The sequence below is a fragment of the Acidiphilium sp. 34-64-41 genome (genome assembly GCF_002282635.1).
Classification (GTDB): Bacteria; Pseudomonadota; Alphaproteobacteria; order Acetobacterales; family Acetobacteraceae; genus Acidiphilium; species Acidiphilium rubrum.
This window is the reverse complement of the sequence record NZ_NCJX01000017.1, coordinates 1-90,226: the sequence shown is the minus strand read 5'-3', so window position 1 is coordinate 90,226 and position 90,226 is coordinate 1. Positions and strand designations below refer to the sequence as shown.

Genomic DNA, 90,226 nt, shown 5'->3' with positions numbered 1-90,226 from the left:
CAAACGCCCCAAATCGACCAAGCCCCGGCCCAAGCGCATCCGCAAACCAAAGCGCCAGCCCAGCTTCATGGACCAATACAAAATCAACCCCGACGGCAGTATCGACTTCACGCAAGAACAACTCCGCGATATCCTCGGCCCGCCCCCACCGCCCGTGCCACCCTGGCACCAGCCGTTCATCCCCTCCTTCAACGTCAAAAAACTCTGGCGGAAGGGGCCATGATTTCGCACGCCCAAATCATTACGATAACGAAATGAAAAATATAAATGACGAGGGAATACCAACTGACTTAGCCTTTGACATACGCCGAGGCCCTCATTCCGATTGAGGCGCTACCGGCTGGCTCGTTGACGAGGACCAGCCCAGCCTGTTCGCAAACTTCAAGCACGGAAGCATGGCGATCCCAGACAAGGCTGGCTGAATTGTTGCCCCGCAGATCGTCCCAAACGGTCTCTACCGGGTTCAGCCTGGCCGCATGAGGTGGCAGCGTCAGGATCATGATAGTCTCGGCAACGCTCCGCCGCTCATCTGTCTGGCGCGACCCAACCCCGTCGCACACCAGCAGGCCGTCCGCGCCGGCAGCAACCTGAGTACTGATTTCGGCCCGATGTTCATTCATCGCCTCGGTGTTCATACCCGGCATAATGATCGCCAAACCAACGCCGCAGCCGACCGAGATCGCCCCGAAGACATCAACCCGATCATCGCAGTCGCATATCATCGCCATCGCCATTGCCAGCAGTGGCTGCAAATCCGCCGCACGATCCATCAAATTGGCGATCGCGACCGGCTGAACCATGCCGACGTCCCGCATCAGATCGGGCACACGATGGAGACCAACAAAGCAGACAGCCTGGAAATCCTCCTACGAATCAGCGACCAAATCGACTGGTATGAGTTCGGAAATTCCCCATTGTGCTTCTGGACCAACCTATAATTTCGACAGATCATTCCGCGACGGCACGCCACCCACCGGCGGAACCGGCGACGGGACCGGCTCAACCGGCGCCCCACCCTGCTGCAACCCCATCAACGCAGCGACATATTGCGAACCGCCCAAAGCATTCACCAGATAACTGAAGAAATCCGGATTGGCCGCAACACTCTGCGCCGCCGCCTCGATCTGATTGACCAGCGAACTCGGCACCGGCGGCTCCACCCCAGCCCCAGCCCCAGCCCCAGTCCCAACCCCGGTCCCAGTTCCAGCCCCAGCACCCGACACCCCCGCATCAATCGCGCCAGCGCTCGAAGCCTGCGTCAGGCCATCTTTCAACAGCCCATCCAGCGCCTGTTGCGACAACACCACCACATCCGCCTGAACCAGGGTCGACGAAGCCCCACCCACCATCGCAGCAGAATTATGCACCGGGGCACCGCCCGCACCCTGCCCACTCTGCATAATTTCATGGATCGCGGTTACCGGATTGATCATGGCAAGACTCCTCAGGGGGGAATCGCCTTTTGCGCTGCTCCTTCTGCCTATTGCGTGGTAAAGCAGTTCAACACAAACTTCTGAACAGATGGTTAACCAATCTAAAATATCCCATTGCCAAACCCGCACACCATGTCCCGGCTGACACTCATCCGCTGGCGCTACCACGCCCGCGCCAACCGCCTCCGCGCCCTCGCGCAGCGCGGCTGGCGCCTGCTGCCGATCGGCGTCGCCGCGATCATCCTGCTGATCTACGCCACCCTCTGGCTGCAATCGCTGATCCACCAACTCGCCGGCACAAGTACCGAACCATCCCAGCGAACCACCATCACCAACCTCGCCTGCCTCGCCCTCGGTCTGGTCGCCGGGTCCATCGCAACCGCCCAGGACCGCGCCGCCCTGACCACATCGTTCCTCGCCATCCAACCCTGGCCCGACCACGCCAGACGCGACGCCATCCTGCTCTCGCTCCTCTCGCGCCTTGCCACCGGCACAGCCCTCATCGCCCTCGCCCTCCGCCTCGGCGCACCCAGCGCGGGCATCGCCGAACGATGCCTGCCCCTCGCCACCGCCCTCTTCAGCGCCGGCTTCATCGCCGGCTGCGCGCTGAATGCCGTCACCCAATCCCGCCCCAGATCCGCCAGGCAACCAGCCCCGCAAGCCACCATCTGGCTCGCCCCGCTCGACCACGCCGCCCCGCGCTGGGCCGGCTGGTGGACCCTCGCATCACGCCGCCGGCGGATCGCCGTGCTCAGCGCCGGCTCACTGGCCGCCAGCCTCCCGATCGCCGAAGCCGCCGCCCACGGTGCCCACCCCGTCATGCTCGCACCGGTAATCGCGACCCTCGGCCCGCTGCTCATGCTGATCGGCGCGACAAGCTGCACACCGCTCCTCTCGCCGGTCCTGCGCACGAGCCCGACCCCCTATCACCGCGCCGCAACCGCCATGTTCCGCCTGCCGGCAAGCCTCGCCGCCGCCTGGTTCGCCCTCTTCGCGATCGCCGGCCTCTCGCTCGACCTGATCCGCCCGCGCCCGCTCGCCGGCGCCGGTGCCGCCGCCCTCCTGCTCGGTCTCGGCTACGCCTTGGCCGCCCTCTCGATCCCCGGCTCAGCCGGTCTGGCGCTCGGCTTCTACCTCACCGCCCTGATGCTCGCGGCCGACCAATACGCCGCCCTGCAAAACCTGGCCTTCCTCATCCTGTACGCCCTGCTGATCATCCTGATGTTGCGCGCCCGCGCCGCGTTCCGTGCCGGACGCTAACCCACCCTTGCTCGCCGTCGCCGGCGTTGCCGCCGGCTATGGCCGCACCAAAATCATCACCGGCATCGATCTCACCGTTCACCCCGGCAGCTTCACCGCGATTCTCGGCGCGAACGGGTCGGGCAGATCCACCCTGCTGCGCGCGATCAGCGGCCAGATCCCCATCCTGGCAGGCACCATCCGGATCGCCGGCATCGATCTCGCAACCGCCCCGGAGCACGCCAAACGCCAGTTCGGCTACGCCGTCGACCCGGCCGATCTCCCGCCCGACCTCACCGGCCAGCAATATCTCGAACTGATCGGCTCGATCCGCGGCTGCCATCCCCACGCCTGGCCGCGCGACGACCTGATCACGACCCTGCAATTCGGCCCCTGGCTGCGCACCAATATCAGCGCCTATTCCCTCGGCACCCGGATGAAACTCTCGCTGATGGGCGCGCTGCTCGGCACGCCACCCCTGCTGCTGCTCGATGAAGCGCTGAACGGCCTCGACCCGCTGATCCTCGCCCGCATCCGCCGCCTCCTGGCCGAGCTCTGTGCCGCCGGCCACGGCCTCGTCATGTCCACCCACATGCTCGCCACCATCGGCACCACCTGCACCGAAATGATCATGATCGAATCCGGCCGCGTCGCCCACCGCTGGACCGCCCCGATGATCGCCGCCGCCGGCCCCGCCGGTCTGGAAACCATGGTCGTCGCGACGCTGGAGGGCGCAGTAAAGCCAAGTGTTCTTTTTTGAAAAAAAGAACCAAAAAACTTCTATCTGTTTTGGCCCGTGCCGTTGTCGCGCCCATAGCCCAAATTAAAAAAGTTTTTTTGCTTCTTTTTGTTCACAAAAAGAAGTCTTTCCTTCGCGAACCTCACACCAGCGCCCGGCCATCCACCCGCGCCAACCGCGCCAGCAGATAATCGATCTCGCCCCGCGCCGCCGCACTCAGCACCGCGGCCGGCGTCCGCTGCGCGTCATGCGCGATCGCGCCCCGCTTCTGCAACACGTATTTCCGCACCGCGAGCCCGATCCCCTGCTGCTGCTCGTAGCGGATCAACGGCAGATGCGCATCGAACAAATCATGCGCCGCCTCCCGCTCGCCCGCGCTCGCCCGCGCCACCAGTTCCACCAGCATGTCCGGAAACGCGTAGCCGGTCATCGCCCCATCGGCACCGCGCTCCATCTCGAAATCCAGGAACAACCCGCCGTTCCCGGTCAAAATCGAAAGTGGCCGCAGCGACCCCTCGCGCTGAAACCCCCGCAGTGCCGAGATTTTCTCCAACCCCGGCCAGTCTTCATGCTTGAGCATCACGCAGGACGCATGCTCCATCACGATCGTGCGGATCACCGTCGGCGTCATCACCACGCTCAGCGTCAGCGGATAATCCTGGATCACGAACGGCACATCGGCCCCGATCGTCTCGACCGCCTGCCGATAATACGTAACGATCTGATCATCCGTGCGCAGCGTGGGCGGCGGCGCAATCATCACCCCCGCCGCCCCGCTCGCCATCACCCCATGCGTCAGCGCCCGCATCGCCGCAAACCCCGGCGCCGAAACCCCGACCACCACCGGCACCCCGGCCCGCCGGATCACCCGCTCGGAAATCGCCAGCGCCTCCGCCGGATCGAGCTTCGGCGCCTCACCCATGATCCCCAATATCGTCAACCCGGTAACGCCGCAGCCCAGGTAAAAATCGGTCAGCCGATCGACCGAGGCGTAATCCACCGCCCCATCCGGCAAAAACGGCGTCGCCGCAATCGCATAAACGCCAGCAGCCGTCGCATCCAATGTCATCGCGAAATCCCAGGCAGGTCCGAACGGAGGCTAATTCAGCGAAACGCCCAGCGCAACGTCTGCGCCACCCCGAACGTGCCCGCCCGCACCAGCGGCCGCGCCATCACCGGATTATCCAGCCCATGCAGCCGCCGCGCCCAGCCCGGCAGCAGATCCACCGCCGCCTGCATCGTCAGCGCCTGAAACGACCCGGAGATGAACGATGTCGTCGGCTGATTCCGCAAAATCCCCATCACCTCGCGGGTCCGCTCATTATAGCGCAACCCCGGCCGCATCGCCCGCACCAGATCGCGCGCCTCACCCCGCGTGCGCGGCACCGGATCGGCGCCGAGCGCTGACGCCACCACCGCCATCTCCGCGAAATACCGGTCCTGATCCGCACCAGACATGCCCGGCTCCGCATAGCGCACCCACGCATCCAGAAAACACATCGTCTCGGTCACGTGCACCCAGGCGAGCAACGCCGGATCATCCGCCGCATAGGCGGTGCCATCCGGCAAAACCCCGCGCACATGGCCATGAATCCGCCGCACCCGCGCAATCACCGCTTCTGCCTCGCCCCGATCGCCATAGGTGGTCAGGGCAATGAACCGCGCGGTCCGCCGCAACCGCCCCGCCATATCGGTGCGAAATTTCGAATGATCCCACACCCCGCCCAACACCGCCGGATGCAGCATCTGCATCATCAAACCTGCCACCCCGCCCACCATCATCGAGGTGACATCGCCATTGACCCGCCACGCCACCGCGCGCGGCCCGAACAACCCATCCGCCCGCCGCACCACCGGCGCCTCGCCGCGCGCCCGATCGTTGAACACCGCCACCACCTTGCCGGTGATCGCGCGCTTCAGCGGCATGGCCAGCGCCGCGACACCCGCCGTGCCGCGCGTCGCCATCAGCGTTCACCAAACCGGCAGCACATCATGCAAAATATCATCACGAGCATGTGCGTCCCGCCCGCAGGAATGCAAGCGCGCCACCGCAGCGCATCATCAGCCCCGAAACACCCGACACGAATGCGTGATCGGTATCATCTGGAACGTCACCCCATAGTGCTGTATTCACAGTGTCGCGGAATCGCATGGTCCGCGCACGAACCAGAAGGGCTGCCCAATGCCTGAACCAACGCAAGCCGCGCCGCTCGACCTTTCGGTGTTCGACAATCTCGATCCGGCGCCGGCGCCGGTCCAGGCCGTCGCGACGCGGCCCGCCGGCCCCGCCACGACCGATGAACGTTTGCAGCCGCAGCCCCGTCTGGAACGCCTGGTCGAAATCGCCAATCTGAACCCCGATGATCTGGCCGCCGCGCAGAATTCGGCGGCAAAAATCGATTTTCGCACCACCACCAGCCTGATGGACCACGGCGATGGTGTGCTGGCCGGCATCGCCGGCGCATCCCGCCAACTGCTCAGCGGCGTGCGCCTGGGTGAAGTGGGCGAGGTCGGCCGGATTGCCGCCGCCGTGATCGACGGTGTCAAAATCCTGCGCATCTCCGATTTGCAGGCCGAGGCCAGTAACGGCCAGCCCGCCCCGCGCAAGGGCATTTTCGGCAAACTGATGGGTGCCGCCGCCGATGCGCACACCGCCTTCAAGGGTTTCACCGAAAACCGCAAGCAGTTCCTCGACCTGATGGACGCCGAACAGGCCAAGGCGCGCAAGACCAAGGCGGATCTGGCGGTGACCATCGAATTGCTCGACCAGCAGGCGCTCGCGATCCGCCAGAGCCTGCACGCGCTGAAAATCGAGATCGCGGCCGGCCAGCTCGCGATCGATCGTGGTCAGGACGAGCTCGAGGCGCTGCGGCTGCACGCGGTCGAAACCGGCGATCCGGCGGATGCGGCGGATGTCATGGAATTCCGTGGCGCGATCGCCAATTTCCGCGGCAAGGTCGCGGACATGCGGGAAGCGCTGGTCGGCTCGGCATTACTCATCCCGATCATCGGGCAGAACAAGCAGGCGGCCGAGACGCGGATGATGAAAATCTCCAACGGCATGCTGGTGGTCATCCCGCGCCTGATGGCGGTGGCCTCGCAGGCGGTGGTGCAGGTCGAAATTCGCCACGCCGCCGATGAGGCGGCGAAACTCGACGAAGCGAACCGCCAGATCACGCTGCTCGCCTCCAAAGGCGCGCACGAGGCGGCAACCACCGCGGCGCGCAGCCTCGGCGGCGATCAGCGGAACATCGATGTTCTGGCCCAGGTCGCCGATGAATCGATCCGCACCATGAACGAGGTGATCGACATCGAGCGCGAAATCGCCGCCGGCGATCGCGAGCGCGAGGCCAAGCTCGCCGATGTCCGCAACCGGCTGGTCAAGGGCATGCAGAGCGTCAACCAGCGCGCGGTCGAAAAACCGTGAGCGCCAGCCCCGATTTCGACACCCAGGCGGCATGGCTGCGGCGCTTCACCGCCGATGCCGAGAGCAATCTCAACGCCTTCGCCCTGCGGCTGCGCGAAGCGATGCCGGACCGCGTGACGATATTAGAGTCCAAGGGATTATTCGCCCGCAAGGCCACGCTGGTCGGCCTCGCGGTGCGGATGGATGAGCATGTCTACGCCCTGAAAATCGACCACGGCCGCCTGAAAGCGAGCATCGCGATGGAAGTCCGCGGCATCACGCTGAACACCCGCGAGGTCGATCCCGGCACCTGGTTCGCGCAACTGGCGCAGGAGACCGAAAAAGCCTCCGCCCACGCCCGCAGCCTCAGCCAGTCGATCAGCGCCTTCATGGCCTCGTAACAAGGAAAGCAGCCTGATCATGGGCCTGTTCGATCGCTTCAGAAAATCGCCGGAGGCCGCAGCCCAGGAAGCCGCGACCGCGCATCGCCAGGCCGATATCATGATGAATCTGCGGGCAGGGCGGGTGCCGACCAGCACGCTCGAACGCCTGCAAGGTGCCAGCCGCGGCACCGTGCCCTGGACCGCGACGATGTCGCCCGCCGAACTGCTGATCACCCGCTCGCACGGCATCCGCCCGATCGCCTCGGTATCGGCCACCTGCTGGCTGCACTACGGCTGGTCCTGGACGCTCGGCCACGCCGAGGGCTGGAACAAGGCGCTGGCCCGCCTGCGCGAGGAAGCCCGCATCGCCGGCGCCAACGCCGTGCTCGATGTCAAAATGCGCACGATCCCGATGGATATCGAAGCCAGCATGGATTTCACCCTGGTCGGCACCGCGGTGAAAATCGACGGTCTGCCCCCCAGCGCCGAGCCGGTGATCGCCACGGTCCCCGCGCTCGAATTCGTCAAGCTGCTCGAAGCCGACGTGGTGGCAACCGGCATCGCGATCGGCGCGCATTACGAATGGATGAGCGACTGGCGCGGCGCCACCAACCAGTTCTGGATGGGCAATACCGAATCCACCGCCCTGTCGAATTTATGGGAAGACGTGCGCCGCCGCGCCCACGCCGATCTGCGCCAGAGCGCGCGCGGCCAGGGCAACGGCGTGCTCGCCCATCTCAATTTCAGCGAGATGTTCGAGCAGGAAGGCGGCGAAAACCAGCCCAAGCAATATCTCGCGCGCCACATCGTCATCGCCACCACGGTCGATGCAAGGCGCGGCACGCCGATCCCGCACGAGATCAAAATGGTGGTCGACATGCACCAGGGTGCCACGCCGCTGACCGGCACGACACGCCATCACCAATCCTATGCCACCAACGATCAGGACGGAGCGATCTGACATGCCCGACGACACCAACGGCGCCATACCGGTTCACGCCAAGGAACGCCTGAAAGGGCTGCGCTCCTCGCTGCATTCATCGGGGGTGTTCACCTCCGATTTCAGCGTCAATGAATTCCTGCTGGTGCGCAAGGCGGGGTTCGAGCCGATCGGCCTGTGCGTCGGCACCTGCGTCTATCATGTCGGCGTGCAGTACGGCAGCTGGTCGAAGAACCAGGAAATGGATGTGCTCTCCAAGGCGATGTACCACGCCCGCGAGCTGGCGATGGCGCGGATGCGTGCGGAAGCCGGCGCCATGGGGGCGGATGGTATCGTCGGCGTCAAACTCACGATCAAGCGGCTGGAATGGGACGAGCATCTGCTCGAATTCATCGCCATCGGCACCGGCGTCGTCCACGGCGAGGGCCACAAGGGTTTCCGCGCGCATGACGGCGGGCCGTTCACCTCGGATCTGTCCGGGCAGGATTTCTGGTCGCTCCTGCACGCCGGCTACCGGCCGGTCGAGATGGTGATGGGCTCCTGCGTCTATCACGTCGCCCATCGCGGCGCGCTCGCGTCACTCGCCCGCGCGGGCCAGAACGTCGAGCTCGAAAACTTCACCTCCGCCATGTACGAAGCGCGCGAAATCGCGGTCGAGCGGATGCAGTTCGAAGCCGCGGCGGCCAAGGCCGAAGGCGTCGTCGGCGTCGATATCCATGAAGGCAGCCACGGCTGGCAAAGCCACGTCATCGAATTCTTCGCGATCGGCACCGCCGTGCTGCCGCTCGATCAGGAAATCGCGCCTGAAAAAATCGCCGACCCGATCATGGTGCTGTCGATCAACGATTGACGATCAACGATTGACGATCAACGATTGACGGGCATCCGCGCGGGCACGCGTCACAACCCCGCCAACTCCCGGAATGCGGCCTCGGTCAAAATGGTCACGCCGAGTGCCGCCGCCTTGGTGGCCTTCGAGCCGGCATCCTCACCGACCACGACATAATCGGTCTTCTTGGAAACCGATTCGGTCACCTTGGCGCCCAAACCCTCGGCGCGCGCCTTCGCCTCGGGCCGTGCCAACTGCTGCAACGTGCCGGTGAACACGATGGTCTTGCCCGCCAGCGCGCCGGACGCGGCGGTGGCCGCCTCATCGAGAATGGTCAGCGGCGCCACCAGATCATCGAGCAGCGCGCGGTTGTGCGGCTCGGCAAAGAACCCCGCGAGTTCCTCGGCGATCGACGGACCGATGCCCGAGATCGAGCCGAGTTCGAGCCGTGCATCCGAGCCGATCTCCCCCGCCGCCTGCATCTGCGCGCGCCAGTTGGCGTAGCTGGTATAGTGGCGCGCCAGCAGCCTGGCGTTGGCCTCGCCGATCCGGCGAATGCCGAGCGCGAAAATGAAGCGGGCGAGGGGAACGGTCCGCCGCGCCTCGATCGCGGCGGCGAGTTTCGCGGCCGAGGTTTCGCCCCAGCCTTCGAGTGCGGCAATCGCCTCCGCGCGCGCGGGCAGGCGGAAAATATCCGGCGCACCGGCAAGCCAGCCGCGCGCATGGAACTCCCGCACGGTCTTTTCGCCCATCCCCTCGATGTCGAACGCGCCGCGCGCGCAGAAATGGATCAGCCGCTCCACCACCTGCGCCGCACAGGTGAGCCCGCCGGTGCAGCGGCGGATCACCTCGCCGGCCGGCCTGATCGCCAGCGCGTGGCACACCGGGCAATGATCGGGAAACGCATAGGGCACCGCATCGTCCGGCCGATGTTCGGGCAGCACGCGAATTACCTGCGGGATCACATCCCCCGCGCGCTGCAACTCGACCGTGTCGCCCAGCCGGAAATCCTTGCGGATGATCTCGTCCTCGTTGTGCAGCGTCGCGTGCTGCACCAGCACGCCGCCGACATTGACCGGATCGAGCGTGGCGCGCGGCGTCAGCGCCCCGGTGCGCCCGACCTGGATGGTAATGGCCCGCAGCACGCTGATCGCGCGCTCGGCCGGAAATTTCCACGCCACCGCCCAGCGCGGCGCGCGGCCGACGAAGCCAAGCCGATCCTGCAACGCCAGATCATCGATCTTGTAGACCACGCCGTCGATATCGTAATCGAGCCCGGCCCGCCGCTCACCGATCGATTGCTGAAATCCAGCCGCGTCGGCCTCGCTGACCGGCCGCGCCAGCGGATTGACCGCAAACCCCCAGCGCCGGAGGGTCGCGAGATATTCGGCATGGGTCGCGGCCACCGGCGCGCTGGCCGCACCGCGCGCATAGGCGAACAGCGAGAGCTTGCGCGAGGCGGTGATCGCGACATCCAACTGCCGCAGGCTGCCGGCGGCGGCGTTGCGCGGGTTGGCGAATTGGCGCGCCTGGCCCTGGTTGAGCGCCAGAAAATCGGCCTTGGTCATATAGACCTCGCCGCGGATCTCGATCATCTCCGGCGCGTCATCCGGCAGAACGAGCGGCAGATCGGCCAGCGTGCGCAGATTGTCCGTGACGTCCTCACCCTCGCTGCCATCGCCGCGCGTCGCCCCGCGCACGAACCGGCGGTTCTCATAGGTCAGCGAGATCGACAGCCCATCGATCTTCGGCTCCGCCACGAAATTGAGCGGCGCCGGCCCAAGGTTGAGAAAGCGCCGGATTTTCGCACAGAATGCCGCAAATTCAACATCATCGAACACGTTGTCCAGCGATAGCATCGGCTGGCGATGGCGAATTTTGGCAAACGCGCCGGATGCCGGCGCACCGACTTGATCGAGTGACGCGGCCAGAGCCGGGTCGGCGGCGCGCAGCGCATCCGCCTCGCGTTTCAGCGCGTCATAGGTCGCATCATCCATGATCGGCTGATCGTCCCGATGGTAGGCGAGATCGGCCTCGGCAAGCCGCGCGATCAGCGCGGCCAGGGTGTCACGCGCGCCGCTCATGCGCCCGCCAGCAGGCTGGCGGCGGCCTCGCGCGCCGCATCCGTGATGGTCTCACCCGCCAGCATCCGGGCGATCTCCTCGCGCCGCGCCTCGGCCGGCAATCGCGTCACCAGCGTCTGCGCGCGGCTCCGGCCGCTGGCCTTGGCGACCTGGAAATGCGCGCCGGCGCGCGCGGCGACCTGGGGCGAATGCGTCACCACGAGCACCTGCGTCGCCTGCGCGATGCGCGCCAGCCGCTCGCCCACCGCGGCCGCCGTGGCACCGCCGATGCCGCTGTCCACCTCATCGAAAATCAGCGTGCCGACCGGCGATTCCCCTGCCAGCACCACGTTCAGCGCCAGCAGCAGGCGCGACAATTCACCGCCCGAAGCCACCCGGTCGAGCGCGCCCGGCGCATCGCCCGGATTGGTCGCGATCAAAAACCGCACGGCATCCGCGCCGCGCGGCCCCCATTGCAGCTCCGGCAGGGCGCTGCGCTCCACCACGAAGCGGGCGCGATCGAGCTTGAGCGGCGGCAATTCCCGCCCGACCGCGCGTGACAGCCGGGCCGCCGCCTGATCGCGCGCGCTGGTGAGTGCCGCGGCGGCGGTGACGTATTCGCCCCGCGCCGCGTGTGCCGCGGCCTCGCATTGCTGCAACGAGGCGGTGCCGGCATCGAGCGTCGCAAGCCGTGCCGCGAAATGATCGAGCAGGCCGGGCAGTTCCGGCGCGGTGACGCCATGCTTGCGGGCCATCGCACGCAGCGCGAACAGCCGTTCCTCGATCGCTTCCAGCCCGCGCGGATCGGCCTCCGCCTCGCTGGCGGCGCGCGAGAGCAGGGTTTCGGCCTCCGACAACGCCTCCTCGGCGCGTTCGATCGCGGCCAACGCCTGGCCGATCACCGGCCCCTGTTCCGCCTCGGCAATGCGGGCGAGCGCGCGCGCCGCACTCCGCAGCGTGGCGGCCGGCCCGGCGGAGCGGCGCTCGCGCGGGGCGAGCTCACCCAGCGCATTGCCGATCGCCTCGGCACGCCGCTCAGCCCCCTGCAAATGCTGGCGCGATGCCGCCAAATCATCCTCCTCGCCGTTGCGCGGCGCCAGTGTGGCCAGTTCATCGACCGCGTGGCGCAGGAAATCCTCGTCGCGCTGCGCCTCGGCCAGGGCGGCGGCGGCATCGTGCCGCGCCGCCTCGGCGGCCTGCCACGAGGCATGGAACGAAGCGACAGTGTCGCGCAGCGCGCGATCGACGCCGTAGTCATCGAGCATGTTGCGCTGGGTGGCGGCGTCGCTCAGCCCGATCTGGGCGTGCTGGCCCTGGATTTCGATCAGCAGATCGGCAACCCGCCGCAGCAGCGCCGCGCCGACCGGCTGATCATTGATCAGCGCGCGCGATTTCCCATCGCGCGCCACGATTCGCCGCAGCAGGATGTCCTCACCACCCGCAATCCCATGATGATCAAGCAGCGCATAGGCCGGATGGGTCGCGCCGACTACGAAAGACGCGGTCACCACCGCCTGCGCGGCCTCGGCGCGGATCAGCCCGGCATCGGCCCGCGCGCCCAGCGCCAGCCCCAGCGCGTCGAGCAAAATCGACTTGCCCGCCCCGGTTTCACCGGTGAATACCGAAAGCCCCGCATCGAAACTCAGATCGAGCCGATCGATCAGCACCACGTCGCGGATCGACAGCGCGGTGAGCATGGCGTGGCTGCGCCCGGGTCAGAGCAGCCCGAACAGGAACCCGCCGGACCGTTTCGGCTTGGCCACCCCGTTCAGCAGATCATGCGCGCCGAGCTTGTTATAGGCATCCTGATACCAGCGCGACCCCGGATAATTATAGCCGAGCACGGCGGCGGTGCGCAGCGCCTCCTTGGTCAGGCCCAGGTCGAGATAGCACTCGGTCAGCCGCTCCAGCGCCTCGGGCACGAAGGTGGTGGTCTGATATTGCTGGACTACTTCCTGATATTTGGTCACCGCGGCGGCATAGAGATTCTGCCGCTCATAGAACCGGCCGATCGACATTTCATGCCCCGCCAGGCGGTTCTGGGCCAGGCGCAGCTTCACCCGCGCATCGCGCGCATAGGCGCTGTTGGGAAACCGCGTCACCACATCCTGCAACGCCTGCACCGCTTCGAGCGTGAAGGTCTGGTCGTGCTGCACGCCCTCGATCTGCTCGTAATAGCACAGCGCGCGCAAATAATAGGCATAGGCCGCATCGGGGCTGGCCGGGTGGAGCTGAATGAAGCGGTTGAGCGCGCCCACCGCGCTGTCGAAATTCTGCCGGCGGAACTCGGCGTAGCCGTGCAGCAACTCGGCATGGGTGGCCCAGGTCGAATAGGGGTAATTGACCTCGACCTCGTTGAACGCATCGGAGGCTTTTTTATTCTCGCCCTTCTGCAGATACGCGATGCCGTTGGCATAGAGCGTGCCGGCCGGCGGCAATGCCACCGATTTTTCTGGCTTGCCCGCATCGCCGGTATGGGCATGGCCCCCACCGAAAATCCCGCAACCGCCGAGCGTGAGCGGGGCGAGCAGCCACAACAACGCCAGCCGCGGCCGGTGTTTGCGGGCCGGCGAGGGCACCGGAATCGCGGGGTGCGGGGCGGGCGGAACGGTCTTGGGGTGCGCGTGCGTCATCGGGCCGGGCTTATAGCATGTGATTCGCCTGCGCGAAGCCTCCAGCGCGACACTTGTGCCGATCGGCCCGATGATGCCGCAAACCAGGCCCCTCATTTCCGCACCAAACCCCGAAAAACCACACCGATCATAACCACCCATTTGATCCGAACCCCCAATCTGGCTACGACACCGGCGGGGAGGAGCGTCTATGCCGCCAACAATCACCACCAGCCGCCGCGCCGCCATCGGCCTCGCGCTGACGCTCGCAGGACTAAGCCAAGCCCGCGCCGCCGCGCCGATCCGCGCGCTCGGCCTCGAAAACCAATATGCGGATGTCATCCGTCAGATCGGCGGCAGCTATGTCACGGTCGGCGCGGTCGAATCCAACCCCAACGTCGACCCGCACGAATTCGAAGTCAGCCCGAAGGTCGCGCGCCAGATCGCCCGCGCCGCGCTGGTGGTCGAAAACGGCCTCGGCTACGACAATTGGGCCGACAAGATCATGGCTGCCGTGCCCAATCCCCAGCGCCGCGTGATCGACGTGCAGCATCTGCTCGGCCTGCCGGACAGCACGCCCAACCCGCATCTGTGGTACGCACCCGCGACCATGCCGAAAGTCGCCCAGGCGATCGCCGCCGCACTCGCCGCCATCGATCCCGCGCACGCCGCCACTTTCCACGCCAACGCCCAACGCTTCATCGCAGCACTCGCCCCCTGGAACGCCGCGATCGCAGCCTTCAAGGCACGCTACCCCGCAACACCGGTCGCGGTGACCGAACCGGTGGCCGACGCCCTGCTGCAAGCGCTGGGCATGCGAATCGAAACCCCGTTCACCCTCCAGGCCGCGATCATGAACGGCACCGATCCGTCACCGCAGGACGTCGCGACCCAGAACGCCCTGTTCACCGGGCACAAGGTGAAACTGTTCGTCTACAACCAGCAGGTCACCGATCCGCTGACCACCGCGTTTCTCGATCTCGCCCGCAGGAATCACATCCCCGTCGTCGGGGTCTATGAGACGATGCCGACGCCGGGCTATACCTACCAGTCATGGATGCTGGCGGAAGTTCAGGCGATGCAGCGGGCGGTTTCGGGGCGCGCAATGGTTACGAAGTAGGGAAGGGTTCTTTTTTGAAAAAAAGAACCAAAAAACTTTCATTCGCCAAGTCCGGAGGCACCACAACGCCAAAGCCCGAGGCCCAGACTCCCAAAAGTTTTTTGCTACTTTTTTTCAAAAAAGTAGTCTTTCCTTAACATGCTCACCCTATCCTCCATCTCCGTCGCCTTCGCCGGCCGCACCATCCTCCACAACGTCGATTTCACCCTGGCGCAGGGCTCCTTCTGCGGCCTGATCGGCTCGAACGGGTCGGGCAAGACCACGCTGCTGCGCACGATCCTCGGCCTCGTGAAGCCGGATCGCGGCACGGTGGACACCGGCGGTCACGAAATCGGCTACGTGCCGCAAAAAATCCAACTCGACCCGTTCATGCCGCTCCGCGCGCGCGATGTGGTGGCTCTGGGACTCGATGGCAATCGCTTCGGCCTGCCGCTGCCCTCCGCCGCGCGCCGCCGCACGGTCGATGCGATGCTGACCGCGGTCGATGCCACCGGCTTCGCCGATCGCCGGGTGGGCGATCTGTCGGGCGGCCAGCAGCAGCGTATCATGATCGCGCACGCGCTGGTCCGCCGCCCGAAACTCCTCCTGCTCGATGAACCGCTCGCCAATCTCGATCTCCGCAGCGTGGCCGAGGTGGTATCCTTGCTGCACATCCTGTCGTTCGAACAGCGGATCACCGTGCTGCTCTCGGCGCATGACATGAACCCGCTGCTGCCGGTGATGGACCGCATCGTCTACCTCGCCAACGGCAGTTCGGTCAGCGGCACGGTGGGGGAGGTGGTGCGCGGCGCCGTGCTCAGCCGGCTGTATGGCTATCATATCGATGTGATCCGCGTGCACGGCCGCGTCCTGGTGGTCGCCGCCGGCGGCGAGGACGGGCTGGACGCCGATATCGCCTGCGAGCCCGTGCATGTCACCCAGATCCGCTGACACGGCATGATCGGTGCCGCCTTCTTCAGCAACGGCCCGGTGCAGGTCGCCCTGATCATCGGCGGCGGTGCGGCGCTGGTCTCGGCCGTGGTCGGCGTGTTCACCGTGCTGCGCGGCCAGTCCTTCGCCGGCCACGCCCTGGCCGATATCAGCAGCGCCGGCGGCTCGGCCGCCCTGCTGTTCGGCATTCGCCCGCTGGCAGGCTTTCTCGCGATGGCGGCACTCGGCGCCGGCGGCATGGAAGCGATCGGCGCGCGCCAGATCCGCGAGCGCGATCTGGTCACCGGCATCGTGCTCGGCGCGGGGCTCGGCGTCACCGCCCTGCTGCTCTATCTCGACATGACCACCACCAGCGCCTCCGGTGCCGCCAATACCGTCATGTTCGGCTCGATGTTCGCCATCGCGCCTTCCACCATCCCGCTCGCACTCGGCGTCGGCGCGCTCGCCCTGGCAATGACCGCGGCACTCTACCGCCCGCTGCTGCTGATCGCGATCGACCCCGATCTCGCCGCCATCCGCGGCATCGACCCGCGCCTGATCGGCCTCGCTCATCTGCTGGTGCTGGCGATCGCGGTGGCCCTCTCGGCAATGACGATCGGCGCCATCCTCTCGACCGCGCTGCTGATCGGCCCGGCGGCGGCGGCGCTGCGCCTCGCAACAAGGCCCGGCACCGCGATCCTGATCGCCGCGGCGATCGGCCTTTGTGCCACCTGGGGCGGCATCGCGCTCGCCTACGACAGTTTCTACTGGACCCCCGGCCACGGCTGGCCGGTCAGTGTCTTCGTGGTGATGATCGTGCTGGCCGCCTACCTCGCCGCCGGCCCGCTCGGCACCGCGCTTGCGCGACGACGGATGGCGGGGTCCTGAGCATGTTTTCCGGCTTCATGATCAACACCTGGATCGCCGCCTCCATCGTCGCGGCAACCGCGGGCCTGGTCGGATTTTTCGTGGTGGTGCGGGGGGCCTCGTTCGCCGCCCACGCGCTGCCGCTGAGCATTTTTCCCGGTGCCGCCGCCGCCGCCTGGCTCGGTATCAACGAAATCGGCGGTCTGGTCGCCTTCGCGGCTCTCGGCGTCATCGGCATCGATGCGCTGAGCCGCCGCGGCCGGCCGGAGGTGGCAACCGCGCTCACCCTGGTGATGCTGCTCGGGCTCGGCACGCTGTTCCTCAGCCGTACCACCACCTACGCGCAGGAGGTCTATGGCCTGCTGTTCGGCCAGGTGCTCGGCATCGGTGCGGCGGATATCACGCCGATCGCGCTGGTCAGCGCGGCGGCGGCCGGCGCGGTTCTGCTGCTGTTCCGCCCGCTGCTGCTCAGCGCGGTCTCGCGTGATCTCGCCCAGGCGCGCGGTGCCGCCCCCGCGCGCACCGACCCCGCCTTCCTGGTCATCCTCGCCATGGCCTCGGCGGTGGCGCTGCCGGTGGTCGGCGCGCTGCTGGTGTTCAGCCTGATGGTCGGCCCGGCGGCCGCCGCGCGCAACCTGACCGATCGCGCCGGCCTCGCCATCGCCCTCTCGGTCGCATTATCGCTGCTGACGGTCTGGGCGGCGATCGCGCTGTCCTACCTCACCAACTGGCCCGTCGGATTTTTCGTGGGCTTCTTCGGCGCGCTGGCCTACGGCCTCGGCCGCGGTGCCCTGCACCTGCGCCGCGCGCGACGGGCGATGGCGTAACGATCCGGTCGAGTTTCATCGTCTCATGCGCCATTCGACACTTGGTCTCGCGCGGTTATAACATGTTCTGAATACAAACGATCGCTCTCTGCAATGACGGACACGTATCGGAATTGGCCGCTCGAATTGGGTCCCAATCAGAGCGTGCAAATTCTGCGTGCCACTGTCCGATTATCTGATAGTTCGGCATACCAAGTCGCCGTTGTTGGATAACAAATCGTGCCAGGCGTCGCGCTTTTCCATTGTCGAGCCAAGCTTCGATAATTGATTTCGGACGCGCCAAATTCTCAACCATTTCCGGGATCTGCCGCTCCTTTATGCCACAGAATATGGCATAGGCTTTTCGGTCAGCCATCAACCAAGCATCCGCGCTGCGCACGGCAATTCGGAGGAGCATACGCGGGCTTCTTGTTGTTAGCAGTTGTTGGATAAGGCTTGCAGGACAGTCTGCTTCATCCATGTCCCGCAGGACAAGAACCGGATTTCCAAAAGCCGCACCGGCATTGAGTCCGGCGACCAAGCGATCGACGGCGGCTTTACCTTGAGCACCGTTTTCTCTCGGATAGGCACGTCCCGGAGCGTGACCTGCTACGACAATCAGTTTCCGTGCAATAACCATGTCCGATTGGCCTTCGGCGCAATAGTCTATCTCAAGCTGCGACATTCATACCCGATAGGCTTTCGATATCTGCCGGTCTGAGACGAGGCAGCACAGCCTGCGAGATGGACATGCCATGCTCGCTTTGTGACCGAATAGCGGGATCATCATAAATTGTCGTGATCTTACTACCGTTCTCGTCGACCTCAATGAGATGGACTTCTTTCAGTCCCACATTGACGTCCAGAAGAGCGGCGGCATGCGTCGTTGCAAGCACTTGCCGCCCGGATAACCGCTGCATTCGCGCAAACATCGGAGGAATTTGTCCAACCACAGCATCATTTAGGGATAGCTCGGGCTCTTCCAGCAGGAGTGGTCCACCGCCCTCACCAATTGACCACAACAAGCCGATCAAGCGCAGCGTGCCGTCAGAAAACGCCTCTTCGTTCTGGTTGGCCATCTTACCGCGCCAATGGCTAAAAGCGGCCCAGAGATGCGGCACACCATCCTTGTCGTCTTCAAGCTTGAGGTCTCGAAATTGCGGTGCTGCAATTCGCAGCGCCTCCGCAACGCGCCGCAGCCGAGGATCGCGCCGCTTCTTCGGCATATCCTTCATTCGTCGGAGGAGGTCACCGCCATAGGGATCGTCCCCCCGTTCGAGCGCTCGTCTTCGGTCGCGAACGATCTGAGGAACCACGTGGAGATAGCGACAAGTCCTTAAAAACTCAGCAAGAGCCCTGAACTGCTGATTGGCGGCCGTCTGTTCTAGCAACGTCTGAGACATTGCTTCAACGTCTTCTTTGATCGCGCGTTTTTCGATGCACGCGCCGTGCCGCCAGATCTCTTCACGGGCTACCGTCGGCAGATTGCGCGGACCTCTTCGATTAAAAGCCAGGCAGTACCGCCACGCCGATGGATCATTGTCCGACCCGATATCAACTTCGATTTCCACGTCGGAGGGCCTCCGGCCGTGGAGCGATCGAACACCGGTCATTCCCCGGCGGCTCGATATCGCTGCTTGCAGTCCACCGCCGGCTGGCCGCGTGATATCCGCCAAAAAACGAAACACATCGAGAAAATTCGATTTGCCGGCGGCGTTCGGTCCGACAAAAAAAGCACGACTGAGAAGATGAACTTCGGCGTCACGAAAGTTCATCCAATTGTGAATTTTTACTCGGGTGAACCGAAGTGTGTCCGATATCCTGATTGCCATCCACGGATGATGGACGATTTCATCAAAAAAGAAAACGCCGCCCCGAAGGACGGCGTTTCCCCAACCAAACTAAATCGAAACTCAGGTCTCGCTCTGCGCCTGCTGGTTGCGGCGACGGATCGCGGCACCCAGAATATCGCCCAGCGAGGCACCCGAGTCCGACGAGCCGAAATCGGCCATCGCCTGCTTGTCCTCGTCGATCTCCTTGCCCTTCACCGTCAGCTGCAACTTGCGTGCTGCGCGGTCCACGGCGGTGATCTTCGCATCGATCTTTTCGCCGACGGCGAATTTATCGGGGCGCTGATCACCCTTGTCACGGGCCAGTTCGGCGCGGCGGATGAAGCCGGTCAGCACGTCATCGACCTTCACTTCAAGCCCGTTGGTCTGCACCGCGGTGATCACGCAGGTCACGATCATGCCTTTGTGCACGCGGTCGAGCACGCCGGCGGCGGGATCTTCCTCGAGCTGCTTCACCCCAAGGCTGATGCGCTCCTTCTCGACATCGACATCGAGCACCTTCGCCTTGACGATATCGCCCTTGTTGAACTTGGCCATCGCCAGCTCGCCCGGCTCGTCCCACGACAGGTCGGACATATGGACCATACCGTCGATTTCCGGCGCCAGACCCACGAACAGGCCGAACTCGGTCATGTTGCGGATCTCGCCTTCGACCAGCGAACCCACGGGGTGATCGTCCATGAACTGTTCCCACGGATTGCGTGAAACCTGCTTGAGGCCCAGCGAAATCCGCCGCTTGCCGGCATCGACATCCAGCACCATGACCTCGACTTCCTGGCTCGTCGCCACGATCTTGCCGGGGTGCGCGTTCTTCTTGGTCCAGGACATTTCCGAAACATGCACCAGGCCTTCGACGCCCGGTTCCAGCTCCACGAACGCACCGTAGTCGGTAATGTTCGTAACGCGGCCGGTCACCTTGATGCCAGGCGGATATTTGACGTCCACACCTTCCCAAGGATCGGTCTCGAGCTGCTTCATGCCCAGGCTGATGCGCTGCGTGTCCGAATTGAACCGGATCACCTGCACCCGCACCGGCTGACCGATGGTCAGCGCCTCGGCCGGGTGGTTGATCCGGCGCCACGCGATATCGGTCACGTGCAACAGACCATCGACGCCGCCCAGATCGACGAACGCACCGTAATCGGTGATGTTCTTGACCACGCCGTCAAGGATCTGGCCTTCCTTGAGGCCCTGGATCAGCTCCGAACGCTGTTCGGCGCGGGTCTCTTCGAGCACCGCACGGCGCGAAACCACGATATTGCCGCGCGCCCGGTCCATCTTCAAAATCTGGAACGGCTGGGACATGCCCATCAGCGGCGTCACATCGCGCACCGGCCGGATATCGACCTGACTGCCCGGCAGGAACGCGGTCGCCCCACCGAGATCGACGGTGAACCCACCCTTGACGCGGCCATGGATGATGCCGTTGACCCGGGTCTGCGCCTCATGCGCGCGCTCGAGTGCGGTCCACGCCTCTTCGCGGCGGGCCTTCTCGCGCGACAGCACGATCGAGCCGTCCTTGTCCTCGTAGCGCTCGATGAACAGGTCGAACACATCGCCCGGCTTGACTTCCTGGGCGCCGAATTCCTTGAGCGGAACCCGGCCTTCGCTCTTCAGTCCGACATCGACCACAACGAATTCGTCGTCGATGCGCGAAACGCGGCCTGAGACGACCGAGCCTTCAAACCCGGTATTGCTGCCCAATGTGCTGTCGAGCAGGGCTGCGAAGTCGTCAGTGCCGGTGTATTGGTCTGCGCCATGCTGGCGCGCAACAGTTGCGATTGAACCCATGAAGTCGCTTGAATCCTTGAAACAAGACCGCGTGCGCGGCCAGTTTGGTATGCGGGCGATCGAGCCTCGACTGCCCGACGATGCCGGGCGGATTGAAAAAACATCCCCGAACAGGAATGAGCCGCGAACACAATACCCGCAGCCACCCTAGCAATTACGCATTTTCGCCCCCCTGCGCAAGCGCCACACAGCCGAACTTCGCAAAAAACCCTGATAATCCGGGCATTCAACGCCCATATACACCACAGCCCCAGCCTCAGTCGGCCCGGCCATCCGCCGCCAGCGCCGCCCGCAACCGAAAGCCGCACCGCGCGAGATGCGCCCGCGCCGCATCCGCCCCCAGCCCGAACCGCAACGCGATGATCGCGGTGCTCACCTCATGGCCGCAATCCGCCAACGCCCGCTCCGCCGCCGCACGCTCGCACGGCGCAATCGCCGCGACGATGCGCGCCGCCCGCAACCGCAGCTTCGCGTTGCTCGGCTTCAGATCGACCATATAGGGCCCGAACACCTTGCCCAGCCGGATCATCACCGTGCTCGACAGGCAATTCAGCGCAATCTTCTGCGTCGTCCCCGCCGACAACCGGGTCGACCCCGCGATCACCTCCGCCCCGGTCGCGATCACCACCGCAATCTCCGCCGCCGCCGCGATCGGCCCGGCGCTGTTGGTGATGCTGCCGGTCAGCGCCCCGGCCCGCCCGGCGGCCTCGATCGCCGCCAGCGTGAACGGCGTCGCCCCCGAAGCCGCGATGCCGACCAGCGCATCCCCCGGCCCGATCGCATAATCCGCCAGCAGCCCCGCCACGGCCGCCGCATCATCCTCGGCCCCCTCGACCGCGCCGCTCACCGCCGCCGCGCCACCCGCGATCAACGGAATGATCACCCCCGGCGGCAGCGAAAACGTCGGCCCGCATTCCACCGCATCCAGCACCGCCAGCCGGCCCGAGGTGCCGGCCCCGGCGTAGAACAGCCGCCCACCCGCCGCCAGACGTGCCGCAACCGCATCGGCGAGCCGGGCGAGGGCAGGGGCGGCGCGCCGCAACGCCGCCTGCGCCACCACCTCCTGCGCCAGCAGCACCGCGATGATCGCCTCGCTCGTCCGCATATCCAGATCATCGAGGTCGGTTCGCACCGCCTCGGTCAGCGGCAGCGTCGCCGCGCGCCGCCCCGATGGCACGACGGGCTTGATCGCAACCCCCGCGATCCAGCAATTGCGCACCTGAAACGCATCGTCGAACCACACCAAATCCGCCCGCAGCCCCGCCGCCAGCCGCCCCCGGTCGGTCAGGCCCAGCGCGCGCGCCGGCGCCGCGGTCGCGGCCTCCAGCGCCGCCGCCGGCGCAATCCCCGCCGCAATCAACCGCCGCACCCCTTCATCGAGCGCGATCACCGCCCCGGTCAGCGTGCCATCCGGCCGCCGCGCCGCGCCATCGCGCACCATCGCTGACCCGCCACCGAAATCCGCCGCATACCCCTCCGGCATCCCGGCCAGGCTCACCGCATCCGTCACCGCAACCGCCCGCCGCCCCGCCGCGGCAAACCCAAGCCGCAGACTCAGCCCATCGGCATGCACCGCATCCGCAATGAAACACGGCGCGATCCGCGCGTCCGCCAGCGCCACCCCGATCACCCCGGGATCACGATGATGAAACGGCCGCATCGCGGTGAACACATGCGTCGCCAGCCGCGCCCCCGCATCGATCGCGCGGGTCGCACACGCCGCATCCGCATCGGTATGACCCAGCGACACGACAATGCCCGCCGCCACCAGCCGCCCGATCGCCGCCATCGCCCCGGGCAGTTCCGGCGCCAGCGTCACCATCCGCAGCACCCGGCGCATCGCCGCATCACCCAGCAACGCATCGAGCGCTGCCGCATCCGGCACGATCAACCAATCCGCCCGATGCGCCCCGCGCCGCTCCGGCGCCAGAAACGGCCCCTCCAGATGCAAACCCAGCATCGCGGCACCCGGCCCGGCGGCCGCCTGCGCCTGCATTGCCGCATCGATCCGCCCCGCCGCCGCCTGCAAGTCACCGATCGGCGCGGTAATCACCGTCGGCAAAAAACTGCTCACCCCGCACGCCGCCAGCCCCCGGCACAGAGTTTCGAAATCCACCGTCCCAGCCGTCGCGCAATCGATCCCGAACCCGCCGTTATTGTGCAGATCGATCAGCCCCGGCGCCAACACCCCATCCGCCAGCACCACATCGGCATCATCCGGCGCACCATCGAGCACGCGCACGATCCGCCCATCCTCGATCACCAAGCCACCCGGACCGATGATCTCACCATCGATCAGCAGACGCCGTGCTGCGATGATCACCGGCTCAACTCACCAGCATCGGCCCCAGCGGGCGGCCCGCGAAGATATGAACATGCAGATGCGGCACTTCCTGATGGCTGTCCGGCCCCATATTCGCCAGCAGCCGATAGCCGCTCTCCTCGAACCCCAGCAGCCGCGCCACATGCCCCACCGCGCGGACAAATCCGGTGATCTCCGCATCCGAAGCGCTCGCCGCGAAATCGGCGAACGCGACATACCGCCCCTTCGGAATCACCAGCACATGATGCGGCGCCTGCGGGTTGATGTCGTGAAACGCCAACGCAAATTCATCCTCGAACACTGTGCGGCACGGGATCTCCCCGCGCAAAATCTTCGCGAACACGTTCTGATCATCATACGGCGGCGTGCCGCTCACGCCCGGCTTCATGGTCCCTGGTTTCTCGTTCCCCGGCGTCTCGTTCCCCGGCGTCTCGTTCATGGAATCTTCCTCGTCTCCGCAATCGACACCATCACCGGCCGCGCCGATTTCTCGGCAATCCCAGAAATCCCCTCGCGCCGCTTCAACTCGCTCCACACATCCTCCGGCCGCAGCCCGACGGCGACCCACATCACCAGCAAATGATAGAGCACATCGGCACTTTCCGCGATCAGCGCCTCACGGTTGCCCGCCACCGCCTCGATCAGACATTCGACCGATTCCTCGCCGAATTTCTGCGCCACCTTGTTCACCCCGCGCGAGAGCAACCGCGCCGAATGGCTGATCAGCGGATCGGCGTTCTTCCGCGCGATAATGGTCGACCACAGCCGGTCCATCACCCGCGCATCCGGCGCATCCGGGTCGAGCGGCGGCACCGGCGCAAACCGTGGCGCCGCCTTCACCTTGGCGCCCGCCTTGGCCTTCAGCGACTTCGCGTTCGCCGCCTTCGCCTTGGCGGATTTCGCTTTCACGGCCTTGGCCTTTACGATTTTCACCGTCTCGGCCTTGGTCTTGCCGGTCTTCATCTTCGCCGGCGCCGCCTCGGGCGGGATCGTCGCAGTCTTGGTCGGTTTCTTGGGCATGCAATCCTCTAGGTTATGACGCGGTCAGCCGCACCGGCAGGCCCGCGCGGTGCAGACTCGCCTTGACCTCCGAAATAGTGAACTGACCGAAATGAAACACGCTGGCCGCCAGCAGCCCGGTCGCCCCGGCCCGCGCGCCCTCGGCAAAATGATCGAGCGTGCCAACCCCGCCCGACGCAACGATCGGAATCGTCACGGCCCGCGCCACTGCCTGCAACAACGCAATATCAAACCCGCTGCCGGTGCCATCCCGGTCCATCGAGGTCAGCAGAATCTCGCCCGCCCCGCGCGCCTGCATCTCGCCGCACCACGCCACCGCGTCGATTCCGGTCGGCTGGCGCCCGCCATGGGTGAAAATCTCCCACCCGCCGCCGGGCACCGCCCGCGCATCCACCGCCACCACCACGCACTGGCTGCCGAATTTCCGCGCCGCCTCGTTGATGAACTCAGGCCGCGCAATCGCCGCCGAATTGATGCTGCATTTATCCGCCCCCGCCAGCAGCAACCGCCGCATATCCTCGGTGCTCCGGATCCCGCCGCCCACCGTCAGCGGCAGAAACACCCGCGCCGCGGTGCGCGACACCACATCGATGATCGTGTCCCGGTTCTCATGACTCGCCGTGATATCCAGAAACGTCAGCTCATCCGCCCCCGCCGCGTCATACACCAGCGCCTGCTCGACCGGATCACCCGCATCGCGCAACGAAACGAAATTCACACCCTTGACGACCCGCCCGTCCTTCACATCGAGGCACGGAATCACCCGCAGCTTCAGCACGTCCCAGCCTCCGCCAAAGCCGCCTCCGCCAAAGCCGCCGCCGGATCGAGACTGCCATCATACAGCGCCCGCCCGATGATCGTGCCAATAATATTGCGCGTCCGCCCCGCCGCCGCGCGCAGTGCCACGATGTCGCCAATTCCCGCAACCCCGCCCGACGCAATCACCGGAATCGCAACCGATCGCGCCAGCGCCTCGGTCGCTTCCAGATTCAACCCCGCCAGCATCCCATCGCGCGCGATATCGGTGTGAATGATCGCGGCAATCCCCGCATCCTCCAGCCGCCGCGCCATGTCGGTTGCCGCCAGCGTCGAAACCTCGGCCCAGCCCTCGGTCGCCACCATCCCCTCCGCCGCATCGATCCCGACCACGATCCGCCCGGGAAACGCCGCCCCCGCCGCGCGCACCAGCGCCGGATTCGTCACCGCCGCACTGCCCAGAATCACCCGCGAAATCCCCAGCGCCAGCCACGCCTCGATCCCCGCCATATCCCGGATCCCGCCGCCCAGCTGCACCGGCATGCTCACCGCGGCCAGAATCGCGCGCACCGCCCCGGCATTCACCGGCTTGCCGGCAAACGCGCCGTTCAGATCGACCACATGCAACGCGGTAAACCCCTGCGCCTCAAACCGCCGCGCCTGCGCCGCCGGATCATCGGCATACACCGTCGCCTGGTCCATCGCGCCGCGCTTGAGGCGGACACAGGCGCCGTCTTTCAGGTCGATCGCCGGATATAAGGTTAGGGGCATCAGAAGTGTTCTTTTTTGTAAAAAAGAACCAAAAAACTTTTATTAGTTTGGCCCATACCCGTTTCGACGCCCATAACCCAGCGAAAAAAAGTTTTTTGCTTCTTTTTTACAAAAAAGAAGCCTTCTTCTTCTCGTCTCATCAATGCGCCTGCAACAATTTATAATAAAAATGCCCCGCCACAGTCCGCCCCTCCGCCCGCGCATACGCCGGATGCGTCCCCCAACGCAGAAACCCCGCCCCCTCATACAGCGCGATCGCCGCGTCCTGGGTATCGCGCACATCGAGGTTCAACACCTGATACCCCAGCGCCCGCGCCCGATCCTCGACCCGCCGCAAAATCAACCGCGCCAGCCCATGCCCGCGCGCATAGGGGGCCACGAAATTCAGCGCGATCGTCGCACCGAACGCCTGCGCCTCATTGTTGCGCGGCGGCCGCACCAACTGTGCTGCGCCATAAATCGTGCCGTCCATCCGCCCCACGAACAACTCGCGCTCGGGCACCATCACCACGCCGCGAAAATACTGCTCCAGCGCCGCGCGTCCCGGCGGCTTGATCCAGCCGAACCCGCCGCCATCGATAATCGCCGCATCCGCCGCCTCGCACAGCGCCTGCATGTCGTCGTCGCCGATCACCGCAAGCCGATCGACCGCCAGCGTCTCCGGCGGCGGCATGTCACGGATCGGTGCGGTCGTCATTGCGGACTCCACCGCAGAAAATTGCCCAGGATCGTCAACCCGACCGCCTGGCTCTTCTCGACATGAAATTGCGTCCCCGCCCGATTGCCGCGCGCCACCATGGCGACCACCCTCCCGCCATAATCGGTCGTCGCAATCACCGGCGCCGGCTCATCGGTGATCAGCGCATAGGAATGCACGAAATACGCATGATCGCCGGTCTTCAAACCCTCCAGCAACGGATGCGCCCCCGGCGTGAACACCAGCTCGTTCCACCCCATATGCGGCAGCCGCAACCCGTTCGCCGCAATCGGCGCGATATCGCCGGCAATCCAGCCAAACCCCGGCGTCGTGCCATGCTCCAACCCGCGCGCCGCCATCAATTGCATGCCAACGCAAATGCCCAGAAACGGCGCCCCTGCATCCACGCGCCGATGCATCGCCGCCGCCAACCCCGGCCGCGCCGCCAACCCCTGGGCACAATCGGCAAACGCACCCTGGCCCGGCAGCACGATCCGATCGGCCTGCCCGACCACGTCGGGATCATCGGTAATCGTCACAACCGCATCGATCCCGCACCGCGCCGCCGCAAGCTCCAGCCCGCGCGCCGCCGAAGCCAGATTGCCGCTGCCGTAGTCGATCACCGCGATCCTCAAAGCACCCCCTTGGTCGAAGGCACCGCACCCGCCGCCCGCGCATCCGGCTCAACCGCCATCCGCAGCGCCCGCGCCACCGCCTTGAACGCCGCCTCGGCGACATGATGCGCATTATGCCCAGCCCGCTGATTCACATGCAGCGCAAACTGCCCGTTCGCCGCCAACGCCTGGAAAAACTCCTGCACCAATTGCGTGTCCATATCCCCCAGCATCGGCCGCTCGAACGCCACGTTGAACGCCAGAAACCCCCGCCCCGACAAATCGATCACCGCCTCGCACAACGCCTCATCCATCGGCACCGCGGCAAACCCGAACCGCGTCACCCCGCGCTTGTCGCCCAGCGCCTCGCGGATCGCCTGGCCCAGCACGATACCGACATCCTCGATCGTATGATGCGCATCGATATGCAGATCCCCCTCGGCCCGCACATCAAGGTCGATCATCGAATGCCGCCCGAACGCGGTCAGCATATGGTCAAAAAATCCGATTCCGGTCGCGATTTCGGTATGCCCCGTGCCATCGAGATCAAGCATCAACTCGATCGCGGTTTCGGAAGTTTTACGACTGATGGTTGCGTTGCGGCTCATCCGCGCTGCTTAGCCCAAAAAGATCGGCCCGCCAATCTTGCGGGCCGCATGGTTAAGGAAGTCCTTCTTTTTTGAAAAAAAGCAGCAAAAAACTTCTCTAATCTAGGCCTCGGCCCTTTTCACCAGCACAGGCCCAGCGAATAAAAGTTTTTTTGCTTCTTTTTTTCCAAAAAAAGAAGTGCTTCCTTCAATGATTGATCTGCTCCAGCGCCAACCCCCGCGTCGACGGCCCCAGCGTAATCATCACGATCCCGACCAGCATCGCCGTCGCAATGAACACCGCAACCCCCGGCACCCCGTAATCGCTCAACAAAATCCCGATCGCGAGCCCCGCGAACGCCGCGGCAAGCCGGCTCCACGAATAGACAAACCCCACCGCCCGCGCGCGAATCCGCGTCGGGTACAATTCCGGCTGATACCCGTGATACGCGAACGACATGATATTCGCCGCCAAGGTGAACAACACGCCGAGCGCAATCAGCAGGGCAGGGGCGTTGCTCATCGCAAACAGCGCGATCACCACGCCCATCACCGCCAACCCGCCGATAATCTGCGTCTTGCGCTCCAACCGATCGGCGAACAACGTGCCGATCAGCGGCCCGAACGGATTGGCGATCGCGATGATGAACGCATATTCCAGGCTCGCCGTCACATGAATGCCGCGATGGATCAGCAGCGTCGGCACCCAGGCGGCAAACCCGTAAAACCCGATCACCTGCGCCATGTTGAACACCGACAGAATGATGGTGCGCTTCCGATACTGCGGACTGAAAATCTCAAAAAACGACCCAACGCCGTCCTCCTCCGGCGCCGCCGGCTGCGGTGGCGGCAGCGCCCGCCCGGTCTCGGCCATCACCTTGCGTTCGATCTCGCCGACAATCGCCTCCGCCTCGGCCATCCGCCCATGCCGCGCCAGCCAGCGCGGGCTTTCCGGAATGCCGCGCTGCAACAAAAACACCACCAGCGCCCCGACCGACCCGATCAAGATCACCACGCGCCAATAATCCAGCCCGAACGGTTTGCTGCCCTTCAGAAAATACGCCAGAAACGCAATCACCGGCACCACCGCGAAGGTGATCATCTGATTGATCGAATACGCCCGCCCGCGCTCGGCGCGCGGAATCATTTCGGAAATGAACGTATCGATCGTCACCAGCTCCACCCCGATGCCGATCCCCGCAATGAACCGCCAGATATCCAGCGCAAACCCGGTGGTCTGAAACGCCATGATCGCGGTGCACACCATGTACCAAATCAACGAACCGGTGAACACGATCCGCCGGCCCAACCGGTCGGCCACCTGGCTGAACACCAGCGCCCCGAGCCACAGCCCCGCAAAGGTCGCAAACACGAAGGTCCCGAACCCGGCCACCTTCAACGCCCCGAGCGAGGCGAAAACCCCCAACGACGCCGGCTTGAACAGCCCCGACCCGATCATCCCCGGCGCCACATACCCGGTAAAGAACAGATCATAGAACTCGAACACCCCGCCCAGCGAGATCAGCACAATAATGGTCCAAACCGTGCGCGACGGCGGCAGCCGGTCAAGCCGTGCCGCAATTTCCGCCGAATGTTGCCCCGACATGATAAATCCCCCCGCTGCCGATGATTTGCCCACCGTTAAGCCCGCAAGCCCCCGTTTTGGCAAGCGTCCCCGGGGCCAGGCGTTGCCCCTGCTGGACAATCCCGCCAATCCGGCCATATCCAAGGTAAATCCAAAGCCGCCTCCGGTCGAACCAAAGGAAATCCGCCATGTCCGCACTCACGCTCTGGGGCTTCGATGGCTCCACCTACGTCCGCACCGTCAAAATGGTCCTCGCCGAAAAAGGCGTCACCGAGTTCGAGCAACACCAGATCAACGTCCTCGCCGGCGAACCCAAACAACCCGAACACCTCGCCCGCCACCCGTTCGGCAAGGTCCCCGTGCTCGATCACGATGGCCTGCGCATCCTCGAAACCAGCGCGATCACCCGCTACCTGAACGACATCCTGGCCGGCCCCGCCCTGATCCCCGCCACCCCGAAAGACCGCGCACGGATGGACATGATCATCGGCCTGATCGATTCCTACGGCTACGGCGCGCTGCTCGGCGGTGTCGCCGCCTATCATCTGTTCCCCGATTTCGTCGGCGGCAAAAACGAAGCCGCCCGCGCATCCGGCATCGAAAACGGCCGCACGGTGCTCGCCCTCGCCATGCAAACCAAAGGCGCGTCCCCCTTCATCGCCGGCGACCTCAGCCTCGCGGACCTCTACCTCGCACCCATCATCGCCTACGTCGCCATGACGCCCGATGCCGAAACCATCTTCGACATCCCCGGCTTCCCCGCCTGGTGGACCGCAATCCAGGCGCTGCCGAGCTTCAAATCCACCCAACCCGGCTGACCCCATTTTCATGACCCGACGCACGGTTTCCGGCGATAGCCTCATCTCTCACGAAACATGAGGCTAATCCGCGCCGAGCAACCCGTGCGGACGGTCACGACCATCGCCCCTCACTCCACCTGCTCGGCCTGATCCCGCCGATCCTGATCGCGCACCAGCCAATACACCGCCCCCAGCGATAAAAACGCCGCCGACAGCGCAAACAACGTCTCCGACTGCCCCTTGCCGAGATCCAGAATGATCAGCTTGCGCACGATCGCCAGCATCCCGATCAAAATCACCACCCGCACCCGCACCAACCCCTCGGCCCGCTCGCTGGTCACCAGGATCGACCGTTTGAACTCCAGCGCGATCACCACGGTAAAAATCGCCCCGAACACCGACTGGAAAATCGCCGGATTGGTCGGATCGAAACTGGTGTAGAAAATATCATGCAGAATATTCGCAATCAGATGCAGCAGCGCCGCGGTCACCACCACCGCCATCAGCAGCGTCAGCACCTGCACCACGATGATCTCGAAATAATGATAGACCCTGGTCTCGAACCCCTCACGCATCCCTGATCGTCCTTTTTTGCTTATCCAGCACGCTGCCGCGCCGCCCGTCACCAACACACCACGACTGCTAAAAGTAAAGCAAGGTCTTCTTTTTTTGCAAAAAAAGAAGCAAAAAAACTCTCGTTCGTTAGCCCATTCGGGTGACACCGCCGGGAACCCAACTCCAGAAAGTTTTTTGCTTCTTTTTTTCAAAAAAGAAGCGCTTCCCTTCCTTCTCTACGCCACCCATGCCATCTCCCAATCATGGAAAACCCGCACGATCCGGTCGGCTGGCACGGCACGACCATCCTCTGCGTCCGCGCGAACGGCGCGGTCGCCATGGCCGGCGATGGCCAGGTCAGCCTCGGCAACACCGTCGTCAAAGGCAACGCCCGCAAGGTCCGCCGCATCGGCAACGGCGCCGTCCTCGCCGGATTCGCCGGCGCCACCGCCGATGCCTTCACTTTGCTCGAACGCCTCGAAGCCAAGCTCGAACGCTTCCCCAACCAGCTCGAACGCGCCTGCGTCGAATTGGCGAAAGACTGGCGGACCGACCGCTACCTCCGCCGCCTCGAAGCCATGATGGCGGTGGCCGATGGCGTCCATTCCTTCACCCTCACCGGCAACGGCGACGTGCTCGAACCCGAGGACGGCATCATCGCCATCGGCTCCGGCGGCAATTTCGCCCTCGCCGCCGCCCGCGCCCTGCTCACCGTCGAGGGCCTCACCGCCGAGGACATCGCCCGCCGCGCCATGAAAATCGCCGGCGACATCTGCATCTACACCAACCACAACCTGATTGTAGAAACCCTGTGATCGACAGCCCAACCTACACCCCCCGCGAAATCGTCTCCGAGCTCGACCGTTTCATCGTCGGCCAGAACGATGCCAAACGCGCCGTCGCCATCGCGCTGCGCAACCGTTGGCGCCGCCAGCAACTCCCCGAAGCCATGCGCGAGGAAGTCGTCCCGAAAAACATCCTGATGATCGGCCCGACCGGCTGCGGCAAAACCGAAATCGCCCGAAGATTGGCGAAACTGGCGCAAGCGCCGTTTATCAAGGTCGAAGCCACCAAATTCACCGAAGTCGGCTATGTCGGCCGCGACGTCGAAAGCATCATCCGCGACCTGGTCGAAATCTCCATCACCATGCTGCGCGATGCCAATCGCAAGGGCGTGGCCGCCCGCGCCGAACTCGCCGCCGAGGAACGCCTGCTCACCGCCCTGGTCGGCGAAGGGGCCGGCGCCGATACCAAATCCCGCTTCCGCACCATGCTCCGCGACGGCCAGCTGGAAGACAAGGAAATCGACATCGAAGTCGCCGAAAACCCCGCCAACATGATCGGCCAGCTCGATATGCCGGGCATGCCCCCCGGTGGTGCCGCCAACATCGGCGAAATGATGAAATCCATGTTCGGCCGCCAGCAGGGCCGCAAGCGCATGAGCGTCGCCGCCGCCCGCACCGCCCTGAACCGCGAGGAAGCCGACCGCCTGCTCGATACCGACCAACTCACCGCCGACGCCCGCACCCACGCGGAAAACCACGGCATCGTCTTCCTCGACGAAATCGATAAAATCTGCGCCAAAACCGAAGGCGGCTTTCGTGGCGGCGATGTCTCGCGTGAAGGCGTGCAGCGCGACCTGCTCCCCCTCATCGAAGGCACCACCGTCTCAACCAAATACGGCCCGGTCAAAACCGACCACATCCTCTTCATCGCCTCCGGTGCCTTCCACATCGCCAAACCCTCCGATCTGCTGCCCGAACTCCAGGGCCGCCTGCCCATCCGCGTCGAACTCGCCCCGCTCTCGCGCGACGATCTCCGCCGCATCCTCACCGAACCCGAACACTCGCTCCTCAAGCAATACGTCGCCCTGATGGCCACCGAACACGTCCATCTCGACTTCACCGATGCCGCGATCGACGCCATCGCGAGCCTCGCCGCCGACATCAACGACCGCGTCGAAAACATCGGCGCCCGCCGCCTCGCCACCGTCCTCGAACGCATGCTCGAGGAAATCAGCTTCGGCGCGACCGACCGCACCGGCGAATCCATCAGCGTCGATGCCAACCTCGTCCACGAAAAAGTCGCCCCCCTGGCCGCCAAGGGCGACCTCAGCCGCTTCATCCTCTGATCCCGAACCCGTCGATGAGCGCGGCACCCGCTGCGCCCATTTACGGGGCTATTCGTTAACAAACTCTTTCGTTTCCGAAAAAAACCGGCCGTATTGTCCCGGCGCGCAACGCCCGCGCCATCGCAAAATCATCCAACCCCCCAATTTTCCGCTTTCTCACCCCCCGGGGTCGCGTCCTATAAAGCATCCGTGCCCTGGACCCCGAACCTCCTCCCCACCACCCTGCAAGACCGTTTCGCCTACAGCATCCGCATGCTGCGCGAGACCATTGCCGACCAGGGCAAACGCCTCGCCGTGTCCGCCCCCCTCCTCTGGATGATCAACGCCCGCATCGCGCTGCTGTTCCGCCGCTTCACCACCCTCGCCACCGCCGCCCCGCGTCCCATCCGCCTGCGCAAACCCAACCCGAACCCCAAACCCGCCGCCGCCAAACCCGCCAAACCACCACCCAACTGGCCCGCCGCCTATTTCCCCGGCCCGCCGCCCACCCTGCCGCGCAGCTTCGGCTGGGTCCGCCGCGTCGTGCCGCATTGCAACACCAACAGCTACATCAGCCAGATCGAGCACCTCCTCACCCTCGCGGAAACCACCGAACTCATCGCCACCCACCCCGCCACCGCCCGCGCCCTGCGCCCGCTCTGCCACATGCTCGGCATCCGCCTGCCCGACTATCTGAAACGCCCCCGAACAGCTTCATGGACCAATACAAAATCAACCCCGACGGCAGCATCGACTTCACGCCAGAACAACTCCGCGATATCCTCGGCCCACCCCCACCGCCCGTGCCACCCTGGCACCAGCCGTTCATCCCCTCCTTCAACGTCAAAAAACTCTGGCGCAAACGACCATGATTTCGTGCGCCTAAATCGTTTCGATAACGTAACAAAAAGCACAAAAAGACAAGGGAAGTCCTTCTTTTTTGTGAACAAAAAAGAAGCAAAAAAAACTTTGGTAATTTGGGCCCGTGCCGGTTCAAACGCCCGTGCCCCGGAGTTCGAAAGTTTTTTGCTTCTTTTTTACAAAAAAGAAGCCTTCCTTCCGCTACCCAATCATATCAATCGCCTCAGCCAACTTGATATCCCGCTCCGATAACCCGCCCACCTCATGCGTCGACAGCCGGATCGACACCCGGTTATACACATTCGACCAATCCGGATGATGGTCATGCGCCTCCGCCAACAGCGCCACCCGCGTCATGAACGCAAACGCCGCCGCGAAATCCTTGAACACGAATTTCCGCTCGATCGCATCCAGCCCACCCTCGGCCTGCTGCGCAAAACTCCACGCCGGCAGCAAATCAACCAGCGCCGCCCGCGCCGCATCCGTCAGTTTCTCGACCATGCTGGCTTCCCCTCAGTTCTTCACAATCGGCCGGCGCGCCTGCTCATACCCCTTGGCACCGTCCGGCTCGACATGCAGATACAAAATCACCTTGCCCGCATCGAGAAAATCGACGCTGCACGGAATCATCGCATGGGCATAAAACCGAAACCGGTTCTGCTGCAGCATCAAATGCGTCTGATCCGGCGCCAGCGTCAGCGTCTCACCCGGCTTGATCACCAACCCCCCCACCTTCTGCCCCGACCGATCGAGCAGCAGCGTATGATGCGCAATCGGGCAACTGGTCGAAACCAAAGTATCCGGCGCCGTCCCGGCATTATGGATGGTGAAATACGCCGGCGTCGTCTTGCCCGCCTCGGTCGTCTGCCGCGTCCAGCCGTGCTTGACCGTAATGCCCAGCGGCACCGTATCGTCACCCTGCGCCAAGGCCGGCATCACCGCCGCCCCGCACAACACCAGGCCCGCGGTCATCACAGCACGAAATTTCATGTCACCGCCTCATATTTGTCGATCATCCAGGACGCCGGCTCACCCGCCGCACCATCATACCACGCAACCATCAGCGGATGCATCCGCACCGCCGCCATATAATCCACCGCCACCGCAGGCAGCACCGGCTCATACGTCAAAAACCGCGAAACCACCGGCGCGAACATGATATCCGCCCCGGTCAACGCCTCACCGAACAAATACCGTCCCGCCCCACCAAACCGCGCCCGCGCATCGAGCCAGATCGCGACGATCCGCTCGATATCCGCCGCACTCCCCGGCGTAATACCCAGGCCAGGATAACGCCGGCAGCAATTCATCGGCATCGCCATCCGCAATTCGCGAAACCCGCTGTGCATCTCCGCACTGATCGCCCGCGCATGGGCCCGCGCCACACGCTCGCCCGGCCACAGCCCGGGCGCAATCTCCGCGCAATATTCCAATATCGCCAGACTGTCCCAAACCCGCGCGCCATCATGCTCCAGATACGGCACGAACCCGGACGGCGAAGCCGCCCGCACCGCCGCGGTATGCCCGCCGGACAGCGGAATCACCCGCTCCTCCACCGCAATCCCCGCACAGCGCACCGCAAGCCACCCCCGCAACGACCACGAGGAATACCGCCGGCTCCCGATATACAAAACAGCGTTCGACTGACCCATGCGCAAATGTTAGCCCGGATTCGCCGGCCCGGCCATATCGCGCGGCCGCGCCACCGCTGCCGCGAGCCGCGCCCGCACCGTCTGCGCCACGAACGCGCGGATGTCCGCAAGCACCGGTGTCGCCAGGTTCAGCGGCGGCAAGGTCGAAAGCAGCAACCGGATATGCCCGATCCCCGGATAGATCCTGGTATCCACGCTCGCCCCCACCGCCCGTAGCTTCGCCGCCAGCGAGGCCGTATTGGCCGGCGCCACCAGCCGATCCTGCGCCCCGGTCACCAACAGGCACGGCGGCGCCTCGGCATCGACATGCGCGATCGGCTGGGTATCCACCAGATCAGCCGCGTGCCCGAAAATCTTGCGATACACCGGCCCGGTGATCGGCAGAAAATCATACGGCCCCGCCAGCCCGATCGCCCCGGCCAGCAACCGCCGGTCCGATTTCGCCCCCGCCAGATACTCCGGCGCCAGTGCGAGCATCATCGCCAGATACGCCCCCGCCGAATGCCCCGCGACGAACACCGCCTCCGGATTGCCGCCATAGGCGCCAATCTCGCCAAACACCCACGCCGTCGCCTTGGCGGCATCATGAATGAAATCGGGATACCGCACATCCGGATACAGCCGGTAGTCCGGCACCACCACGATCAACCCGAGCCGCGCCAGCGCCGCACCGACGAACCGATACTCCGCCCGCGCGCCGCTCTGCCACGACCCGCCATAAAAAAACACCACCACCGGCAGCGGCGCGCGCTGCCGCGCCGGCCGATAGATATCAAGCCGGTGATACGGGTTCGGCCCATACACCACATCGCGCGTCAGCGCCGTGCCGTAGCGCGGCGCAAGAGCGTTCAAAAGATCGATCTGACTCGGCAGTTTCATCCGGCTGTTTCAATGACTAGGCAGTTGCTGCCCGGCACATCATGCCGGGTGGGTCGTTTCGGCCGGGTGGCATCCAAGGCGAACCAAGGCGCACGGCCGCACCCACACTGGCACGTTATCTGCAAAGCCCGTCCTTGCCTACCGAAATATCATTCATCTTCAGGAGAGCCCGCCATGATGCTTCCCGTCACCGCCGCCGCCGCGCAGCCGATCGCCTATGCCGGCGGCCTGGCTTCCACCGCCAAACCCGGCTTCGCCGCTGCCCTCCAGGCAACCCTCGCGCAGCTCCAAGCCACCAACCACGGCCTGACCGCCAATTCATCGGCCAACCATCACCACCACGACACCTCGTTGTTCGGCACCTCCGCCAGCAGCGGATCGGCCAGCAGCCTCACCATGCCGCCAATCTGATTGGCGTGCCCTAAAAATCCGGTTATGCCCGCCGCATGCCGGATCATCCCACCCGACCACCAATCCCGCACTGGGCCGGACTGCCGCTAGCCGCCCCGCTCGTGATGGGCATCCTCAACGTCACGCCGGACAGTTTTTCGGATGGCGGTGCCCACCCCGATCCCGCCGCCGCCATCGCCCACGGCCTCGCCATGCGCGCGTCCGGCGCCGCCATCATCGACATCGGCGGTGAATCGACCCGCCCCGGCGCCACCCCGGTGCCGCCCAACATCGAAGCCGCGCGCATCATCCCGATCATCCGCGCGCTCGCCGAAGCCGGCGTGGTGGTCTCGGTCGATACCCGCAACGCCCCCACCATGGCCGCCGCCCTCGATGCCGGGGCCGCCATCATCAACGACGTCTCAGCCCTCCGCCACGACGAACGCTCCGCCAAGCTGCTCGCCGAGCGCGGCGGCCCGGTCATCCTGATGCACATGCGCGGCACCCCCGCGACCATGAACTGCCAGGCCCACTACGCCGATCTCCTGACCGAAGTGATCGACGAACTCGCCGCCCGCCGCGACGCCGCCATCGCCGCCGGCATCGCACCCGCCGCCATCGCGCTCGACCCCGGCTTCGGCTTCGCCAAAATCGCCCACCAGAACATCACCCTGCTGCGCGGGCTCGATCGCCTGTGTGCGCTCGGTCACCCCATCCTGGTCGGCGTCTCGCGTAAACGCTTCATCGGCGACATCGCCCAGGTGCCCGAACCCGCCGCGCGCGACCCTGCCTCGCTCGCGGCTGCCCTGTTCGCAGCCCGCCACGGTGCTGCCATTCTCCGCGTGCACGACGTCGCCGGTACAGTGCAGGCGCTACGGGTATCCCAGGCGCTCGAACCGGCTTGATTATCGAACCGAAAAGGACTTCGCTCCGGCCATGAACCAGATCGCCCCCCAAACCCGCCCCCGCCGCCTGTTCGGCACCGATGGGATTCGCGGCCGCGCCAATGTCGCGCCGATGACCGCGGAAATCGCCCTCAAGCTCGGCCAGGCCGCCGGTCTGCTGTTCACCCGCGGCACCTATCGCCACCAGGTCATCATCGGCAAGGACACCCGCCTGTCCGGCTACATGCTGGAACCTGCACTCACCGCCGGCTTCATCGGCGCGGGCATGGATGTCACGCTCGCCGGCCCGCTGCCCACCCCGGCCATCGCCATGCTCACCCGCAGCCTGCGCGCCGATCTCGGCGTGGTGATCTCCGCCTCGCACAACCCGTTCGAAGACAACGGCATCAAACTGTTCGGCCCGGACGGCGCAAAACTCTCCGATGAAACCGAGTCCGAAATCGAAGACCTGATGGCGCAGGACCTCAGCGACCGTCTGGCCCATGCCTCCTCGCTCGGCCGCGCGATCCGTCTGGTCGATGCCGGCGGTCGCTACATCGAATCCGCGAAATCCAGCCTGCCGCGCGGCCTGCGGCTCGATGGGCTGCGCGTCGTGCTCGATTGCGCCAACGGCGCCGCCTACAAGGTCGCCCCCGCCGCGCTGTGGGAACTCGGCGCCGAGGTGATCCCCCTCGGCATCAACCCGGACGGGTTCAACATCAACAAGGATTGCGGCTCGACCGTGCCGGGCTTCCTCTCGGCCGCGGTGATCGAGCACGGTGCCCATCTCGGCGTCGCCCTCGATGGCGATGCCGATCGCGTCATCCTGGTCGATGAACGCGGCACCATCATCGATGGCGATCAGGTCCTCGCCCTGATCGCGCGCGCCTTCCAGGCCGATGGCCGGCTCGCCGGCACCGAAGTCGTCGCCACCGTGATGTCCAACCTCGGGCTCGAACGCTACCTCGCCGGCCTCGGCCTCGGCCTGCACCGCACCGCGGTCGGCGATCGCTACGTCGCCGAAGCCATGCGCGCCCGTGGCCTCAATCTCGGCGGCGAACAATCGGGCCATGTCATCCTGTCCGATTTCGCCACCACCGGCGATGGTCTGATCGCCGCGCTGCAGGTGCTCGCGGTGCTGGTGCGCGACGGCAGGCCGGCCAGCGCGGTCTGCCGCCTGTTCGAGCCGCTGCCGCAACGCCTGCGCAACGTGCGCTACCAGGGGGCTTCGCCGCTGCGTAGCGCCGCCGTGCTCGCCGCCCAGGCGGAAGCGGAAAAACGCCTCGAAGGCACCGGCCGCCTGCTGATCCGCGCCTCAGGCACCGAACCGCTGATCCGCGTGATGGCCGAGGGCGAGGACGAAGCGCTGATCGTCGCCATCGTCGATGAACTCTGCGCCGTGATCGAAGCGGCTTCGGCCCCAGCCGTGGCCTGATTGAACCCGCCGCGCATCCTCGCGATCGGCGGCTCTGACAGCGGCGGCGGCGCCGGCATCGAAGCCGACATCAAGACCATCACCGCCCTGGGCGGCTATGCCATGACCGCGATCACCGCCGTCACCGCGCAGGATACCGTCGCGATCCAGGCGATCACGCCGATCCCGCCCGCCATGGTCGGCCGCGCGATCGCCATGGTGCTGGCCGATATCGGCGTCGATGCTATCAAGATCGGCATGCTCGGCAGTGCGGCGATGGTCGAAACCATCGCCGCCGCCCTGGCACCCCTGCCGCGATCCCTGCCGATCGTGCTCGACACGATCCTCGCCGCCACCAGCGGCACGGACCTGCTCGACCCCGATGCGGCGGAAATCCTGCTGCGCGACCTGATGCCGCTGGCGACCCTGATCACCCCCAACCGGCACGAAGCCGCCAAACTCTCGGGCCACCCGATCGACACGCCCGCCGATGCCATCGCGGCGGCGCGCCTCCTGTGCGATCGCGGGGCTCGCGCGGTCCTGTTGAAAGGTGGGCATTTCGACGCCAGCGTGCTGATCGACCGGCTGATCACGCCCGATGATGTCCAATCCTTTCCCCAACCGCGCATCGACACAAGCCACACCCATGGCACCGGCTGCACCCTGGCCAGCGCCATCGCGCTCGGCTTGGCCGAGGGGCTCGATCTGCCGGCGGCGATCATCCGCGCGCAGGCTTTCCTGCAAGCCGCCCTGCGCGCCGCGCCGGGGTTTGGTGCCGGCCACGGCCCGATGGGCCATGCCGCCGCGGCACCCGGTCGCCCCCTTGCATGACAGGCGCATCGTCCTGATCTCTCGCGGGCCATAAACCAAGGAGGTCATCGCAATGAAAACACTGTATCACGCCCACGGCCACGCCACCGGCGGGCGCACCGGCCATGGCTCGACCGATGACGGCAAGCTCGATCTCGATCTGAGCACGCCGAAGGAACTCGGCGGCGACAGTGGCCCCGGCACCAACCCCGAGCAATTATTTGCGGTCGGCTTTTCCGCCTGCTTCCTCGGCGCGCTGAAATTCGTCGCGGGCCAGGAAAAGGTGAAGGTGCCGCCCGAAACCAAGGTTACCGCCGATATCGGCATCGGCCCGCGCGACGATGGCGCCGGCTTCGGCATCACCGCCCATCTGACCGTCTCGATCCCCGGGATGGACAAGGCGCAGGCCGAGGATCTGGTGAAAAAGGCCGAAATCGTCTGCCCCTACGCCCACGCCACGCGCGGCAATATCGACAGCCGGTTTACCGTCGCCTGATCATCGTTTGTTAATGTCTATCGGTTAAACCCGATGCCATGGTCATTATCCCGCCCATGGCATCGGCCCCGTCTCCGCATCACGGCCCGATGCGCAACCACTTAATGTACGCCGTACGACCGTGAGCGACCTGACCCAGGCATGGACCGGGCTGATCGCCGCGTGCCTGCTCTATGCGGCGGCCTGCGACATCTCGGTCCGGCTGATCCCGAACCGCCTCAGCGCCGCCGTCATCGCGCTGGCCCTGCCGTTCCGGCTCCTCGATCACGATCTGCTGCCCGGCATCGCGGTCACGCTCGTGATGTTCACGGTGCTGACCGGTGCCTGGCTGTTGCGCCTGATCGGCGGGGGCGACGTCAAATTCTGGACCGCCTGCTCCCTGCTGATCCCGCCCAGCGCCGCGGCGCAGGGATTGTTTTCGCTCCGCGTCATCCTGTGCGGCGGCGGCGTGGCGCTCGCCTATCTGACGTTGCGACTGTTGGTCCGCAGCACGCTTCCGATCGCCGCTTTGCCGCGCTCGCGCCGTTGGATCGCGCGGGTCTGGCGCGCCGAGCAATGGCGCGCACGGCGTAACGGATCGATCCCCTATGGCGTCGCCATCGCGCTCTCAGCCTGGGTGACCTTCGTGCCATCGGTGCCGCACTGATGAGCGGGCAGGGGAGCAAGATCCATGAGTGAAGCCCTTGCCGTCCGTAGCGGACAACCTGCCAAGCCGGTCCGTCGGCGCCCGGACCAACTCACGGTGCTCGGCTTCGTCACGGATGCGAACAGCGAAACCGTGCTGCGCGACGGATTGAACGACCTGGCCCAGAACGGCATCGCCAACACCGCCGATATCCGACGCGGCACCATCAAGACCGCGATCACCGCGATGATGCGCCTGGCCGCACCGCAGATCCTGGTGATCGACATCGCCGGTGACGATCAGCCGCTCCAATCGCTCGCGGCACTCTGCGATGTCATCGAACCCTCGATCAGCGTGCTGGTGCTCGGCGAGATCGACGATGTCGAATTATACCGCTCGATCAGCCGCCAGATCGGCGCGGTGGATTACATCTTCAAGCCGATCACCCGCGAAATGGTCGCGCGCTACTTTGCCTCGTTGATCACCAATGACTCCCACATCGTCGATGCGACGCGCGGTGGCCGCGTCGTCGCAATCACCGGCGCACGCGGCGGCGTCGGTGCCAGCACGGTCGCCTGTGCGCTGGCCTGGTTCCTCGGCGTCGAGTCCAACCGCCACACGTTACTGCTCGATGCCAATCCGTTCATCGGCGTGGCGCTCGATCGGTTCGGCGTCGAACCCCACCGATCGTTCGGTGACCTCCTGACCGAAACGGAAGGGACCCCGACCGAAGTATTCCTCGATGCCGCGGTACCCGTGCAGAATCGGCTCGCGGTGCTCGGTGCCCGGCCCCATCTGGCGTCCGAGCCCGATGCACCGGTCGGTGCCGCGCGGCGCATCATCGATGCGGTTCGATTCCGCTACAATTTCGTCGTGGTCGACCTGCCGGCCCTGCCGCTCCAGTCGCAGCGGGAGTTGCTCGAACTCACCCATCACCGGGTCATCGTGCTCGATCCAAGTGTGGCCGGGCTGCGCGATACACTCCGGCTGCTGGCAATTCCGAACAACCCCGGCCAGCCGCAACGCCCCACGATCCTCCTCAATCACGAGGGCAGGGCAGGGGGCTTGAAACGCAAACATATCGAGGAAGCACTCAAACGCCGGGTCGATGTTGCCGTCCCCACCCAGCCAAAATTATGGGGCACCACCACCCCGATCGGCAAACTGATCGCCGGCACCAAAGCGCCCCTCGCCCGCATGGTCCACGACCTCTCGCGCGAAATCGGCTTCGAATCCGGCCGCAAGATCGATCGGGCGTGATCTGATGCTGGCCGGCTTGGGAGGGTGGGGCGCCAGCAAGCAAGGCGGGGGGCTTTGCCCCCTCGACCCCCACTAAGGGCTTAGCCCTTAGAACCCGCTAGTTTTAGGCAAGGGGAGGGCGCTGCCTCGGTGGTTCAACTGATCTGGCCTGGGTCGCCCTCCCCTTGCCTAAAACTAATGGATTTTAAAGGCTCCGCCTTTAACGGGGTCCAGGGGCAGAGCCCCTGGCCTTGCTTGCTGGCGCCCCACCCCCCCGAAGCCGGCTGGCATCACGTCGTGCCGGGGCGGAGGTGATCTGGGATGGTGAAGCCGAGTCTTTGGGGGATGTCCCAGACTTCGTTGACTTGGCGGGTGATGCGAAATCCGGCGCGGCGATAGTTTGGCAGGGCGCGTGGGTGATCGGCGGTGCATGTATTCACGGTCATGCCGCGCACTGGGCCTGCGAACACGCGGTCGATTGCGGCGCCGAGCAGGGAGAAGCCGAGGCCTTGGCCGATCGCCTGGGGCAGCAGGCCGAAGTAGCTCAGGTTGATGTCTGGCCAGTAGGTTGCGTCGAGCTCGAAGAAACCGGCGGGTTCGCCGTTGTAGTTTAGGACGTGCACCGCGATTGCCGGGTCAGCGAGCAGGTGGGCCAGCATGTCATCGGGCATCATCCGGCGGAGCCACCACAGCCATGGCTGGCCGACGCGGTCGTACAGGGCGCGGTAGGTGCTGACATCGAGCCGACGCGCCGGTTCGATCACGGCGCCGGCCGGCAGGGGGTGCCATACGACCGGCGGTTTGCGGTCGAGCCGCATGAACGTCACCGTGACGATCACCCGATCGATCGCTTCGCCGGGCCGGGCGCGGGCGTAATCCAGCATATTCGCCTCAGTCTTCGAGGAAGCTCCGCAATTTCCGGCTGCGCGACGGGTGTTTGAGCTTGCGCAGCGCTTTCGCCTCGATCTGGCGGATGCGTTCGCGGGTCACGTTGAACTGTTGGCCCACTTCCTCGAGCGTGTGATCGGTATTCATGCCGATGCCGAACCGCATGCGGAGTACGCGTTCCTCGCGCGGGGTGAGCGAGGAGAGCACGCGCGTCGCGGCTTCGCGGAGGTTGGCATGAACCGCAGCATCGAGGGGTATGATCGCGTTCTTGTCCTCGATGAAATCGCCGAGGTGGCTGTCTTCCTCATCGCCGATCGGGGTTTCGAGGCTGATCGGCTCCTTGGCGATTTTCAGCACCTTGCGGACTTTTTCGAGCGGCATGCCGAGTTTTTCGGCGAGTTCTTCCGGTGTTGGTTCGCGGCCGATTTCATGCAGCATCTGGCGTGAGGTGCGCACCAGCTTGTTGATCGTTTCGATCATGTGCACCGGAATTCGGATGGTACGGGCCTGATCGGCGATGCTGCGGGTGATCGCCTGGCGGATCCACCAGGTGGCGTAGGTGCTGAATTTGTAGCCGCGGCGGTATTCGAATTTATCGACCGCCTTCATCAGGCCGATATTGCCTTCCTGGATCAGGTCGAGGAATTGCAGGCCACGGTTGGTGTATTTTTTGGCGATCGAGATGACGAGGCGGAGATTGGCCTCGATCATTTCCTTTTTGGCGCGCGTCGAATCGCGTTCGCCGCGCGATACGGTTGCGTAGACCCGGCGGAACTCCTCGATCGGCAGTTGCGCCTCGGCGGCGATGCGGCCGACCTGGGCGCGCAATTCGGTGATCTGTGTGCCATAGCGCGGCACGAACAGTTTCCAGCCCTTGCCGGGCAGTTTGGCCACTTCGTCGAGCCAGGCCGGGTCCATCTCGCGGCCGCGATAGGCTTTCAGAAACTCGTCGCGCGGCACTTTGCAGCTTTCGGCGAGCCGCATCATCTGGCCTTCCAGCCCGTTCATGCGCTGGTTGAGCTCCTTCAACTGGATCACCAATTCCTCGATCCGGTTGGTATGCAGCCGCACCTGCTCGACCTTTGCGACCAGTTCGTCGCGCAGTTTTTCGTAGGTTTTTTCCGAGCGGGTGCTGGCTTCCTCGCCGGCGTTCAGCGCGTCCAGCCGTTTGTGCTGGAGCTTCATGAACTTCTCGTAGAGCTTCTCGATTTCGGTGAAGGTTTCGAACACTTCGGGCTTGAGTTTTTCCTCGACCGCGGAGAGCGACATGCCGCTGCCTTCGGACTCTTCCTCGTCGTCGATTTCCTCGACCACGGGTGCCGACGGGTTGAACCCGGCATCGCCGCCGCCCTGGGTCGCTTCGAGGTCGATCACATCGCGGAGCAGCATCTTGCCGTCCTTGAGGGCCTCGTGCCACGAAATGATCGCGCGGAAGGTCAGCGGGCTTTCGCACAGACCGCCGATCATCATGTCGCGCCCGGCCTCGATCCGCTTGGCGATCGCGATTTCGCCCTCGCGCGAGAGCAGTTCGACCGTGCCCATCTCGCGCAGATACATCCGCACCGGGTCATCGGTCCGGCTGCCGCTGCTTTCGCTGATGTTGCCGGCCGGCGCTTCTTCGTCGGCCTCGACCGCTTCCTCTTCCTTTTCGGCGGCGGGCGCGGTTTCGGTATCTTCGGCTTCCTCGCCCTCGACCACCTGGATGCCCATTTCACTGAGCATCGACATCACGTCTTCGATCTGCTCGGAGCTGTTCTGGTCGGACGGCAGGACGGCGTTCAGCTCATCGAAGGTGATGTAGCCGCGCTCCTTGCCCTTCGCGATCAGTCGCTTGACCGAGGCGGATTGAATGTCGAGCGTGACCGTATCGGCCTCGGCCTCGGGTGCGGTGGTTTCGGTCTGGGTCGCCTGTTTCGTCGCCATCAGTCGTTAGTCTCCAAGGCAAGAGAGAGATCGCACATCATTCCGGTCAAAATACGGCATCGCTGTCGGATTCGCCGCGCTCGACTCGCTTGAGGGCAATCACGCATATGCGGTGCCGCTCGAAATTTTCAGGTGTCGGATCAGATTCGAAACGGAGTCTTTGCTCTTCGCATTGCACTTGCAGATGCTTCAAATTCATGAGCCCGTAGATCCCGTACCAAGATGCCTCCAACTCAGCCATCGCGGCTGCGTCATTGTCGGGAGCGCGTTGCGGCATGAGCGCGAGCAAGGGCTCGGCCACATCCCGCAGACCCGATTGGGTCAAATGGTTGAGCAGATCGTCCGAGTCAAGGGCTTTCGCTCCATGAAACCATTTTGCCATCGAATCGCGCAGCCGGGCGCAATCATCTGGCAGGTCGAGCAGGCCGAACGCTTCCTCCAGATCGGGAAATAGTGTCGGATGGCAAAGCAGAATTGCGGTCAGCAGCCGTGCGCGGCGCGCAGAGGTCGTTTCGGCATCGATCGAGGGGCGCGGCAGGACGATGTGCGGCGATGCGGGCCGGCCGCCGCCGTTGCGCCGGGCCTGCGTGCCGGCGGTGAAGGATTGGCGGCGTTCGGCATAGAGGCGGTCGATCAGGGATGCGCGATATTCGCCGGCCAGGGAACGATCCTCGATGCTGCGCGCCGCCGCTTCGAGGCGTTTGCGAAATGCGGCGCGGCCCTCCGGCGTGGTGCGCTGGGCACCCTCGGCCAGCATGTCGTAGAGGGTTTCGGCGAGATTGGGGGCGGCGGCGATCAGGGCTGCGAGGGCTGGCGCGCCTTCGCGGCGGACGAAACTGTCCGGATCGTCACCCTCCTTGAGCCTCAGGATGGCGAGCCCGCGATCCGGTGCGAGGGCTTTCAGGGCAAGCTCGGTCGAGCGCAGTGCGGCGCGTCGGCCGGCGGCGTCGCCATCGAAGCACAGCAGCGGGCGCGGCGAGATGCGCCATAATTCAGCGAGATGCGCCTCGGTCAGGGCGGTGCCGAGCGGGGCGACCGCGCCGGTGAAGCCGGCTTCGTGCAGGGCGATGACGTCCATATAGCCTTCGACGACGATGAGTGCAGCGCCGTTGCGGACGGCGGCGCGGGCGATGTCGAGCCCGTACAGGGTCTGGCGCTTGGAGAATAAATCGGTCTCCGGGCCGTTGAGATATTTCGGCTGGCCATCGCCGAGCAGGCGGCCGCCGAAGCTGATGATGCGGCCGCGACGGTCGCGGATGGGAAACATCACGCGAGCGAAGAAATAATCGACGGGGCCGCGCTCGCCGGCCTTCATCAACCCGGCCTCGATCATTTTGGCTGGCGTGATCTCCTGGCGCGCGAGGGCTTCGCGTAGGGTGCCCCGCCCTTCGCCGGACCAGCCGAGACCGAATCGCTCGATGATGGGCTCGCTCAGGCCGCGCCCACGCAGATAGGCGAGGGCCGTTGCACCCTGCGGGGTGCGCAGCAGGCGGCGATATTCCGCGCCGGCCGCTTCCAGCACATCGGACAGGTCGGCTTCGCGCCGCGCGGCTTCGGCGGCCTGGGGGGTGGGTTTGGGCACGGCGAGCCCGGCCTCGGCGGCGAGGCGTTCGACCGCTTCCATGAAGGCCGCACCTTCGTTCTGCATGACGAAGCTGATCGCATCGCCATGCGCGCCGCAGCCGAAGCAATGGTAGTGATCGTCATAGACATAGAACGACGGTGATTTTTCGTTATGGAACGGGCAGCAGCCCTTCTGGTCGCGCCCTGCGCGCTCGAGCCGCACCTTGCGCGCGACCAGCGGCGCGAGCGGGGTGCGGGCGCGCAATTCGTCCAGAAAATTGGGCGGCAGGCTCATGATGCGGCGAGTTTCGCCTTCACCGCGGCCGAGGCGGCGGCCATGTCGAGCGCCGGACCGTGGGCGGATTTCAGCGCGGCGATGACCTTGCCCATGTCTTTCGGGCCGGCGGCGCCGCTGGTGGTGATGGCCTGGGCGATGGCGGCATCGAGCGCTGCGCCGTGCAGGGTCTGGGGCAGGTAGGCTTCCAGGATGACGATTTCCGCGGCCTCCTGATCGGCGAGGTCGGGGCGGTTGCCCTGGCGGTACTGGGCTTCGGACTCGCGGCGGGTTTTCACCATGCCGCGCAGCAGTGCCACGATGTCTTCATCGGCGATCGCATCGATGCCTTTGGGGCGGGCTGCGATGTCGGCATCCTTCAGCTTGGCGGCGGCCATGCGCAGGGTGGAGACGGTCAGCGGCTGGCGGGCGAGCATCGCCGCTTTGAGGTCGGCCTGGATCTGGGTTCGTAAGGCGCTCATTTTGTCACTCCATTATCACCCCGGCGTACCGGAAACTATTTCCGCGACGGCCGGGGAAGGTTGGTTTCTGGTTGATCCCGGATTTAATTTCCGGCATACCCCATAATCATGCCAAAAACCATCGCTGAACTGATCGATCGTCTGGGTGGCGCTGAAGCCGCCGCCCGACTTACCATGGTTTCAACCGAGGCGGTTCGCAAATGGCGCAGTGCCGGCGCGATTCCGACCCGCCACTGGCCCGCGGTGCTGGCCGCGACCGGGTTTTCGTTGCAGGATCTGCCGGGCGGCAGCGCGCCGGATGCGGTGACGACGCGGCCGGATGCCGCGACGGCCGCGCTGGTGCTGGGTGATGGACGGGTGTTCTGGGGCAAGGGGTTCGGGGCGTTCAGCGCCGGGATGCCGGCTGAGCTGTGTTTTTCGACCGGTATGACCGGTTATCAGGAAACGCTGACCGATCCTTCGTTCGCCGGGCAGATCATTACGTTCACGTTTCCGCATATCGGCAATGTCGGTGCGAATGCTGAGGATATCGAGGCGGCGACGAGTTTTGCGCGCGGGTTGGTGATCAATCGGGATATCACCGCGCCGTCGAACTGGCGTGCGGCGGAGGGGTTGGAGCGTTGGTGCCAGCGCATGGGGCTGGCGGGGATTGCCGGGGTCGATACCCGCGCGTTGACCCGCGCGATCCGCGATGATGGGCCGCCGAATGCGCTGATTGCGTTTCCGCAGGATGGTCAGTTCGACCTCGATGCGCTGGTCTCGCGCGCGCGGGACTGGCCTGGCTTGGCGGGGATGGATCTGGCGCGCGAGGTTTCGTGCACGCAGACCTATGAATGGACCGAGACGCTGTGGGACCGGGTGAGCGGGTTTGGCCGGCAGACGGCGCCGCGCCATACCGTGGTTGCGGTCGATTTCGGGGCCAAGCGCAATATTTTCCGCAGTCTGGCGAGTGCGGGGTGCCGGGTGATCGTGGTGCCGGCGACGGCTTCGGCCGAGGATATTCTGCGCCACCGGCCGGATGGGGTGTTTTTGTCGAACGGCCCGGGTGATCCGGCGGCGACGGCGGCTTATGCGGTGCCGGCGATCCGTGGCGTGCTCGATGCCGGGGTGCCGCTGTTCGGTATTTGCCTCGGGCATCAGTTGCTCGCGCATGCGCTGGGGGGGACGACGTACAAGCTGGCGCGCGGGCATCGGGGGGCCAATCAGCCGGTGCAGGAGATTGCGACCGGGAAGGTTGAGATCACCAGCCAGAATCATGGGTTCGCGGTGGACGAGGCCTCGTTGCCGGCGGGTGTTGCGGTGACGCATCGCAGCCTGTTCGATGGGTCGAACGAGGGGATTGCGTGCGCCGGGAAGCGTTGTTTTTCGGTGCAATATCATCCTGAGGCGAGCCCTGGACCCTCCGATGCGCATCATTTGTTCGGGCGGTTCACGGCGATGTTGGCGGGGGGAGTATAGGGAGTTTACGGGGTTATACGGAGATTGGCGTATAACCGGGTAAACTTTGTATAACTGAGCGATGAACCCTGTTCGCAACCCTTTTTCACCCGGCGCCGGCACCAGGCCGCCTGAGCTGTGTGTCCGGGTTGGCCTACTGGAAGAAACGCGCGTTGCGATCGGGCGGGCGAAGCTGAGGCGGCCCGCAAAATCGATGATCGTGGTGGGGTTGCGTGGTGTGGGCAAGACCGTGCTGCTGAATGAATTTGATTATATGGCGCGAGATGCGGCGTGCTGCACGATCGTGATTGAGGCGCGCGAGTTGAGGCCGCCGCCCGATTTGCTGGCGCCGCCGTTGCGGCATGTGTTGCTGGAGTTTGATCGGCTGGATGAGAGATTTCCCCGGGCGCGGTTCGATCGGCTGACGCCGCGCGAGAAGCACTGGGTGCACGCTATGGCGAGGCGAACCTGCCAAGTTCTGGTCGGTATCGGTCCGGTGATTACAGCACAGGCGTTGAAATTGTCGTTCCGGGTGGTGAATGGGTGCGGAATAGCCTTATTCCGGAGGGCATGATCTATGCGCCTGCTCATGGTGACACAGCTTACACGGCACCGTTGGTTGACGGATTCTTAAGGCGGTCGATGTCAGTGCGTGCTAAAAATGGGGAGTTTGAACTTGGAAGAGCGTGAAGTTCTCGATCAGAGCGATTATTATGGATTGACATTAAATTCACTTGGAAGTCTCACCGAAAAATCTGACAAGCTCGAATTTTCGGTCACAGAGATATCCGATAACATGGGTATTGGTAGATCTAAAAATAGAATTTTATATTCTTTATTTGATTTAATCTTCCATGAACTTGTAAAATGCAGTGATGAATACTTCAATAACGATGAAGAAGTTAAAGATATATCATATCTTATGAATGCAATAGATAGTAATTATTATCTAACTGGAGACGGATTAGATAAATATGACGAAAACATAAAAATTAGAAAGAAACAAGAAAAAATAAAATCTGAAGAGCTTTCGCCAGATATTGAAATAATGATTTATATCTATAAAAAAATGATTGGGTTTTTATTTAGTTATCCGAGAATATTAGACGATAAACTTGATTCCGATCAAAAAGACGCATTGAGAAGTTTGGTCTCGAGGGGGTTCATCGAGCAAGTGCGGTCTGGCTGTCGATTTAAGATAACAGAGTCTGGAAAAAAATATTTGGAGGGTGAGGCGAAACTCCGTAACTTTGAATTGGAAGAATACGTGTCTGCACGAACCTCATTTAGTTCCTTTCTTCTGAGCTAAATTATAAACAGGGGTCTGGGGCCTAAGGCCCCAGCGGGTGCAGGGCAGAGCCCTGCTGCTTCCCTTCATCACTTAACGTAAGGACTAACCATGCCAAAGCGCACCGACCTGAAATCCATTCTGATCATCGGCGCGGGTCCGATCGTGATCGGCCAGGCTTGCGAGTTCGATTATTCCGGCGCGCAGGCGTGCAAGGCGTTGCGTGAGGAGGGGTATCGGGTTGTGTTGGTCAATTCCAATCCGGCGACGATCATGACTGATCCTGAGCTGGCGGATGCGACGTATATCGAGCCGATTACGCCGGAGATGGTGGAGAAGATCATCATCAAGGAGCGGCCGGATGCGTTGTTGCCGACCATGGGCGGGCAGACGGCGCTGAATACCGCGATGGCGCTGGCGAAATCGGGCGTGCTGGAAAAGCATGGGGTCGAGTTGATCGGCGCGAAGGCGGACGTGATCGATCGGGCGGAGGATCGGCTGAAGTTTCGCGATGCGATGGCCGAGATCGGGATTGAAAGTCCGAAGAGCGCGATTGCGCATTCGCTGGATGAGGCGCGGGCGGCGTTGGAGCTGGTGGGTTTGCCGGCGGTAATCCGGCCTTCGTTCACGCTGGGCGGCACGGGGGGCGGGATTGCGTTCAATCGCGAGGAGTTTCTGGAGATTGTTACCAGCGGGCTCGATGCATCGCCGACGACCGAGGTGTTGATCGAGGAGAGTGTGCTCGGCTGGAAAGAGTACGAGATGGAGGTGGTGCGCGATACGGCGGATAATTGCATCATTGTGTGTTCGATCGAGAATATCGATCCGATGGGCGTGCATACGGGTGATTCCGTAACGGTGGCGCCGGCGCTGACGCTGACGGACCGGGAATTCCAGATCATGCGGGATGCGTCGATTGCGTGTCTGCGCAAGATCGGGGTGGATACCGGCGGGTCGAACGTGCAGTTCGGCGTCAACCCGGCGGATGGGCGGATGGTGGTGATCGAGATGAATCCGCGGGTGTCGCGCTCGTCGGCGCTGGCTTCGAAGGCGACGGGATTCCCGATCGCCAAGATCGCGGCGAAGCTGGCGGTGGGGTATACGCTGGATGAGTTGCGCAACGATATTACGCAGGTGACGCCGGCGAGTTTCGAGCCGACGATCGATTACGTGGTGATCAAGATTCCGCGTTTCACCTTCGAAAAGTTTCCCGGCACGCCGGCGTTGCTGACGACGGCGATGAAGTCGGTCGGTGAGGCGATGGCGATCGGGCGCAATTTCGCCGAGGCGTTGCAGAAGGGGTTGCGTAGTCTGGAGACCGGGTTGTCCGGGCTCGATGAGGTCGAGGCGCCGGGGGATGGCACGCATGATGCGTTCCGCGCCGCGCTATCCACACCCCGGCCGGATCGGTTGTTGATCGCGGCACAAGCGTTGCGCGCCGGGCTGTCGGTTGCCGATATTCATGCGACGTCGAAATTCGACCCGTGGTTTTTGGAGCAGATGGCGGAGATTGTTGCGGCGGAGCGGCGGATTGTGACCGAGGGGTTGCCGGAGGATGCGATCGGGCTGCGGGCGGTCAAGGCGCTGGGATTTTCCGACAAGCGTCTCGCACAGCTGACCGGGCGGGAGGAGACATCGATCGCGGCGGAACGCGCCGCGCTTGGCGTGGTGCCGGTGTATCGGCGGATCGACAGTACGGCGGGCGAGTTCGCATCGGCGACGTCGTATATGTATGCGACGTATGAGGGCGGATTTGGCGTGCCGCATTGCGAAGCGGAACCGACCGACCGGCAGAAGATCGTCATTCTGGGCGGCGGGCCGAACCGGATCGGGCAGGGCATCGAGTTCGATTATTGCTGCGTCCATGCCGCCTATGCGCTGCGCGAGGCGGGGTATGAGACCATCATGGTCAATTGCAATCCCGAAACGGTTTCGACCGATTATGATACGTCGGACCGGCTGTATTTCGAGCCGCTGTTTGCCGAGGACGTGATTGCGCTGATCCGGCGTGAGCAGCAGAATGGCACGGTGCTGGGCTGCATCGTGCAGTATGGTGGGCAGACGCCGCTGAAGCTGAGCCAGGCGCTGGAGGATGCGGGGATTCCGATTTTGGGGACCTCGGCCGATGCGATCGATATTGCGGAAGATCGTGAGCGGTTCCAGGTTTTGTTGAAATCGCTCGGGTTGCGCCAGCCGGAAAACGGCATTGCTCGGTCGGCGGAGCAGGCTGAGGCGATCGTCGAGAAAATCGGGTTTCCGGTGGTGATCCGGCCGAGTTACGTGCTGGGCGGGCGGGCGATGGAGATTGTGTATGATCTGCCCAATCTGCGGCGCTACATGCGCGAGGCGGTAATCGTTTCGGGCAGCAATCCGGTGCTGATCGATCGGTATCTGAACGATGCGATCGAGGTGGATGTCGATTGCATCGCCGATGGCCAGACCGTGTATGTCGCCGGCGTGATGGAGCATATCGAGGAAGCCGGGATCCATTCGGGTGATAGCGCGTGCTCGCTGCCGCCCTACTCGCTCTCGCCCGCGGTGGTTGCCGAATTGCGCTCGGAGACCGAGGCGATGGCGAAGGCACTGAACGTGATCGGGCTGATGAACGTGCAGTTCGCGATTCAGCGCAACCAGGCGGGGGGTGACAATGTTTATGTGCTAGAGGTCAATCCGCGCGCGTCGCGCACGGTGCCGTTCGTGGCCAAGGCGACCGGTGTGTCGGTCGCGAAAATCGGCGCGCGGGTGATGGCGGGGGAACCACTTGCCTCGTTCGGCCTCGATGACAGCGTGATGCGCAGCCATGTCGCGGTGAAGGAGGCGGTGTTTCCGTTCGCGCGGTTCTCTGGCGTCGATGTGCTGCTCGGCCCGGAGATGAAATCGACCGGCGAGGTAATGGGGCTGGACGCGAGTTTCGCGCGCGCCTTCGCCAAGGCGCAGCTCGGTGCGGGGGTGAAGCTGCCGCGCGCCGGCACCGTGCTGCTGTCGGTGCGCGATGGCGACAAGGCGGCGATCGTTTCGATTGCGCGCCGCTTCGTCGATCTCGGGTTTGCCATCATGGCGACGCGGGGCACGGCGGCGCATCTGTCCGATGCGGGCATTACCGCGCGGGCGGTGAACAAGGTGCTGGAAGGCCGGCCGCATTGCGTCGATGCGATTCGCTCGGGCGAGGTGCAGCTGGTGATCAACACGGCGTCCGGCGCGCAGACGGTGGCGGATAGTTTCGATATCCGCCGCTCGGCGCTGACGCATGGGGTGCCGCATTTCACCACCATCGCCGGTGCGCGCGCGGCTTCGCACGCCATAGCAGCCCTGGCCGCGGGCAGTCTTGAAGTTGCGCCGCTTCAGTCGTATTTCCCCCAATCGTTTTAATCGGTGCCGTGGCCGGAAACCTCCGGTCACGGTGCGCGCGCTCATGCCAACCGCCTGCTGACGTCGCTGACGTAAGGAACCGCCGTGCAAAAATTCCCGATGACCGGGCCCGGATTGACCAGTCTCGAAACCGAACTGCGCCACCTCAAGGTCGAGGAGCGACCTGCGATCATTCGTGCGATCGCCGAGGCGCGCAGCCATGGCGATTTGTCGGAGAACGCGGAATATCATTCCGCGCGGGAGCGCCAGTCGTTCATCGAGGGGCGCATTGCTGAGTTGGAGGAAATTATTTCCGCCGCCGAAGTGATCGACCCGGCGACCTTGTCCGGCGATACCATCAAATTCGGTGCGCAGGTCGAACTGATCGACGAGGAGACCGAAAAGCAGGTGCGCTATCAGATTGTTGGCCTGCATGAGGCGGATATCAAGCTCGGCCGGCTCTCGGTGACCTCGCCGCTGGCGAAATCGCTGATCGGCAAAAAGCCCGGCGATACGGTTTCGGTGCCGGCACCCGGTGGCGATCGCAGCTACGAGATTTTGACCGTCCGGTTCGGCTGAGGCGTTGGTCACGATCGAGGATATCGAGGCGGCGGTCCCGCGCATCGCCGGCGCGGTGCAGCGCACGCCGCTGGTCTATTCGGATGCGTTGTCGCGCGCGACCGGCGCGCGGATTCTGCTGAAGCTCGAAAACCTGCAGGCGACCGGCGCGTTCAAGGAACGCGGGGCGGCCAACCGGATCGCTCTGCTGAGCGGCGAGGAACGGGCGCGCGGCGTGATCGCGATGTCCGCCGGCAATCACGCCCAGGCGGTGGCGCGCCACGCGCAACTGGCCGGCATTGCCGCGACCATCGTGATGCCGCGCTTCACGCCGACCACCAAGGTGATGCGCACCCGCGCCTGGGGTGCCCGCGTCGTGCTGCACGGCGAAACCCTGGCCGAGGCGGCAAGCCATGCGCATGAACTGGCGCTGGCGGAAGCGCTGGTGTTCGTGCACCCGTATGACGATCCGGCGGTGATCGCGGGGCAGGGCACCATGGCGCTCGAAATCATCGAGGACGCGGCCGATCTGGATATCATGGTGGTGCCGACCGGCGGCGGCGGATTTTTGTCGGGCTGCGCCATCGCGGCGCGCGCGCGGCGCCCGTCGCTGACGGTGCTGGGCGTCGAGGTGGAATCCTATGCCGGGTTCGCCCAGGCGCTGGCTGGCAAGCCGATCGAGGTGGGGGGTGCGACCATCGCCGAAGGCATTGCGGTGCGCGATATCGGGCGCTTGCCGCTGTCAATTCTGCGCGATCTTGGCACCGAGGTGCTGGTGGTGCCGGAAGCGGCGGTGGAACAGGCGATCGCGCTGCTGATCGAAGGCAGCAAACTGGTCGCCGAAGGCGCCGGCGCGGCCGGGCTCGCGGCGGTGCTGACCTTCCCGGATCGTTTCGCCGGCAAAACAGTGGCGCTGCCGATCTGCGGCGGCAATATCGATACCCGCACTCTGGCCAATACCCTGCTGCGCAACCTGCTGCGCGACGGCCGGATATTGAAAATCCTGATGGAAATCCCCGATCGCCCGGGCGTGCTGGCCGATATCGCCGCGCGGATCGGCAATGGCGGCGGCAATATCATCGAAGTCGTGCACCAGCGGCTGTTTGCCTCGCCGACCGTGCAGGCGGCGCATCTGGAAATCATGATCGAGGCGCGGGATGCGGCGCATGGGAATGCGATCGTGGCGGCGCTCGAAGAGGTTTATACGGTTCGGCGGATGTGATTGCGGGTTTGAAGGAAGCACTTCTTTTTTTGTAAAAAAAGCAGCAAAAAAGCTTTTTTTATGCTGGGTTTGTGCGTGTGGAGCGGGTCACGCGCAGGGTTGGGCTGACGGTGGGTGTTGAGGTGATGGCGTGCTGCCGGCGATTTTGTATCAATCCAATCATCTGTTGATCATCGACAAGCCTTCCGGTCTGGCCTGCCACGCCGGTCCACGCGGGGGCGCCAGCGTCGAGGATTTTTTTCCGCATTGGCGGCGCGGGCATGACGGGCCGTGGCTCGCGCATCGGCTCGATGCCGATACCGCCGGCTGCCTCGCGATCGCGCGCCGCAAGACCACGCTGGTCGCGCTCCAGGCCGCCTTCGCGGCCCATACCGTGCGGAAAACCTACTGGGCGGTGGTGCAGGGTGTGCCCCGCGAGCCACACGGCACGATTTCGGCACCGCTGCGCAAGCAGACCACGCCATCCGGCTGGCGCATGGTGGTCGATCGCAAGGGGCAGCCCGCCATAACCGACTGGCGCGTGCTCGCGGCATCGAACGGGCGCGCGGTGCTTGAGCTCTCACCGCGCACCGGGCGGACCCATCAGCTTCGGGTCCATTGCGCTGATATGGGGTATCCGATCGTCGGTGATCCGCTGTACGGCAAGGCGGGCAAGGGGTTGTGCCTGCTCGCGAGGCGGTTGGTTCTGCCGCTCGACCCGATGGTCAGCGCGGTAGCCGCGGTGCCGGATACGCTGCGGGCGGCGCTGTCAGGCGTTGACTTCGATCGCCTTGAGCCGGGCTAGAAAATCCCGGCAGAACGAGGCGGCGGTGGTGCGCCGCACCTTGGCCAGCAGGGCGGCGTGGCGCGCCTTGCGTTCCTCGAGCGGCATGATCAGGGCGGCGTGCATCGCATCGGCCACCGCATCGGCGTCGTAGGGGTTGACGATCAGCGCCTCGGTCATTTCCTCCGCCGCACCGGCGAAGCGCGACAAAACCAGCACGCCGGGATCGCTGGAATCCTGCGCGGCGATGAACTCCTTGGCGACCAGGTTCATGCCATCGCGCAGCGGCGTCACCAGCGCGATGCGGGCGAGGCGATAGAACCCGGCGATGGTGTTGCGGTTGACCGTGCGGGTCATGTAGCGCAGCGGCGTCCAATCGAAATCGGAAAACGCTCCGTTGATGTCGCCGGCCTTGCGGTCGAGCTCGCGGCGCAGCGACTGATAGCGGTCGACGTCCTCGCGCGAGCGGTTCGGGGTGGCGGTGCAGCAACTGGCCGAACGCATCGAAGCGCTGCGGCAGGCCCTTGGTGTAGTCGAGCCGGTCGACGCCGATGGCCAGGGCGCGGCCGACCAGGCTTTCGATCAGGCGTTTGGTCTCCGCCATGCCGGCGGCGCGGCGGGCGGTGCGGGCGAAGCCATCGGCATCGATGCCGATCGGCGCGACGATGGTTTCTGTCCGATGGCCGTTATGGGTGAAGCTGTGGTTGTCATCGGGGTGGACATCCATGCAGGATGCGACCGATTCCAGGAAATTCATCCGATCGCCATGGGTCTGAAACCCGACCAGATCGGCGGCCGCGAGCGCGCGCACCAGCACCGCGGCCGAGGGCAGCACGTGCAGTACGGCGGGCGGCACGAAGGGGATGTGCAGGAAGAACCCGATCCGGTTTTTCACACCCCTGCGGCGCAACGCATCGGCCATGGTGAGGAGTTGGTAGTCGTGAATCCAGATCGTGTCGTCCGGCCTGAGCAGGGGGACCAGGCGATCGGCGAACAGGTCGTTGACGGTGAGGTAGCCCTCGTAATCATCGCGTTTGAAATCGAGCAGGCCGGTCCGGTAATGCAGCAGCGGCCAGAGCGAGCCGTTGGAAAATCCGACATAGAAGCGCCGGTAATCGGATTCGCTCAGATCGACCGTGGCGTAGGTGAGGCCGCCGTGATCGGTGATTGTCGCCTGATCGGAGGAGGTGGCGCCGCGCTTGCCGGACCACCCGAACCAGAGGGAGCCCGGGGTCATTGCTTCGGCCAGCGCCACCGCGAGGCCACCGGCCTTGGCGCCGCGCTCGGTCGGCATCGATACCCGGTTGGAAACGACGACGAGGCGGCTCATTGCTGCGGCTCCGCGACCGCGCGCGCCAGCCAGGTACGGACGGCGTTGGTGGTGCCATCGAAATCGCGATGCACGTTCAGACCGATACCGCCCTGCGCCTTGGCCGCCGCGATCGCCGCTTCATCGGTGGTGTCGTCGCCGACGAACACCGGCACGCGGCCCGCGAAGGGTGTTTGTTGCATGAACCAGTCGAGCGCGCGGCCTTTATCCGCGCCGACCGGGCGGATTTCCCAAGCCATGTTGGCGGGCAGAACCTCGATATCGGGCACGCCTGCGATCAACTGGTCGATCAGCGCGCGCAGCGCCGGGCCATGCTCCGGTGCGCGGCGGAAATGCGCGACCAGCGTGTAGCGTTTCTGCTCGATCGCGACGCCTGGCATGGTCGCGGCGGCATCGTCCAGCGCCTTGCGCCAGGCCGGGCGGTTTGCGGTGGTGGTGATCGGTTGATGGATCACACCGGCGCTGTCGCGGCAGACGAAGCCGTGTTCCGCGCCGGCAGGGAAGGGCGTGCCGGTGACGCCATCGATATCGTTCATGGTGCGGCCGGACAGGATTGCGAGGGCGCCGTTGCGCGCGGAAGCCAGGGCAGCCAGCAGCGCCGGCAGGCCATCCGGCACCACGACCTCGGCCGGGGTCGGCGCGAAATCGAGCAAGGTGCCGTCCAGGTCGAGGAACAGCGCATGGGTGGGCATGAGGTTAGGTAACATTGTGCAATAGATGGGCAGTCACCATGCCCCGATCAAGCGAACGCTCGATCAAGCAAACGTTAAGCCATGGTCAGTTCACGGATGCGATACCGGCGGCCACAGAGATCAGGGGCCCGGTGTCGGCCAGGATTGTAGATCATGCCCCAGCAGCATCGGTATCCGCAGCAGCACCCGGCCGTGGTGGGTGATGTCGATCGGCTTTTCGATGCTGATCGAGGCGAAGCGCTGCGCATAGCGCTGCATGATCGCGGGGACGTCACCCGGCATCGCGGCGATCAGAATATCATCGCCGATCAATGATTGTGGCGGCGTGGTGATGCCGAACTCATGCGGATCGCCTTCGAACACCGCGACTTTCATGGCAGGGCCGACCGCATAGGCGATTTTTCCGGCGTCGTACCAACGCAGCGCGGCGAGTGCCAGGTTCGTGCGGGACAGATCGCCGCGTGCCGCCAGCGCCGCGCGAAAACTGCGCCAGTCGATCGCCTGCAATTCGGGTGATTTGCCGGGTGCGAAGCGGGCGTTGAACCCCGGCACGATGCCGAACTGCAACTGCGCGCCGATGAACAGTACGGCCAGCGTCAGCACCGCGGCGGTGCCCCAGGCGACGCCCGCGGCCCAGCGGCGCGCGGCGGTGCCGAGGTGGGCGAGCCAATCGCCGAGCAAGGGAAACAGCATCAGATAGCCGGGGGCGGCCCAGTGAAACAGGATTTTGCGCGACGACCAGAACGATATCGCTGAAAACAGCACGATCGGGATAATGCCGAGCAGTGCGAGGAACCGCGCCCGCCGATCCGCCCCGGGGCGCAGGCCGCCGATCAGCAGACATGCCATGGGGATGAAAATCCACGGTGCGATGAACACCGCCTCGCCGGCCCAGACGATGAACGGGCGCAGCGGATGAATGCCGAACCCGGTCGCCCGCGCGCCCTGGTAGCCGAACGAGGCCCAATGGTTCAGCGCGTTCCACAACAGCACCGGCGAGAACGCCAGCAGCGCGATCAGGCAGGCGAGCCACGGCCCGGCGCTGGCGAGCGCGCGGCGGCCGCGCGGATCGAGGATCAGGAAGGCCAGCGCGCCCAGCAAATTCAGGGCGGCATTGTATTTCGAGGTCATGGCGAGGCCGGCGCACAGTCCGGCCAGCAGCCAGAACGCCGGTTCGGGCTCCGCCGCCCATTCAGGCTGTGCGACGCCGACCGCCCGCGCGAGCGCCCAGGCCGCCGCGAGCAGAAAAAAGTCGAGCGGGCCATCCGGCAGCACCCAGGTACCGAAGGCGAGCGAAAACACCGGCGACACGTTCAGCGCCACGACCGCCCAGACCGCCGCGCGCGGCCCGAACAGGCGCCGGGTGAAGCCGAACATCAATGCCCCGGTGCCAGCGAACAGCGCAATGAACGGCAGGCGCACGATCAACGGCGTGTGCAGCCCGGTGAGGTGCTGGATGGTCAGTTCCATCCACCAGGAGATCGGCGGATGATCGAAATAGGAGAGTTGATAGGTATGCACGGCCGAGACCATGTAGCTCTCGTCGATGCCGAGACCCATGCCGGCGGCGAATGCGAGGCGGATGGCGGTTGCCAGCAGAATGACCAGGGTAGCCTGGGCGGCGGGGGATCGATGTCTCATCGCCGTGCGGCATGGGCGAGGCGGCGGCGGCGGTCAAGCCGCCGTGGCGTGGCGTCGCGCGATCATGATTTGCGGTGCGGGAGGTGGCGCGGTAGCAAGGCAGCGTCTGATGGTTTGGGAACGAACCAGGCGTTCTTCCTTCAACCTCCCTTCCTGCCAGCCCTAGAACGGAGCCCTCGCATGAACAGTCTGACAATCGGCCGCCGGCAATGGCTTGGCGGCGCTTCCGCGGTGATCGGCGCATCGCTGCTCGTGCGGCGGGCGGCGGCTGATCCGGCCTTGCCGGCGTTCGTGCCCGTCGGCGGGCATATGAAGTCGTTGAAGTTCCGGATGGACGATGTCGAGACCGGCAAGACCATCACCGAGGCGGCGTTTCGCGGCCATCCGACCATTTTGTATTTCGGCTTCACGCGCTGCCCGGATTCCTGCCCGCTAACCATGCAAAACGCGGCGCATCTGGTGTCGCTGCTTGGCAACGACGGGCAGCGCCTGCGGATTGCGTTCGTCACGGTGGATCTCGACTACGATACGCCGGCGCGGCTGAAACAATTCATGGCACAGTTCGGGCCGCCACCGGTGTTCACGGGTCTGCGTGGCACGCCAAGCGAACTCAAGACGGCGGCCGCGCGGTTCGGCGTGTTCTACAAGGCACCGAGCGGGGCCGATTCGCCTGATCCGGTTTCCGGCATCGGCCATAGTGACGCGACCTATCTGTTCGCGCCGGATGGCCATGCCGTCGCGGTGCTACCGGCGCTGCCGACCGGCACGCCGCAATTGCCGCAGGTGGCTTCCCTGGTGCGCAAGACCCTGTCCGGCGCGGCATGACGCGCTGGCTGCTCGCGGCCATCGCGGTGCTGTCGATCGGCACGCGGGGGGCGATGGCGGCGGCACCCTCGCCGATCACGGCGCGGGACGCGTGGTTTCGCTATCTGCTGCCTGAAATCCCCGCCGGTGGTTTCGTCACGCTGCATAACGCGGGCGCATCACCCGCCGTGCTCACGGGCGTGCGATCGGCCGCGTGCGGCATGGCGATGCTGCATCGGAGCGTCAATCGAAGCGGTGTGGACCGGATGAGTATGGTGCCGTCGGTCACGGTGCCGGCGCATGGCGATTTCCGGTTCGCGCCCGGCGGCTATCATATCATGTGTATGCAGCCGCACATGAAACCCGGCGATGCCGCTGCCGTGACCCTGCTGTTTGCCGGCCTGCCGCCGATGGTCGTGAAATTTGCGGTCTACGGCGCGGACGGTAAGCCTGCGACGCCATGAGGCATCCGATACTCTTGGGCCTGCTGGCCCTCGTGCTCGGCGCGGCTGGGCAGGCGGGTGATGTGACGGCGGGTGCACGGATCGTCGTGCATGGCACAGCAACCGGCGCGCTGCCGTGCATGGCGTGTCACGGCGTCGGCTTGCGGGGCAATGCCGCCATCGGGGCACCGGCGCTTGCGGGCTTGCCGGTCGCGACCACGCTGGCAGCGTTGGACGCGATCGCGACGGGCCGGGTCGGTCATAATTACGTGATGAAGAACAACGCGGTCGCGCTGACGCCGGCCGAGCGGCGCGCGGTCGCCGATTATCTGGCGACGCTTAAACCCGGCGGTTAACCGAGGCGGGCGAGCCAGGTCAGCAGACCGCGCGGCTGAGTTTTCGATTGCAGCGATTCGATATCGGCGATGAGTGCGGGATAGTCGGGGTGCTGGTTCGAGCCGAGGTCGGGGATGATGAACCGCGCGTTGCCGTGCGGACCGAAGCCATAGATCAGCGCCGAATGCACCACCTGATACGCCTGCGGATTGGGTGAGGGATGCACCGAGGCGACGACGCGGTAGCGCCGCGTCAGCCGATAGATCTGATTGGCCGAGCCGCGCAGCCCGACGAAATGCGGGTCGAACAGGGCGAGGTATCGGCGCAAAACCGGGGTCGTGTCGCGTGCCGGGTCGACCGTGACGAACAGGAACACCGTGTTGGCCGCCGCGGCACCGAGCTTGAGGTAAAGCTGGTGCACCTTGTAGAGCGTGTCGGGGCAGACATCCGGGCAGTTGGTGTAGCCGAAATACAGCAGGATTGTCTTGCCGCGAAACGCGGCGGCGGTGACGCTTTTGCCGGTGCCCGCATCGGTCATGGTGAAGGCGAGCGGCGGCACCAGCCCGGTGACCGGCACGACCGGGTCGGCCTGGGCCGCGACCGGTGATATGACGGCGCCGAGCATCAGTGCGAGGATCGGGGCGGCCAGCCACCAGCGCCCCGGCCTGCGCTTCATGCTGCGGGTGCGCCGATCTTTTGTTTGAGCGCCTCGTTGACCAGGGCGGGATTGCCCTTGCCGGCCATCGCCTTCATCACCTGACCGACGAAGAAGCCGAACAGTTTATCCTTGCCCGATTTGTACTCGGCGAGCTTGTCCGGATTGGCGGCGATCACCTGATCAATCGCGGCATCGATCGCGCCGGTGTCGGTCACCTGGCGCAGGCCGCGCGCCTCGACGATGGCGCCCGGCGCCTCGCCGGTTTCGACCATCAGTTCCAGGACTTCCTTGGCGATCTTGCCGTTGATCGTGCCATCCTTGATCAGGTCGAGCAGCGCGCCGAGATCGGCCGCGCTGACCGGGCTGTTCTCGATGCTGCGGCCGGTGCGGTTGAGGGCGGCGAAAAAATCGCCGAGCATCCAGTTGGCGACCTGCTTGGCATCGCGGCCCTTGGCGACGGTTTCGAAGAAATCGGCGGTGACCTGCTCCATCACGAAAATCGCGGATTCGTAGCGCGAAATTCCGTAATCCTGCATCAGTCGCGCGCGCTTGGCATCCGGCAGTTCGGGCAGTTCGGTCCTCAGCGTGGCGACCCAGGCTTCATCGAGCACCAGCGGCAGCAGGTCGGGCTCGGGGAAGTAGCGATAGTCATGGGCGTCTTCCTTGCTGCGCATCGAGCGGGTTTCGCCGCGGGCGGGGTCGAACAGGCGGGTTTCCTGTGTCACCTCGCCGCCGGATTCCCAGATCTCGACCTGTCGCCGTGCTTCCGCCTCGATCGCCTGCATCACGAAGCGGATCGAATTGACGTTCTTGATTTCGCAGCGTGTGCGAAACGCCTCGCCCGCCTTGCGGACCGAGACGTTGACGTCGGCGCGCATCGAGCCTTCGTCCATATTGCCATCGCAGGTGCCGAGATAGCGCAGGATGGTGCGCAGCTTGCGGATGTAGGCGCCGGCCTCCTCGGGCGTGCGCATGTCGGGTTCGCTCACGATTTCCATCAGCGCGACACCGGACCGGTTGAGATCGATCAGCGATTTGCTGGCGTGCTGATCGTGCATGCTCTTGCCGGCATCCTGTTCGAGGTGCAGCCGCGTGATGCCGATCGAGCGGGTTTCGCCCGATTCAAGCTCGATATCGATGGTGCCCATGCCGACGATCGGGTGTTCGTACTGGCTGATCTGATAGCCCTGCGGCAGATCGGCGTAGAAGTAGTTTTTCCGGTCGAATCGCGAAACCAGGTTGATCTGCGCGTTCAGCCCCAGCCCGGTGCGGACCGCCTGGGCGACGCATTCGCGGTTGATCACCGGCAACATGCCGGGGAAACCGGCATCGACGAAGCTGACCTGGGTGTTCGGCTCGCTGCCGAAATCGGTCGCCGCACCGCTGAACAGCTTGGATTTGGAAATCACCTGGGCGTGCACTTCCAGCCCGATCACCAATTCCCAGGGGCCGGTGGTGCCGTCGATCGTGTAGCTCATGAGCTCTCTCCCGCGCGCACCGCCGGCATGGCGGTGAACCCAGCGGCGCGTTCGAGCGCGGCGGAGACGGCAAACACCGTTTCCTCGTCGAAATGCCGGCCGATCACCTGCAGGCCGAGCGGCAGGCGGCGCGCATCGAGCCCCGCCGGCACCGACATCGCGGGCACGCCGGCGAGGTTGGAGGGGACGGTGAACACGTCGTTCAAATACATCGTCACCGGATCGTCCATTTTCTCGCCGATCGCGAAGGCCGCCGACGGCGCGGTAGGGGTCAGGATCGCATCGACTGTCGCGAACGCCTCGTTGAAATCGCGCAGCATCAGGGCGCGCACTTTCTGGGCGCGCAGGTAATACGCATCGTAATACCCGGCCGAGAGAACATAGGTGCCGATCATGATCCGCCGTTTCACCTCCGCACCGAACCCGGCCGCGCGGGTGCGCTCGTACAGATCGATCAGATCCGCGCCGTCCACCCGCGCGCCGAACCGCACGCCATCGTAGCGCGCGAGGTTCGAGGAGGCTTCGGCCGGGGCCACGATGTAATAGACCGGCAAACCGTATTTGGTGTGCGGCAGGCTGACATCGATGATCTCGGCGCCGGCCCGTTTCAGCCAGTCGATGCCCGATTGCCAGAGGGTTTCGATCTCGGGCGCCATGCCATCGACACGGTATTCGCGCGGGATGCCGATTCGCAGCCCCTGGACGCCGCGCGCACAGGCGGCCCGGAAATCGGGCACCGGGCGGTCGGCGGAGGTGCTGTCGCGTTCATCGAACCCGCTCATCGCGCCGAGCAGGATCGCGCAATCCTCGACCGTGCGCGCCATCGGCCCCGCCTGATCGAGCGAGGAGGCGAACGCCACGATGCCGAAGCGCGAGCAGCGCCCGTAGGTCGGCTTGATCCCCGCGATGCCGGTGAACGCCGCCGGCTGACGGATCGAGCCGCCGGTATCCGTGCCGGTTGCCCCCATCGCCATGCGCGCGGCGACCGCTGCGGCCGAGCCACCGGAGGAGCCGCCGGGGACGAGTTTCGCCCCATCATCGCGCTGCCACGGGTTTTCGACCGCGCCGTAAGCCGAGGTGATGTTCGATGAGCCCATGGCGAATTCATCGAGATTGGCCTTGCCGAGCATCACCGCGCCGGCCGCCTTCAGCCGGGCGGACACCGTGCTCTCGTAGGGCGGGATGAAGGGCTCGAGAATCTTCGACCCCGCGGTGGTGCGCACGCCTTCGGTGCAGAACAGATCCTTCATGGCGATCGGAATGCCGGACAGGGCAGGGGCGTTGCCCGCAGCCCGCGCCGCATCGGCCGCGCGAGCCTGTTCGCGCGCTTGATCGGCGGTGATGGTGATGAACGCGTTGAGCCGGGGGTTCAGCGCCTCGACCGCGCTGATATGCGCCTCGGTCAGTTCGACCGCGGAGATTTTTTTTGCCGCCAGCGCCGCGAGCGCTTCGGCGATGCTCATGTCCAGCATGGTCACTCCACCACCTTCGGCACGGCAAAGAAATTGCCGATCCGGTCCGGTGCGTTGGCCAGGATTTTGTCGGGATAATTGCCGTCGGTCACCGCATCCTCGCGCAGCCGCATGGCCATCTGCGCGCCGCCGGACAGGGGTTGCACGCCATCGACGTCGACTTCGGAGAGTTGCTCGACGTAGCCGAGAATCGCATTGAGTTCGCCTTCAAGGCGCGGCACCTCGTCGTCAGCGAGGCGGATACGGGCGAGTTTCGCGATACGGCGAACCGTCGCGGGGTCGAGCGACATGGGCATCCCTTGGGTTTCTGTGCGGTCTGGATCATAAACGCGACCATGACACTGTTCAACCTGACCGATCTGGTGGCTGCAATGCCCCGCAACGCCCGCTTGATCGGGCTCGATCCCGGATCACGCATGGTCGGCATCGCGCTGTCGGATGTCAGCCGGCGGCTCGCTTCGCCCTATGGTGCGATGAAGCGGGGCAAACTGGCCGACATGGCGCAGACGCTCCGCGACATTGCCGCCAAGGAGGGTGCGACGGCGCTGGTGATCGGGCTGCCGCTGTCGATGGATGGCACGTACGGCCCGGCGGCGCAGGCGGCGCGCGACTGGGCGCACGCGATCACCTTCGCGACCAATCTGCCCGCCGCGATGATGGATGAGCGCCTGTCCTCGGCCGCGGTGAACCGGGCGATGATCGAGGCCGATGTCTCGCGATCGAGGCGGGCCGCACGAGTTGATGCCGCGGCGGCTTCGTACATGCTGCAAGCGGCGCTCGATATCATCACCGGCGCCGGGTGAAGGGTTTCGCCATCCTGCTGCTGCTGGGGGTTGCCGCAGCGCTGGAGGTGGGCGGCGATGCGCTGATGCGCAACGGGCTGCACGCGAGCGGGGCGGGGCGGATTTACTGGCTGATCGGCGGCGCTGTGGTGCTCGCGGCCTATGGTATTTTCGTCAATCTCGGGCCGTGGGATTTCGGCCGGGTGCTCGGCATTTATGTGGTGCTGTTTTTCATCGTGGCGCAGTTGGTCAACTGGCTCGGCTACGGAGTTCGCCCGGATGGGCCGGTGCTGGTGGGTGGCGCGCTGATCTGTGCGGGCGGGCTGGTGCTCACGCTGGCGCGGTGATGCGGCGGTGCAGGCTGTTGATCGCGCGCACGGCAAAGCGTGAGCCGGGGTCGAGCCGGGCGAGAAATCCGGCCGGCCAGAAGGCGGTGCGGGCGGCGCTGGCGGCGGTGAACGGCGATCGGCCGGAGGGTGGTACGATCGGCCGGTAGGACGAAGCGGCGAAGCCTTCGGCGTGGGGGATTTCCGCGAAATGCGCGGCATCGGTGCGGTCGGGTGCGGCGAGCAATGCGGTCAGGCGGGTGCACGCCAGGTCGCGCAGCATCGTGATATGCTCGGGCCGCAGATAGGGGCGCATGGCCTGCGCCACCTCGGTCACGGCATCGTGGATCAGCGCGGCGATGGCGAGGCGCGGGGCTTCCTCGGTCTGTGCCAGGCGCACCGGATAGGGCACGCCATCACGGCAGGCGACATGGCTGATCCCGGATTCCGGTGCCGAGAACAGCAACTCCAGCACCTCGTACGATCGCCCGACGGTTGCGGCGACGACCGCTTGCGGCGCCCCATCGCTGAACAGAAATCCCTCGGCCGGAATGTCGCGCTGGCGCTTGGCGCTGGTGCCGAGATAGACGCCTGTGATGTCCGGGGCGACCCCGCGCGCAATCGTGCCCAACCGGATCAGCGAGCGTTGCAGCGAGCCATGCCAGCCCAGATCGACCACCAGCGCCTTGCCATCGAACAGCCCGATCTGGTCGAGATGCGCCAGCAGATCGCGCCGCTCGATTCTGGCGCGCGCGATGATCGGCCCCGCGAGGTCGGTGAAGATCGCCCGCAAGGACGCGCGGGATGCGGCGTCGTTCACGGCAGTTTGCCCGTTCACGCCGTGTTGATGCATCGCCGCCGCGACCGCGCCGGCCGTTGGATCGAGATCGGCGCGGTGCAGGTAATCGGCGATCGTGAGGTCGCTGACCCCTGAACACAGGAAGTCGAGGTCGGTGGCATCCAGTGTGGTGATGGCGGCGAGGTTGAGGCACCGGCGTGACGACCAGACATAATGCGATGGGGGCGTGGCCTCGGTCCGCCAGGCGGCCTCATAGGCTTTCTGAAAGATCAGCCCGTCACGGGCCAGAAAGAACGGGCGGCGGTGTTCGGCGCGCACGCGGCTGTGGATCAATCCGGCCATGCCGATCGCCGCGGGGGCGACTACCAGATAAGCAAGGGTCAGCCAGTACGGGTCGCCGGCTTGTGCCCCGAGTGCGCGGCGCAGCAGCGCATGCGGCAGGTCGGCGAGCGCGTTGCCCGTGGGTCGATAGCGGTTCGCCGGCAACCGGCGCTCGGGCGGCGAGAGCAGAAACGGCGTGATCCCGCAACGCCGCGCGACCGCGCAATCAGCCGCCGGGTGGTCGCCGAGATGGACGATGCGCGCATCGGCCGCCAGCCCGAAATCGGCGCGAATCACATCCCACACCGCACCGCTGGCCTTGGTGTGCCCGGTTTCGCTCGACAGATAGAGCCGCTCATGTCCCGCAAGACCGGCGCGCTCGATCATGGTTTCGATCGCGCGGCGTGGCAAATACATGTCCGACACGATGACGACCCGGCGGCCCGCTGCAACCAGAGCGCGAAACGGAGCGGCGATTTTGGGATCTGCGGCGATGCCCTCGATTTCCAGGGCGATTTCCTGATCCATGATCGGCGTCAGGTCGAGCCCTGCCGGTGCGGTGCGGCGCAATTCGGCATAGATCGCGGCGAGCGTGATCTCGGTGGTGCCGGATGCGCGGCGCACCGCCGCCTCGGCGCGGCCGCGTTCGGCGGCAAACCAGGCACTGACTTGGTCGGGCAGGTTTGCGGCGAGCAGCGTGAACACATCGTCCGGCCGCCAGACCGCGCGCTGCACCAGCGTGTCGAACAGGTCGAAACTGGCGATCTCCGCCGTCATCGCCGCTGCCATGAATGCCGCTACGCGCGCGCCGTCGTCCAATATGGGTCTCTGCTCTCGATCGATGGTGAACCGGTTCATGCACTTATAGGTTGCATTAATGGTTTCTCACCCCCCCGGCCTCATGGCAAGTCTTTGGTTCATTGTCAGGAGACGATCACCGATGGATGCCGCAGTAACGCCCGACCCGCTTCAGATCGCCGCAACCCAATTGGTGGAACCGTTCGAGGGTTTCAGCGCCGAACCCTACCGCGATCCCGGTGGCGTCTGGTCGATCGGCTATGGTTCGACGATCGATGCCTGGGGCAATCCGGTCACCGCCGATACGCCGGCGATCAGCCAGGCCGATGCGCTGGCGCTGGTCGAACGCGATCTGGCCGCCGCACAGAACGTGGTTTCTGCGGCCGTGTTCGTGCCGCTTGATGCCAATCAACAGGCTGCATTGATCGATTTCATCTACAATGTCGGTGCGGGCAATTTCTACCGCTCGACCTTGCTCGCCCTGCTCAACCAGGGTGACTATCAGGGCGCGGCGGCACAATTCGTGCGCTGGGATTATGCCGCCGGCGTCGTGCTGCCCGGTCTGTTGCGGCGGCGGGAAGCCGAGGCGGCGCTGTTTAACCAAGATCAGGCGAGCCTGATGCAGCAGGATACGTAGACATCGCACCCGTTCGGTCGGCGCGGTGGCGCTATTTTACTTTCGGCTTCGCTCTGGCGCGCGGCTTCGCACTGGTCTTTGCCGCCGCTCGTGCCGGCGGCTTTTTGGCCGCTGCCGGCTTGGCCTCTGCCGCGGGTTTTTTTGCGCTCGGTTTGCCGCCTTTTTTGCCTTTCGGCGCCAGCGTCTTGCCCTTTTCGGTCAGCAATGCCACCGCCTCATCGAGGGTGATGGTGTCGAGTTCGGTGCCGCGCGGCAGGTTGGCGACCGTCTTGCCGTGCTGCGCGTAGGGCCCGAATCGGCCCTTGCGGACCATGACCGGATCGCCGCCCTTCGGGTGCGGACCGAGCTCGCGGATGCCCTCCTGCTTTTTCGCCAGCACCATCACGGCGCGATTCAGCCCGACCGCCAGAACATCGTCATCGCGGTCGAGCGAGGCGAAGATCGGGCCCATTTTCACATAGGGTCCGAACCGGCCGATGCCGGCCTGGATTTCCGCCTTGGTCTCGGGGTGCACGCCGACGATGCGCGGCAGTGACAGCAGCCCGAGCGCCTGTTCCAGCGTCAGATCATCGCCGGTCACGCCTTTTGGCAGCGCGGCGCGGCGCGGCTTGGCCTTTTTGTCTTCCGGATCGGGTTCGCCCAGCTGAATATACAGGCCATAGGGTCCGCGCCGCAGCGTGACGGGTATCCCATCGGGGTTGGCACCCAGCACTTTCATGCCATCGCGCAGCGTATCGCCATCGTCTTCCGCGCCATCGATCGCGAGTTTGCGGGTGTACTGGCACTCGGGATAGTTCGAGCAGCCGATGAACGAACCGTAACGGCCGAGTTTCAGGCCGAGGCGCCCGGTGCCGCAAGCTTGGCAGACGCGCGGATCGGAGCCGTCCTCCCGCGCTGGGAAGAAATGCGGGCCAAGTTCCTCATCGAGCGCGTCGATCACGTCCGATATCTTGAGGTCCTTGGTCTGGTCGATCGCGTTGGAAAAATCGGTCCAGAAATCGCGCATCACCTTGCGCCAGTCGAGCTTGCCGTCTGACACTTCGTCGAGTTTTTCCTCGAGTGCGGCGGTAAACCCGGTCTCGACGTAGCGGGCGAAAAAACTGACCAGAAACGCCGTCACCAACCGGCCGCGATCCTCGGGAATGAACCGCCGCGCGTCCATCCGCACATAATTGCGCTCGCGCAGCACGGTCAGGATCGAGGCATAGGTGGACGGCCGGCCGATGCCGAGCTCCTCCATTTTCTTGACCAGCGTCGCTTCGGAAAAGCGCGGCGGCGGCTGGGTGAAATGCTGATCGGCGGTGACCTTACCGCGATTGAGCGGGTCGGCCTTGGCCATGGGCGGCAGCAGGCGGGAGTCTTCGTCCTCGGCGTTGTCGTCGAGTTCTTCGCGATACAGTTTCAAAAACCCGTCGAACGCCAGGATCGAGCCGGTCGCGCGCAGCGTGGTGCCGGCCTTGTCCGCGATGTCGACGCTGGTCTGATCAAGCTCGGCCGATTGCATCTGCGAGGCGAGGGCGCGCTTGTAGATCAGCTCATAAAGCCGTGCCTGCTCCTGGCTCAGGTGGCGGGACGCGCGCTCAGGCGTGAGCGTAAAATCGGTCGGCCGGATCGCCTCATGCGCTTCCTGGGCGTTCTTGGCCTTGGTCTGATATTCGCGCGGCGCTGCGGGCAGGTAGTCGGGGCCGAACGCCGAGCCGATCTGGCTGCGCACGGCGCCGATCGCCTCGCGCGCCATCTGCACGCCATCGGTTCGCATATAGGTGATCAGCCCGACGGTTTCGCCGCCGATTTCGACACCTTCGTAAAGCTGCTGGGCGGTGCGCATGATCTGCTGCGCCGTCATGCTCAGCTTGCGCGAGGCGTCCTGTTGCAGGGTCGATGTCGTGAACGGTGGCGGCGGGTTGCGCCGCGTGCGCTTTTTCTCGACCGAGACGACCGAAAATTCGCCGCGCTCGACCGCGGCTTTCGCGCGCTCGGCGGCTTCGGCGTTGGGGAGGTCGAACTGGTCGAGCTTTTTACCGTCCAGATGGGTCAGCCTGGCATGGAACGGCGCGCCCGCCGGCGTCGTGAAGATCGCCTCGATCGTCCAGTATTCCCGGTTGCGGAAGACTTCGATCTCGGCTTCGCGTTCGCAGATCAGCCGCAACGCGACCGATTGCACGCGCCCGGCCGATTTGCTGCCCGGCAGTTTGCGCCAGAGCACCGGCGAGAGCGTGAAGCCGACCAGGTAATCGAGCGCGCGGCGCGCCAGATACGCCTCGATCAACGGCGTATCGAGCTCGCGGGGCGCGCGCATTGCCGCCTGGACGGCGGATTTGGTGATTTCGTTGAAGGTGATGCGCCGGACGATCTTGCCCTTGAGCATGTTGCGCGATTCGAGCATCGCGCGGACATGCCAGGAAATCGCCTCGCCCTCGCGATCCGGATCGGTCGCCAGGTATAAGGTGTCGGCGCCCTTGAGCGCCTTGGCGATGGCCGCCACCTGCTTGTCGCCCCGCGCGTCCTCTTCCCAGGACATCGCGAAATCCTCGTCGGGGCGCACGCTGCCGTCACGCGCCGGCAGATCGCGCACATGGCCGAACGACGCCAGCACGGTGAATCCGTCACCGAGGTATTTGTTGATCGTCTTGGCTTTGGCCGGTGATTCGACGACGACGATAGCGTTCATCTGGGCGATTTTTCCAGTTCGGGGCGCATTCAGAGCAAGTCACGGGTCCAGCAGCAACCCGATTCTGTTGCCAGGCAAAGTCTCGATCCGCCCGGCCAATTCCAGTTCCATGAGCACGGCAATTATGACGGAGGCGGAGAACTGGCAGTGCAACGCCAGTTCGTCAACCGCAATCGGGCTGGCGGACAGCAACCTGGGGATGTCGCGCCGCGCCATATCGATGTCCGAACCGCCCGAGTCAAGGGCTGCGACCGGTTCGGCCAAGCCGGGCTGAACCGGGGTGATCCGCGCATCGGCGAACAAGGCGCCCGGCTGATCGGGCAGGTTCATCAACACATCGCCGGCCGATTCAGTCAGATGCGCGCCCTGGCGGATCAGGTCGTTGGTGCCGCGCGCCCGTGCATCGAGCGGCGAACCGGGCACCGCGAACACCTCCCGCCCGTAGTCGAGCGCGTAGCGCGCGGTGATCAGGCTGCCCGAGCGCAAGGCCGCCTCGATGACGACGACGCCGAGCGACAGGCCGGCGATGATGCGGTTGCGCTTGGGAAAATGCCGCGCGAGCGGCGCGGTGCCGGGCGGTGCCTCGGCGATCAGGACGCCGCGCGCGGCAATCTCGGCCTGGAGCGCCTTGTGTTCGGGCGGATAGACCACATCGAGCCCGCCGGGGATCGCGGCAATCGTGGTGCCGGTGCGCAAGGCGGCGGTATGCGCCGCCGCATCGATGCCGCGGGCCAACCCCGAGGCGATCGGCCGGCCGGATGCCGCGAGTTCGGCCGCGATATCCGCGGCGATCCGCGCCCCGTTGACCGAGGCGTTGCGCGCGCCGACCACCGCCACGATCGGCCGGTGCAGGATCGAGACATCGCCCAGCACCGCGATCACCGGCGGCGCATCCGGCAGCAAGGCGAGCAATTTGGGATAGTCGGGTTCACCCATGAACAGCAGCGTCGCGCCGAGTTTATCGTGCCGGTCAAGCTCACGCCGCACATCGCCCGGGCTGGGTACGAAGGGCGGCTTCGCCCGGCCGCCGGCGCGGGCGAGGGCGGGAATCGCGGCCAGGGCTTCTTCCGGTGTGTCGAACCGGGCGCGCAGCCGCCGATAGGTCTGCGGCCCGACACCTTCGGTGCGGATCAACCGCAGCAGGGCCACCCGGTCGATCACGCGCCGAGCTTGATCCGCGGTTCGGTGCCGGCGCGCAGCCGCTCGATGTTGGCGCGATGTTTGTGAAACACCAGGGCCGCGATCACCACGGCCCCGATCGCGACCCGCCAGTCACCCAGCAGCAGCGCAACCAGCGGGGCGGTCGCAAACGCCGTCAGCGCGGCGAGCGAGGAATATTTCCGCCAGAACGCCATCCCCAGCCACACCAGGCACGCGATCAGCCCGACCGGAAACGCCTGGGCCAGCAAAACGCCCAGACCGACCGCGACACCCTTGCCGCCCTTGAAACGCAGCCACACCGGATAGAGATGCCCGATGACGGCGAACAAACCGGCGATGACGACGATCCAGCGCCCTTCATCGTGCATCAGCAGCACCGCAATCACGCCCTTCACCGCGTCGAGCAGCAAAGTGAGCGCGGCCAGCCCCTTGCGCCCGGTGCGCAACACATTGGTGGCACCGATGTTGCCGGAGCCGATCTTGCGCACATCGCCCAGCCCGGCCGCGCGCGTCAGGATCAGACCGAACGGCACCGAGCCGAGCAGATAGCCGATCAATGCTGCGAGACCGATCATCCGAATACCCTCACGCCGGCCTTCCAGGTGCCGATCACCACGCCTTCAACCGCGCGGCCGTCGAACGGCGTGTTCCGCGCCTTGCCGGGCAGCTTGCCGGCCTCGATCCGCCAGGATCGTTCGGGCGCGAACAGGCATAGATCGGCGGTCCCGCCCTTGACGATCCGCCCGGCATCGAGCCCGAACCGGCGCGCCGGCCGATCGGTCAGCAGTGAGAGTGCGGGGTGCAGGGTCAGCGCGCCGGATTGCACCTGCGCGAGCGTGATGGCCAGCAATGTCGCCAACCCGGCGCCGCCGGGGGCGGCCTCGGCGAAGGGGAGGCGCTTGTCATCGGCATCGCGCGGCTGATGGTCCGATCCGATCGCATCGATCGTACCGTCCGCCAGCGCTGCGACCACCGCGAGGCGGTCATCCTCGCTGCGCAGCGGCGGCGAGAGTTTGGCATAGGTGCGGAAATCGCCGATCGCGGTCTCGTTCAGGTCGAAATAGGGCGGCGCGGTGTCGCAACTCACAGCCAGGCCGCGCGCCTTGGCCGCCCGGATCAGGTCGAGCGCCGCACCGGTCGAGACATGCGCGAAATGCACAGCACCACCGGTCAGTTCGACCAAAGTGATATCACGCGCCACCATCATCGCCTCCGCGCAAACCGGAATGCCGGGCAGGCCCATCAGAGTGGCCCGCGCACCCGAGGTCGCAGCGCCGCCCGCCGCGAGGCTCGGTTCCTCGGGATGCTGCACGATCATCGCACCGAACCCGCGCGCATAGGATAGCGCGCGGCGCATCAGCCCCGCCGGGCCGATCGCGCGCGCGCCATCCGAAAACGCGATTGCACCCGCCGCACGCAGCAACCCGTATTCCGCGATGCTCTCGCCCCTGCAACCGCGCGTCGCGGCACCGTAGGGCGCGATGGTGATGCGCCCGCTCGCCTCGCCGGCGCTCGCCAGGGCGCGCACCAGGGCGGGGTCATCGGTCGGGGGCGCATTGTCGGGCAGCACCGCGATCGTGGTGATGCCGCCCGCACTCGCGGCCAGCGCGGCCGAGGCGATGGTCTCGCGATATTCGAAACCCGGCTCCCCGAGCGATGCCCGGCCATCGACCAGGCCGGGGCAGAGGATGCAATCGGCGCCATCGACCACCATTGCATCTGCCGGTCGGCCCAGTGCGCCGGCGAAATCGGCGATCATGCCGCCCCGGATCAGGCAATCGCCGATCGCGTCATGCCCCGAGGCAGGGTCGATGATCCGGGCGCCGGTGATCAGCGTGTCACGCATTGCGCAGCGCCGTCCGGGCCAGCACGTCCAGCACCGCCATACGCACCGCAACGCCCATCTCGACCTGTTCGCGGATGACCGAGCGTGTCATGTCATCGGCCACCTGACTGTCGATTTCGACGCCGCGGTTCATCGGGCCGGGGTGCATCACCAGCGCATCCGGCTTGGCGACCGCCAGTTTCGCCGCGTCCAGCCCGTAAAAGGTGAAGAACTCGCGCGCGCTCGGGATCATGCCGCCGCTCATCCGTTCGGTCTGCAGGCGCAGGGCCATCACGATGTCCGCATCGCGCAAACCCTCCCGCATGTCGTGGAACACGCTCACCCCGAATTGTTCGATGCCGGAGGGGATTAGTGTCGGCGGTCCGACCACGCGGACCTGGCTGCCCATGGCGATCAGCAGCAAAATATTCGACCGGGCGACCCGGGAATGCGCGATATCGCCGCAGATCGCGATGGTCAGCCCTTCGAGCGTGCCCTTGTGGCGGCGGATCGTCAGCGCATCGAGCAGCGCCTGGGTCGGATGTTCGTGCATGCCATCGCCGGCATTGATCACCGCGGCATCGACCTTCTGCGCCAGCAGGGCCGGCGCGCCGGATGCCTTATGGCGCACCACCAGCAGGTCGCAGTTCATGGCGTTCAGCGTGGCGGCGGTATCCAGCAGCGTCTCGCCCTTCGAGACCGAGGAGGTCGAGACCGACATGTTGATGACATCCGCCCCAAGACGCTTGCCGGCCAGTTCGAAGCTGGTGCGGGTGCGGGTGCTGTCCTCGAAAAACAGGTTGATCAGCGTCCGCCCGCGCAGCACGTCGCGCCGGGTCTTGCCGGAGCGGTTGAGCAGCGCGTAGCTCTCCGCGAGGTCCAACAGCGCCGAAATATCGCGGGGATGGAGGTTTTCGATTCCCAGAAGGTGGCGTGTCGGCAATCGCATGGGTGACTGCATACAGAAACGCGGTGCCGGCGCAAAGTGCCGGCTTGCCGGGTCGTGACGTCGCGCTACTGGGTGGCCCAGACGATGCGGTGGATCGCCGCGATCTGGTCGGCCGGAAAAACCAGCAATTTGTGATCGGGGTTGAAACTCGCCAGTTCCACCCGCTGCGCGTTGCGCCGCTGCAGCAGTTTTGCCATGACCTCGCCCGCGCCGGTGCGCACCACCACCCGGTCGCCGGCCCGGACCGGTGCGGCGGGCGACACCACAATGATGTCACCCTCGCGGTAGACCGGTTCCATCGAATTCCCGTGAATCGTCAGGCCGAACGCGTGCGGATCATCGGCAAGCGCCGCCTCCGTGCGCGGCAGCGCCACATGATCCCAACCGCCGCCGGCCGGGTAGCCGGCATCGTCGAAAAAACCGTCCTGGCCGGCTTGCGCCAGGCCGATCACCGGTACGCGGCGCGCGGCGGCACGCGCCGGCGGCAAGGTGCGCGCGCCCAGCACCAGACCGGCAAAGGCATCGAGCCCCGAGCCGGTCGCCATCAGGATTTTGGCGATGCTTTCGGTGGATGGCCAGCGCAGTTTGCCATCGGAACCGCGCCGTTTCGAGGGGTTGAAGCTGGTCGGGTCGAGCCCTGCGCTGCGCGCCAGACCCGAGGTCGACAGTCCGCGCTCGGCTGCCAGCGTATCGATCGCGCGCCAGATATCTTCGTGTCGCATCATCTTGTTCTTAACGGATTTTAGCGGGTTGGAAAGAGATAAATAGGAAAAAACTCCGTTTTTCTCTTGCGGGCAATACAACCTCCGGTTAGTATGTTCTTGTTATGTTCACACCGGAGGCCACGATGACGACCACAAAAGCAGACCCAGGCCCTGCCAGACCGATCCATCAGATCAAGCCCTTCGCCTCCGCCGAGCGCGCCTGGCTTTGGACCGCCGGATGTCTCGCGGCACGTCGCGCCGGCACGCCGCTGCCGCATGACCGCTCGCGGCCCTGCACGCCGGAGACGATCCTGACCTGTCTCGATCGTCTGTATCGCGCCCGCCGGATCGACCTGGTGCACGCCCGTGTGCTGCGCGTGTGGGGCGACCGTGGCCGCGCGCCGGACCGGCGCAGCGGGTCGGATCGCAGCGACTGGCGACAATGGCGCTACGCCCTCGCCGAACTGGAACAGGCGCTGCGCGCGCGCGGCATCGTTGCCGGGTTCGATCTTGGCATGCCGGTCGTTCCCGAAAAAAATTTTCCGAACGATAGGATTACTTTCTTATTTTCGACCCAACCATCATCAACCGTCGACCCAAAGGAGATCTGACCATGGCCTTCACCCTGCGCAACCTGTCCGTCCTCGCCTATGCCAATGGCTTCACCCTGTGGCACTATCGCACCGGCGACGATGCGCTGTCCGCGCTCGATCGCGATGATTTCTTTCATGAAGCCGGCGACCTGATTGCGCCGGGCGACATCGTCATGGCCTCCGGCAGCCAGGGTGCCCGGATGGGTGCGATCGCCCAGAAAGGCGCGCATCTGGTGCTCAACGCATTGTAACGGCCGCGATCCGATCACGTCTCCGGCGCGGGCGTTGCCTCCGCCGGAGACGCCGCCTATTCCCAAGCCATGACCCTGACCATCGCGATCTGCCAGACCGAGGGATGTTTCGCCGACCCGGACGCGGCGATTGCCCTGCTCGATGCCACCGCGCGCGCGGCCAGCCAGCGCCATGCGGACCTTCTGGTGCTGCCGGAATTATTCTGCACCGGCTATAATCTTGGCCCGGATCGGGCGCGCACCCTCGCCATGAGCGTCGAGGACCCAGGTTTCGCGAAACTCCGCGCGATCGCCCGCGCGCACGGCATCGCGCTCTGCCTCGGTTTTCCGGAGATCGTCGATAGTGGCGTCGCCAACAGCGCCGCGCTGATCGATGCGGCGGGCGAAATCCTGCTGACCTATCGGAAAATCCATTTGTTCGGCGAGCTCGACCGGGCGATGTTCGCGGTTCGGGGTGCCGGGTTTCCCGTGGTCGCCTGGCGCGGCGTCACACTGGGGCTCGCCATTTGCTACGACATCGAATTCCCCGAAACCGCCCGCGCCCTCGCGGTGGCCGGGGCCGATCTGATCCTGGTGCCAACCGCGCTGATGCCGCCCTACGATGTCGTGGCCGATCATGTCATCCCGACCCGCGCCTATGAAAATCAGGTCTTCATCGCCTACGCCAATCATTGCGGCAGCGAGGACGGCCTCGCCTATCTCGGTAAATCCTCGATCTGCGGGCCGGATGGCCGGGTCCTCGCCAAAGCGGCGGCCGGGCCGGCATTGATCATGGCGACGCTCGATCCATTTCAGCATGCGCTCATCCGCACCCGCGACCCGCTACTGGCCGACCGCCGCCCCCAGCTTTATCGGAGCCTGACCGCATGACCGCCCCGATTACCATGTTCGGCCCTGATTTCCCGTTCGCCTATGATGATTTCCTTTCCCATCGGGCGGGGCTTGGCACGGTGCCCGCCGCCGCGCATGGCACTGAAATCGCGATCATCGGTGCCGGTATCGCCGGCATCGTCGCCGGCCATGAACTCATGAAACTCGGGCTCAAACCGGTCCTGTTCGAAAGCGACCGGATCGGCGGGCGGCTGCGCTCCGAGCCGTTCAAGGACGGGGCAGGGGCCTATGCCGAACTCGGCGCCATGCGCTTCCCGCCCTCGTCGCGCGCATTATTTCACTATTTCGACAAGGTCGGCATCGAGACGATCGGTTTCCCAAATCCGCTGGCGCCTGATACGCCCTCCACGGTGATCGAACTGGGCGGCGTCAAACATTATGCCCGCACCAAGGATGATCTGCCGAAACGGTTTGCCGAGGTCGAACGCGCCTGGGCCGAGGCGCTGGAAGAAGGCGCGCATTACGGCGAGCTCACCGCCGCGATCCGGGCGCGCGATGTGGCGACCATCAAACGGCTCTGGCATCATCTGGTCGAAAGCCTCGATGAGGAGAGTTTTTCCGGCTTCATCGCGAATTCCAAGGCGTTCCGCGAACTCGGCTTTCGGGCACGCGAGATGTTCGGCCAGGTCGGCTTCGGCACCGGCGGCTGGGATACCGATTTTCCGAATTCCATCCTCGAAATTCTCCGCGTCGTCGCGACCGGCGCGGATGACGAGCATCGCCTCGTGGTCGGCGGGGTCGAACAATTGCCGCGCCGCCTCTGGGCGCTGGTGCCGGAGGTGATGGCGCATTGGCCTTCCGGCACGTCGCTGGCGTCGCTGCACAATCATGTGCCGAAACCCGGTGTCGCGAAAATCGCGCCCGGCACCACGAAAAAATTTGCGATCACCGATCGCTACGGCACCACCACCGAATACGATGCCGTCATCGTCACCTGCCAGGTCTGGCTGCTCTCGGCGCGGATCGATTGCAGCGAATCCCTGTTCCATCACGATCTCTGGATGGCGATGGAACGCACCCATTACATGCAATCCTCGAAAACCTTCGTCATGGTTGACCGCCCGTTCTGGCGCGATGTCGATCCCGCCACTGGCGAACACGCGCTGAGCATGACCTTGTCTGACCGGCTGACCCGCGGCACCTACCTGCTCGACAATGGCGAGGACAAGCCCGGTGTGATCTGCCTGTCCTACACCTGGAGCGACGATGCGCTGAAATGGCTCGCCCTGCCGCTCGACGACCGGGTCCGCCTGATGCTGCACAGCCTGCGCCAGATCTATCCGACGCTCGATATCGCGCAACACATCATCGGCGCACCGATCACGGTGTCCTGGGAGTCCGACCCTAATTTCATGGGCGCGTTCAAGGCCAATCTGCCCGGGCATTACCGCTACCAGCGCCGTCTGTTCAGCCATTTCGTCCAGGACGACCTGCCCGAACCCCATCGCGGCATCTTCCTCGCCGGCGACGATATTTCCTGGACCGCCGGCTGGGCCGAAGGTGCCGTTACCACGGCGCTCAACGCCGTCGCCGGCGTGATCCGCCACCTCGGCGGCATCGCCCATCCCGAAAACCCCGACCCGATCGATCGCTGGTCCGACCTCGCGCCGGTCAGGCTGGTGGAATAAGAATTCCGTTTAGTCTTGCATTTGTATATACAAATCTCTATACTCTAAGGCATTGTCAATCGATGATGACGCGGTTCGACTGGGACGCAGGCAATCACGACAAATGTCAGAAACACGGTGTATCGATCGCCGAAATCGAAGCCGCCTTCGCCGCAACGCCTCGGATCGCGCCCGCGATCGATCCTGCCGACGCCGAACAGCGCTTCATTGCCATGGGGCATGGTGCCGACAACCGGCCCTTGTTCATCGTCTTCACACTGCGCCGGTCGGGCGATCATCAAACCATCCGCCCGATCAGCGCCCGATACATGCACGCCAAGGAAGTTACCCGCTATGAGCAGACCAATCCCTGACCTCCGTACCGACCAGGACGCCGAAGCCCTGCTCGACCAGGATTTGTCGGACCTCGATTTCAGCCAGTTCAAACCGGTCCATTTCGAATTCGAGCCCAAGGCTGCGCAGATCAACATGCGCCTGCCGCAGTCCTTGCTCGATGCGGTGAAGGAACGATCCTCGGCGCGCGGCATCCCCTACACGCGGTTCATCCGCGAGGTGCTAGAACGGGCGGTTGCGGAGCCCCCCCGCTGAGCGGCGGCTTGCCCTCCGCCGCCGGTCTGACCATGTTGCGTGCAACCACAACCATGGAATCGCAGCATGAACCACAAACAACTCGGCACCTCCGGCCTCTCCCTGCCGCCCATCATGTTCGGCGGCAACGTGTTCGGCTGGACCGCCGATGAAGCCACCTCGTTCGCCCTGCTGGACCGGTTGCGTGACGCCGGCCTGACCGCGATCGACACGGCCGATATGTATTCGGTTTGGGCACCGGGCCATAAAGGCGGCGAGTCCGAAACCGTGATCGGCAGCTGGCTGGCCCGGACCGGTGCCCGCAGCGAGATGCTGATCGCCACCAAGGTCGGCATGATGACCGGCGCGGATGGCAGGAAACTCTCCAAACCCACAATCCTCGCCGCCGCCGATGCGTCGTTGCAACGCCTGAAGACCGATGTGATCGATCTCTATCAGGCGCACGCCGACGAGACCGATACCCCCCTGGAGGAGACGCTGGAGGCCTTCGCCATGTTGATCGAGCAAGGCAAGGTGCGCGCGATCGGCGCTTCGAATTATACCGCGCCGCGTCTCAAGGAGGCTTTGGAGACGAGCGAGCGCCTCGGCCTGCCGCGCTACCAATCGCTCCAGCCGCATTACAATCTGGTCGAGCGCCCGGGCTACGAGGCCGAGCTCGAACCGCTGTGCGTCGCCGAGCACCTCGGCGTGATCAATTACTTCGCGCTCGCGGCCGGTTTTCTGACCGGCAAGTACCGCAACGAAGGCGATTTTGCCGCGAGCCCGCGCGGCGCGGGCGTCAAGAAATATCTCAACCCGCAGGGCAAGCAGATTCTCGCAGCCCTCGATGATATCGCGGCGCGCCATCACGCCACCCCGGGTCAGGTCGCGATCGCCTGGCTGATCGCTCGCCCCAGCATCACCGCGCCGATCGCGAGTGCGACCAGCACGGCGCAGCTTGACGATCTGATCAAGGCCGCGTCACTGACCCTGTCGCCAGCCGATATCGACTCCCTCAACCACGCCAGCGCCTAAACCGGAGAGTTTCATGATCCACGTCCTTGCCATTCTTACCGCCAAGCCCGGCAAGCGCGCCGAACTGCTCGAAGCGTTCCACGCGGTGATGCCAATGGTCCATGCCGAAGACGGCTGCATCGAATACGCGCCGGCGATCGATACCGATCACGCCATCGCCTCGGCCGATTTCGGGCCGGACAGCTATGTCGTGATCGAAAAATGGGCCACCAAGGAGGCGCTGTCCGCCCATGTCAAGACGCCGCACATGGCGGCGTACGCCGCCAAGTCGAAGGATCTGATCGCCAACCGCATCCTGCACGTGCTCGAATCCGCCTGATCCGCGCTTGCCCAAACCGGTCGCACGCCTTACCGCCACTGCGGATAAGGAGTGACGATGAGAATTCTGTTTCTGGGCGATGTGATGGGCCGCACCGGCCGCGACGCGGTCGTGGCGGCTCTGCCGGGGTTGCGGCGCGACCTGAAAATCGATGTTGCCGTGGTCAATGCCGAGAACGCCTCGCACGGGTTCGGCCTGGCACCCGATATGGCGGAGGCGATTTTCGCCGAAGGCGCCGATGCCATCACCCTCGGCAACCATTCGTGGGACCGCAAGGAAATCATTCCCTACATCGCTCAGCAGAAACGCTTGATCCGCCCGATGAACTACCCGCCCGGCACGCCCGGTGAGGGTGCGGTCGACATCACGCTGGCGGATGGCCGGCGCGTGCTGATCCTGCAGGCGATGGGCCGGTTGTTCATGGACGCGATGGATTGCCCGTTTCGCGCCACCGAAACGATCCTCGCGCGCGCCCGCCTCGGCGTGACCCATGCCGCCATCCTGATCGATTTCCACGGCGAGGCGACCAGCGAAAAAATGGCCTTCGCCCATGCGTTCGATGGTGCGGTCAGTGCCGTGCTCGGCACCCATACCCATTGCCCGACCGCCGACCACCAGGTGCTGCCCGGCGGCACCGCGTTTATGGCGGATGTCGGCATGTGCGGCGATTACGACAGCGTGATCGGCATGGGCAAAGCCCCGGCGATCGCCCGCTTCACCCGCAAGATGCCGGGCGAACGCCTGCACCCGGCAGATGGCGAGGCGACCATCTGCGGTGCGGTGATCGAAACCGGCGCCGATGGCAAGGCGCTGCGGATCGATCCGTTGCGCCTTGGCGGCCGGCTATCACCGATGATGCCGTCAGTGTGACCGGCGCGGCATCATCCGGATCAAGATCCGCTGGCCGCGCCGTTCATGCGCGATCACCGCGCCAACATGCACGACCAGCAGCACGATCAGCGCGATGCCGCCCCAGAAGTGCAGAAACGCGAAATCATGGTGGATCGCGCGGCTTTTGCCGACGAGTTGCGGCAGGCTGAACAGACCGAACCATTTGACCGGCCGGCCCGCGCCCTCGACGAACAGCACCCCGAAAATCGGCATGGCCACGATGAGCGCGTAGAAACTCCAATGTCCGGCGGCGGCCAGCGCCCGCTCATGCGGCGCAATGGTTTCCGGCAACTGCGGCGGGGTGCGGCCCAACCGATAGGCGAGGCGTACCAGCATCAGCACCAGGATCGTGAGCCCGACGCTGATGTGCAGCAGCGCCAGCGTGAGCCGCCCCGGTTTTGGAATCCAGTTATAATGCACGATCAAGCCGGCAATGATCAGCCCGATCACTGAAATCGCGATCAGCCAGTGCAGCGCTTGGGCGAACGGTCGGTAGCGCGGTTCCATTCTGCAATCCTATCCTTATGTCCGCCGCGACATAACAACCGATAAATGGCAGGTCGATGGCAGCTTTGTTACAATTTCCGGTCATGCTGGCCGCCCACGCCGATTGGAGCGTCGATCCCCGTAAGCGCTGGATCTGCAAGGCGCGCTACGACGGTGCCTGGCGGATCGCCGCGCCGGAACCGGTTGCGGACTCCGCAACCCTGCTCGCGCGACTGGCGGGCGAAGCGAACCACGCACCGATCGCTCTGGGGGTGGATTTTCCGCTGGGGCTGCCGCGGGCCTATGCCGCACGCGCGGGTATCCCGAACTTCGCTGCCTGGCTGCGTCGGCTCAGCCCGGATGCGGCGCTGTTCCAACCCTGCGCCTCGCTCGATGAGGTCAGCCTTGCGCGGCCGTTCTATCCCAAATCGAGCGTTGCCGGTGCCGGGCAGATGGCGCGGCTCGCCGCTGCCCTGGGGCTGAGCGATGCCAGCGCGTTGCGCCGCGCGGCGGACCGCCAGACCCGACATCGTCCGGCGGGTGCCGCGATGTTCTGGACCATGGGTGCCAATCAATGCGGCAAGGCGGCCCTGGCGGCTTGGCGGGATTGCCTGATCCCAGGCTTCGCACAGGCGATCCCGATCGCCATCTGGCCCTATGAGGGCAGGTTCACCGATCTGCTCCGCCCGGGCGGCATCGCGCTGGCCGAAACCTACCCGGCGGAGGCCTTGGTCCAACTCGGTTTGAAACTGCCCGGCAGCAAGCGCCGCCAATCCGACCGCGCCGCGCTCGCCGCGCCGATCGGCGCCGTGATGACCCGGCTGGGTGCGACCCCGACCGGTGAACTGGCCGCCATGTTGGACGATGGGTTCGGCGCCAAGCCCGACGGCGAAGATCGGTTCGATTGCCTGCTCGGCGTGCTCGCGATCATCCGCGTGATCGGCGGTGCTTCGGATGGTATTCCGGACGATCCGGTTATCCGCGCGGTGGAAGGTTGGGTCCTGGGCCAGGTCGATCCGCCGCTGGTTCCACCGAACGCAGCAACCCCGCCGACGAAGCATCGCCCGCCGCCTCGAGCCCGGCGATCACGCCCAACCGATCCGCCACCGGGCGGTTCTGGCTGAGCTTGCGCTTGCCGATCAGCCGGTCGATCACCATCACGATCCCGACGATGCCCTTGAGTTGCGATGCCACGTAATCATCCGGCGCATCATCCACCCGCCATGGTTTCGGCTGACGCGCCTCATGCAGATCGGTCAGGGCCGTCACGATGTCGTGCAGACCCTGCGCATTCTCGATGATCTCGACCGCGCCATAGGCGTGCACCGCCTCGTAATTCCAGGTCGGCACCACCTTGCCGGTCTCGCGCTTGGTTTCGTACCAATTGGGCGAGACATAGAAATCATGCGCCTGAAACAGCGCCATCGCCTGGGCACCCCGGCGGAGCGATTTCCATTGCGGATTGCCCCGGGCCAGATGGCCGATCAGCCGGCCGTGCGGCGCCGGTGCCTCCTGCCAGGTCAGCGGCAGATGCGTCGCCTCGATCCCGTCAGCCCCGGCCGAGACCAGAATTGGCAGGCGCGCCGCGCGCATGATGCCGGCGATGATCGCGGGATCGTCTTCGCGAAACGCCGGCGGGGTGTACATGTTTCTACACCGCCCCGCAGGCCAGCAGGGTTTCGCGCACCGCATCCGCCGGCACCGCGCGGCTGGTGAACGCCGCACCGATGCCGCGCGCCAGCACGAACGAGAGCCGGCCGTCCCGCATCTTTTTATCGCGCTGCATGTGCTCGATCAGCGCGGCGGCGGCCCAGCCATCGATCCGGTGCGGCAAGCCGACCTGTGCGAGATGCGCGGATACCCGGCGCGCAATTTCCGGATCGCAATGCCCCAGCCGTGCCGACAGATCGAACGCGCAGACCAGCCCGATCGCCACCGCCTCGCCATGCAGCAGGGCAGGGCCGTAGCCGGTTTCCGCCTCGAACGTGTGAGCGAAACTATGCCCCAGGTTCAGCAGCGCGCGGCCATCGTTCGGCGCCGTCTCATGCGGGTCGGCAACCACGACCGAAGCCTTGAAGGCGACGGCGCGGCCGATCGCCTGTTCCTGCAAGGCCTGATCGCCATCGAGCAGCGCGGCACCGTTCGCCTCGCACCATTCGTAAAGATCGGCATCCGCGATCAGCCCGGCCTTGACGATCTCGGCATAGCCCGCCGCGGCCTCGCGGCGCGGCAGTGTCGCCAGCGTATCGCTATCGATAATCACCAGTCGCGGCTGATGGAACGCGCCGATCAGATTCTTGCCATGGCGCGAATTCACCCCGGTCTTGCCGCCCACGCTGGAATCCACCTGCGCCAGCAGCGAGGTCGGGATCTGGGCGAACGGCAGGCCGCGCAGCGTCGCCGCGGCGGCAAAGCCGGCCAGATCCCCGATGACGCCGCCGCCCAAGGCGACGATCGCAGTCTGCCGCTCGGGTTTCAACGCCAGAATATCCTCGATCAGTGCGGCAAATCGCGCGAGGCTCTTGGAGCTTTCGCCGGGCGGCACCACCAGCGTGTCATGCGTGAAGCCGGCATCATCGAGCGATGCCGCGAGTATGGGCAGATGCGCGGCCGCGACATGCTCATCGGTCACCACGATCACCCGAAGCTGCGGCAGGGCGGACGCCAGCCGCGCGCCGGCGCCTTTGAGAAGCCCGCGCCCGATCACCACCTCATACGGCGCATCCGGCAACGCGACCGGGATCGATCGAGGCGGCGCGAAACGATCCAGGGCGGCCAGGACGGTATCGGTGGTCATATCGGGCGGGTCCTCGGAACTGTCGATGATGATGTGGGCTTGGGCATAGACCGGGGCGCGGAGCGCGGAAAGCCGGGTGAGGATCTCGGCCGGATCGCCGGCGTTCAACAGCGGCCGATGCGTGCGGCCCGCCACGCGGCGCAGCAGCACCGGCACCGGTGCCCGCAACCACACTGAAATGCCGCAGGATGCGATCAAGGCGCGGGTCGCCTCATCCATGAAGGCGCCGCCGCCGGTCGCCAGCACGATCGGGCCATCGGCCAGCAGCCGCGCAATCACGCGCCGTTCACCGGTCCGGAAATGCGCCTCGCCATGCTGGGCGAAAATATCGGCAATGCTGAGGCCCGCAGCCGCCTCGATTTCGAGGTCGGAGTCGTGGAATGTCAAGCCAAGTCGCGCCGCCAGCCGCCGGCCGATGGCCGATTTGCCCGCCCCCATCAGCCCGACCAGCACGATACTGCGCCGCTCCCGCGCAATCGGGCCGGATTGATTTTCGGATGTCGGGGTGTCGGACTTGTCGAGCATGGTCCGCGCGGCTTACCACACTCGGCGTATGACGGTAGAGCGACATATCGAGGCGTTTCTGGAATCGATGGCGGCCGAGCGTGGCGCCGCAAGTAACACTATCATGGCCTATCAGGCCGATCTGGCTGGCTTTGCCGCATTCTGTGCTGCACGCGGCATTGGTCCGGCGGCGGCCGATACGGCAATCGTCACCGCCTACCTCGCCGAACTCGCGGGCCTTGGCCTGTCCGCCCGGACGCAGGCGCGGCGCCTGTCGTCGCTGCGGCAATTCCAGCGCTTTCTGCTGCGCGATGGTCAACGCGCCGATGACCCGACCGCCCTGTCACCCGCACCACGGCTGCCCGCAACCATACCCCGCTTTTTGAGCGAGGCGGAGGTCGATGCGCTGCTGGCCGCTGCCGCCAGCCTGCCGGCAGCCCAGGCCCGCGTCGCACGGGCCGGTCTTGAAATGCTCTACGCGTCGGGCATGCGCATCTCCGAATTATTGGCCCTGCCAGCGACCGCCCTGTCGACCGATGCGGTGTTGCTGCTGATCAAGGGCAAAGGCGGCCGCGAGCGGATCGTGCCCCTCTCATCGGCCGCGCGCACCGCCGCCGCCGAGCTGCGCGCCGCCCATCCGAAAGGCGCGCGCTTCCTGTTTCCCGGCCGCACCGCCGGCACCGCGATGACCCGCCAGGGCTTTGCTCTGCTGCTCAAACGCATCGCCCTGCAGGCGCGTATCGACCCTGCGCGCCTGTCGCCGCATGTGCTGCGCCATTCCTTCGCCTCGCATTTGTTGGCGCGCGGGGCGGATTTGCGCAGTCTGCAAACCCTGCTGGGCCATGCCGATATCTCGACCACACAAATCTACACCCATGTTCTCGCCGAACGCCTGCAACGGCTGATCGATGCGCACCACCCGCTGGCCCGCCACCCCGACGACTGACTCGGTTCATCCGACACACCCCTCATCGTGCCAGCAACCGCCGGGCAATCGCCATCACGCTGCCCGCCGCGGCAGATTGGGGAAATTGCGATAGCAGCAGGCGCTGCGAGCGGATCGCTTCGGCCACCCGCTCATCACGCCCGATCGTGCCCAACAAGGGCGGATCGAGCCGCAGAAACCCACGCGCGGCGCGCGCCAGGGCGGCATGCGCCCGCTTGCCCGCCGGTTCGGATTGGGTCTGATTGACCACGATCCGCGCATCGACCGTGCGATCCATCGCCAGACGATCGCGCTTGAGCAGTTTCAGAACGGCATAGGCATCCGTGAGGCTGGAAGGGTCTTCGGTCGTCACGAGAATCACGGTATCGGCATAGGCCGCGACGTGTCGGGTCACCGGTTCGACCCCCGTGCCAAGGTCGAACAGGATTACGTCGTAATCGCTCGACAGTGCCGCCAGTCTATCGAGCAGAGCCGTAATCTGCTCGATCGAAACCCCCGCCAGCGCGCCAGACCCGGCTTGCCCGGCAATCAGATCGAAGCCGCCTTGCGCGACCTTGGTCACGCCTTCGCGTAAATCGGTGCCGTCGCGCATAAGCTCGGCGAGATCGAGCCCCGCCAGATGCCCGAGTTGAATGTCGGCATTGGCCAGCCCGAAATCGGCATCGAACACCAGAACCCGCCGCCGTCGCCCGCTGAGCGCCTGAGCGAGCGTCAGGCTCAGCCAGGTCTTGCCAACGCCGCCTTTGCCAGACGCCAGCGCGATCAGCCTAGGCCTTGTGCCTTGCAAAGGGGGCGGGACGAACAGTGCCGCCGCGCTCGGCATTGTCATCTGATCGCCGACCGCATCGCCCAGTTCATGCGGCATGCGCGACCGCTTCCTTGCTGTTCCGATTGAGCAGGCGCCGGGTCAGGAATGCCGGTGTCATCGGCTCGAGTCCATCCGTAACCGAGCCTGACGTACCGGCATGGCTCAGGATCAACGGAGCAGCCTCGGCGGCGGCAATCATGCCGCCAAGCCGGCGCGTCAGATCGAGCCGAGTTGGAATCAGCATGGTCGCGCCGGCGGCATGAAACCGCGCCGCCATATCCGCGCTATCCTGCACATCGAGCCCAGCCGGCAGCACGAGCGCTGCGACACCGGAGACCTGCGCAATCATGTGTGTCAACGTTGCCATATCGGTCTCGTTGAAAGGGTCCATACCCGGCAGATCGATCAGCGTGGGGCCGGATTTGCTGCGTCGTCGGCGCGCTTGGTCAGGCGCTGCCGTATCGATGAATTGCGCCTTCAGAATGCGACACAAGGCGGCGAGTTGTGCTGCGGCGCCAGCCCGGTTCTGATCGGCGTTGATCACGGTCGGCCGGATCCCGTCAAGCACGAGGCGTGTTGCCAGTTTTACCGTGGTCATCGTTTTGCCGGCACCCGGCGGTCCAACCAGCAACAAGGGTTGTTCGTAGCCGACCCCGCCAAACCGGAACGTGCTCGCCACTGCGGTATCCGGTGCCTGATTGCGCCACCGTTCGGCCAGTCGAGTTGGGACCTTATGAAACGCAAGCGCATCGCCCCATTGTTCGCAATGATCGAGCGTCTCCTCGGCATCGGTCGCGACTGAAATCTCAACCTCGTCCCCGACAGTGCGGCTTTGCAGAATCAGCGCTTCCGGTCCCATCAATCGGTGGGCTTCCGCGAATGCCAGCCGCATCGAGGCGGCTCTGATCAGTTTCACGCGCATTTATAGGGCTCCCAAGGTTCTGATCCGTGCACGCGGAAATACTTCGGTTTGTGCTAGGACGGGCGTTGATGGTTGCATCCGCTCGATGATCGCGCGGATGTGCGCACGCAGCGGCGCGCTGGTCAGCAGCACGGGCGTTTCACCTTCGGCGGCGACCGATTCGAATACCTGGGTGACACGGCGCATGAAATCGGCGAGGCGGCCCGGCGGCAGAGCCAGCTGACGCGCCTCCGGCGGCCCGACCAGCGCTTCAGTCAGTTCGGTTTCCCATTCAGGGCCGATCACCACGAGCGGCAGATAGCCGCGCGGACTTAAATTCGCATCGGTCAGCTGACGTGCCATCCGCATCCGTACATGCGCGGCAACGGCTGCCACGCCCTTGATCTGCGTCGCGCACGCCTCATGAATGCCTTCTAGAATCGTGGGCAGGTCCCGGATCGATACCCGCTCGGCCAGCAGCGCCTGCAATACCCGCTGCACGCCGCCGACGGTCAACTGACTCGGGATGAGCTCGGTGACCAGCCGTTGCTGCTCGCGCGGCAGATCGTCAAGCAGCTTTTGCGTCTCGGTAAACGAAAGCATTTCCGCCATGTTCTCCTTGACGACTTCCGTGAGATGCGTGGTCAGAACACTGGCCGGATCGACCACGGTGCACCCCTTGGTGCGTGCCAGCTCACGGTCGGACGGATCAATCCAGATTGCTGGCAGGTTGAAGGCGGGCTCGGTCGTGCGCTCGCCCGGAACGTCCGGCAACGTGCCGTTGGCGGTCATGGCGAGCAGTCTGGTCGCCTGCAATTTGCCGGAGCCCGCCTCGATTTCCTTGATTTTGATCGAATAGGTGTCTGCCGCCAGCTGCATGTTGTCCTGAATGCGGACAGCGGGAAGTATGAAGCCCATTTCGGTCGCGATCGACCGGCGTAGCGATTTGATCTGCTCGGTAAGCTTCGGTGTATCGCCACCGGCCAGGATCAACAGGCCATACCCCAACTCCAGCCGGATCTGATCGATCTTGAGCGCGTCGGTGATCGGCGCTTCACCCGGCTCCACCGGTAGTGGTTCGGGCGCGCTCTCCACCACGATGGGGTGCTGCCAGCGATGCCATGAAGCCCAACCGGCCAGCCCGGAGAGTAGCGCAAAGGGCACGAACGGCAGGCCGGGCACTACCGCCAGCGCCAGCGCTGCCGCCGCCACAATCCCAAGCGGCTTCGGCGAGCGGCCGAGCTGTGCGACCAGCGCGGTATCAGCGCTGCCCTCGGCCGATCCTTTGGTCACCACGATTCCCGCAGCAACCGAGACCAGCAAAGACGGAATTTGCGAGACCAGACCTTCACCGATCGACAATGTGGTGAACGCCGATGCTGCGTCGTGGACACTCATGCCCTTCTGGGCGACCCCGATCACAAACCCGCCGACGATATTGATCGAGGTGATGATCAACGCCGCAATCGCATCACCGCGGACGAATTTTGCCGCGCCATCCATCGCGCCGTAGAAGCCGCTCTCCTGCTCAAGCTCTGCACGCTTGCGCCGCGCCGTCGCTTCATTGATCGCGCCGGAGTTCATTTCGGCATCGATCGCCATCTGTTTGCCCGGAATTGCATCGAGCGTGAAGCGGGCAGCAACTTCGGCGATGCGGGTCGAACCCTTCGTGATGACGATGAAGTTCACGACCAGCAAAATCGCGAACACGATCAAACCGATCAGGAGGTCCCCACCCATCAGAAAGCCACCGAACGCCGCAATCACATGCCCGGCGGCGTCAACGCCTTCGCTGCCATGCGATAAGATCTGGCGGGTCGATGCGACATCAAGCGATAGTCGTAACAACGTCGTTAACAGTAAAACCGTCGGAAAACTCGTGAATTCCGTGCCTATCCGGTTAAGTCAGACACCCACTACATGTGGGGTGGACCCATGCTCCCGAATAAAGCTGGGCATAGGTTGGCGCCTCGGCGCCGCC

At 65.0% G+C, this 90,226-nt stretch carries 92 protein-coding genes and 2 pseudogenes; 46 read left to right on the top strand and 48 right to left on the bottom strand.

The genetic code is table 11. The features are described from left to right. Nucleotides 1–223, top strand: a 223-nt coding sequence (locus B7X49_RS05560) for a hypothetical protein (protein WP_286838549.1), incomplete at its 5' end; no start/stop codon positions are given. 67 nt (nt 224–290) lie between these two features. Here B7X49_RS05560 and B7X49_RS05555 read toward each other — a convergent pair. Together B7X49_RS05555 and B7X49_RS05550 are read right to left on the bottom strand one after the other, a co-directional pair. Continuing rightward, the gene (locus tag B7X49_RS05555) at nt 291–827 is read right to left on the bottom strand and encodes a hypothetical protein (protein ID WP_286703407.1); all 537 of its coding nucleotides are present in this window, start codon (nt 825–827) and stop codon (nt 291–293) included. Nucleotides 828–932: 105 nt separating this feature from the next. Then, nucleotides 933–1,433 (bottom strand): hypothetical protein, encoded by a 501-nt coding sequence (locus B7X49_RS05550; protein WP_286703406.1) that lies wholly within the window; start codon nt 1,431–1,433, stop codon nt 933–935. A 132-nt stretch (nt 1,434–1,565) separates the two neighbouring features. Here B7X49_RS05550 and B7X49_RS05545 point away from each other — a divergent pair, with 132 nt between their 5' ends. After that, nucleotides 1,566–2,693, top strand: coding sequence for a hypothetical protein (locus B7X49_RS05545; RefSeq protein ID WP_286703405.1), 1,128 nt, complete (start codon nt 1,566–1,568; stop codon nt 2,691–2,693). After that, the gene (locus tag B7X49_RS05540) at nt 2,680–3,432 is read left to right on the top strand and encodes an ATP-binding cassette domain-containing protein (RefSeq protein ID WP_286703404.1); all 753 of its coding nucleotides are present in this window, start codon (nt 2,680–2,682) and stop codon (nt 3,430–3,432) included. Before B7X49_RS05545 ends, B7X49_RS05540 begins: the two co-directional genes overlap by 14 nt. 121 nt (nt 3,433–3,553) lie before the next feature. Here the strand turns inward: B7X49_RS05540 and B7X49_RS05535 are convergent, their stop codons facing one another. Beyond that, on the bottom strand, nt 3,554–4,480 hold the full coding sequence (locus B7X49_RS05535) for a dihydrodipicolinate synthase family protein (protein ID WP_286703403.1): 927 nt from the start codon (nt 4,478–4,480) through the stop codon (nt 3,554–3,556). A 35-nt stretch (nt 4,481–4,515) separates the two neighbouring features. Next, nucleotides 4,516–5,376 carry an oxygenase MpaB family protein gene (locus B7X49_RS05530; RefSeq protein WP_286703402.1) on the bottom strand — a complete coding sequence of 287 codons (861 nt, stop codon included), beginning with the start codon at nt 5,374–5,376 and terminating at the stop codon, nt 4,516–4,518. Between the two features lie 217 nt (nt 5,377–5,593). Between B7X49_RS05530 and B7X49_RS05525 the strand changes: the two genes are divergently transcribed. From B7X49_RS05525 to B7X49_RS05510, 4 genes are read left to right on the top strand one after another with little or no spacing between them, the layout of a single operon-like run. Further along, nucleotides 5,594–6,838 (top strand): toxic anion resistance protein, encoded by a 1,245-nt coding sequence (locus B7X49_RS05525; RefSeq protein ID WP_286703401.1) that lies wholly within the window; start codon nt 5,594–5,596, stop codon nt 6,836–6,838. Then, on the top strand, nt 6,835–7,218 hold the full coding sequence (locus B7X49_RS05520; RefSeq protein ID WP_286703400.1) for a hypothetical protein: 384 nt from the start codon (nt 6,835–6,837) through the stop codon (nt 7,216–7,218). Before B7X49_RS05525 ends, B7X49_RS05520 begins: the two co-directional genes overlap by 4 nt. Nucleotides 7,219–7,237: 19 nt before the next feature. Then, nucleotides 7,238–8,161 (top strand): heavy metal-binding domain-containing protein, encoded by a 924-nt coding sequence (locus tag B7X49_RS05515; RefSeq protein ID WP_051657553.1) that lies wholly within the window; start codon nt 7,238–7,240, stop codon nt 8,159–8,161. A gap of 1 nt (nt 8,162) precedes the next feature. Continuing rightward, a complete protein-coding gene (locus B7X49_RS05510) occupies nt 8,163–8,990 on the top strand; it encodes a heavy metal-binding domain-containing protein (protein ID WP_286703399.1) in 828 nt (275 codons plus the stop codon). A gap of 50 nt (nt 8,991–9,040) precedes the next feature. On the opposite strand, the gene ligA is transcribed toward B7X49_RS05510, so the two are convergent. From ligA to B7X49_RS05495, 3 genes are read right to left on the bottom strand one after another with little or no spacing between them, the layout of a single operon-like run. Continuing rightward, complete coding sequence (gene ligA, locus B7X49_RS05505; protein ID WP_286703398.1) at nt 9,041–11,053, bottom strand: NAD-dependent DNA ligase LigA; 2,013 nt, start codon at nt 11,051–11,053, stop codon at nt 9,041–9,043. Then, a complete protein-coding gene (gene recN, locus B7X49_RS05500) occupies nt 11,050–12,729 on the bottom strand; it encodes a DNA repair protein RecN (protein ID WP_286703397.1) in 1,680 nt (559 codons plus the stop codon). Before recN ends, ligA begins: the two co-directional genes overlap by 4 nt. A gap of 18 nt (nt 12,730–12,747) precedes the next feature. Further along, nucleotides 12,748–13,665 carry an outer membrane protein assembly factor BamD gene (locus tag B7X49_RS05495; protein ID WP_245801535.1) on the bottom strand — a complete coding sequence of 306 codons (918 nt, stop codon included), beginning with the start codon at nt 13,663–13,665 and terminating at the stop codon, nt 12,748–12,750. 190 nt (nt 13,666–13,855) lie between these two features. Between B7X49_RS05495 and B7X49_RS05490 the strand changes: the two genes are divergently transcribed. From B7X49_RS05490 to B7X49_RS05475, 4 genes are all read left to right on the top strand, one after another. Further along, a complete protein-coding gene (locus B7X49_RS05490) occupies nt 13,856–14,764 on the top strand; it encodes a metal ABC transporter solute-binding protein, Zn/Mn family (RefSeq protein WP_286703395.1) in 909 nt (302 codons plus the stop codon). Nucleotides 14,765–14,902: 138 nt separating this feature from the next. After that, nucleotides 14,903–15,694, top strand: a complete 792-nt coding sequence (locus tag B7X49_RS05485; protein WP_286703394.1) for a metal ABC transporter ATP-binding protein — start codon at nt 14,903–14,905, stop codon at nt 15,692–15,694. A gap of 6 nt (nt 15,695–15,700) precedes the next feature. After that, entirely contained in the window at nt 15,701–16,561 is an 861-nt protein-coding gene (locus B7X49_RS05480; protein ID WP_029313192.1) for a metal ABC transporter permease, read from the top strand. Between the two features lie 17 nt (nt 16,562–16,578). Then, entirely contained in the window at nt 16,579–17,367 is a 789-nt protein-coding gene (locus B7X49_RS05475) for a metal ABC transporter permease (protein WP_286703393.1), read from the top strand. Nucleotides 17,368–17,422: 55 nt separating this feature from the next. Here B7X49_RS05475 and B7X49_RS05470 read toward each other — a convergent pair whose 3' ends face one another. The 12 genes from B7X49_RS05470 to B7X49_RS05415 form a co-directional block, all read right to left on the bottom strand. Continuing rightward, nucleotides 17,423–18,031, bottom strand: a complete 609-nt coding sequence (locus tag B7X49_RS05470; protein WP_286703392.1) for a hypothetical protein — start codon at nt 18,029–18,031, stop codon at nt 17,423–17,425. Next, nucleotides 18,018–19,121 (bottom strand): AAA family ATPase, encoded by a 1,104-nt coding sequence (locus tag B7X49_RS05465; protein WP_286703391.1) that lies wholly within the window; start codon nt 19,119–19,121, stop codon nt 18,018–18,020. The genes B7X49_RS05470 and B7X49_RS05465 overlap by 14 nt, the downstream gene beginning before the upstream one ends. Before the next feature lie 138 nt (nt 19,122–19,259). After that, a complete protein-coding gene (gene rpsA / locus B7X49_RS05460; RefSeq protein ID WP_029313190.1) occupies nt 19,260–20,987 on the bottom strand; it encodes a 30S ribosomal protein S1 in 1,728 nt (575 codons plus the stop codon). Nucleotides 20,988–21,243: 256 nt separating this feature from the next. Next, nucleotides 21,244–23,310, bottom strand: a complete 2,067-nt coding sequence (gene nagA, locus B7X49_RS05455; protein WP_286703390.1) for an N-acetylglucosamine-6-phosphate deacetylase — start codon at nt 23,308–23,310, stop codon at nt 21,244–21,246. A 4-nt stretch (nt 23,311–23,314) separates the two neighbouring features. Next, on the bottom strand, nt 23,315–23,698 hold the full coding sequence (locus tag B7X49_RS05450; protein WP_029313188.1) for an HIT domain-containing protein: 384 nt from the start codon (nt 23,696–23,698) through the stop codon (nt 23,315–23,317). A 47-nt stretch (nt 23,699–23,745) separates the two neighbouring features. Further along, on the bottom strand, nt 23,746–24,273 hold the full coding sequence (locus tag B7X49_RS05445; protein ID WP_408735561.1) for a phosphoribosyl-ATP diphosphatase: 528 nt from the start codon (nt 24,271–24,273) through the stop codon (nt 23,746–23,748). Nucleotides 24,274–24,343: 70 nt separating this feature from the next. After that, entirely contained in the window at nt 24,344–25,108 is a 765-nt protein-coding gene (hisF, locus tag B7X49_RS05440) for an imidazole glycerol phosphate synthase subunit HisF (protein WP_286703388.1), read from the bottom strand. Next, nucleotides 25,102–25,857, bottom strand: coding sequence for a 1-(5-phosphoribosyl)-5-[(5-phosphoribosylamino)methylideneamino]imidazole-4-carboxamide isomerase (gene hisA / locus B7X49_RS05435; RefSeq protein WP_286703387.1), 756 nt, complete (start codon nt 25,855–25,857; stop codon nt 25,102–25,104). Before hisA ends, hisF begins: the two co-directional genes overlap by 7 nt. 139 nt (nt 25,858–25,996) lie before the next feature. Further along, nucleotides 25,997–26,554, bottom strand: coding sequence for a GNAT family N-acetyltransferase (locus tag B7X49_RS05430; RefSeq protein WP_286703385.1), 558 nt, complete (start codon nt 26,552–26,554; stop codon nt 25,997–25,999). Further along, the gene (hisH, locus tag B7X49_RS05425) at nt 26,551–27,189 is read right to left on the bottom strand and encodes an imidazole glycerol phosphate synthase subunit HisH (protein WP_286703384.1); all 639 of its coding nucleotides are present in this window, start codon (nt 27,187–27,189) and stop codon (nt 26,551–26,553) included. Before hisH ends, B7X49_RS05430 begins: the two co-directional genes overlap by 4 nt. Further along, a complete protein-coding gene (hisB, locus tag B7X49_RS05420) occupies nt 27,186–27,776 on the bottom strand; it encodes an imidazoleglycerol-phosphate dehydratase HisB (RefSeq protein WP_029313182.1) in 591 nt (196 codons plus the stop codon). The genes hisH and hisB overlap by 4 nt, the downstream gene beginning before the upstream one ends. Before the next feature lie 187 nt (nt 27,777–27,963). Beyond that, nucleotides 27,964–29,361, bottom strand: coding sequence for an MFS transporter (locus B7X49_RS05415; protein WP_286703383.1), 1,398 nt, complete (start codon nt 29,359–29,361; stop codon nt 27,964–27,966). Nucleotides 29,362–29,528: 167 nt separating this feature from the next. On the opposite strand from B7X49_RS05415, the gene B7X49_RS05410 reads away from it, so the two are divergent. Next, nucleotides 29,529–30,158 carry a glutathione S-transferase family protein gene (locus B7X49_RS05410; RefSeq protein WP_286703382.1) on the top strand — a complete coding sequence of 210 codons (630 nt, stop codon included), beginning with the start codon at nt 29,529–29,531 and terminating at the stop codon, nt 30,156–30,158. A 110-nt stretch (nt 30,159–30,268) separates the two neighbouring features. Here B7X49_RS05410 and B7X49_RS05405 read toward each other — a convergent pair whose 3' ends face one another. Then, nucleotides 30,269–30,715, bottom strand: a complete 447-nt coding sequence (locus tag B7X49_RS05405; protein WP_029313179.1) for a phosphate-starvation-inducible PsiE family protein — start codon at nt 30,713–30,715, stop codon at nt 30,269–30,271. 243 nt (nt 30,716–30,958) lie between these two features. Here B7X49_RS05405 and hslV point away from each other — a divergent pair, with 243 nt between their 5' ends. The 3 genes from hslV to B7X49_RS05390 all read left to right on the top strand — a co-directional run bounded on the left by hslV (nt 30,959) and on the right by B7X49_RS05390 (nt 33,918). Next, the gene (hslV, locus tag B7X49_RS05400; protein WP_286703381.1) at nt 30,959–31,510 is read left to right on the top strand and encodes an ATP-dependent protease subunit HslV; all 552 of its coding nucleotides are present in this window, start codon (nt 30,959–30,961) and stop codon (nt 31,508–31,510) included. Further along, the gene (hslU, locus tag B7X49_RS05395) at nt 31,510–32,826 is read left to right on the top strand and encodes an ATP-dependent protease ATPase subunit HslU (RefSeq protein WP_286703413.1); all 1,317 of its coding nucleotides are present in this window, start codon (nt 31,510–31,512) and stop codon (nt 32,824–32,826) included. Before hslV ends, hslU begins: the two co-directional genes overlap by 1 nt. 315 nt (nt 32,827–33,141) lie before the next feature. Next, nucleotides 33,142–33,918, top strand: coding sequence for a hypothetical protein (locus B7X49_RS05390; RefSeq protein ID WP_286838520.1), 777 nt, complete (start codon nt 33,142–33,144; stop codon nt 33,916–33,918). On the opposite strand, the gene B7X49_RS05385 is transcribed toward B7X49_RS05390, so the two are convergent. The 4 genes from B7X49_RS05385 to B7X49_RS05370 are packed head-to-tail and all read right to left on the bottom strand — an operon-like array spanning nt 33,868 to nt 36,197. Then, on the bottom strand, nt 33,868–34,167 hold the full coding sequence (locus B7X49_RS05385) for a 4a-hydroxytetrahydrobiopterin dehydratase (protein WP_029314103.1): 300 nt from the start codon (nt 34,165–34,167) through the stop codon (nt 33,868–33,870). The genes B7X49_RS05390 and B7X49_RS05385 overlap by 51 nt on opposite strands. Before the next feature lie 12 nt (nt 34,168–34,179). Continuing rightward, nucleotides 34,180–34,656, bottom strand: coding sequence for a copper chaperone PCu(A)C (locus B7X49_RS05380; RefSeq protein WP_286703379.1), 477 nt, complete (start codon nt 34,654–34,656; stop codon nt 34,180–34,182). Continuing rightward, entirely contained in the window at nt 34,653–35,318 is a 666-nt protein-coding gene (locus tag B7X49_RS05375) for a glutathione S-transferase family protein (protein ID WP_286703378.1), read from the bottom strand. The genes B7X49_RS05380 and B7X49_RS05375 overlap by 4 nt, the downstream gene beginning before the upstream one ends. Nucleotides 35,319–35,327: 9 nt before the next feature. Beyond that, complete coding sequence (locus B7X49_RS05370; RefSeq protein ID WP_286703377.1) at nt 35,328–36,197, bottom strand: alpha/beta hydrolase; 870 nt, start codon at nt 36,195–36,197, stop codon at nt 35,328–35,330. A gap of 174 nt (nt 36,198–36,371) precedes the next feature. Here B7X49_RS05370 and B7X49_RS05365 point away from each other — a divergent pair, with 174 nt between their 5' ends. From B7X49_RS05365 to B7X49_RS05335, 7 genes are all read left to right on the top strand, one after another. Next, nucleotides 36,372–36,608, top strand: a complete 237-nt coding sequence (locus tag B7X49_RS05365; protein WP_286703376.1) for a hypothetical protein — start codon at nt 36,372–36,374, stop codon at nt 36,606–36,608. Nucleotides 36,609–36,643: 35 nt separating this feature from the next. Next, nucleotides 36,644–37,492 carry a dihydropteroate synthase gene (gene folP / locus B7X49_RS05360; RefSeq protein ID WP_286703375.1) on the top strand — a complete coding sequence of 283 codons (849 nt, stop codon included), beginning with the start codon at nt 36,644–36,646 and terminating at the stop codon, nt 37,490–37,492. A 31-nt stretch (nt 37,493–37,523) separates the two neighbouring features. Further along, on the top strand, nt 37,524–38,906 hold the full coding sequence (gene glmM / locus B7X49_RS05355; protein WP_286703374.1) for a phosphoglucosamine mutase: 1,383 nt from the start codon (nt 37,524–37,526) through the stop codon (nt 38,904–38,906). Further along, nucleotides 38,907–39,716, top strand: coding sequence for a bifunctional hydroxymethylpyrimidine kinase/phosphomethylpyrimidine kinase (thiD, locus tag B7X49_RS05350; protein WP_286703373.1), 810 nt, complete (start codon nt 38,907–38,909; stop codon nt 39,714–39,716). 52 nt (nt 39,717–39,768) lie between these two features. Continuing rightward, on the top strand, nt 39,769–40,191 hold the full coding sequence (locus B7X49_RS05345; RefSeq protein WP_286703372.1) for an organic hydroperoxide resistance protein: 423 nt from the start codon (nt 39,769–39,771) through the stop codon (nt 40,189–40,191). 121 nt (nt 40,192–40,312) lie between these two features. Beyond that, the gene (locus B7X49_RS05340; RefSeq protein ID WP_286703371.1) at nt 40,313–40,837 is read left to right on the top strand and encodes a prepilin peptidase; all 525 of its coding nucleotides are present in this window, start codon (nt 40,313–40,315) and stop codon (nt 40,835–40,837) included. Nucleotides 40,838–40,861: 24 nt separating this feature from the next. Then, on the top strand, nt 40,862–42,076 hold the full coding sequence (locus B7X49_RS05335; RefSeq protein ID WP_029314113.1) for a cellulose synthase operon protein YhjQ/BcsQ: 1,215 nt from the start codon (nt 40,862–40,864) through the stop codon (nt 42,074–42,076). Nucleotides 42,077–42,345: 269 nt separating this feature from the next. Here B7X49_RS05335 and B7X49_RS05330 read toward each other — a convergent pair whose 3' ends face one another. Genes B7X49_RS05330 through B7X49_RS05315 form a run of 4 tightly spaced genes read right to left on the bottom strand, consistent with a single transcriptional unit; the run spans nt 42,346 to nt 47,185 of the window. Further along, nucleotides 42,346–42,939, bottom strand: coding sequence for a GNAT family N-acetyltransferase (locus tag B7X49_RS05330; RefSeq protein ID WP_286703370.1), 594 nt, complete (start codon nt 42,937–42,939; stop codon nt 42,346–42,348). A gap of 7 nt (nt 42,940–42,946) precedes the next feature. Then, nucleotides 42,947–44,866 carry an RNA polymerase sigma factor RpoD gene (gene rpoD, locus B7X49_RS05325; RefSeq protein ID WP_286703369.1) on the bottom strand — a complete coding sequence of 640 codons (1,920 nt, stop codon included), beginning with the start codon at nt 44,864–44,866 and terminating at the stop codon, nt 42,947–42,949. A 46-nt stretch (nt 44,867–44,912) separates the two neighbouring features. Next, a complete protein-coding gene (gene dnaG, locus B7X49_RS05320; RefSeq protein ID WP_286703368.1) occupies nt 44,913–46,724 on the bottom strand; it encodes a DNA primase in 1,812 nt (603 codons plus the stop codon). Further along, nucleotides 46,721–47,185 (bottom strand): GatB/YqeY domain-containing protein, encoded by a 465-nt coding sequence (locus B7X49_RS05315; RefSeq protein WP_286703367.1) that lies wholly within the window; start codon nt 47,183–47,185, stop codon nt 46,721–46,723. Before B7X49_RS05315 ends, dnaG begins: the two co-directional genes overlap by 4 nt. 108 nt (nt 47,186–47,293) lie before the next feature. Between B7X49_RS05315 and carA the strand changes: the two genes are divergently transcribed. The 7 genes from carA to B7X49_RS05280 all read left to right on the top strand — a co-directional run bounded on the left by carA (nt 47,294) and on the right by B7X49_RS05280 (nt 55,822). Then, entirely contained in the window at nt 47,294–48,643 is a 1,350-nt protein-coding gene (gene carA, locus B7X49_RS05310; protein ID WP_286703366.1) for a glutamine-hydrolyzing carbamoyl-phosphate synthase small subunit, read from the top strand. Between the two features lie 193 nt (nt 48,644–48,836). Then, a complete protein-coding gene (locus tag B7X49_RS05305; protein WP_286838512.1) occupies nt 48,837–49,196 on the top strand; it encodes a hypothetical protein in 360 nt (119 codons plus the stop codon). 102 nt (nt 49,197–49,298) lie between these two features. Further along, nucleotides 49,299–49,931 carry a hypothetical protein gene (locus B7X49_RS05300; RefSeq protein ID WP_286703364.1) on the top strand — a complete coding sequence of 211 codons (633 nt, stop codon included), beginning with the start codon at nt 49,299–49,301 and terminating at the stop codon, nt 49,929–49,931. 90 nt (nt 49,932–50,021) lie between these two features. Further along, nucleotides 50,022–53,279, top strand: a complete 3,258-nt coding sequence (gene carB, locus B7X49_RS05295) for a carbamoyl-phosphate synthase large subunit (RefSeq protein ID WP_286838510.1) — start codon at nt 50,022–50,024, stop codon at nt 53,277–53,279. 84 nt (nt 53,280–53,363) lie between these two features. Beyond that, nucleotides 53,364–53,837 carry a transcription elongation factor GreA gene (greA, locus tag B7X49_RS05290; RefSeq protein ID WP_029314711.1) on the top strand — a complete coding sequence of 158 codons (474 nt, stop codon included), beginning with the start codon at nt 53,364–53,366 and terminating at the stop codon, nt 53,835–53,837. A 4-nt stretch (nt 53,838–53,841) separates the two neighbouring features. Further along, nucleotides 53,842–55,038 carry a threonine ammonia-lyase gene (locus B7X49_RS05285; RefSeq protein ID WP_286703362.1) on the top strand — a complete coding sequence of 399 codons (1,197 nt, stop codon included), beginning with the start codon at nt 53,842–53,844 and terminating at the stop codon, nt 55,036–55,038. 130 nt (nt 55,039–55,168) lie between these two features. Continuing rightward, nucleotides 55,169–55,822 carry an RluA family pseudouridine synthase gene (locus B7X49_RS05280; RefSeq protein ID WP_286703361.1) on the top strand — a complete coding sequence of 218 codons (654 nt, stop codon included), beginning with the start codon at nt 55,169–55,171 and terminating at the stop codon, nt 55,820–55,822. Here the strand turns inward: B7X49_RS05280 and B7X49_RS05275 are convergent. The 3 genes and pseudogenes from B7X49_RS05275 to B7X49_RS05265 all read right to left on the bottom strand — a co-directional run bounded on the left by B7X49_RS05275 (nt 55,787) and on the right by B7X49_RS05265 (nt 59,464). Next, a pseudogene (locus B7X49_RS05275) lies at nt 55,787–57,131 on the bottom strand (trehalose-6-phosphate synthase). The gene B7X49_RS05280 and the pseudogene B7X49_RS05275 sit on opposite strands and share 36 nt — an antisense overlap. Further along, a complete protein-coding gene (otsB, locus tag B7X49_RS05270) occupies nt 57,128–57,838 on the bottom strand; it encodes a trehalose-phosphatase (protein WP_286703359.1) in 711 nt (236 codons plus the stop codon). The pseudogene B7X49_RS05275 and the gene otsB overlap by 4 nt, the downstream one beginning before the upstream one ends. A gap of 105 nt (nt 57,839–57,943) precedes the next feature. Beyond that, nucleotides 57,944–59,464: a glycosyltransferase family 39 protein gene (locus B7X49_RS05265; RefSeq protein ID WP_286703358.1), complete on the bottom strand. Its 1,521-nt coding sequence runs from the start codon at nt 59,462–59,464 to the stop codon at nt 57,944–57,946. Nucleotides 59,465–59,644: 180 nt separating this feature from the next. Between B7X49_RS05265 and B7X49_RS05260 the strand changes: the two genes are divergently transcribed. Genes B7X49_RS05260 through B7X49_RS05250 form a run of 3 tightly spaced genes read left to right on the top strand, consistent with a single transcriptional unit; the run spans nt 59,645 to nt 61,067 of the window. Continuing rightward, on the top strand, nt 59,645–60,289 hold the full coding sequence (locus B7X49_RS05260; protein ID WP_286703357.1) for an SCO family protein: 645 nt from the start codon (nt 59,645–59,647) through the stop codon (nt 60,287–60,289). Beyond that, entirely contained in the window at nt 60,286–60,732 is a 447-nt protein-coding gene (locus B7X49_RS05255) for a copper chaperone PCu(A)C (RefSeq protein ID WP_286703356.1), read from the top strand. Before B7X49_RS05260 ends, B7X49_RS05255 begins: the two co-directional genes overlap by 4 nt. Next, a complete protein-coding gene (locus tag B7X49_RS05250; protein WP_286703355.1) occupies nt 60,729–61,067 on the top strand; it encodes a cytochrome c in 339 nt (112 codons plus the stop codon). The genes B7X49_RS05255 and B7X49_RS05250 overlap by 4 nt, the downstream gene beginning before the upstream one ends. Here B7X49_RS05250 and B7X49_RS05245 read toward each other — a convergent pair. Genes B7X49_RS05245 through gatC form a run of 4 tightly spaced genes read right to left on the bottom strand, consistent with a single transcriptional unit; the run spans nt 61,064 to nt 64,945 of the window. Continuing rightward, nucleotides 61,064–61,723 carry an SCO family protein gene (locus B7X49_RS05245; RefSeq protein WP_286703354.1) on the bottom strand — a complete coding sequence of 220 codons (660 nt, stop codon included), beginning with the start codon at nt 61,721–61,723 and terminating at the stop codon, nt 61,064–61,066. The two genes, B7X49_RS05250 and B7X49_RS05245, sit on opposite strands and share 4 nt — an antisense overlap. Next, nucleotides 61,720–63,183: an Asp-tRNA(Asn)/Glu-tRNA(Gln) amidotransferase subunit GatB gene (gatB, locus tag B7X49_RS05240; protein ID WP_286703353.1), complete on the bottom strand. Its 1,464-nt coding sequence runs from the start codon at nt 63,181–63,183 to the stop codon at nt 61,720–61,722. The genes B7X49_RS05245 and gatB overlap by 4 nt, the downstream gene beginning before the upstream one ends. After that, complete coding sequence (gene gatA / locus B7X49_RS05235; protein ID WP_286703352.1) at nt 63,180–64,655, bottom strand: Asp-tRNA(Asn)/Glu-tRNA(Gln) amidotransferase subunit GatA; 1,476 nt, start codon at nt 64,653–64,655, stop codon at nt 63,180–63,182. Before gatA ends, gatB begins: the two co-directional genes overlap by 4 nt. A 2-nt stretch (nt 64,656–64,657) precedes the next feature. Then, on the bottom strand, nt 64,658–64,945 hold the full coding sequence (gene gatC / locus B7X49_RS05230; RefSeq protein WP_286703351.1) for an Asp-tRNA(Asn)/Glu-tRNA(Gln) amidotransferase subunit GatC: 288 nt from the start codon (nt 64,943–64,945) through the stop codon (nt 64,658–64,660). 45 nt (nt 64,946–64,990) lie between these two features. On the opposite strand from gatC, the gene ruvX reads away from it, so the two are divergent. Continuing rightward, the gene (ruvX, locus tag B7X49_RS05225; RefSeq protein ID WP_286703350.1) at nt 64,991–65,458 is read left to right on the top strand and encodes a Holliday junction resolvase RuvX; all 468 of its coding nucleotides are present in this window, start codon (nt 64,991–64,993) and stop codon (nt 65,456–65,458) included. Further along, nucleotides 65,455–65,784: a hypothetical protein gene (locus tag B7X49_RS05220; RefSeq protein ID WP_286703349.1), complete on the top strand. Its 330-nt coding sequence runs from the start codon at nt 65,455–65,457 to the stop codon at nt 65,782–65,784. The genes ruvX and B7X49_RS05220 overlap by 4 nt, the downstream gene beginning before the upstream one ends. On the opposite strand, the gene B7X49_RS05215 is transcribed toward B7X49_RS05220, so the two are convergent. Next, entirely contained in the window at nt 65,768–67,741 is a 1,974-nt protein-coding gene (locus B7X49_RS05215; protein ID WP_286703348.1) for a hypothetical protein, read from the bottom strand. The genes B7X49_RS05220 and B7X49_RS05215 overlap by 17 nt on opposite strands. An 82-nt stretch (nt 67,742–67,823) precedes the next feature. Between B7X49_RS05215 and B7X49_RS05210 the strand changes: the two genes are divergently transcribed. After that, entirely contained in the window at nt 67,824–68,318 is a 495-nt protein-coding gene (locus tag B7X49_RS05210; RefSeq protein WP_286703347.1) for a lysozyme, read from the top strand. A 31-nt stretch (nt 68,319–68,349) separates the two neighbouring features. Here B7X49_RS05210 and topA read toward each other — a convergent pair whose 3' ends face one another. The 6 genes from topA to B7X49_RS05180 all read right to left on the bottom strand — a co-directional run bounded on the left by topA (nt 68,350) and on the right by B7X49_RS05180 (nt 75,646). Further along, on the bottom strand, nt 68,350–70,989 hold the full coding sequence (gene topA / locus B7X49_RS05205; protein ID WP_286703346.1) for a type I DNA topoisomerase: 2,640 nt from the start codon (nt 70,987–70,989) through the stop codon (nt 68,350–68,352). 39 nt (nt 70,990–71,028) lie between these two features. After that, nucleotides 71,029–72,150 (bottom strand): DNA-processing protein DprA, encoded by a 1,122-nt coding sequence (gene dprA, locus B7X49_RS05200; RefSeq protein ID WP_029314680.1) that lies wholly within the window; start codon nt 72,148–72,150, stop codon nt 71,029–71,031. After that, on the bottom strand, nt 72,147–72,725 hold the full coding sequence (gene plsY, locus B7X49_RS05195; RefSeq protein WP_286703345.1) for a glycerol-3-phosphate 1-O-acyltransferase PlsY: 579 nt from the start codon (nt 72,723–72,725) through the stop codon (nt 72,147–72,149). The genes dprA and plsY overlap by 4 nt, the downstream gene beginning before the upstream one ends. After that, entirely contained in the window at nt 72,722–73,996 is a 1,275-nt protein-coding gene (locus B7X49_RS05190) for a dihydroorotase family protein (RefSeq protein WP_286703344.1), read from the bottom strand. The genes plsY and B7X49_RS05190 overlap by 4 nt, the downstream gene beginning before the upstream one ends. Further along, nucleotides 73,989–74,924 carry an aspartate carbamoyltransferase catalytic subunit gene (locus tag B7X49_RS05185; protein ID WP_029314675.1) on the bottom strand — a complete coding sequence of 312 codons (936 nt, stop codon included), beginning with the start codon at nt 74,922–74,924 and terminating at the stop codon, nt 73,989–73,991. Before B7X49_RS05185 ends, B7X49_RS05190 begins: the two co-directional genes overlap by 8 nt. A 65-nt stretch (nt 74,925–74,989) precedes the next feature. After that, the gene (locus tag B7X49_RS05180; protein ID WP_029314674.1) at nt 74,990–75,646 is read right to left on the bottom strand and encodes a helix-turn-helix transcriptional regulator; all 657 of its coding nucleotides are present in this window, start codon (nt 75,644–75,646) and stop codon (nt 74,990–74,992) included. A 125-nt stretch (nt 75,647–75,771) separates the two neighbouring features. Between B7X49_RS05180 and B7X49_RS05175 the strand changes: the two genes are divergently transcribed. The 9 genes from B7X49_RS05175 to B7X49_RS05135 all read left to right on the top strand — a co-directional run bounded on the left by B7X49_RS05175 (nt 75,772) and on the right by B7X49_RS05135 (nt 81,782). Then, nucleotides 75,772–76,239, top strand: a complete 468-nt coding sequence (locus tag B7X49_RS05175; protein WP_286703343.1) for a hypothetical protein — start codon at nt 75,772–75,774, stop codon at nt 76,237–76,239. 2 nt (nt 76,240–76,241) lie between these two features. Further along, nucleotides 76,242–76,472: a hypothetical protein gene (locus B7X49_RS05170; RefSeq protein WP_029314671.1), complete on the top strand. Its 231-nt coding sequence runs from the start codon at nt 76,242–76,244 to the stop codon at nt 76,470–76,472. A 69-nt stretch (nt 76,473–76,541) separates the two neighbouring features. Continuing rightward, a complete protein-coding gene (locus tag B7X49_RS05165) occupies nt 76,542–77,342 on the top strand; it encodes a carbon-nitrogen hydrolase family protein (RefSeq protein WP_286703342.1) in 801 nt (266 codons plus the stop codon). Continuing rightward, the gene (locus tag B7X49_RS05160) at nt 77,339–78,991 is read left to right on the top strand and encodes an NAD(P)/FAD-dependent oxidoreductase (RefSeq protein WP_286703341.1); all 1,653 of its coding nucleotides are present in this window, start codon (nt 77,339–77,341) and stop codon (nt 78,989–78,991) included. The genes B7X49_RS05165 and B7X49_RS05160 overlap by 4 nt, the downstream gene beginning before the upstream one ends. A 62-nt stretch (nt 78,992–79,053) precedes the next feature. Next, nucleotides 79,054–79,344, top strand: a complete 291-nt coding sequence (locus B7X49_RS05155) for a BrnT family toxin (protein ID WP_286838495.1) — start codon at nt 79,054–79,056, stop codon at nt 79,342–79,344. Further along, nucleotides 79,325–79,579 (top strand): CopG family antitoxin, encoded by a 255-nt coding sequence (locus B7X49_RS05150; RefSeq protein WP_286703339.1) that lies wholly within the window; start codon nt 79,325–79,327, stop codon nt 79,577–79,579. Before B7X49_RS05155 ends, B7X49_RS05150 begins: the two co-directional genes overlap by 20 nt. Before the next feature lie 66 nt (nt 79,580–79,645). Further along, nucleotides 79,646–80,593 carry an aldo/keto reductase gene (locus B7X49_RS05145; RefSeq protein WP_286703338.1) on the top strand — a complete coding sequence of 316 codons (948 nt, stop codon included), beginning with the start codon at nt 79,646–79,648 and terminating at the stop codon, nt 80,591–80,593. 13 nt (nt 80,594–80,606) lie between these two features. Then, complete coding sequence (locus B7X49_RS05140; RefSeq protein WP_029314662.1) at nt 80,607–80,912, top strand: putative quinol monooxygenase; 306 nt, start codon at nt 80,607–80,609, stop codon at nt 80,910–80,912. A gap of 57 nt (nt 80,913–80,969) precedes the next feature. Next, nucleotides 80,970–81,782: a TIGR00282 family metallophosphoesterase gene (locus B7X49_RS05135; RefSeq protein WP_286703337.1), complete on the top strand. Its 813-nt coding sequence runs from the start codon at nt 80,970–80,972 to the stop codon at nt 81,780–81,782. Here B7X49_RS05135 and B7X49_RS05130 read toward each other — a convergent pair. Continuing rightward, nucleotides 81,774–82,310: a cytochrome b gene (locus tag B7X49_RS05130; RefSeq protein ID WP_286703336.1), complete on the bottom strand. Its 537-nt coding sequence runs from the start codon at nt 82,308–82,310 to the stop codon at nt 81,774–81,776. The genes B7X49_RS05135 and B7X49_RS05130 overlap by 9 nt on opposite strands. A gap of 56 nt (nt 82,311–82,366) precedes the next feature. Here B7X49_RS05130 and B7X49_RS05125 point away from each other — a divergent pair, with 56 nt between their 5' ends. After that, on the top strand, nt 82,367–83,413 hold the full coding sequence (locus tag B7X49_RS05125) for a hypothetical protein (protein ID WP_324503330.1): 1,047 nt from the start codon (nt 82,367–82,369) through the stop codon (nt 83,411–83,413). Nucleotides 83,414–83,444: 31 nt separating this feature from the next. On the opposite strand, the pseudogene B7X49_RS05120 reads toward B7X49_RS05125, so the two are convergent. After that, a pseudogene (locus tag B7X49_RS05120) lies at nt 83,445–83,936 on the bottom strand (FMN-binding negative transcriptional regulator); the annotation flags it as partial. Nucleotides 83,937–83,940: 4 nt separating this feature from the next. Then, complete coding sequence (aroB, locus tag B7X49_RS05115; protein ID WP_286703334.1) at nt 83,941–85,611, bottom strand: 3-dehydroquinate synthase; 1,671 nt, start codon at nt 85,609–85,611, stop codon at nt 83,941–83,943. A 28-nt stretch (nt 85,612–85,639) separates the two neighbouring features. On the opposite strand from aroB, the gene B7X49_RS05110 reads away from it, so the two are divergent. Further along, nucleotides 85,640–86,536, top strand: coding sequence for a tyrosine recombinase (locus tag B7X49_RS05110; RefSeq protein ID WP_286703333.1), 897 nt, complete (start codon nt 85,640–85,642; stop codon nt 86,534–86,536). A gap of 22 nt (nt 86,537–86,558) precedes the next feature. Here B7X49_RS05110 and B7X49_RS05105 read toward each other — a convergent pair whose 3' ends face one another. From B7X49_RS05105 to B7X49_RS05095, 3 genes are read right to left on the bottom strand one after another with little or no spacing between them, the layout of a single operon-like run. After that, nucleotides 86,559–87,401, bottom strand: coding sequence for an AAA family ATPase (locus B7X49_RS05105; RefSeq protein ID WP_286703332.1), 843 nt, complete (start codon nt 87,399–87,401; stop codon nt 86,559–86,561). Continuing rightward, complete coding sequence (locus B7X49_RS05100; protein WP_286703331.1) at nt 87,391–88,266, bottom strand: GTP-binding protein; 876 nt, start codon at nt 88,264–88,266, stop codon at nt 87,391–87,393. Before B7X49_RS05100 ends, B7X49_RS05105 begins: the two co-directional genes overlap by 11 nt. Next, nucleotides 88,267–90,141, bottom strand: coding sequence for a flagellar biosynthesis protein FlhA (locus B7X49_RS05095; protein ID WP_286703412.1), 1,875 nt, complete (start codon nt 90,139–90,141; stop codon nt 88,267–88,269). Nucleotides 90,142–90,226 lie beyond the last annotated feature (85 nt).

Excerpts from the sequence above, each read along its gene's own strand:
- B7X49_RS05245 (WP_286703354.1), bottom strand. The coding sequence starts at position 61,723 with ATGAAGCGCAGGCCGGGGCGCTGGTGGCTGGCCGCCCCGATCCTCGCA.
- B7X49_RS05385 (WP_029314103.1), bottom strand. The coding sequence starts at position 34,167 with ATGGTCGAGAAACTGACGGATGCGGCGCGGGCGGCGCTGGTTGATTTG.
- B7X49_RS05375 (WP_286703378.1), bottom strand. The coding sequence starts at position 35,318 with ATGGGTCAGTCGAACGCTGTTTTGTATATCGGGAGCCGGCGGTATTCC.
- B7X49_RS05465 (WP_286703391.1), bottom strand. The coding sequence starts at position 19,121 with ATGAACTTTCGTGACGCCGAAGTTCATCTTCTCAGTCGTGCTTTTTTT.
- B7X49_RS05345 (WP_286703372.1), top strand. The coding sequence starts at position 39,769 with ATGAAAACACTGTATCACGCCCACGGCCACGCCACCGGCGGGCGCACC.
- B7X49_RS05130 (WP_286703336.1), bottom strand. The coding sequence starts at position 82,310 with ATGGAACCGCGCTACCGACCGTTCGCCCAAGCGCTGCACTGGCTGATC.
- B7X49_RS05515 (WP_051657553.1), top strand. The coding sequence starts at position 7,238 with ATGGGCCTGTTCGATCGCTTCAGAAAATCGCCGGAGGCCGCAGCCCAG.
- B7X49_RS05405 (WP_029313179.1), bottom strand. The coding sequence starts at position 30,715 with ATGCGTGAGGGGTTCGAGACCAGGGTCTATCATTATTTCGAGATCATC.
- ruvX (WP_286703350.1), top strand. The coding sequence starts at position 64,991 with ATGACACTGTTCAACCTGACCGATCTGGTGGCTGCAATGCCCCGCAAC.
- B7X49_RS05105 (WP_286703332.1), bottom strand. The coding sequence starts at position 87,401 with ATGCCGCATGAACTGGGCGATGCGGTCGGCGATCAGATGACAATGCCG.
- recN (WP_286703397.1), bottom strand. The coding sequence starts at position 12,729 with ATGCTCACCGCGCTGTCGATCCGCGACGTGGTGCTGATCGATCGGCTC.
- B7X49_RS05330 (WP_286703370.1), bottom strand. The coding sequence starts at position 42,939 with ATGCTGGATTACGCCCGCGCCCGGCCCGGCGAAGCGATCGATCGGGTG.
- B7X49_RS05215 (WP_286703348.1), bottom strand. The coding sequence starts at position 67,741 with ATGAACCGGTTCACCATCGATCGAGAGCAGAGACCCATATTGGACGAC.
- B7X49_RS05155 (WP_286838495.1), top strand. The coding sequence starts at position 79,054 with ATGATGACGCGGTTCGACTGGGACGCAGGCAATCACGACAAATGTCAG.
- B7X49_RS05210 (WP_286703347.1), top strand. The coding sequence starts at position 67,824 with ATGGATGCCGCAGTAACGCCCGACCCGCTTCAGATCGCCGCAACCCAA.
- B7X49_RS05190 (WP_286703344.1), bottom strand. The coding sequence starts at position 73,996 with ATGCGTGACACGCTGATCACCGGCGCCCGGATCATCGACCCTGCCTCG.
- B7X49_RS05180 (WP_029314674.1), bottom strand. The coding sequence starts at position 75,646 with ATGCGACACGAAGATATCTGGCGCGCGATCGATACGCTGGCAGCCGAG.
- B7X49_RS05135 (WP_286703337.1), top strand. The coding sequence starts at position 80,970 with ATGAGAATTCTGTTTCTGGGCGATGTGATGGGCCGCACCGGCCGCGAC.
- rpsA (WP_029313190.1), bottom strand. The coding sequence starts at position 20,987 with ATGGGTTCAATCGCAACTGTTGCGCGCCAGCATGGCGCAGACCAATAC.
- B7X49_RS05445 (WP_408735561.1), bottom strand. The coding sequence starts at position 24,273 with ATGAAGACCGGCAAGACCAAGGCCGAGACGGTGAAAATCGTAAAGGCC.
- B7X49_RS05125 (WP_324503330.1), top strand. The coding sequence starts at position 82,367 with ATGGCAGCTTTGTTACAATTTCCGGTCATGCTGGCCGCCCACGCCGAT.
- ligA (WP_286703398.1), bottom strand. The coding sequence starts at position 11,053 with ATGAGCGGCGCGCGTGACACCCTGGCCGCGCTGATCGCGCGGCTTGCC.
- B7X49_RS05475 (WP_286703393.1), top strand. The coding sequence starts at position 16,579 with ATGATCAACACCTGGATCGCCGCCTCCATCGTCGCGGCAACCGCGGGC.
- B7X49_RS05410 (WP_286703382.1), top strand. The coding sequence starts at position 29,529 with ATGTCCGCACTCACGCTCTGGGGCTTCGATGGCTCCACCTACGTCCGC.
- B7X49_RS05250 (WP_286703355.1), top strand. The coding sequence starts at position 60,729 with ATGAGGCATCCGATACTCTTGGGCCTGCTGGCCCTCGTGCTCGGCGCG.
- dnaG (WP_286703368.1), bottom strand. The coding sequence starts at position 46,724 with ATGAGCCTGCCGCCCAATTTTCTGGACGAATTGCGCGCCCGCACCCCG.
- hslV (WP_286703381.1), top strand. The coding sequence starts at position 30,959 with ATGGAAAACCCGCACGATCCGGTCGGCTGGCACGGCACGACCATCCTC.
- B7X49_RS05185 (WP_029314675.1), bottom strand. The coding sequence starts at position 74,924 with ATGCGATTGCCGACACGCCACCTTCTGGGAATCGAAAACCTCCATCCC.
- B7X49_RS05140 (WP_029314662.1), top strand. The coding sequence starts at position 80,607 with ATGATCCACGTCCTTGCCATTCTTACCGCCAAGCCCGGCAAGCGCGCC.
- B7X49_RS05255 (WP_286703356.1), top strand. The coding sequence starts at position 60,286 with ATGACGCGCTGGCTGCTCGCGGCCATCGCGGTGCTGTCGATCGGCACG.
- B7X49_RS05150 (WP_286703339.1), top strand. The coding sequence starts at position 79,325 with ATGAGCAGACCAATCCCTGACCTCCGTACCGACCAGGACGCCGAAGCC.
- gatB (WP_286703353.1), bottom strand. The coding sequence starts at position 63,183 with ATGAGCTACACGATCGACGGCACCACCGGCCCCTGGGAATTGGTGATC.
- B7X49_RS05380 (WP_286703379.1), bottom strand. The coding sequence starts at position 34,656 with ATGAAATTTCGTGCTGTGATGACCGCGGGCCTGGTGTTGTGCGGGGCG.
- folP (WP_286703375.1), top strand. The coding sequence starts at position 36,644 with ATGCCGGATCATCCCACCCGACCACCAATCCCGCACTGGGCCGGACTG.
- B7X49_RS05175 (WP_286703343.1), top strand. The coding sequence starts at position 75,772 with ATGACGACCACAAAAGCAGACCCAGGCCCTGCCAGACCGATCCATCAG.
- B7X49_RS05110 (WP_286703333.1), top strand. The coding sequence starts at position 85,640 with ATGACGGTAGAGCGACATATCGAGGCGTTTCTGGAATCGATGGCGGCC.
- B7X49_RS05315 (WP_286703367.1), bottom strand. The coding sequence starts at position 47,185 with ATGAGCGCCTTACGAACCCAGATCCAGGCCGACCTCAAAGCGGCGATG.
- gatC (WP_286703351.1), bottom strand. The coding sequence starts at position 64,945 with ATGTCGCTCGACCCCGCGACGGTTCGCCGTATCGCGAAACTCGCCCGT.
- glmM (WP_286703374.1), top strand. The coding sequence starts at position 37,524 with ATGAACCAGATCGCCCCCCAAACCCGCCCCCGCCGCCTGTTCGGCACC.
- B7X49_RS05450 (WP_029313188.1), bottom strand. The coding sequence starts at position 23,698 with ATGAAGCCGGGCGTGAGCGGCACGCCGCCGTATGATGATCAGAACGTG.
- hisA (WP_286703387.1), bottom strand. The coding sequence starts at position 25,857 with ATGCCCCTAACCTTATATCCGGCGATCGACCTGAAAGACGGCGCCTGT.
- B7X49_RS05370 (WP_286703377.1), bottom strand. The coding sequence starts at position 36,197 with ATGAAACTGCCGAGTCAGATCGATCTTTTGAACGCTCTTGCGCCGCGC.
- hisB (WP_029313182.1), bottom strand. The coding sequence starts at position 27,776 with ATGAGCCGCAACGCAACCATCAGTCGTAAAACTTCCGAAACCGCGATC.
- B7X49_RS05100 (WP_286703331.1), bottom strand. The coding sequence starts at position 88,266 with ATGCGCGTGAAACTGATCAGAGCCGCCTCGATGCGGCTGGCATTCGCG.
- B7X49_RS05260 (WP_286703357.1), top strand. The coding sequence starts at position 59,645 with ATGAACAGTCTGACAATCGGCCGCCGGCAATGGCTTGGCGGCGCTTCC.
- carB (WP_286838510.1), top strand. The coding sequence starts at position 50,022 with ATGCCAAAGCGCACCGACCTGAAATCCATTCTGATCATCGGCGCGGGT.
- B7X49_RS05265 (WP_286703358.1), bottom strand. The coding sequence starts at position 59,464 with ATGAGACATCGATCCCCCGCCGCCCAGGCTACCCTGGTCATTCTGCTG.
- B7X49_RS05430 (WP_286703385.1), bottom strand. The coding sequence starts at position 26,554 with ATGACGACCGCACCGATCCGTGACATGCCGCCGCCGGAGACGCTGGCG.
- B7X49_RS05335 (WP_029314113.1), top strand. The coding sequence starts at position 40,862 with ATGAGTGAAGCCCTTGCCGTCCGTAGCGGACAACCTGCCAAGCCGGTC.
- B7X49_RS05305 (WP_286838512.1), top strand. The coding sequence starts at position 48,837 with ATGATCGTGGTGGGGTTGCGTGGTGTGGGCAAGACCGTGCTGCTGAAT.
- B7X49_RS05170 (WP_029314671.1), top strand. The coding sequence starts at position 76,242 with ATGGCCTTCACCCTGCGCAACCTGTCCGTCCTCGCCTATGCCAATGGC.
- B7X49_RS05390 (WP_286838520.1), top strand. The coding sequence starts at position 33,142 with ATGATCAACGCCCGCATCGCGCTGCTGTTCCGCCGCTTCACCACCCTC.
- B7X49_RS05365 (WP_286703376.1), top strand. The coding sequence starts at position 36,372 with ATGATGCTTCCCGTCACCGCCGCCGCCGCGCAGCCGATCGCCTATGCC.
- carA (WP_286703366.1), top strand. The coding sequence starts at position 47,294 with ATGCCAAAAACCATCGCTGAACTGATCGATCGTCTGGGTGGCGCTGAA.
- B7X49_RS05550 (WP_286703406.1), bottom strand. The coding sequence starts at position 1,433 with ATGATCAATCCGGTAACCGCGATCCATGAAATTATGCAGAGTGGGCAG.
- B7X49_RS05535 (WP_286703403.1), bottom strand. The coding sequence starts at position 4,480 with ATGACATTGGATGCGACGGCTGCTGGCGTTTATGCGATTGCGGCGACG.
- B7X49_RS05480 (WP_029313192.1), top strand. The coding sequence starts at position 15,701 with ATGATCGGTGCCGCCTTCTTCAGCAACGGCCCGGTGCAGGTCGCCCTG.
- B7X49_RS05165 (WP_286703342.1), top strand. The coding sequence starts at position 76,542 with ATGACCCTGACCATCGCGATCTGCCAGACCGAGGGATGTTTCGCCGAC.
- B7X49_RS05160 (WP_286703341.1), top strand. The coding sequence starts at position 77,339 with ATGACCGCCCCGATTACCATGTTCGGCCCTGATTTCCCGTTCGCCTAT.
- plsY (WP_286703345.1), bottom strand. The coding sequence starts at position 72,725 with ATGATCGGTCTCGCAGCATTGATCGGCTATCTGCTCGGCTCGGTGCCG.
- B7X49_RS05525 (WP_286703401.1), top strand. The coding sequence starts at position 5,594 with ATGCCTGAACCAACGCAAGCCGCGCCGCTCGACCTTTCGGTGTTCGAC.
- B7X49_RS05470 (WP_286703392.1), bottom strand. The coding sequence starts at position 18,031 with ATGTCGCAGCTTGAGATAGACTATTGCGCCGAAGGCCAATCGGACATG.
- B7X49_RS05485 (WP_286703394.1), top strand. The coding sequence starts at position 14,903 with ATGCTCACCCTATCCTCCATCTCCGTCGCCTTCGCCGGCCGCACCATC.
- B7X49_RS05490 (WP_286703395.1), top strand. The coding sequence starts at position 13,856 with ATGCCGCCAACAATCACCACCAGCCGCCGCGCCGCCATCGGCCTCGCG.
- B7X49_RS05415 (WP_286703383.1), bottom strand. The coding sequence starts at position 29,361 with ATGTCGGGGCAACATTCGGCGGAAATTGCGGCACGGCTTGACCGGCTG.
- aroB (WP_286703334.1), bottom strand. The coding sequence starts at position 85,611 with ATGCTCGACAAGTCCGACACCCCGACATCCGAAAATCAATCCGGCCCG.
- topA (WP_286703346.1), bottom strand. The coding sequence starts at position 70,989 with ATGAACGCTATCGTCGTCGTCGAATCACCGGCCAAAGCCAAGACGATC.
- B7X49_RS05545 (WP_286703405.1), top strand. The coding sequence starts at position 1,566 with ATGTCCCGGCTGACACTCATCCGCTGGCGCTACCACGCCCGCGCCAAC.
- B7X49_RS05510 (WP_286703399.1), top strand. The coding sequence starts at position 8,163 with ATGCCCGACGACACCAACGGCGCCATACCGGTTCACGCCAAGGAACGC.
- B7X49_RS05495 (WP_245801535.1), bottom strand. The coding sequence starts at position 13,665 with ATGACGCACGCGCACCCCAAGACCGTTCCGCCCGCCCCGCACCCCGCG.
- gatA (WP_286703352.1), bottom strand. The coding sequence starts at position 64,655 with ATGCTGGACATGAGCATCGCCGAAGCGCTCGCGGCGCTGGCGGCAAAA.
- B7X49_RS05145 (WP_286703338.1), top strand. The coding sequence starts at position 79,646 with ATGAACCACAAACAACTCGGCACCTCCGGCCTCTCCCTGCCGCCCATC.
- B7X49_RS05530 (WP_286703402.1), bottom strand. The coding sequence starts at position 5,376 with ATGGCGACGCGCGGCACGGCGGGTGTCGCGGCGCTGGCCATGCCGCTG.
- rpoD (WP_286703369.1), bottom strand. The coding sequence starts at position 44,866 with ATGGCGACGAAACAGGCGACCCAGACCGAAACCACCGCACCCGAGGCC.
- otsB (WP_286703359.1), bottom strand. The coding sequence starts at position 57,838 with ATGTTACCTAACCTCATGCCCACCCATGCGCTGTTCCTCGACCTGGAC.